General features: G+C 38.0%; 86 protein-coding genes and 3 pseudogenes (1 of these 89 cut by a window edge). 52 read left to right on the top strand and 37 right to left on the bottom strand.

The window, feature by feature from the left end:
• Both XYLOR_RS05925 and XYLOR_RS05920 read left to right on the top strand, forming a co-directional pair.
• A protein-coding gene (locus XYLOR_RS05925; protein WP_051508900.1) for an efflux RND transporter permease subunit crosses the window boundary here: on the top strand, window positions 1-2,558 show its 3' portion. It extends 589 nt beyond the left edge of the window; 2,558 of the gene's 3,147 nt are visible here — the last part of the coding sequence; the start codon falls outside the window, past its left edge; its stop codon occupies window positions 2,556-2,558.
• Between the two features lie 4 nt (window positions 2,559-2,562).
• Complete coding sequence (locus XYLOR_RS05920; RefSeq protein ID WP_051508899.1) at window positions 2,563-3,930, top strand: efflux transporter outer membrane subunit; 1,368 nt, start codon at window positions 2,563-2,565, stop codon at window positions 3,928-3,930.
• Between the two features lie 277 nt (window positions 3,931-4,207).
• Here the strand turns inward: XYLOR_RS05920 and XYLOR_RS05915 are convergent, their stop codons facing one another.
• The 7 genes from XYLOR_RS05915 to XYLOR_RS13955 form a co-directional block, all read right to left on the bottom strand.
• The gene (locus XYLOR_RS05915; RefSeq protein ID WP_036877770.1) at window positions 4,208-6,400 is read right to left on the bottom strand and encodes a glycosyltransferase; all 2,193 of its coding nucleotides are present in this window, start codon (window positions 6,398-6,400) and stop codon (window positions 4,208-4,210) included.
• On the bottom strand, window positions 6,397-7,431 hold the full coding sequence (locus tag XYLOR_RS05910) for a glycoside hydrolase family 130 protein (RefSeq protein WP_036877768.1): 1,035 nt from the start codon (window positions 7,429-7,431) through the stop codon (window positions 6,397-6,399). The genes XYLOR_RS05915 and XYLOR_RS05910 overlap by 4 nt, the downstream gene beginning before the upstream one ends.
• Window positions 7,431-7,568, bottom strand: coding sequence for a hypothetical protein (locus XYLOR_RS13795; RefSeq protein WP_154655681.1), 138 nt, complete (start codon window positions 7,566-7,568; stop codon window positions 7,431-7,433). The genes XYLOR_RS05910 and XYLOR_RS13795 overlap by 1 nt, the downstream gene beginning before the upstream one ends.
• A gap of 289 nt (window positions 7,569-7,857) precedes the next feature.
• On the bottom strand, window positions 7,858-10,104 hold the full coding sequence (locus XYLOR_RS05905) for a hypothetical protein (protein ID WP_154655680.1): 2,247 nt from the start codon (window positions 10,102-10,104) through the stop codon (window positions 7,858-7,860).
• A gap of 19 nt (window positions 10,105-10,123) precedes the next feature.
• A complete protein-coding gene (locus XYLOR_RS05900) occupies window positions 10,124-12,121 on the bottom strand; it encodes a RagB/SusD family nutrient uptake outer membrane protein (RefSeq protein WP_036877765.1) in 1,998 nt (665 codons plus the stop codon).
• A 19-nt stretch (window positions 12,122-12,140) separates the two neighbouring features.
• Window positions 12,141-15,413 (bottom strand): SusC/RagA family TonB-linked outer membrane protein, encoded by a 3,273-nt coding sequence (locus XYLOR_RS05895; RefSeq protein ID WP_036877763.1) that lies wholly within the window; start codon window positions 15,411-15,413, stop codon window positions 12,141-12,143.
• A 398-nt stretch (window positions 15,414-15,811) separates the two neighbouring features.
• Window positions 15,812-16,426: a hypothetical protein gene (locus tag XYLOR_RS13955; protein WP_211242071.1), complete on the bottom strand. Its 615-nt coding sequence runs from the start codon at window positions 16,424-16,426 to the stop codon at window positions 15,812-15,814.
• 342 nt (window positions 16,427-16,768) lie between these two features.
• Here XYLOR_RS13955 and XYLOR_RS13595 point away from each other — a divergent pair, with 342 nt between their 5' ends.
• The 10 genes from XYLOR_RS13595 (at window position 16,769) to XYLOR_RS13790 (ending at window position 26,401) form a co-directional block, all read left to right on the top strand.
• A complete protein-coding gene (locus XYLOR_RS13595) occupies window positions 16,769-16,945 on the top strand; it encodes a DUF3606 domain-containing protein (RefSeq protein WP_084608535.1) in 177 nt (58 codons plus the stop codon).
• An 11-nt stretch (window positions 16,946-16,956) separates the two neighbouring features.
• Window positions 16,957-17,166, top strand: coding sequence for a hypothetical protein (locus tag XYLOR_RS05880; RefSeq protein WP_036877760.1), 210 nt, complete (start codon window positions 16,957-16,959; stop codon window positions 17,164-17,166).
• A gap of 229 nt (window positions 17,167-17,395) precedes the next feature.
• Window positions 17,396-17,665, top strand: a complete 270-nt coding sequence (locus XYLOR_RS05875) for a hypothetical protein (RefSeq protein ID WP_036877759.1) — start codon at window positions 17,396-17,398, stop codon at window positions 17,663-17,665.
• 647 nt (window positions 17,666-18,312) lie between these two features.
• Window positions 18,313-20,508 carry a TonB-dependent receptor plug domain-containing protein gene (locus tag XYLOR_RS05870; RefSeq protein ID WP_169730556.1) on the top strand — a complete coding sequence of 732 codons (2,196 nt, stop codon included), beginning with the start codon at window positions 18,313-18,315 and terminating at the stop codon, window positions 20,506-20,508.
• Window positions 20,509-20,524: 16 nt separating this feature from the next.
• Complete coding sequence (locus XYLOR_RS05865) at window positions 20,525-21,421, top strand: DUF4249 family protein (RefSeq protein WP_036877758.1); 897 nt, start codon at window positions 20,525-20,527, stop codon at window positions 21,419-21,421.
• A 120-nt stretch (window positions 21,422-21,541) separates the two neighbouring features.
• Window positions 21,542-22,366: a formamidopyrimidine-DNA glycosylase gene (locus tag XYLOR_RS05860; protein ID WP_036877757.1), complete on the top strand. Its 825-nt coding sequence runs from the start codon at window positions 21,542-21,544 to the stop codon at window positions 22,364-22,366.
• Window positions 22,367-22,570: 204 nt separating this feature from the next.
• Window positions 22,571-24,136, top strand: a complete 1,566-nt coding sequence (locus XYLOR_RS05855) for a capsule assembly Wzi family protein (protein WP_036880781.1) — start codon at window positions 22,571-22,573, stop codon at window positions 24,134-24,136.
• On the top strand, window positions 24,133-24,558 hold the full coding sequence (locus XYLOR_RS05850) for a lipocalin-like domain-containing protein (RefSeq protein ID WP_036877756.1): 426 nt from the start codon (window positions 24,133-24,135) through the stop codon (window positions 24,556-24,558). Before XYLOR_RS05855 ends, XYLOR_RS05850 begins: the two co-directional genes overlap by 4 nt.
• Window positions 24,559-24,702: 144 nt before the next feature.
• A complete protein-coding gene (locus XYLOR_RS05845; RefSeq protein WP_051508896.1) occupies window positions 24,703-26,103 on the top strand; it encodes an exopolysaccharide biosynthesis polyprenyl glycosylphosphotransferase in 1,401 nt (466 codons plus the stop codon).
• A gap of 151 nt (window positions 26,104-26,254) precedes the next feature.
• Window positions 26,255-26,401: a hypothetical protein gene (locus tag XYLOR_RS13790; protein ID WP_154655679.1), complete on the top strand. Its 147-nt coding sequence runs from the start codon at window positions 26,255-26,257 to the stop codon at window positions 26,399-26,401.
• Between the two features lie 79 nt (window positions 26,402-26,480).
• Here the strand turns inward: XYLOR_RS13790 and thrC are convergent, their stop codons facing one another.
• The 3 genes from thrC to thrA are packed head-to-tail and all read right to left on the bottom strand — an operon-like array spanning window position 26,481 to window position 31,501.
• Window positions 26,481-27,782 carry a threonine synthase gene (thrC, locus tag XYLOR_RS05840; RefSeq protein WP_036877755.1) on the bottom strand — a complete coding sequence of 434 codons (1,302 nt, stop codon included), beginning with the start codon at window positions 27,780-27,782 and terminating at the stop codon, window positions 26,481-26,483.
• 23 nt (window positions 27,783-27,805) lie between these two features.
• Window positions 27,806-29,053: a cofactor-independent phosphoglycerate mutase gene (locus tag XYLOR_RS05835; RefSeq protein WP_036877754.1), complete on the bottom strand. Its 1,248-nt coding sequence runs from the start codon at window positions 29,051-29,053 to the stop codon at window positions 27,806-27,808.
• Between the two features lie 18 nt (window positions 29,054-29,071).
• The gene (gene thrA / locus XYLOR_RS05830; RefSeq protein ID WP_036877753.1) at window positions 29,072-31,501 is read right to left on the bottom strand and encodes a bifunctional aspartate kinase/homoserine dehydrogenase I; all 2,430 of its coding nucleotides are present in this window, start codon (window positions 31,499-31,501) and stop codon (window positions 29,072-29,074) included.
• A 205-nt stretch (window positions 31,502-31,706) separates the two neighbouring features.
• Here thrA and XYLOR_RS05825 point away from each other — a divergent pair, with 205 nt between their 5' ends.
• The 5 genes from XYLOR_RS05825 to XYLOR_RS05805 all read left to right on the top strand — a co-directional run bounded on the left by XYLOR_RS05825 (window position 31,707) and on the right by XYLOR_RS05805 (window position 37,544).
• Complete coding sequence (locus tag XYLOR_RS05825) at window positions 31,707-33,278, top strand: NAD(P)/FAD-dependent oxidoreductase (protein ID WP_036877752.1); 1,572 nt, start codon at window positions 31,707-31,709, stop codon at window positions 33,276-33,278.
• 47 nt (window positions 33,279-33,325) lie between these two features.
• On the top strand, window positions 33,326-33,952 hold the full coding sequence (locus XYLOR_RS05820; RefSeq protein ID WP_036877751.1) for a cytidylate kinase-like family protein: 627 nt from the start codon (window positions 33,326-33,328) through the stop codon (window positions 33,950-33,952).
• An 81-nt stretch (window positions 33,953-34,033) separates the two neighbouring features.
• Window positions 34,034-36,496, top strand: a complete 2,463-nt coding sequence (gene pheT, locus XYLOR_RS05815; RefSeq protein ID WP_036877750.1) for a phenylalanine--tRNA ligase subunit beta — start codon at window positions 34,034-34,036, stop codon at window positions 36,494-36,496.
• Window positions 36,497-36,537: 41 nt separating this feature from the next.
• The gene (locus XYLOR_RS05810) at window positions 36,538-37,281 is read left to right on the top strand and encodes a YebC/PmpR family DNA-binding transcriptional regulator (RefSeq protein WP_036877749.1); all 744 of its coding nucleotides are present in this window, start codon (window positions 36,538-36,540) and stop codon (window positions 37,279-37,281) included.
• Window positions 37,282-37,283: 2 nt separating this feature from the next.
• Window positions 37,284-37,544: a TIGR03905 family TSCPD domain-containing protein gene (locus XYLOR_RS05805; protein ID WP_036877748.1), complete on the top strand. Its 261-nt coding sequence runs from the start codon at window positions 37,284-37,286 to the stop codon at window positions 37,542-37,544.
• Between the two features lie 57 nt (window positions 37,545-37,601).
• On the opposite strand, the gene XYLOR_RS05800 is transcribed toward XYLOR_RS05805, so the two are convergent.
• Entirely contained in the window at window positions 37,602-38,012 is a 411-nt protein-coding gene (locus XYLOR_RS05800) for a DUF8479 domain-containing protein (RefSeq protein ID WP_154655678.1), read from the bottom strand.
• A 166-nt stretch (window positions 38,013-38,178) separates the two neighbouring features.
• On the opposite strand from XYLOR_RS05800, the pseudogene XYLOR_RS14010 reads away from it, so the two are divergent.
• The 4 genes and pseudogenes from XYLOR_RS14010 to XYLOR_RS05785 all read left to right on the top strand — a co-directional run.
• Window positions 38,179-38,325: pseudogene (locus tag XYLOR_RS14010) on the top strand (winged helix-turn-helix domain-containing protein); the annotation flags it as partial.
• 18 nt (window positions 38,326-38,343) lie between these two features.
• A pseudogene (locus tag XYLOR_RS14005) lies at window positions 38,344-38,613 on the top strand (elongation factor 4); the annotation flags it as partial.
• Window positions 38,614-38,638: 25 nt separating this feature from the next.
• A complete protein-coding gene (locus XYLOR_RS05790) occupies window positions 38,639-39,238 on the top strand; it encodes a Crp/Fnr family transcriptional regulator (protein ID WP_036877743.1) in 600 nt (199 codons plus the stop codon).
• Window positions 39,239-39,361: 123 nt separating this feature from the next.
• Entirely contained in the window at window positions 39,362-41,023 is a 1,662-nt protein-coding gene (locus XYLOR_RS05785; RefSeq protein ID WP_036877741.1) for an AMP-binding protein, read from the top strand.
• A gap of 136 nt (window positions 41,024-41,159) precedes the next feature.
• On the opposite strand, the gene XYLOR_RS05780 is transcribed toward XYLOR_RS05785, so the two are convergent.
• The 7 genes from XYLOR_RS05780 to XYLOR_RS05750 form a co-directional block, all read right to left on the bottom strand.
• A complete protein-coding gene (locus XYLOR_RS05780) occupies window positions 41,160-42,407 on the bottom strand; it encodes an ABC transporter permease (RefSeq protein ID WP_036877739.1) in 1,248 nt (415 codons plus the stop codon).
• Window positions 42,408-42,409: 2 nt separating this feature from the next.
• Complete coding sequence (locus XYLOR_RS05775) at window positions 42,410-43,618, bottom strand: pyridoxal phosphate-dependent aminotransferase (protein WP_036877737.1); 1,209 nt, start codon at window positions 43,616-43,618, stop codon at window positions 42,410-42,412.
• A gap of 78 nt (window positions 43,619-43,696) precedes the next feature.
• Entirely contained in the window at window positions 43,697-44,917 is a 1,221-nt protein-coding gene (locus XYLOR_RS05770; RefSeq protein WP_036877735.1) for a protein kinase domain-containing protein, read from the bottom strand.
• 241 nt (window positions 44,918-45,158) lie between these two features.
• Entirely contained in the window at window positions 45,159-45,833 is a 675-nt protein-coding gene (locus XYLOR_RS05765; protein WP_036877734.1) for a YggS family pyridoxal phosphate-dependent enzyme, read from the bottom strand.
• Between the two features lie 2 nt (window positions 45,834-45,835).
• The gene (locus tag XYLOR_RS05760) at window positions 45,836-46,321 is read right to left on the bottom strand and encodes a DUF4494 domain-containing protein (RefSeq protein ID WP_036877732.1); all 486 of its coding nucleotides are present in this window, start codon (window positions 46,319-46,321) and stop codon (window positions 45,836-45,838) included.
• 30 nt (window positions 46,322-46,351) lie between these two features.
• Entirely contained in the window at window positions 46,352-47,614 is a 1,263-nt protein-coding gene (locus XYLOR_RS05755) for an MFS transporter (RefSeq protein ID WP_036877731.1), read from the bottom strand.
• 7 nt (window positions 47,615-47,621) lie between these two features.
• On the bottom strand, window positions 47,622-49,394 hold the full coding sequence (locus tag XYLOR_RS05750; RefSeq protein ID WP_036877729.1) for a M6 family metalloprotease domain-containing protein: 1,773 nt from the start codon (window positions 49,392-49,394) through the stop codon (window positions 47,622-47,624).
• A gap of 216 nt (window positions 49,395-49,610) precedes the next feature.
• On the opposite strand from XYLOR_RS05750, the gene XYLOR_RS05745 reads away from it, so the two are divergent.
• Together XYLOR_RS05745 and XYLOR_RS05740 are read left to right on the top strand one after the other, a co-directional pair.
• On the top strand, window positions 49,611-52,880 hold the full coding sequence (locus tag XYLOR_RS05745; RefSeq protein WP_036877728.1) for a TonB-dependent receptor: 3,270 nt from the start codon (window positions 49,611-49,613) through the stop codon (window positions 52,878-52,880).
• A 154-nt stretch (window positions 52,881-53,034) separates the two neighbouring features.
• The gene (locus XYLOR_RS05740; protein ID WP_036877727.1) at window positions 53,035-53,568 is read left to right on the top strand and encodes a UpxY family transcription antiterminator; all 534 of its coding nucleotides are present in this window, start codon (window positions 53,035-53,037) and stop codon (window positions 53,566-53,568) included.
• A gap of 13 nt (window positions 53,569-53,581) precedes the next feature.
• Here XYLOR_RS05740 and tilS read toward each other — a convergent pair whose 3' ends face one another.
• The 7 genes and pseudogenes from tilS to XYLOR_RS05705 form a co-directional block, all read right to left on the bottom strand.
• A complete protein-coding gene (tilS, locus tag XYLOR_RS05735; RefSeq protein WP_036877725.1) occupies window positions 53,582-54,913 on the bottom strand; it encodes a tRNA lysidine(34) synthetase TilS in 1,332 nt (443 codons plus the stop codon).
• A 223-nt stretch (window positions 54,914-55,136) separates the two neighbouring features.
• Window positions 55,137-56,285, bottom strand: a pseudogene (locus XYLOR_RS05730) (DEAD/DEAH box helicase); the annotation flags it as partial.
• Window positions 56,286-56,296: 11 nt separating this feature from the next.
• Window positions 56,297-57,358, bottom strand: coding sequence for an LptF/LptG family permease (locus tag XYLOR_RS05725; protein WP_374057285.1), 1,062 nt, complete (start codon window positions 57,356-57,358; stop codon window positions 56,297-56,299).
• A 182-nt stretch (window positions 57,359-57,540) separates the two neighbouring features.
• On the bottom strand, window positions 57,541-58,668 hold the full coding sequence (gene tgt, locus XYLOR_RS05720) for a tRNA guanosine(34) transglycosylase Tgt (RefSeq protein WP_036880775.1): 1,128 nt from the start codon (window positions 58,666-58,668) through the stop codon (window positions 57,541-57,543).
• Window positions 58,669-58,675: 7 nt separating this feature from the next.
• A complete protein-coding gene (gene lon / locus XYLOR_RS05715) occupies window positions 58,676-61,135 on the bottom strand; it encodes an endopeptidase La (RefSeq protein WP_036877720.1) in 2,460 nt (819 codons plus the stop codon).
• 142 nt (window positions 61,136-61,277) lie between these two features.
• Window positions 61,278-61,916, bottom strand: a complete 639-nt coding sequence (locus tag XYLOR_RS05710) for a tRNA1(Val) (adenine(37)-N6)-methyltransferase (protein ID WP_051508894.1) — start codon at window positions 61,914-61,916, stop codon at window positions 61,278-61,280.
• Window positions 61,917-61,980: 64 nt separating this feature from the next.
• Window positions 61,981-63,669, bottom strand: coding sequence for a glycoside hydrolase family 10-like protein (locus XYLOR_RS05705; protein ID WP_036877717.1), 1,689 nt, complete (start codon window positions 63,667-63,669; stop codon window positions 61,981-61,983).
• Between the two features lie 85 nt (window positions 63,670-63,754).
• On the opposite strand from XYLOR_RS05705, the gene XYLOR_RS05700 reads away from it, so the two are divergent.
• The 7 genes from XYLOR_RS05700 to XYLOR_RS05670 all read left to right on the top strand — a co-directional run bounded on the left by XYLOR_RS05700 (window position 63,755) and on the right by XYLOR_RS05670 (window position 71,383).
• Window positions 63,755-65,266, top strand: coding sequence for a carbon starvation CstA family protein (locus XYLOR_RS05700; RefSeq protein WP_036877714.1), 1,512 nt, complete (start codon window positions 63,755-63,757; stop codon window positions 65,264-65,266).
• Window positions 65,267-65,274: 8 nt separating this feature from the next.
• Window positions 65,275-65,763: an outer membrane beta-barrel protein gene (locus XYLOR_RS05695; protein ID WP_036877713.1), complete on the top strand. Its 489-nt coding sequence runs from the start codon at window positions 65,275-65,277 to the stop codon at window positions 65,761-65,763.
• 17 nt (window positions 65,764-65,780) lie between these two features.
• The gene (gene nadC, locus XYLOR_RS05690; RefSeq protein ID WP_036877711.1) at window positions 65,781-66,629 is read left to right on the top strand and encodes a carboxylating nicotinate-nucleotide diphosphorylase; all 849 of its coding nucleotides are present in this window, start codon (window positions 65,781-65,783) and stop codon (window positions 66,627-66,629) included.
• A gap of 10 nt (window positions 66,630-66,639) precedes the next feature.
• Window positions 66,640-68,295 (top strand): M23 family metallopeptidase, encoded by a 1,656-nt coding sequence (locus XYLOR_RS05685; protein ID WP_036877710.1) that lies wholly within the window; start codon window positions 66,640-66,642, stop codon window positions 68,293-68,295.
• A 4-nt stretch (window positions 68,296-68,299) separates the two neighbouring features.
• The gene (locus XYLOR_RS05680; protein WP_036880772.1) at window positions 68,300-69,940 is read left to right on the top strand and encodes a dipeptidase; all 1,641 of its coding nucleotides are present in this window, start codon (window positions 68,300-68,302) and stop codon (window positions 69,938-69,940) included.
• Window positions 69,941-69,951: 11 nt separating this feature from the next.
• Window positions 69,952-71,016: a glycerate kinase gene (locus tag XYLOR_RS05675; RefSeq protein WP_036877707.1), complete on the top strand. Its 1,065-nt coding sequence runs from the start codon at window positions 69,952-69,954 to the stop codon at window positions 71,014-71,016.
• 157 nt (window positions 71,017-71,173) lie between these two features.
• Window positions 71,174-71,383, top strand: coding sequence for a hypothetical protein (locus XYLOR_RS05670; RefSeq protein ID WP_374057284.1), 210 nt, complete (start codon window positions 71,174-71,176; stop codon window positions 71,381-71,383).
• Between the two features lie 687 nt (window positions 71,384-72,070).
• Here the strand turns inward: XYLOR_RS05670 and rpsA are convergent.
• From rpsA to XYLOR_RS05650, 4 genes are all read right to left on the bottom strand, one after another.
• A complete protein-coding gene (gene rpsA, locus XYLOR_RS05665; protein WP_036877703.1) occupies window positions 72,071-73,858 on the bottom strand; it encodes a 30S ribosomal protein S1 in 1,788 nt (595 codons plus the stop codon).
• A 128-nt stretch (window positions 73,859-73,986) separates the two neighbouring features.
• Entirely contained in the window at window positions 73,987-78,411 is a 4,425-nt protein-coding gene (locus XYLOR_RS05660; RefSeq protein WP_245601955.1) for a translocation/assembly module TamB domain-containing protein, read from the bottom strand.
• A gap of 359 nt (window positions 78,412-78,770) precedes the next feature.
• Window positions 78,771-79,088, bottom strand: a complete 318-nt coding sequence (gene rhaM / locus XYLOR_RS05655; protein ID WP_036877701.1) for an L-rhamnose mutarotase — start codon at window positions 79,086-79,088, stop codon at window positions 78,771-78,773.
• A gap of 17 nt (window positions 79,089-79,105) precedes the next feature.
• Window positions 79,106-80,020: a glycosyltransferase family 2 protein gene (locus XYLOR_RS05650; RefSeq protein WP_051508893.1), complete on the bottom strand. Its 915-nt coding sequence runs from the start codon at window positions 80,018-80,020 to the stop codon at window positions 79,106-79,108.
• A 126-nt stretch (window positions 80,021-80,146) separates the two neighbouring features.
• On the opposite strand from XYLOR_RS05650, the gene XYLOR_RS05645 reads away from it, so the two are divergent.
• Both XYLOR_RS05645 and XYLOR_RS05640 read left to right on the top strand, forming a co-directional pair.
• Window positions 80,147-80,770 carry a lipocalin-like domain-containing protein gene (locus tag XYLOR_RS05645; protein ID WP_051508892.1) on the top strand — a complete coding sequence of 208 codons (624 nt, stop codon included), beginning with the start codon at window positions 80,147-80,149 and terminating at the stop codon, window positions 80,768-80,770.
• 96 nt (window positions 80,771-80,866) lie between these two features.
• On the top strand, window positions 80,867-81,436 hold the full coding sequence (locus XYLOR_RS05640) for a 30S ribosomal protein S16 (protein WP_036877700.1): 570 nt from the start codon (window positions 80,867-80,869) through the stop codon (window positions 81,434-81,436).
• Between the two features lie 51 nt (window positions 81,437-81,487).
• On the opposite strand, the gene XYLOR_RS05635 is transcribed toward XYLOR_RS05640, so the two are convergent.
• From XYLOR_RS05635 to XYLOR_RS05620, 4 genes are read right to left on the bottom strand one after another with little or no spacing between them, the layout of a single operon-like run.
• Window positions 81,488-81,781 (bottom strand): hypothetical protein, encoded by a 294-nt coding sequence (locus XYLOR_RS05635; protein WP_036877699.1) that lies wholly within the window; start codon window positions 81,779-81,781, stop codon window positions 81,488-81,490.
• Entirely contained in the window at window positions 81,781-82,890 is a 1,110-nt protein-coding gene (locus XYLOR_RS05630; protein WP_036877698.1) for a glycosyltransferase family protein, read from the bottom strand. Before XYLOR_RS05630 ends, XYLOR_RS05635 begins: the two co-directional genes overlap by 1 nt.
• A gap of 1 nt (window position 82,891) precedes the next feature.
• Window positions 82,892-83,878 (bottom strand): glycosyltransferase family 2 protein, encoded by a 987-nt coding sequence (locus tag XYLOR_RS05625; protein ID WP_036877697.1) that lies wholly within the window; start codon window positions 83,876-83,878, stop codon window positions 82,892-82,894.
• Window positions 83,827-84,741, bottom strand: a complete 915-nt coding sequence (locus XYLOR_RS05620) for a glycosyltransferase family 2 protein (protein WP_036877696.1) — start codon at window positions 84,739-84,741, stop codon at window positions 83,827-83,829. Before XYLOR_RS05620 ends, XYLOR_RS05625 begins: the two co-directional genes overlap by 52 nt.
• A gap of 96 nt (window positions 84,742-84,837) precedes the next feature.
• On the opposite strand from XYLOR_RS05620, the gene XYLOR_RS05615 reads away from it, so the two are divergent.
• The 12 genes from XYLOR_RS05615 to XYLOR_RS05560 all read left to right on the top strand — a co-directional run bounded on the left by XYLOR_RS05615 (window position 84,838) and on the right by XYLOR_RS05560 (window position 96,324).
• Window positions 84,838-86,316: an oligosaccharide flippase family protein gene (locus XYLOR_RS05615; RefSeq protein WP_036877694.1), complete on the top strand. Its 1,479-nt coding sequence runs from the start codon at window positions 84,838-84,840 to the stop codon at window positions 86,314-86,316.
• A 185-nt stretch (window positions 86,317-86,501) separates the two neighbouring features.
• Window positions 86,502-87,905: an SLC13 family permease gene (locus tag XYLOR_RS05610; protein WP_036877692.1), complete on the top strand. Its 1,404-nt coding sequence runs from the start codon at window positions 86,502-86,504 to the stop codon at window positions 87,903-87,905.
• Window positions 87,906-87,932: 27 nt separating this feature from the next.
• Window positions 87,933-88,910 carry a 6-phosphofructokinase gene (gene pfkA, locus XYLOR_RS05605; RefSeq protein WP_036877691.1) on the top strand — a complete coding sequence of 326 codons (978 nt, stop codon included), beginning with the start codon at window positions 87,933-87,935 and terminating at the stop codon, window positions 88,908-88,910.
• Between the two features lie 125 nt (window positions 88,911-89,035).
• The gene (atpD, locus tag XYLOR_RS05600) at window positions 89,036-90,562 is read left to right on the top strand and encodes a F0F1 ATP synthase subunit beta (RefSeq protein WP_036877689.1); all 1,527 of its coding nucleotides are present in this window, start codon (window positions 89,036-89,038) and stop codon (window positions 90,560-90,562) included.
• Window positions 90,563-90,579: 17 nt separating this feature from the next.
• On the top strand, window positions 90,580-90,822 hold the full coding sequence (gene atpC / locus XYLOR_RS05595) for an ATP synthase F1 subunit epsilon (protein ID WP_036877687.1): 243 nt from the start codon (window positions 90,580-90,582) through the stop codon (window positions 90,820-90,822).
• Between the two features lie 4 nt (window positions 90,823-90,826).
• On the top strand, window positions 90,827-91,255 hold the full coding sequence (locus XYLOR_RS05590) for a hypothetical protein (protein ID WP_036877686.1): 429 nt from the start codon (window positions 90,827-90,829) through the stop codon (window positions 91,253-91,255).
• 1 nt (window position 91,256) lies between these two features.
• Window positions 91,257-92,351: a F0F1 ATP synthase subunit A gene (gene atpB, locus XYLOR_RS05585; RefSeq protein ID WP_036877685.1), complete on the top strand. Its 1,095-nt coding sequence runs from the start codon at window positions 91,257-91,259 to the stop codon at window positions 92,349-92,351.
• 60 nt (window positions 92,352-92,411) lie between these two features.
• On the top strand, window positions 92,412-92,654 hold the full coding sequence (gene atpE / locus XYLOR_RS05580; protein ID WP_036877683.1) for an ATP synthase F0 subunit C: 243 nt from the start codon (window positions 92,412-92,414) through the stop codon (window positions 92,652-92,654).
• Window positions 92,655-92,669: 15 nt separating this feature from the next.
• A complete protein-coding gene (gene atpF, locus XYLOR_RS05575) occupies window positions 92,670-93,173 on the top strand; it encodes a F0F1 ATP synthase subunit B (RefSeq protein WP_036877682.1) in 504 nt (167 codons plus the stop codon).
• Between the two features lie 7 nt (window positions 93,174-93,180).
• A complete protein-coding gene (locus XYLOR_RS05570; protein ID WP_036877681.1) occupies window positions 93,181-93,717 on the top strand; it encodes a F0F1 ATP synthase subunit delta in 537 nt (178 codons plus the stop codon).
• A 51-nt stretch (window positions 93,718-93,768) separates the two neighbouring features.
• Window positions 93,769-95,355, top strand: a complete 1,587-nt coding sequence (atpA, locus tag XYLOR_RS05565) for a F0F1 ATP synthase subunit alpha (RefSeq protein ID WP_036877680.1) — start codon at window positions 93,769-93,771, stop codon at window positions 95,353-95,355.
• Between the two features lie 6 nt (window positions 95,356-95,361).
• A complete protein-coding gene (locus XYLOR_RS05560) occupies window positions 95,362-96,324 on the top strand; it encodes a F0F1 ATP synthase subunit gamma (RefSeq protein WP_036877679.1) in 963 nt (320 codons plus the stop codon).
• 130 nt (window positions 96,325-96,454) lie between these two features.
• Here XYLOR_RS05560 and XYLOR_RS05555 read toward each other — a convergent pair whose 3' ends face one another.
• On the bottom strand, window positions 96,455-98,590 hold the full coding sequence (locus tag XYLOR_RS05555) for a S9 family peptidase (protein WP_036877677.1): 2,136 nt from the start codon (window positions 98,588-98,590) through the stop codon (window positions 96,455-96,457).
• 221 nt (window positions 98,591-98,811) lie between these two features.
• Here XYLOR_RS05555 and XYLOR_RS05550 point away from each other — a divergent pair, with 221 nt between their 5' ends.
• From XYLOR_RS05550 to XYLOR_RS05530, 5 genes are all read left to right on the top strand, one after another.
• Window positions 98,812-99,336, top strand: coding sequence for a ferritin (locus XYLOR_RS05550; RefSeq protein WP_036877675.1), 525 nt, complete (start codon window positions 98,812-98,814; stop codon window positions 99,334-99,336).
• Between the two features lie 232 nt (window positions 99,337-99,568).
• Entirely contained in the window at window positions 99,569-101,008 is a 1,440-nt protein-coding gene (locus XYLOR_RS05545) for a C69 family dipeptidase (protein ID WP_036877673.1), read from the top strand.
• Between the two features lie 82 nt (window positions 101,009-101,090).
• Window positions 101,091-103,388, top strand: a complete 2,298-nt coding sequence (locus tag XYLOR_RS05540) for a TonB-dependent receptor (protein WP_036880763.1) — start codon at window positions 101,091-101,093, stop codon at window positions 103,386-103,388.
• A 276-nt stretch (window positions 103,389-103,664) separates the two neighbouring features.
• Window positions 103,665-105,233, top strand: coding sequence for an alpha-L-arabinofuranosidase family protein (locus tag XYLOR_RS05535; protein ID WP_211242070.1), 1,569 nt, complete (start codon window positions 103,665-103,667; stop codon window positions 105,231-105,233).
• Between the two features lie 112 nt (window positions 105,234-105,345).
• Window positions 105,346-107,382: an alpha-L-fucosidase gene (locus XYLOR_RS05530; RefSeq protein WP_051508891.1), complete on the top strand. Its 2,037-nt coding sequence runs from the start codon at window positions 105,346-105,348 to the stop codon at window positions 107,380-107,382.
• 125 nt (window positions 107,383-107,507) lie between these two features.
• Here the strand turns inward: XYLOR_RS05530 and XYLOR_RS13785 are convergent, their stop codons facing one another.
• Window positions 107,508-107,660, bottom strand: coding sequence for a hypothetical protein (locus tag XYLOR_RS13785; protein WP_154655677.1), 153 nt, complete (start codon window positions 107,658-107,660; stop codon window positions 107,508-107,510).
• A 490-nt stretch (window positions 107,661-108,150) separates the two neighbouring features.
• On the opposite strand from XYLOR_RS13785, the gene XYLOR_RS05525 reads away from it, so the two are divergent.
• A complete protein-coding gene (locus XYLOR_RS05525) occupies window positions 108,151-108,534 on the top strand; it encodes a DUF4377 domain-containing protein (protein ID WP_036877672.1) in 384 nt (127 codons plus the stop codon).
• 71 nt (window positions 108,535-108,605) lie between these two features.
• Here XYLOR_RS05525 and XYLOR_RS05520 read toward each other — a convergent pair whose 3' ends face one another.
• Both XYLOR_RS05520 and XYLOR_RS05515 read right to left on the bottom strand, forming a co-directional pair.
• Window positions 108,606-109,709: a FecR family protein gene (locus tag XYLOR_RS05520; RefSeq protein WP_036877670.1), complete on the bottom strand. Its 1,104-nt coding sequence runs from the start codon at window positions 109,707-109,709 to the stop codon at window positions 108,606-108,608.
• A 42-nt stretch (window positions 109,710-109,751) separates the two neighbouring features.
• Window positions 109,752-110,252, bottom strand: coding sequence for a sigma-70 family RNA polymerase sigma factor (locus XYLOR_RS05515; protein WP_036877668.1), 501 nt, complete (start codon window positions 110,250-110,252; stop codon window positions 109,752-109,754).
• Window positions 110,253-110,443: 191 nt separating this feature from the next.
• Here XYLOR_RS05515 and XYLOR_RS05510 point away from each other — a divergent pair, with 191 nt between their 5' ends.
• Complete coding sequence (locus tag XYLOR_RS05510; protein ID WP_036877666.1) at window positions 110,444-113,806, top strand: SusC/RagA family TonB-linked outer membrane protein; 3,363 nt, start codon at window positions 110,444-110,446, stop codon at window positions 113,804-113,806.
• Window positions 113,807-113,826: 20 nt separating this feature from the next.
• On the top strand, window positions 113,827-115,338 hold the full coding sequence (locus XYLOR_RS05505; RefSeq protein ID WP_036877665.1) for a RagB/SusD family nutrient uptake outer membrane protein: 1,512 nt from the start codon (window positions 113,827-113,829) through the stop codon (window positions 115,336-115,338).
• Window positions 115,339-115,343 lie beyond the last annotated feature (5 nt).

The following is a 115,343-nucleotide window of genomic DNA, read 5'->3' as shown; positions in this document are numbered from 1 at the left end:
ATAAGCTTATACCTGATGATATAAGTAAAGCTCTTGCTGCACAGAATATTGAGGCGGCTACCGGAGCCTTTGGAGAAAATCACGATAATACATATGTATACACGATGAAATATCGCGGACGTCTCTCAACTCCTGAGGAATTTGGTAATATCGTGATACGCAGTCTTGCTAATGGCGAGGTTCTTAGACTGAAGGATGTGGCAAAGGTGGAGATGGGCAGCGAGACTTACAACTACACCACATCACTAGACGGACATCCGGCTGCGTTGGCGATGATACAGCAGAGGGCAGGAAGCAATGCTTCAAAAATTATCAATGAGATAGACGGGGAGTTAAATAAGATGGAGGCTCAATTGCCTGCTGGGGTGAAATTTCAGAAGATCAATGATACCAACCACTTTCTGAATGCTTCTATCAAGGTGGTGCTGCATACGCTTATTGAGGCTTTGATTCTTGTTATCCTTGTGGTATATGTGTTTTTGCAGGATATACGTTCTACGTTAATCCCTTCTGTCAGTATAATAGTATCGCTTATAGGCACATTTGCTTTCATGCAGTTAATAGGTTTCAGTATAAATCTGCTTACGCTCTTCGCACTTGTACTGGCTATTGGTACGGTGGTAGACGATGCCATCATTGTGGTGGAGGCGGTGCAAGCTAACTTCGACAATGGCTATAGATCACCATATCTGGCCTCGCGCGATGCCATGGGTAATGTAGCCAAGGCATTGATAACATCGACCATAATCTTTATGGCTGTTTTTATTCCGGTGAGTATGATTGGCGGGACATCTGGAATGTTCTATCGCCAGTTTGGTCTTACGATGGCTGTGGCTGTAGGAATTTCGGCTGTCAACGCCTTTACACTGTCACCGGCTCTTTGTGCCTTGCTGCTTCGACCTTATATGGACGAGAACGGGGTACAAAAGAATAATTTTGCAGCACGTTTTCGAAGAGCTTTCAATTCGGTGTTTGATGAGATGAGCCGTAAATACGCTCAGGGGGTGTTGCGCTTTATACGTCATAAGTATTTTGCCTTTGCCATCATCGCTGTTGCAGGACTGATTCTTGTAATCTTGGTGAAGAAAACGCCAACAGGTATTGTGCCGGATGAAGATACCGGTATGCTGTACGTTAATATGACGACTAAACCAGGAACTTCTATGAGTGAGAACGCAAAGGCGCTGCACAAGATGGAAAAGAAACTCAGAACTATTCCGGGTATTGCACATTATGCGATGACTAATGGATACTCGTTTACATCATCGGGTTCAAATACCGGAATGTTCTTCGTTCCACTGAAAGAGTGGAAGGAGCGTAATGATGATGAGAGTGTGGCTGCCATCACGGCAAAAATAAATGAGGCAGCACGTAGTATTCCGGAGGCTGATGTACTGGTGATGACACCACCAATGATTCCGGGATTTGGTATGAGCAGTGGTTTTGAACTGAATCTGCAAGACCGTACCGGGGGGAGTATTGAACGATTCCAAAAGGTGAAGGATGATTTTGTGGCAGCACTTGGCAGACAGCCGGAAATAGGTACGGCTTATTCAGACTTCAGTGCTGATTATCCACAGTTCTGGGTGGATATTGATGCTGCAAAATGTCAGCGGTCGGGTATTACACCGAATGAGATTCTAGAGACGGTATCAAGTTATTATGGAGGGGCGTATATTTCTAATTTCAATAGATTCTCCCGTCTTTATAATGTGACGATGCAGGCAAGTCCGGAATATCGTGTGACGAGTGAGTCGCTGGATCGTATCTATGTGCGTCTTGCTAATGGTGAGATGGCTCCGGCTTCGTCTTTTATGAAACTGACTCCGACAAAGGGACCGCAGAATCTGAATCGTTTCAATCTTTTCAGTGCTATCAATATCACAGGAAACCCGGCTAAAGGAAGGAGCAGCGGTGAGGCTATGCAGGCAATTGCACGTGTGGCAAAGCAATCATTGCCACTGGGGTACACATACGAATGGGGAGGAATGAGCCTTGAGGAAAGTCAGTCGTCTAGCAACTTTATGTTGGTCTTTATGCTCAGTTTCCTGATTATATATCTGGTGCTGGCTGCACTCTACGAAAGTCTGGTCTTACCGTTTGCTGTCATCATCACGGTGCCTGTTGGAATCCTAGGCAGTTTCGTGCTAGCACAGGTGCTGGGGTTACAGAATGATATTTACATGCAGACCGGGATCGTGCTACTTATCGGACTGCTTGCAAAGACGGCCATCTTAATTACGGAGTATGCTGTGGAACATCGCAGAAAAGGCATGGGACTGATACAGGCTGCGTATAATGCCGCAAAAGATCGTTTCAGACCTATCTTGATGACCGTACTGACGATGGTACTTGGAATGGTGCCTTTGATGATAGCCACCGGAGCAGGAGCCAAAGGCAGCCGCTCGTTGGCAAGCGGAGTGGTAGGTGGCATCATAATGGGAAGCATAGCTTTACTCTTCTTAGTACCGGCTCTCTTTGTGGTGTTCCAATGGATACAGGAGCATTGGATGCCGCGTAGACTTATTGACAATAAAGAAATAATAGAAGACAAATAGAATAATGATAAAGAAAACAGTATTGGCTTTTGCCTTATTGATCGCCTTTGCCTCTTGTGCTACTTTCAAAGACTACAAGCCACAACGGGTGAAGACAGACAATATAATAAGGAAGGAACTTCAAGACAGTTTGTCGGTTGGTGATACAACGGCTATGCTGCACTGGCAGGATTTCTATAAGGACAGTTGTCTAGAAGCGCTCATAAGTGAGGGATTGGAACGGAACAGTGAACTGGAACTGGCGCGACTTAGAATAGATGAGGCTGTTGCGGCACTACGTGGGGCACGTGGACTGCTGCTGCCTTCGGTGTCTGTAGCAGGTGATGGAAATATCAGCAGTTTTGATGGAACAAAGTCTGTAAAGACTTATTCTCTGAGTTCAACGGTAAACTGGGAGGCTGATATTTTACGTAAGCAGGGAAATGCAATAAAGGGTGCTTTGGCTGCAGTAGACGAACGAAAAGCTTATCGCCAGTTGGTGCAAACACGACTAATAGCAACTATCGCCCAAAACTATTATACCCTTGAAATGCTTGATGCAAAGAAAAAAGTGACAGAAGAGACAATAGAGAGTTGGCAAAAGCAGATTGCCATATTGCAGGCTTTGATGACTGCCGGTGATACTGACAGGGGTATAATAGCACAGGCGGAGGCGAGTAGATACGAGGCTGAAACTATGCTTAGGATGATAGACAAGCAGATATTTGAATCTGAGGGGAGCCTCTCGACTTTATTGGGCAGGACTCCAACTCCAGTCAAGCGTGGTAATTTTACTATTCATGACTTTTCTGATCAGGTGGTGAGACGCATCCCAATAGCTGCGCTTGCCACTCGACCGGATGTAAGGCAGGCTGAGGCAGCGTTGCGTTCTGCTTTCTACCAGACCAATGTGGCACGCGCAGCATTCTATCCATCGCTTAGATTATCAGGCTCTGCGGGGTGGACCAACAATGGCAGTGTGGGTATTGTAAATCCGGGTAGTATCCTTATGCAGGCTGTTGCCTCGATAGCCCAGCCTGTCTTTGCAAATGGGCAGAATAGAGCCAATTTAGCCATAGCCAAATCGCAGCAGCAACAGGCTCTTGTGAGTTTCTGTCAGACTGTGCTTGATGCAGGAAATGAGGTGAACAATACTCTGAATGCTTATCAGACAGCAACGCAAGTGACTGGCTTGCAAGAGCTTCAGATCAGAAAGTTGCGTGAAACAATATATGCTGCTGATGCTCAGATGCAATATGGCGACGGTAACGCTCTTCAGGGTATCATCGCCCGTCAGTCGTTTCTTGCCGCTCAGTTGCAGAAGCTTTCTTCGGAGTATGAACAGATAGAAAGTTATATTGTACTATTCCGTGTGCTTGGGGGAGGAATCTGAGGATAGATGTAAAGAAAAAGTGAATTGTTGCTTAGAATAAAAATAAAATCACTATATTTGCAATAAATAAAGATATGCAATGCACTGAGTGACATGTTAAAGCATATACAAATGCCAGAGCATTAACTCATGAGTGGATTGATAATGTGACAAGTGGTGACTATCAACGTAATTTGTAGATATGTGTAAAGGGGAGATTATAATTTCCGTATAGGAAGAATGCCGGTACAGATGACTCTGTATCGGCATTCTCTATTTTATGAGTGTGGCGGTGAGCTTATGGATTGATAAGCGACAGTCTGGCCATAAGGTAACAAACAGTAGACTCAGCTCCTTGGTTAAGGTTGATGTTGTTCTCTTCAAGACCGTCGTAACAGCCGCCGGTAGCGGGATTATAAATAATCTGATGAAGATGATTGTTGCCCATAAACCAACTGAATGCGTCTTTTTGTTTCTGGATGTATTCTTTGTCGTGGAATATATTATAGAAGGCTGACAGTGCGATCACCGTACCTGCTACGTCAACAGGCTGTTCTCCGTATTCTGTATTTGCTTCTCCTCGGTTCAACCAGTTAATATTAGAGATAACTTTGATCCGACCATTCATGAAGGTCTTCTCTAATAAGAACTCAAACGACTCTTTAGCGATAGATTTGTATCCATCATTTTTCATTACGCTGTATGCGTATAATAAACTTTCAGGCAAAAGGGCATTCTCGTATGTGAGGTATGGCTCAAACCATTTCCAGTTATTATCTGACGCAGATAGATATAAGCCGCTCAACTTGTCTGCTAGCAGATGGATAAAGTCATACACCTCTCGTGACGGCTCTTTCATAAAATATAAACAGAGACCTTTTATAGCGAAGGCTATGCTCCTGGGGGATTGCATCTTTCTAAGGGCAGGGAAGGTAAGACGAAGGGTCTTTTTGGCTTCCTTAATTTCGAATTCGTATAAGGTGTGGGCATTGCAAATGAAATATCCAAGGGCCCATATAGCACGGCCATTGCTGTCTTCTAATAAGACTTCATCATTCTGCGGGGTAAAGTTATAATACATGTCTACATAGTTCTTAAGTGTTCCGTCGTCTTGTAGACAATACTGGATGAATTCTAAATATCGTTTCATGTACATTCCATATTTGGGATGTTCTTCTTGCTTATCTGCCATGCAAAGGGCTATAAGTGCACGGGCATTATCATCGAGGGTATAACCTGATTCTAAATCGGGCTGGTTGCCTTTAGAGAACTGTATAATGCCCAGATGCTGGCTCATGCTAACGATATGATCCAGTTTGATTTCGGGTAATGAATATGTAAGGATGTCGTTTGAACCAATTATCTTCTCGAAGAGTAGGGTATAGGCGATGGCTGTATTCTGCCAAGCTGTGAAGGCTGTCTTCTGCAAACCGGAGATTCTCATCTGGATACGCAACTCTTCGTCTTTCAATAGACTATTAGTAGATTTGGCTAATTGTACTGAATCGTGGAAATTAAAGATGACGCCTGTATTATCGCTCAACAGTTCGGACGCGTGTGGTATCGGGGTGGCAATGATAGGGCATCCGCAACTAAGGGCATAGACGAAGGTGCCGCTTACTGCCTGATTAGGATCGGAGGATGTAAACAGATAAATATCTGTCATCTGAAGATATTCAAGCAGTGTGTTGATGTCAAGATATTCGTTTATGAATTTTACATTGTCGCCTAGGTGGAGCTCTTTCACTTTAGCCTCTAGGCTTTCACGATAGGCTTCGCCGTATTTCTTGACTACCATAGGATGGGTCTCTCCAATGATTAAAAACAGTATTGCCGGATTTTCTTCTATGATAGCCGGCATGGCGTCGAGAGTGGTCTCTATGCTCTTACCTGGACTTAGCAGTCCGAATGTAGAGAGTATCTTACGTCCTGAGAATCCGTAGGTCTTTTTTAATTTTTCCTTATCAATCTGTGATACCAAATGGGTGCCGTGAGGTATGATGTTGATCTTGTCTTTATCAATTTGATACTCGTTTTGCAGTATGGCTGATGAAGCATGGGTCATCACCACGACTGACTGGCAGGCTTCAATTATATCCCGGAGATACTCTCGTGAGTATGCTTCGGGATGGGATAATACGGTATGGAAAACTATAACGATAGGTTTGGTTATAGTCTGGACAAATTTTAGAAATAATTCTTGATTCTCACTGTAAAGGCCGAATTCATGCTGTATACAGATTAAATCTATGTCGGTATCCTGGTTAATCTTTTTTGAGACTACATCAAAATCCTCTTGCTCTGAGGTGTTTAATATGTACTTTACAGTAGCATCATATGAGTGTTTCTCTATATCAGATTCTACAGCACACACCCGGACTGTATAATCTTTCGTAAACTTCTTATTAATAGCTTGTATCAAGTCGTACGAAAAAGTTGCAATGCCACATACACGTGGCGGATAGGTGGTAATACATAATACATGTTTCATTTTCTATAATTTAATAATTCATCAATTAATTCTCTGACAGGGACGGATGCACATGCGATGCTTTTATCTGCCGCTCCATAGTATATATATAGTCTATCCTCCCATATTATAGCGCCTGTGGGGAAACATACGTGATTGACTATACCTTGTGTCTCATAGTCTTTCTGGGGCTTTAACAGTGGATATGGCAATCGTGCTATTTCGATAGAGGGATTATACTTATTGAGTAAGGCTGCACTGGCAGAATAGACATATCCTTCGGGGGTGTCGTAAACGCTGTGATAGATCATAAGCCATCCTTCATCTACCCGTATTGGTGGGCAGCCTGCACCGATATAGCTTGACTCGAAATCATATTTGGGCGTAAAAAAAACATGACTGCTGAATGCGGAATAATATTTCTCCCAGAAATCCTGTGTGAGGTTCTCAATCTTATCAATGGATACTGACTGAATATCAGGTCTTATACGATGCAGAAAAAAGATTTTTCCATTTACTCTATTAGGAAACATTACTATATCCTTATCCATGAGATAAAGCAGCTTACCTGTCTCTGTGGCTGATTGACGCTGGTTGTATAAACGGAAATACTTATCTGTATGCGGATGTTTGTCTCTAGTAAGCCATTCGACAAATTGAGGATAGGTAACGTGAGAGGTAATGACTCCCAATCGTTTAAAATGTATCAAGTCTTTGGATGTGACTAATGCTCCAACTGCATTATCTCCATCATAGGCTGTGTATGTAATGTAATAGGTATCGTCTAGCTTTACAATTCTAGGATCCTCCATACCATGTCTTTCATATTCAAATTCGGGAGATAGTATGGGTTCCTTTTTACGATAAACGACTTTTAACGGACTCTCTAGTATACAATAACCGATAGACGACATATTGCCTGTCTTTACGGCTCTATAAAACATGTGTATTTTACCTCCTGCAACAATAACGGCAGGATTCATTACGCTCTCATTTTCGAATTCAAGATCAGTTGTCTCTATAATAACGCCTTCTCTTCTTATATTTATCATTATGTTTTGTTTATTATAAGTGTGGCTCTTTCTCCACCATGATCTTTTTCCTTTTGGTATTCACTTTTAACCTTTATCTTGTCTGTCTGAGGTTTTTTCTTCAACTCTTTTCTTTCTTTTCCTTTTTTGTTATTCATAATCTTATGTTTTAAATTGTTAGTTATTCTTTTATCCCAAATTAAGAACTTCCTATTCTGGCAAATATAATCAATATATTCGACAAATATCTACAAATAGTATTTTATTTGTTATAAAAAGTAATGAATTATAACTATAGAGCTTATAAAAACATTATTTAACGGATGTAAATATAAGCAATGCAGTTTAGTAGATAAAGATAATACCCCTCTCGAAAGTTGTTATGCTTTCGGAGGGGTATCTCTTGTTAGTATATTGGATTTAGATTATATTATCCAATGGGTAATATTACTTCCATGTCGTACCTGTGGCCCAGCGCTGGTCTCCAATCTGTTTTGTGAAGATAGGATGTGACTTAACCTTGGATGAATTGTTATAATAGAATCCGTTGATGTCGTAACGGTGCATGTCCTTATAACCATTAGCAGCTTTTGGAGCTGGATTCTTAAACAGGTCTTCGGGTGTAAGTTCATAACCTACGCCATCGTTTTCATTGCCATTGAGGTTGTCGCCAAACTTAATTTGGGTTTCACCATAGCCGTTTGCATTAAGGGCGCCGCTGAGGTAGCCGGCTCCGTTCTGTGAGTCGCTGAATGCGTTGGAGGTGAACAGACCGTCGGTAAGTTTCTTTGTAGACCATGCAGGGACTGTAGTGGCATAGTTGTCGGAGAAATCGTAAGTGATATCTCTTGACTTAATCTTCATGCCACTTATATAGAGGTTCCTGGAATCGTCTGAACCTTTGTTTACTTGTACAAACAGGTTCTTCTTGATTGTAAACTTACTGCCGGAAGGCGGATATTGGGTCTCGATGAGCAGGCGGTCTTTAGAACGTGAACTTACATTGATGAATGTATTGTTCTCGATGTCAATATCCCACGTTGTTCCTACGGGCCAAGCCAGATTGTTGTTCTCGGATACAAAGGCGTGGCGTGGGCAATCAATGAATGAATTGTTAGTGATGGACAGGTGTTGGAAGAAATTGGAGTTCTTATTACTGCCCGGACCGGCAAACCATGAATAGCCTCGGCCGTTGACATCGTATACACCGCAGTCGTAAAAGACACATCCGTCTAGAGTAAGTTTCTCTATTATTTCACGGTTAGGACCCTGGAAGCGGATGAAACCACGAACCATACCACTGAATGTACAGTTCTTGATGCTAAGTTCGCTTAATGAGAACGACAAGCCTTGTGATGACATATTCATAAAGTAGTTTTGTGTGACAGTAACAAGGCTGTTACCATCTGTTCCGTTCTTATCCATATAGTTGAAGTACTTGTGGACAGAAAAGTCGATATTATTGAACTTCATAGCCTGGAGGGTGAGCATAACACCATTCTCGGCACTGCTCTTGGCATTACGGCCAAGCATAAAGTTGCAGGCGTTACCTTGGATGCCGGCTTCAGTGGTGGTTCCTACTCCGAGATATACGGTGGCTCTTCCTTTGCCAGAGGCAAGGTCGGCAGGATTGGTCTCAAGAGTAAATCCTTTAGTAAGTTCTACACTAGTCTGCATATAGTATGTCTTGCCTCCTTCCAGATAGAAGATCTGGCCCTCTGCCATAGAGTTGTCGCCCATATAGTTGACAAGGACGGTATCTATGCGTGTAGCCTGCAGGCCGGTAGCAAATGACTGTGCAAGAATTGTATCGTTAGGGTCTACTTTGGCTGGTATTATTATAGGTTTACCGGGCTCTCCCTGCATACGTACCATAATCTTATTGTATTGGCGGTCGAAGTAACGTTTTACGTTGTTATTCTGACCGGTTACGATGTAGGCGGCGTTAGAGGTGAGACCGTTGAAATCTACATATCCGTTGGCAAAATCTGCATCAGTCATCTTATGCGATTTTCCAGGGAAGTCGGGATTATCTGCTGATGGCTCAACTCTGATTTCATCGAACACCCATTTGTCGTTTGATACTTGGGCACCCGCTTCGATAAAATCTTTGTAGGTGTTTTCGTATCCACTCTCGGCTGTCTGGTTGAAGTATACGCGCATTGTCTCTTTGGTTACATCCTGAACCCAGAATACGTTTGGTACGTCGTAACGTTCGCCTGTGGTGATGGTAACATAGTCGTTCTGGTGTGAGCCATCGCCATAACCGTACCATTTGGAGTTGTAGGCATCGCCTTTTGGTGAAATAGCCTGTATAGCATAACTGTAACCTGTAGAATACTGTATGTCGGGATGTAGAATTTCTAGAGTCTCCGGATTGACTATTGTATCAAGTACGCAGTTCTTATCCCAGTCGGTACCTTGTATTTTGGATTTTATGCGATAGCCAGTGGCGCCATTTACGCCATACCAATAAAGCATAATATCGTTGACATGGGTGCTACCGCAATCGGGGATGTTGGAGGCTATATTGCAGGCATAGCGGTCGGAACTGTTGTTGGTGTTTGCCTGCAGTCTGAACATAGGCATGAATAATCGTCCGTCGTCACCGTAACTGTCGGTCTTGTCAGTGCAACCGGAGAATACCATGACCTGTGCCAATAGTGTCATTAAATATATTCTATATTTTTTCATATTGATTCGTTTTTTAGAATTAATATCCATAGTAATTCTTGTATGTGCCATTACTCCTCGATATGGCATCACTCGGAATAGGTAAGATATACCTAACTGGTGGGAGACTATTGAGATTTACACTTGATGAATATTCGGGGATGGATTTAGTCATAAGTGTTCTTTCGTCGTTGATGTATATGTAACCGCGTAAGGAGCATCGACACTGTGCTTTGGCTATACCTGTGTTGTTATCTAACCAGTCGAACCAAACAGCAGTCTTCCATGCATCGCTTCCTGTTGTGGATGGCATGTATTTGCCATTAAGACCGAAATTCTCCCATAAGTTGTCGATTGTGAGTGTATCACTTTCGTACTTGAAGAACTTCAATACCGGGAGTACTTTATTGGGGTAGCTTCCGTCACCCGGGTTTGGAACAATCTTATAGAATACATCGGTAGGATACTTGTCGTATTCGTCATCAATATCGTATGTGTAATCGCGACTACCAAAACCGTAGTATTTCCAGAATGTCTTGTATATCACCTGGCTATAGAGATTCCAACGAACAAGGTCTTTCCAACGTAGGTTTTCTCCTCCGAACTCCCATGCGCGCTCATCAAATATTAGTTTGAAAAATGAGTCTTTAGAACCGGCTCCGTCGACATAGGTATCTACCATCATCGCTTTATTTGTGGCGTTGCGGAAGGCACGTTCGCGTACGGTCTTTAATGCTGACTTAGCTGCAGCGGTTGGACCGTTATTCAATTCGTTGTCTGCCTCGGCGAACATCAGCAATACATCTGCATAGCGCATATATGGGAAATTGATACCTGTATTGCCTGCACTCTGATAACCGAGGGTATGGCTCTCATCCCAGAACTTAGACCACTTATTGCAGTAGTTGTTATAATCATTAAGAATAACAGGTGTACCATCATAATCGTAATACCAATATCCTACAGTATTGCGACGGGTGTCCTGATTGTTGAATGTGAATCGGTAGAAAGCGTTAAGACGAACATTACCATTGGATGTTCCCCATAGGTTAGGGGCTGAGGTGCCACCTGCACTTGAATCATTACCCTTTGGCCCTTGGATATAACCGATATTACCTGAAACATTCTGGGTGAATGGAATCTCAAAGATCGGATCGTCACTGTTTACCACTTTATAATTACATTCTTTGATGAATACATCGTAGTAGTTATTGTTAAGACTATGGGTGCCTGACTTTATGACTGAATCGCAGTAGTTGCGGGCTATACGATAGTAATCCAGATAGTCTTCGGGACGTTTCATAATGCCTGCATCGGTAGTAGACTGGCCCGGACGTAGTGAGTAACCTCCACGATATAGGGCCATACGAGCTATAAGCGACCAGCAGAATTCTTTGGAGCAGCGCTCAACACCTGATGATAGATTGTATGCGCAACTCATATGTGGAGCTATCGTTTTAAGGTCATTTATCAGCGTGGTGAGTATTGTGTCACGGTTTTCTATTGGCATTACCAGACTTTTGGAATCGTATGCGCGTTGCATGCTGAATGGTATATCTCCAAACATTATAACGAGGTCTAGATAACTCATGGCACGTAGGCATTTGGCTTCGCCTATCATTTGCATCATGCTGGAGTCTCCGACCTGATATAAATGACTGTTTTGGGCTGCTGTGATGAAGTTATTGGCACTTTCTACAGCTCCATAAGCGTCATTCCATGTGCTTAGGAGGTTACTGGCATCGGCTTCGCAGTCGAATAGCTTGTATTCATTGTGACTGGTGCTCTTAAGTTCGTTGGTGCTGGTGGTAAATTCAACATCGCTGTTAAGATTGAATGTGGTGAGGTATGCGTTTCCATAGGTGTTACTAGAAGCAATATCTGCATAGACACCATTGAGCAGACGACCGGCCTCATCAAGACTGCCAACAACATCGTTGTCGGTAAACTTGGATGGTGAATCGACATTTAAAAAGTCTGAGCATGATGAGATACTCATCATAGCCAATCCTAAGAATATTATATTTTTCTTTTTCATTATTCTGCAATTTAAATTATTAGAATGTTACATTGACACCAAACAGATAGCTATGGCTACGTGGATAGCGGTTATAATCTACACTTGGTGTGAGGCCACTCTGTATATCAACTTCTGGGTCGTAGCCGCTATAACTTGTAAGGCAGAATATGTTAGAGCCGGTAGCATAAAAACGTAAACGCTCTATTCCCAGTTTCTGCGTGATTTTTTTTGGTAGACTGTAGCCAATAGTTATGTCTTGCAGACGAAGAAATGAACCGTCTTCTACAAAGTATGATGTGGTGTAGCGGGCTGTGATGTCGTTCGGATTCCATAGTGTCTTGCCTGCATTTATCTTTTCGTATGCGTCAAGATATTCAATATGCTGGCTATTGCCTAACAGTGGTTCTCCGAGGTTGTAAAGTGACTGTGTGCCGTCGACGTTTGTTGTGTATACGTCGCCATAATATACCCAGCGCTTGTCATAACTGAACTTGGCAAGGACATTCTTGGGACTTGTCTGACTGGAACCAATGGCTGAAGAGAGATCGTATGCCGTGGCATTGAGCACATCGAAATCAAGCATATAGAAAAAGTTGGCTGTGAAGTCAAAGTTCTTCCATTGGCCTGTTATACCAAATCCGCCTTGCAGACGTGGATTGGTATTGCCTATTATAGTACGGTCGTATTCGTTTACTACACCATCTGGCTTGCCGTCAGGACCACTAAGATCTTTAAACTTGGGGCGTCCGGGATAGGTTCCGTATAGGCTGCTTGTTACAGTTCCGTCTTTAGGTTCATAATTGAAACCTACACGATTGAACTCATCAAAACTGTAAAGTCCATCGTATACATAACCATAGATAAGGCCTATCTCTTTGCCTACTTGCAGACAGAAGTCATTATTGCTTGAACTCCATCTGCCGGATGTGGTCCATAGTTGCTGGTCTTCGCCGTTCAACTTGTCTACACGGGTCTTGTTGAAGCCCATCGTGAAATTAGCACTCAGATTGAAGTCTCTATTTTGCATTATATTACCGTTGACTGTAAGTTCAAAACCTCTATTTGTGACTTGACCTACGTTTTGCATCTGATATGAATATCCTGTAGTAGTAGGTATAAGACTCTTATAAAGCAAGTCGTGGGTGGTATTCCAATATACCTCGGGGGTGATGATGAGGCGGTCATGGAACATTCCGATATCAAATGCCAGATTGCGGGTAACTGTAGTTTCCCACTTTATTTTCGTGTTTGGAAATACAGAACCAGATCCGTTAGTATAGTAAGCTGTACCGTTAACTGTTGATTCTCCCCAACTAGGTCCACCAGTTGAGCTAATAGCATACTGATACCTCCATAAGTCCGGATCAATATTGTTGTTACCAGCCATACCAAGAGCTAAGCGTAGTTTAAGATTGCTTATGTTTTTGATATTCTTCATGAATGGTTCGGATGAAATAACCCATGCACCTGAAATAGAAGGGAAATAACCCCACTGTTTGCCCGGAGCAAATTTAGTGGAACCATCGGCACGGAATGTAGCAGAGAGTAGGTACTTATGCTCGTAGTTGTAATTGGCTTGACCGAAGAAGGACAGCATCCTATTAGGTGTGGATACACTTGAATTTGACTGCCATGCTGTACCTAGACCCATATTATTGAATGCTTGACGAGGACCGGTAGACTGAGGAAAGTACCGAGACGACTGGTAATTGGTTGTTGTCTGATTACTTTGCATCTCATGGCCTAACAGAAATGACAGATTGTGTTTGTCATTTACAGTGAAAAAATAGTTTAGTGTATTTGTCCATGTGTATCGATTAGAACGGGAATTGGTAATCTGGGCAATAGGCATATTGTTGTTTTGAATACCTGTTGATGTGAGATAACCATAATATCGGTTGTTGTCGGAGAACGAACACATCTGGGCTATTTCTGTGGAGAAAGTCATACCTTTCATTATATTCCACTGTAAAGAAGCCTGGTTTGTGAATGTATATGAGTGCTTTAACTGATAATTCTGGTCTATATCATCCTGCGGACTAGAAAGCAACCAGTATTTTTCATCATTATAATTTACAGTTTTGTCTGCACGGTACATATACTCTCTAAGACCATTTGTAGGGCGATATTTTAATACACCTATAAGGCCTCCTGTACCAATGCCGTCTGCTCCTGCACCAAGGTCACGACGATAAGTAAAGCGTGGGTTGAATAGTAGTCTTAATTTAGGGGAAATCTGAACATCTATTTTTGTGTTGAGATTCGTTAGACGTACGCCGGAGTTCTCAATGATACCCTTTTCGTCATGATGGGTGAGAGATGTGTTGAAACGCAACTTCTCACTGCCACCACTTACGGTAATATTATACATTTGGGTAAGTGGAGTTCCACCCATGATTTCATCCTGCCAATCGTGCGTAACGGCTCCTCTATAAAGGTCTAGATCGTTTGGATTGCCAAAGTCATTACGGAACTGATAAATCCTAGAGTTATTCCCGATAGTATAGTCTTGCTGATAACGAACAAATTCGTATGTATCAAGCATATCTACTTTACCTGCAAGTTTTTTGCCTTGAAGGTATGAATTGAAGTCTACTTTTACTTTACCAATCATTGCGGATTTGGTTGTTACTACTACTACACCATTACCTCCCTTTGCACCATATATTGCTGTGAGTGAAGCATCCTTCAATACATCTATAGACTGTATATCTGTGGGTGGGATATCATTGATATTATCTGTCTGAAAACCGTCTACGATAAACAGAGGTTGATTGCTTTGTGTTACTGACGTACCTCCACGCACACGAATATTTATATCTGCACCAGGTGCACCGTCGACAGATGTTACTTGTACGCCAGCTATTTTACCTTGAAGTGCTTCTGCTGCTGAAGCAACAGGAACTGCGGCTAGTTTGGCTCCTGATATGGAACCTACTGATCCTGTTAGGTCTTTACGTGCTTTGCTGGTATAGCCAACAACGACAATTTCGTCAAGACTTCCTTGATCTTCATTTAAGACAATAGTCTTGTTTGTTCCATCGTAAGTGATTTCTTGAGAAACCATACCGATGTAACTAACTGTATACTTTTTGCCTTTTTGGAGTTTAAGCGAAAAATTACCGTCCATATTAGTGACAGTACCATTTCGCGGATTTCCTTTTTCAACAACGGACGCTCCAATAATTGGTTCGTTGCTGGAGTCTGTAACTGTGCCTTTAATAATAGTTTGAGCCTTTACCACAGAGGATAAGAGCAAAAATAATACAATAAGACATAGTTTACACAATGCATTAATTGCGCTTTTCATTACTCAATTTGTTTTAGTTAGTTAATATAAATTATAGGTACATAAATGTAGTAGTCTTTTTTTATAATGTTTTTTATGCCTCAAATATTTGGAGGTCAGTAGATTATGTAAGTTTTAAACGTTTGTTGTTCTAAAATTAGCCTTTAAGGTTTTGCTAATATAGCTTATTTTTTTTACATATAAGGCTTTTGTTTCTTAAAATTAATGTTGTTTTACAGATATTAACGCAATGGGTACTGTTCTAATACATTGGTGTAATAATTCTATATAATCGATAACGACACATGATAAATGAATGATACCACTGCTACTAATTAGTAGCAGTGGTATCTATTGTTAATGTCAACTAATGATTATGGGAACGTCGGCATTATAAGATTTGCATCAATTGATGCGGATCATTGCCCTATGAGGCGAACAATGTTTGTGCAATATGGGTCTTCTTTGGTACCGGGAAGGGGTTTGAAGATATATACCAGCACATGATATTCGCAAGACAGATGGGTAACTGTCTGGGCTTCGCAGAGGAAACGATAGTTAGTGCCTGCAACAACCTGAGTGGCAACTCTCAGTGGAGTGTATTTGACACCTATCAGATGCCCCATAACTTTCGTAAAGATAGCTAGGTCGTCATCTGTCAGTTCTCTGCTGTTGGTCCAGCCACCATATTTAACACCTGAATTTTTTTCTTCTATAGCATCAATCTTTTGGATATCTATAGGCAGGACGTCTTCATAGATGATGACATCAGGCTTGGATGCATGGAAAAAACAGAACTGGATACTTGATTCGCCTTCGGCCATGCATCTGAAAACGAATGTCTTGATACTTTTGGAACCGGGACGAACGGGTTCTTCGGGCTCGGTATGGATGTTAAGGAGGATTATACCACCTGTGATACGACATAGTGCGTAATTCAATCCGGTACTTGCGCACTCTTCACGTTTTTGTTCGAAGATGTCACCTACACATATGGAGTGTTGATGATTTTGATTGGATAATTGATCAGACATGATTTAGATTATTAAATTATATGTTTAATACGGTGTTTCCGTATATATTTGATATATTAAAAGATACGATGATGAATGCAATGTTTTATTAATGTATAATTCTTTTGGCAAATATATGGTTTTTATTCAGTAGTTGTCATACTTTTTCACCTTTTAACTCATTATGGCTTATGTTAGCATTAGCGGGATGAATATTAACACTGATCATCCGTTGTATTAATTCAATAAAATTAAATTTTAGCCAATCATTATTAAAAGAGCGGATGATTATTTGATTAATATTGATTATACTTTTTTTATTTCATATATTCGCAGAGTATCTTAATTTCTAATTTAAATATTATGGATAATTTAAAAATCAAAGAACCTATAGATGGTTCAAAAATTAATATTCATGAAGAATATGAAGTAAATTATTGGTGCCAAAAGTTTAAATGCACGAAGCAAGAACTAAAAAATGCTGTGTATACAGTAGGGGATTCAGTCGTTAAAGTAGAATCTTACTTGTCTCATCAATAAATATATACGTTATGGCAAAGTATTATGTAAATAACAAGCAGCAGTCTAATAGTGGTAATAACCATGAAGTTCATAGAGAGGGATGTTATTTTATGCCGTCTGACAGAACTTCTTTAGGCAATTTTTATTCGGCTCAGTTAGCATTGGATGAAGCTAAAAAAAAATATCCTGATGCTGATGGTTGCATTCATTGCTGTCCTGAAATAAATCATGATAAATAGAATTGTGATACCTTAAAGGCGGAAAGAGATGCGACTGAAAATATAAAAAGGCTTAAACTTTTTTAGTATTATGTTGCGCTTGTTAAAAGAATGAAAAAATGTTGCATTTTTTTGTGCTATTATTAATACATTATTGATATTTTATTATGTTTGTCACGGACAATAATTAATAGAGACTGTAAAATGTATACAGAAACTCTGTATGCTTAATAATCTAATATTATAAATTATGACAAACGTACCTGGCGGTTGGTCTCAATTCCGCAGTCCTACAAAAGACGAAGAGACCTTATTTAAAGAGGTTATGGGAGTTATACTCGGTGTTCGTTACAACCCGATTGTAGTTGCTAGTCAAGTTGTGAATGGAACTAATTATTGTTTCATCTGCCGTGCAATTGTAGTGACTAATCCGCCTTTTGAATACAATGTTATGGTTTATATCTATAAGCCGTTGGAAGCTGGTGGTAAACCTTATTGCACTGATATTAAACGCATATAGAAAAAATATGACGATTTAATGAAATTATTTCTGCAAGCTTGTAATATAACTTGCAGAATTTTGTTGTATAACTCTTATTCCATTCGGTTACTTTTATTTTTTTTCTTTTTATTCTTCTTTCTCTCTTTTACTTTTTTCCTTTCCATCCCACCTTCCTCTTTCCTTTCTTCGTGTTTTCCGTTCTTTTACTTTTCCTCCTTATTTTTCCTTTCGGGTTGTTTTTCTTCTTTCGACTTCTCAAATGTTCTACATTCGGTTAGTTCTTTCACAACTTGAAGTGAACCCAAAAAGTTGTACATTAATGTACAATGACCCATCAGGGGGTCATTGTGGTTGCCTAAGGTATGCAGCATAGCGAAGCGCTTGCGAGGACAGCGCTAGCAATGAGGGTGCGTAAGCTTGCAAACGATAGCGGAGTAGCTTCGCAGCGTGTTTGCGTTTTTTCTTTTGGTTCGGTTTTCTTTTGTACTCACAAAAGACAATGAATAGTATCTTTCAAGGAGGAAAGGAGGTATGGATGGTTACAAAAATGTAAAAATAGTGCTTATTGTGTTCTATTTAAAGATTTTATTGCTACTTTTGCAAATGTATCATATTCGCTATGATTGGCGTAAGAGATGATTCAAGGTAACAGCAATTCAATAAAAATGACTTTAAGTAAAACATTAGAAGTGATTTTAAAGACTAAATCAAATTCTTTATCTTTATTCGTATTAGGTTTTATGTTGATTTGTTCTTCTTCGACTAGTGTATATGCGCAGAAGACTAAACTGAAGAAAAAGGTAAATGTAATTAATAGGGATAGCATCGGTAACGATTCTAATAGAATTTCATATGAGAGGAATATCCATGAGGTGGTGATAACGTCGCAAAAAAAGGATGCAAATATCACTAATACTATAATGGGTATGCAGAAGTTGACGGGATCTGAAATACAGAAGGTGCCGGCGCTGCTGGGTGAGATAGATGTGGTAAAGGCCATGCAGCTGTTGCCTGGGGTGCAGAGCACGTCTGAAGGGAGCAGTGGTTTTAATGTGCGTGGCGGTGGTGCAGACCAGAACTTGATATTGCTGGATAACACTAATATATACAATGCTTCGCATATGTTCGGATTCTTCTCAATATTCAATAATGATGCGGTGAAGAGCGCGGAACTGTATAAGGGGAATCTGCCTATAAAATATGGCGGACGATTGTCTTCGCTGTTGGATGTGGAGCTGAAGGATGATGCTCCGGAAAAGGTTAAAGGAACGGGTGGTGTAGGACTTATATCCAGTAGGCTGACCCTGGAGGGACCTCTTGGTGACAGGACGTCGTGGCTGGTAAGTGGCAGGCGAAGTTATGCTGACCTGTTTCTGCGTATGTCTTCGGATCCTGATAAAAGAAAGGAGTATCTTTATTTTTATGACTTCAATGTGAAGGTTTCTCATCGTCTGTCGATGACTGACAAGGTGGGATTCAATCTATATAATGGAAGGGACAGGTTTATATCGTCGTTTGGCGATATAGGTTATGGTAACTTTGTGGCTTCGGCTTTCTGGAATCATATCTACTCGGATAAACTGTTGTCCAGGCTTAGTCTTAATTACAGCAAATACAGTTATGACCTGGCGTGGAAGGTGACAGACTCGCGTGCGGAGTGGAAATCGGACATACAGGATCTGGAGATGCGACTGGACTTCAGTCACTCTGTTTCGGATAATCTAAAACTGCAATATGGGGTTACAACGACATATCATATGTTTAATCCTGCACTGGTAACGCGTGCTGGGTATCCTGACTTCAGAATGAACCGTTCGTATGCGCTTGAGCATAATGTGTATTTGGGGGCTGAACAGAATATCGGTAAGGCGATTTCAATAAACTATGGCGCTCGAATCACTGCCTTCAGGAATATGGGCAAGACTTTGCTGTATTCTTATGATAATAATTATAATGTATCTGGGGCTACTGAATATGGTAGCGGAAAGATTTTTCATACTTATATACGACCTGAATTTCGTGCAGGGATTGTATATAGACTGGATAACTGGTCGTCGTTGAAGGCTAATTTCACTCATAACACTCAGTTCATACAGATTGCCAACAATTCCGATTCGGGGTCTCCTCTTGACTTATGGTTCCCGGCGAGTCCGAATATCAAGCCGCAGGAGGCTAACCAATATTCTGTAGGATATTTCAGGAACTTTAAGGATAATGCGATAGAGACGTCTGTGGAATTGTATTATAAGGGTATGAATAATGTTATTGACTTTAAGGACAATGCACAGATTCTGCTTAATGATAAGTTGGAGGGCGAGGTAAGAACCGGTAAGGGTAAATCTTATGGAATGGAAGTAATGGTGAAAAAGAATACCGGACGGTTGACTGGTTTTATCAATTATACGTTGGCACGTACAGACCGTACCATAGCCGGCATAAACGATGGTAAAACTTATCTGGCGCCTAACGATAAAACTCATAGTGTGAACATACTGGCTTCTTATGAGATTTCTAAGAAGTGGGATTTCTCTGCCGAATGGGTCTTCTCTACGGGGACACCTGTAACATATCCTACGGGAAGAATTGAGATAAACGGTGAGTATTATCCTATATATTCAGGCAAAAGTGAGGAGCGCAAGGAACCGTATCATCGTCTTGATATCTCTGCATCGTATCATCCGCACAAACATCCCAAGAGATGGTATCAGGGTGAGTGGGTGTTCTCGGTCTATAATGTGTACTGGCACAAGAATCCGTGGATGACGTCTTTTGACCAGAATACGGCCGACGGATATCCACAGGCCAAGATGACTTATCTCTTTGGAGCCATACCGTCAATAACTTATAATTTTAAATTCTAATTGGACAATGAATAAAATGAAATCAATATCGGTATCTATTATAGCATTGTTTTTTACTGCGCTTATGTTTTCGTGTACTGAGGATACTACCATCAGTACTAAGGATTCGGCTTATGTGCCTATAATCTATGGTACGATAACTGATCAAAACATCAGACAGCAGATACAGGTGAGCAGTTCGAGTAGTTACTTTGACAAAGAGGCGAACAAGCGCATTGCTAATGCTATTGTGACGCTGAAGGAAGATAGTGCGCTGATTTCGCATTCGTATGTGATGACTCAGGACTCTGTGGGCAGCGGGATTTATGCTACTCAATATCCTATGAAGGGTAAACCGGGATGGACTTACAGACTGTCGGTGGTGATGGACTTTAATAATGATGGCAGCAATGAGGAATATACGGCTGAGTGTAAGATGCCTGAAAATCTGAAGGTGGATTCGTTTAATATCTCAAAGAAGAAGGTGGGCGAATATACGTTGTATTCGTTGAATATAAGCGCTCAGGATAATGGTGATGAGGAAAATTATTACATGGGGAAATATAGCATCAATGGGTTGATGTATAATAAGATAAGCAAGTATATCATGTTTAATGATGTGAGTCTTAACGGTGAGTACGTCAAGAATCTTTCGGTATGGAACTTTAATGATATAGGTGATAAGAGCAAATTCAGTGATGATGATGCCAAGGATATGGTATTCTTGGCGGCGGGCGACAGTATGGTGGTTGAATTTAGTAATATAAGTAAGGCATACTTTAACTTTATCAATGAATGCGCTAGTCAGAAGAATGGCTCTAATCCAATGTTTGGTGGCCCTCCAGCTAATATATCAACTAATATCTCGAATGGAGCAAGGGGATTCTTTACTGCTTACGGGGTGTCGGTGGTATCGGGTAAGGTTCCTGAATAAATGGTAAATAAACCATAGGCAGGGAATAGATATTTTGACATATTTATATGACCTGTTAGAACAATGTATTTATTTTCTTCGTATATTTGCAACATATAATATATCTATAAGATAAATAAGATGTTAGAGATTCCTGAATCTAAAATTATTGCCGATATGGCAACTGGTATATTACGCGGTAAGGTGGTGGCTGATGTTATTAATGCTACAAGCCTTCATCGCTTTACCTGGTATGAGGGTGATCCTTTGCTCTATGCTGCTATACTTGTAGGAAGAAAGGTAGTGGACGTGAAGGGATATGGCAGTTATGTGGACATATGTCTTGATGATGAGACCCATCTTGCCTTTAGTGACGGTACGAATGTGAAATATTACGAAAAAGCTGAGAAATGTCCTGCAAAGTTCCAGTTGCTGGTAGTGTTTGATGATGATAGTTATATTGTTCTCACAGTGGCTATGTATGGCGGTATATATGCGTTCCGTGGTGGTATTGATAATGTATATTATAACGGAAGTATAGAGAAACTGTCTCCTTTAGATGATAAATTCGATATGGATTATTTAAATGGGATGATTGAAAATGTGGGTAAGGATATTTCTGTTAAGGCTTTATTGGCTACGGAACAGCGGATTCCCGGACTGGGTAATGGGGTGCTGCAGGATATTCTGTTTAATGCTGGCATAAATCCAAGGCGTAAGATAAGTAGTTTGTCTGCCAAGGATAGGGAAACGTTACTTATTTCAATTAAGGAAACTCTTAATGACATGATTTCCAAAGGTGGAAGGGATTCTGAAAAGAATATTCTTGGTATTCCCGGAGGGTATCACTGTTTGCTGTCGAGCAAAACTTGTCATGAGCCGTGTCCGAGGTGTGGAGGCCGAATAATGAAGGAGGCTTACCTGGGTGGCAGCGTGTATTATTGTAGTGAATGCCAAAAAAAATGATTTTTCATTATTTGAGTCATATTCCAGATAATTTTTTAAATCTTTGATTATCTTGGGATTTTTGTGTACTTTTGCATACGCTTAAAGGAAAATTTATTTTTTAACAAATAAGGATATTTGTTTCAAGGAATAAAATATGTGAATAGCAGCGCTAAAAATGTTAATAACAATACTAAAATCTATTTTAGTGTAAAAGAAATAAAAATGTTATTTATTGAGAGATTACGTAGAATTTTAATATTGATAATATTATTGTCGGTTTCTTCAGTGACTTTTGCTGATAATGGAGTATTTAATAATGTAGGATATAAGGCGGAAATGCAGATGACGGTTGCCGGTGGCTCTAATAACCCGCTGTGGCTAAATGCTAACAGGTATGGACTGGGATCTGTAGATAAAAATAATGCTTATGTGAGGTTGGAAATGTTCAGACCGGTGGCTACTGACTCTGCCAGAAAATGGGGCGTAGGATATGGTATGGATATAGCAGCTGCACATAACTTTACAAGTAAATTTATAGTGCAGGAGGCTTATTTGGAGGGCAGATGGAGGGCAGGAATGCTGACAATAGGTAGTAAAAGACAACCTATGCAGATGAAAAACATGGAACTGAGCAGTGGTTCGCAGTGTTTGGGTATTAATGCGCTGCCGATTCCGCAGGTGAGACTCAGTCTGCCTGAATACTGGACAATACCTGTGCTGAATGGCTTTATATCGCTGAAAGGACATCTCTCTTATGGAATAATGACCGATGGTAATTGGCAGGAGAACTTTGACACTAAGGGTATAAAGCATCAAAAAAATGTATTATATCATAGTAAAGCAGCTTATTTAAGGTTTGGTAACGAGGATAAGCATCCATTGGTAGTGGAAGCCGGACTGGAAATGGCAACTCTGTTTGGGGGTAAGGTTTACCAGGGGGGCAAATGGTATAATTATGGTGCTGATTTAGGTGATTTTGCACGTGCTTTGATACCTACGGATGTACCTAATGACGATGATTTATATACGGCTGAGGGTGACCAACTTGGATCATTGATGCTGAGTGTAAGCTATAAATTCAGTTCATGGAAGGCAAGGGTATATTATGATCATTTTTTTGAAGATGGTTCTGCTATGTATTTTCTTGATTTCGATGGTTATGGCAAGGGAAAACAATGGAATGATCATGTTAACAGTAGATATATTGTATATGATCCGAAGGATGGCATGTTTGGCGTGGAAATAACTTTGCCGCATAACAGGTGGATATCGTCTGTAGTGGCTGAATATCTATATACTAAGTATCAGAGTGGTCCTATATATTTTGATCATACTCAGACTATTTCTAATCACATTGGAGGAAGGGATGATTATTACAATCACGGTACGTATATCGGATGGCAGCATTGGGGGAACGTAATAGGCAATCCTTTATATCTGTCGCCTGTATACAATGATGATGGATATCTTTATATTAAAGACAATAGATTCATAGCTTATCATATTGGTATATCAGGAGACCCTACGGCTAACTTGCATTACAGAATGCTGCTGACTACGCAGAGGGGATGGGGTACATATTTCGTTCCTTATAATGACATACGGAAAAACTTCAGTATGCTGGCGGAGGTGACTTATACGATGCCGAAAAGGGTAATGAAATGGAATACTGATGGATGGAGCATCAAAGGAGGACTGGCAATAGACAGAGGACAATTGCTGGGCAACAACACAGGTATGCAGATAACGGTGGCTAAAACGGGTATATTAAACTGGAAACGAAAATGAAAAAGATATTGATATTGTTTGCTGCTGTGCTTACTATGACATTAGCTGGCTGCACTCTGGATGCGTCTAATAATGGTGATATGGATGGTAATTGGCAACTTATGCGGGTTGATACTATTGGAGGAGGTTCGACTGATACAAAAAACTGGCAGATATTCTATGCGGTACAGTTCAGGTTGCTGGAGATAAATGCTTATTCGTATCCTGTTGGAAACGGTGGCTTTATGTTCCATTTTGATCAGACAAGGGATTCTCTAAAGTTAAGTACCGCTGCTGCAGATGGCAGTGAAATGTATGACTTAAAGAATGTAGCACCATTTGGGCTGACTTCGCTAGATGAACATTTTAAAATTCAATTACTGAATAGTGATAATATGGTGTTAGAATCAAAGAAGTTAAGACTAACATTCAGAAAGTTCTGATGACTGTGTGCGTAGTCTAGTAAAATTTTATTGGAGAAATATAAAAATATATTGATTAATATGTTGGATTTCACTTGAAAAATTATATCTTTGTAAGACTTTGATGGCTATGAACATTAAATGTCTTACTAGAATTGTATAATTATGAAATCAGCATATAATAAGGTATACTGTTTGATTGCTATAGTGGCAATGATAGATATGGCTACAGTAAATGTAGGTTATTTGATTTACTATTTTGCTGATATGTGGCTGAGGTTTGACAATCTACTGTTTGAACATAACTTCTTGTACTGGTTTCTATTTAATATATCTTATTTCATCTCTATCAATACCATAAGCATTTCGGCTCATGAAAGACTGACTAAGCCTCAGGAGGAACTGAGAAATGCGTCTAGGACAATACCTCTTTCGTTACTGATATTCATGACCTTGGCTAGTATGGCAAAGGTTCCGACTCCTGGTTTTATAAAGGCTGTTTTGCTTTGTTTTGCTGCTTTTATGCTGATAAGTGTGGAGAGAATGATTGTAAGGAAAGCCGTGAAGCATGTAAGGCACTTGGGAAAGTATAACCTGAGTTCGATAATTATAGGATATGGACCTTCTACAAATGATATTGTGGATGTGCTGAATGACAGATGGAATGGACTTAACCTGATGGGTATATTCACTGATGGTGAACTGGATGAAGATGCCGTCGGTGCAAAAAGACTGGGAGGTGTGGATGATGCTGTGGAATATATAAAGAGTCATAGCCTGCATGATGTGTTTATATATAGGCCATTGTATGATGATGAGAGAATGAAAATTGTGCTTAATGCCTGTTATCAGAATGTATTGAGGGTATATTATATGCCTGATATGATGGTAGGCAGAACTTCGTATGTGTATCCTTATAGATTCGGTGATACGTATATCTTGGCTACAAGGCATGAACCTTTGCTTAAAATGAGAAACAGGTGCTATAAGAGAATATTTGATGTTTCAGTATCGTTGTTATTCTTATGTACAATATATCCGATAGTATATGCTATAGTAGCAATAGTGACAAAGTTGACTAGTGCAGGACCTATATACTTTAAGCAGGAACGTACGGGATATGATGGCAGATCATTTATCTGCTATAAATTCAGGAGTATGGATATAAATGATGACGCTGACCGGAAGCAGGCTACCAAGGATGATAATAGGGTTACTAAGTTTGGATATTTTATAAGGCATTATAATATTGATGAATTGCCTCAGTTTATCAATGTGCTAAAAGGTGATATGAGTATCGTTGGGCCAAGGCCGCATATGGTTGCTCATACTGAGTATTATGGTAAGATAATCAGTGAGTATATGATAAGACACTTGGTTAGACCGGGAATAACAGGACTTGCTCAGGTGAGTGGTTGTCGTGGTGAAACGAAGACCGTGGATGATATGAGAAAGCGTGTGGAGAAAGATATTGAATATATCGAGAGTTGGGGATTCTGGCAGGATATAGTCATTATAATGCATACGGTGTTGATGGTTATAAAAGGTGATAAACAGGCTTATTGACATTAAATATAAATCTTATATATTACATTTAACTTTTGTTTTTTTTTAATGTTTTTTTGGCAGTCTTGTAGTTTTTTTGTAACTTTGCAGAAATTATAAGATTATTGAACAATTTACTATAAGAATAATTTTAAACAAGTAGTATAAAGAAATGGAAGATGCTAGAGAAGTGTTCCACAGGGAGCAGAGAAACAATGTAAGAAAACACAAAATGGTAAAAGGGTTTTATTATTCAATGGTAGCCCTTGCAGTTGTAGCAGTAGCTTTTGTGATATTTGTTTCTTACTGTGGAGTCTAAAAGTCTAGAGTAGACTAACAAAGCCCCCGAAACTATTTAGTTGCGGGGGCTTTTATTATATATTAATATAGTGATGTGACTACTGTCTCATAAGAAATGTTTTGAACGAAGCAAAGTCTTTGGCCATTGGAATACTCTTTTTGATGCCTTTCATAAATTCGGCAAGGCGTGTTGGTATTTCAACTTTTGCATTTATGATAGGTTCGACTGTATCTTTGAATTTAGCAGGATGGGCGGTCTCACAGAAAACACCTGTTTCTCCTGGTTTTAATCCTTCTTTTAATGCTCTGTAACCGCATGTTCCGTGTGGATCGAGTATATATCCTGTAGACTTGTAGCACTCTGACATCGTTTCGCGTATCTGCTGGTCGCTGTATGTAGCACCGCTGATATATGATGTGATGGCATCGTGGTTGCCTTTGTATAGATCGTAAACACGGGCAAAATTACTTGGCGCACCTACGTCCATGGCATTGGCAATGGTCTGCTTGCTTGGTTTCGGCTCGTATTTGCCTGTCATGAGATACTTATAGAATATATCGTTTGAATTGTTGGCGGCTATGAAGCGTTTGATCGGCAGGCCCATTTTGTGACCGAAGAGGCCGGCTGTGATGTTGCCGAAGTTGCCACTAGGTACGCAGACTACAAGGTTATCGGCAAGTCCTTGGGCTTTCATACGTGCATAGGCGTTGAAGTAATAGAATGCCTGTGGCAGGAATCTCGCTACATTGATGGAATTGGCTGATGTCAGTTTCATGTGATTGTTGAGTTCTTCGTCCATGAATGCACTCTTGACAAGTGCCTGACAGTCGTCGAACACTCCGTCTATTTCTATGGCGGTGATGTTACGGCCTAATGTGGTGAACTGACTCTCTTGTATTTTGCTTACTTTACCTTTGGGATATAATACATATACATGAATGCCTTCTACACCTAGGAACCCGTTAGCTACGGCTGAGCCTGTGTCACCACTGGTAGCTACGAGTACATTGACTTCTTCTTTGCCTTCCTGATGGATAAAGTACTGTAACAGACGGGCCATAAAGCGTGCACCTACGTCTTTGAAGGCGAGGGTTGGACCATGGAACAGTTCAAGACTGTATATATTGTCGGTGACTTTTACTACCGGACAGTCGAATGACAGTGTGTCGTATACTATCTTTTTGAGTGATTCGGGGTCTACGTCTTCACCGAAGAAGGCGTCTGCTACAGTATATGCTATCTCCTGAAATGACATGTTCTGGATATTGTCGAAAAATTCTTCAGGCAATTTCTTTATGTTTTCAGGCATATAAAGACCTCTATCGCTTGCCAGTCCCTTAACCACAGCTTCGTGGAGTGTTGCTAAGGGTGCTTCTTTGTTGGTACTATAGTATTTCATTGTTTTACTTGTTTTTTCGCATGTTATTTTATAGACATGAATGTGTCCATGAACTGATTGAGGCGAAGCATGCCGTAGCTGCCGCTGACGGTACTCTGCTCATCATATACTTGTACATCATCCGGTTCTATGCCTGGATAGTAGATAAGAAATGGTACCGGTTCTTTGACGTGGGTACGTATTTCGACTGGTGTGGGATGATCGGGGAGTACGGCAATGCATACCGGATCGTCTTGCCATTGTTTTACTTCTTCGTAAATAGGACCTACTATACGACGGTCAAGATTCTCAATGGTTTTCAGTTTAAGAGGCAAATCTCCATCGTGCCCTGCTTCGTCGCTGGCTTCTATATGAAGAAAAACAAAGTCTTCGTGACGCAGTGCTTCTATTGCAGCCATGGCTTTACCTTCGTAATTGGTGTCGGCTAATCCGGTAGCTCCTTCTACTATGATGTTGCGAAGACCGGCATAATGACCGATACCTCTGATGAGATCTACGGCTGAAATTACAGAACCGCTCTTAACCTGAGGATATTTTTTGCTTATCGGGTCCATTTGCGGGCGGTAACCGCCGCTCCATGGCCATATAGAATTGGCTTGGTCTTTGCCTTTGCTAGCGCGTTCTTTATTAAAAGGATGCTCTGCAAGCAATTTCTGAGATTTTAATATTAAGTCGTTGATAAGATCGGCTGTCTCTTTTGCAGACATGCGTCCTGCATCTGTTTGATCTGTATATCCTTCTTCGGGTTCTACCAGTAGTTGTCTCCAATGCTCGTTGGGGTGATCATGCGGAGGTGCGCATACGAGGTGCTTGTTGCCACCTTTAATAACAAGAAGATGGCGATACTGTATGCCGGTGATGAATTTGATCTTTTCATTGCCGAGGTGCTCGTCGAGATATTTGATAAGCATATCACCTTCTGAGGTTTTGAGGTGGCCTCCGTGATGGTTCTTTATCTTTCCATCTTGGAGACATACAATATTACAACGTATAGCCATATCATCAGACTGCATCTCGTAACCTATGCTGGCGGCCTCAAGAGGTCCGCGACCTTCGTATACACTATTGAGGTCATATCCGAGAATTGCAGTATTGGCTACTTCACTTCCAGGCAGGAACCCGTCGGGTATAGTAACGAGGCGGCCTGTCTTGCCTTTGCGGGCAAGCATGTCCATATATGGGGTGTTGGCATACTGAAGAAGTGTCTTACCGCCCAGCTTTTCAACAGAGTGGTCGGCCATGCCGTCGCCCAAAATTATTATATGTTTCATTTATAGTTGGCTTAGTCTTTATATGTTGGCTATGCTCATAATGTTGGCGAAGACTCCGGCTGCTGTAACTCCGGCTCCGGCTCCATATCCCTGGATGAGCATTGGATATTCTTTGTAACGCTCTGTGGTCAGCATGACTATGTTGTTTGAGCCTTCAAGACCATAGAATGGATGTTTCTGGTCTACTGCTTCAAGTGAAACACTTGTATTGCCGTGATCCATTTTGGCAACAAAGCGCCAATGCTTTCCTTCTGTTTCTAATTTTTTGCGGCGTTTCTCAAAGTCTGCATCAAGACTGGGCAGATTATTCCAGAAGTCTTCTATCGTTCCTTTAAAGAATGAATCGGGTACAAAAAGATTTTTATTTACGTCGTCTTGTTCAACTTTATATCCTGCTTCGCGTGTAAGAATTACGAGTTTGCGTATCACGTCTTTGCCACTAAGGTCTATACGTGGGTCCGGTTCACTGTATCCTTGTTCTTTAGCGCGCTTTACGGTCTCTGAAAATGGAACTTCGGCAGATATTTCATTGAATATGAAATTCAGCGTACCGCTAAGAACGGCTTCAATCTTTAATATCTTATCACCAGAATTCTTAAGATCGTTGATGGTTCCTATAATAGGAAGGCCGGCTCCAACGTTGGTCTCGTAGCGGAATTTTACACCACGGGCCAGAGCTGTCTGTTTAAGGTTCGTGTAGCTGTCGTAGTCGCTTGAGGCTGCTATCTTGTTGGCTGCAACAATGGATATGTTGTGCTCAATGAATGTTTGATATAGGTCGGCAATGTCTTTGCTGGCTGTGCAGTCTACAAAAACGCTGTTGAAAATATTCATGTTGATTATTTCCTCGCACAGTTTTTTAGAGTCGCTTTCAGGTGAAGAATTTAATTGCTTACGATAGTCACTAAGGTTGAGCCCTTCACGGTTGTATATGGCTTTGTGACTGCTTGATATACCTACAACATTAAGTTTAAGGCAGCTATTGGCTTTTAGTTCTTCATACTGTGATGCAATCTGTTCGATGAGATGTCCGCCAACAGTTCCGACACCGCAGATAAATAAATTGAGTACTTTATACTCGGACAAGAAGAATGAATCGTGAATTACATTTAATGATTTGCGCAGATACTTAGAGTCTACAACGAATGAGATGTTTGTCTCTGAAGCTCCTTGGGCGCAGGCGATAACACTGATACCGCTACGGCCAAGAGTACCAAATAATTTACCTGCGATACCCGGGGTATGTTTCATATTCTCACCGACAATGGCTATTGTGGCAAGTCCGCTCTCTGCATGCATAGGGAACATAGCACCAGTGGCTATCTCTTTGGCAAACTCATGGTCGAGTACACGTATGGCTTCGGCAGAATCTGAATCTTTTACGCCTATTGATGTAGAGTTTTCGGAAGATGCCTGTGACACCATAAATACAGAAATTCCATTATCGGCAAGGGCTGTGAAGATGCGGCGGTTGACACCGATGACACCGACCATGGAGAGACCTGTAACGGTAATAAGTGTGGTACCGCTGATGCTTGATATTCCCTTGATAACTTTTGTGTCGTTGACAATCTTCTTTTTGATAATAGAGCCTTCGCCTTCTGGATTGAAGGTGTTCTTTACAAGTATAGGAATATTCTTGATGCAAACCGGATATATTGTAGGAGGATAGATTACTTTTGCACCGAAGTTGCAAAGCTCCATGGCTTCTACATAACTCAGTTCGTTGATTGTATATGCTGTGTGTATAACTTTCGGGTCGGCAGTCATGAAACCGTCTACATCTGTCCATATCTCCAGTTGCTCCGCATCAAGTGCGGCTGCTATGATTGAAGCTGTATAATCGCTTCCTCCACGACCAAGATTGGTGGTTTCGCCGGTATTGTTGTCGCGGCTAATGAAGCCAGGAACTAGTGATACTTTGGGAATGTGATTGAATGTCTGATGTACCAAATGATTGGTGACTTCGCTGTTTAGGAAATGTTTACCGTGCTTCTTTTCTGTCTTGATGAATTCACGTGAGTCGAACCATTGTGCCCCATCTATAAGCTTGGCTACAATGTTACTGCTGATGCGCTCACCGTAACTTACGATGGCATCTTGGGTCTTTGGACTGAGGTCGTGAATGAGGTAGACACCGTGATAAATACTGCTGAGTTCTTCTAGCATTTTATCTACAGTGTTGAAAAGTTGAACGCGCTTGTCTGTATCGGTAATTATGGTGTCGATCATGTCATGATGTCGCTTTACCATGGCATTGAATTCGCTCTTATAAGTCGAATCACCTTTTACAGCCAGAAGGGAGGTCGAAATTAGCTTGTCGGTAATGCCTCCTAATGCACTTACAACGACAATAACTGGTTGAGTCTGTTTCTCAACGATTTCTTTTAAGCTTAGAATGCTTTCTACGGAACCTACGGATGTTCCGCCGAATTTTAATACTTTCATTTATCTTAATCTTTATATGTTGCCCCCAAAACAAACGGGGAGAAATTTACCTTCTGTGTGTGATTTTTGCAAAAATCACGGCAAATTTAATAAGAAATATCTTCATAACCAACTAATTTAGGGGATAATTGATTAAATTTGCAGAGAATTGAGGGGGTGTGTGAGCGTCTTGCATATCCTTTCTAAAAATATGAATAAGTAAATTATGATTAAAGAATATCAAATAAGGGTGCTGCCTCAGGTGGCTGCCAGTGAAAATGTCTTGACAGATTATCTTGCTGAAGAGAATGGGCTTGATGCTCGTACGGTGACTAAAGTGAGAATATTGAAAAGAAGTGTTGATGCAAGGCAACGTACTATATATGTGAATCTGAAAGTCAGGGTGTATATTAATGAAATGCCTACTGATGATGAATATGTGAAGACTGAATATGGTGATGTGTCTAATGGAATGAGAGTACTTGTAATAGGTGAAGGTCCCGGTGGACTGTTTGCTGCGCTCAGATTAATTGAACTTGGACTGAAACCTGTAATTTTGGAGCGTGGAAAGGATGTACATGAACGCAAGATTGACTTGTCTATGATAACCAAGACCCAGAAGGTAGACGGTGAAAGCAATTACTGTTTCGGTGAGGGGGGCGCCGGTGCTTATTCTGATGGAAAACTTTTTACAAGAAGCAAGAAGCGTGGCAGTACTGAAAAAATACTTAATGTGTTTTGCCAGCATGGTGCTTCTACATCGATTATGGCTGATGCACATCCGCATATTGGTACGGACAAATTGCCAAGGGTAATAGAGAATATGCGTAAAACAATATTGGAATCAGGTGGAGAGGTGCACTTCCAAACTAAGATGACAAGGCTCACTATTCAAAATGATGAAGTTATAGGAGTGGAGTCTATTAATCTTGCAACTGGTAAGGAAGAATCGTATCGTGGTCCGGTTATATTGGCTACCGGTCATTCGGCAAGAGATGTATATCGTTATTTATCCGAGGCAAAAATAGAAATAGAGGCTAAGGGATTGGCAGTGGGTGTAAGGCTTGAGCATCCTGTTGATCTTATAGATCAAATACAATATCATAATAAACAGGGTAGAGGTAAGTATTTGCCTGCTGCCGAATACAGTTTCGTGACACAAATAGATGGTAGAGGGGTGTACTCTTTCTGTATGTGTCCGGGTGGATTCGTGATACCTGCAGCAACTGATAATCAGCAGATTGTAGTGAACGGAATGAGCCCGAGCAATCGTGGTACGGAATGGTCCAACAGTGGTATGGTTGTTGAACTGCATCCTGAAGATGTGGATGGCGACGATGTCCTAAAAATGATGACTATGCAGGAGGAACTGGAACGAAACTGTTGGCAGCAAGGTAATATGAAACAGACCGCACCTGCACAACGTATGGCTGACTTTGTAAAAGGTAAACTTAGCTATGATTTGCCTAAGAGCAGTTATGCACCAGGACTTGTAAGTAGTCCTCTTCATTTCTGGCTACCTGATATGGTGACAAAAAGACTGCAGAAAGGATTTGAAAAGTTTGGACAGATGAGTCGTGGATTCCTTACAAATGAGGCTTTGTTGATAGCTGTGGAAACCAGAACGTCATCTCCTGTAAGAATACTTAGGGACAAAGAGACCTTGCAGCATGTTCGTATAAAGGGGTTGTTCCCGTGTGGCGAGGGTGCCGGATATGCCGGTGGAATAGTATCTGCAGGTGTGGATGGCGAGAGATGTGCGGAATCAATGGCAAATTATTTGCGTGTATCTGAATAAATTTTTATATTTGCTACCGAAATATAACTTTGATAAATGATAGAACCATGAATACTAATTCGAAATTTGTGATAACAGTGAACCGCGAATTTGGTTCTTCTGGACATAAAATAGGTGCGATATTGGCTGAAAAACTTGGAGTCAAGATGATTGACAAAGAGGTGCTGAAGGGAACGGCTGAAAAGTTTAATGTGTCGGAGGATGTAATAGATAAAATAGAAAAGCGAAGACCTTCCTGGTGGGAGGACTTCGCTAAGTTCTATGAATCGTTTGTGGAGGTAAATGAATATTATACAGGAGTTAGTACAGAAATAACATCCAGACAATTGTTCGTTATTGAATCGAATATAATTAAAGATATTGCTGCAGAAGAGTCGTGTGTGGTAATAGGTCGATCCGCCTTTGATGTATTCTGTGATACACCTAATACGCTAAAGGTGTTTCTTCATGCCGATATTGGCGTGAGGATAAAGACGATAATGCAGAAATTTAAAATTGGTGAGGACGATGCAAGGAAGATGATAGAAGATAATGATTATCAAAGAGAACTGTTTACAAAAACGTTTACAGGGAAAGACCGTTATGATGCGCGTAATTATGATGTCTGCCTTGATGTGGGTGAATTGGGAGTGGAAGAGACTGTAAAGACAATATTAGACCTTATAAAAATATAAGTTTTTTACTCAAACGTTTGCTAGACTGATGAAATTTTCGTAATTTTGTGCGAAAATTGAATATATTTAATAATCATTATAATGAATATTTCTTACAAATGGCTTAAGGAATACGTTGACTTTGACTTGACACCACAACAGGTGTGCAATGCTCTGACTTCTACAGGACTTGAAGTTGACGCTCTTGAGGAAGTGCAAAGTATTAAAGGTGGATTGAAAGGATTGTATGTTGGTAAGGTTCTTACTTGTGACATACATCCGAACTCTGATCATCTTCATGTAACAACAGTTGACCTAGGTCACGAAAATCCTTCACAAATAGTTTGTGGAGCACCAAATGTGGCAGCAGGACAAAAGGTTATAGTAGCTGACTTAGGGTGTATATTATATGATGGAGATAACGAATTCGTTATTAAAAAATCAAAACTACGTGGAGTCGACAGTTTCGGTATGATTTGTGCCGAGGATGAAATAGGTGTTGGAAATGATCATGCAGGAATAATTGTACTGCCTGAAAATGCTGTTGTTGGACAGACAGCTGCTGAATATTATCATCTTGAAAGTGACTGGGTAATAGAAATAGACATTACTGCTAACCGCGCTGATGCTTTGTCTCACTATGGAGTGGCAAGGGATCTGTATGCTTGGTTGATACAGAATGGATATAAAACCAGTTTACATCGTCCTTCTTGTGATGCATTTAAGGTTGATAATAATGATATGCCTATTGGTGTCACTATAGAAAATAACGAGGCTTGTAAACGTTATGCATGTATAAGTATTACTGATTGTGATGTGAAGGAGAGCCCTAAATGGTTGCAGGATAAACTACGCGTGATAGGTTTGCGCCCTATTAATAATATAGTGGATATAACGAACTATATCATGATGGCTTACGGGCAACCAATGCATTGTTTTGATGCAGATATGGTAAAAGGGAATCAGATAGTGGTGCGTACACAACCTGAAGGTTCTAAATTCGTAACATTAGATGGCGAGGAACATACTCTTGGTTCTCATGATCTGAGTATATGCAATGCTGAAGAGCCAATGTGTATCGCAGGTATATTTGGAGGCAAGGGAAGTGGTACTTATGAAAATACTAAAAATGTAGTACTTGAAAGCGCTTATTTCCATCCTACATGGATTCGTAAGAGCGCAAGGCGTCATGGACTGAGTACAGATGCTTCGTTTAGGTTTGAGCGCGGAATTGATCCTAATGGCATAATATATGCACTGAAACAGGCTGCGATGTTGTGTAAGGAACTCGCCGGAGGTAAAGTGTCTATGAAGATAAAAGATGTATATCCAGAACCTTTACCAAATTATAGTGTAGATCTAAAGTATGATTATATTAATAATCTTATAGGTAAGGATTTATCTAAGGATACGATAAAAAGTATTGTTACTAGTCTTGAGATGAAAATTATAAGCGAAAGCGAGACTGATATGTTGCTAGATGTTCCTGCCTATCGTGTCGATGTGCAGCGTCCTTGTGATGTAGTAGAGGATATACTGCGTATTTATGGTTATAATAACGTGGAAATTCCTTCTCAGTTGAAAGGGTGCCTTGTTATAAAGGGTGAAGAGGATCATAAGCATAAACTTGAGAATATTGTAGGTGAGCAACTCGTGGGATGTGGATTCAATGAAATACTTAACAACTCTCTTACAAAAGCTGAATATTATGATGGAATAGATTCTTATCCAGCTGAGGCATGCGTGAAATTAATGAACCCGCTAAGTGCAGATTTAAGCGTTTTGAGGCAAACTCTTCTGTTTGGTGGATTAGAGAGTATTGTACGTAATGCTAATAGAAAGAATGCAAATTTGCGCTTCTTTGAATTTGGCAATTGTTATCATTTTGCAGCTGAAAAGAAAAATGCAGATGAGCCTACTCGTGCGTATAGTGAAGATTATCACTTGGGACTGTGGATAACAGGCAAGCGAGTGGAAGGTTCTTGGGCACATCCTGATGAGGATAGTTCTTTCTTTGAATTGAAAGCTTGTGTCTATAATATACTGCGTCGTATAGGAGTGACAGAAGGTATGATTGTAACAAAAAACAATGAAAATGATATTTTGTCTAGAGGATTAACTATACAAAACAGGGGTGGAAAAACTCTTGTTGAAATGGGCGTGATGAGCATGAAACTGCAGAAGAAAATGGATATAGACAACAATGTGTTCTTCGCAGATTTAAACTGGACTGCTCTTATGAAGGTTATACGTAAGGCTAAGTTTGAATTCAAACCAATAAGCAAGTATCCTGCAGTAAGCCGTGACTTGGCTCTTCTGCTTGATAAAAACGTAGAATTCGCTCAAGTAGAGGAAATAGCAAGACAGACAGACAAAAAACTACTTAAAAGAGTTGAACTGTTTGATGTCTATGAAGGCAAAAACCTACCTGCAGGAAAGAAAAGTTATGCTGTTAACTTCATATTGCAAGATGAACAGAATACACTAAATGACAAACAGATTGATGCTATTATGAAGAAACTAATAGCAAATTTGAAATCAAAACTTAGTGCAGAACTTAGATAAATATCAGAATATAAAATTAAACAAAATAAAAATTTACTCCAATGGGAAGAGCATTTGAATATCGTAAGGCTACGAAATTAAAGAGATGGGGTCATATGGCCCGTACATTCACTAAGATAGGAAAACAGATAGCTATCGCAGTACGTGCTGGTGGTTCTGATCCTGAGAATAACCCTCATCTGCGCGCAATAATACAGAACGCTAAGCGTGAAAACATGCCTAACGAAAATGTTAAACGTGCTATCAAAAATGCTATGGGTAAAGACCAAAGCGACTATAAGGAGGTGACATATGAGGGATATGGTCCTCATGGAGTGGCTGTATTCGTTGATGCTGCTACTGATAATACAACCAGGACTGTAGGTAACGTACGTGCTATTTTTAATAAGTTCAGTGGAAACCTTGGTACAATGGGTTCGCTGTCTTTCTTGTTTGACCAGAAGTGTGTATTCTCTTTTAAGAAAAAGGACGGGCTGGAAATGGATGAGCTTATTCTTGAACTTATCGACTATGGGGTTGATGATGAATATGATGAGGATGAAGAGGCTGGTGAAATAACTATCTACGGTGATCCTAAGAGTTTCGGAGATATCCAGAAATATCTTGAGGGTAACGGTTTTGATGTAACTGGTGCTGAATTTACACGTATACCTAATGATCTGAAAGATGTTACGACCGAAGAGCGTGAAACTATTGACAAAATGGTGGATCTGCTTGAAGACGATGATGATGTTCAGAGCGTGTATACAAATATGAAACCTGATGAATGTGATTCTGAAGAATAATAATGGCTCTGAAACATATTGCATATAAAACTTTAGGTACTTGTAGTCAACTCATAGATGTTACTGCTGATGAAAATAATGTGATAAAACAGGTGTTCTTTTTTGGTGGATGCAATGGAAACCTTAAAGGAATGAGCAAATTAATCACAGGCATGAAAATTGATGACGTTATATCAAAATTGGATGGTACACGTTGTGGGACAAAAAATACAAGTTGCCCAGATCAATTATGTCGTGCTCTTGAAGAGTTGAAAAAACAATGAGATATTCATCTTTAATACGATGAGTGATCAGCCTCCTTTAATATGGGGGCTGATTTTTTATTTATAATCTTTTTTGTGAAAGACTATGTGATATAAAATTACATTAGGTTGTGATGATGAATAGTATGTATAGCCGAAATTGTATCCATTATCTTTGTAAGACTTTATACTTGTAGTGTTTCGTATAGCTTCAAGTAATTGTTTGTGCATGCTGGATCTCGAATGACTAATAACGTTTGTATCGTCTAATTTGTTCTTTAATGAATAATAGTAATTCAGCGTGAGGGTGGATTCATCAAATCCCATACTGTCTATAATAATGTCTTTTGCTATAGGGGCTGGACATAATTTTTGTGTATACTCTCTTGCTTCACGAGCGCAGCGCTTTTCCATTGATTCATGACATCCTGATAATGAAAATGAAAATACAAACATTGCTGCAGATAAACTTAATGATCTGATTGACATGGATTTATAATAATTGTGAATCATGTTGTATAATAAATATAAATCAAAGATAATTATATTGATGCGAAGTTATGAAAAGATTTGCATATTTGCAAATAAAAGTTTGGCTATTATTAAAAATAAGCTTATATTTGCAATCGAATTTTAATAATAGGTGTAAAGTAATATGTTTAAGGAAAAAGCTGGTGAGGTTGCTGGTGCAATCTGGAAATCTCTCAATCAAAATGAAGGGCAAGACTATAATAGTCTGAAAAATGTCACCAAAGAAACAGATTCTAATTTACTTCTTGGACTTGGATGGTTGCTCCGTGAGGACAAAATATCTAATATTTTCGGACGTAGAATGTGCGAAAAACTAAGGGACTTAATACCGCGTCAGCAATTTGATATAGCTATACAAGCGGCAATAGGTGCAAAAATTGTTGCGCGTGAAACAATAAAGTGCGTAAGAAAAGATGTTACGGCAAAATGTTATGGTGGTGATGTCAGCCGTAAAAGAAAGTTATTGGAAAAACAGAAAAAAGGAAAGAAGAGGATGAAGCAGATAGGTAATGTGGAAGTTCCTCAGAAGGCTTTCCTTGCTGTGCTTAAATTAGACTAAAACGAAAATTATTGGAGGAGAGATAATGAAAGAATTACTAAACACTAAACATGATGTTGCCAGAGAATTGGCACGTAAGTATAGTACGATGACTCTAGATGAATTAAGTTTGCTGGAGAGTATTCTTGTACCTATGAAATTCTCTAGGGGCCAACTTGTTCTAAAAGAAGGCGAAGTGTGCCATTATATATACTATGTAGACAGAGGGTTGGTAAGATTATTTTACTTTAAAAATGACAAGGAGCTTACTGAACATTTGCAAGTGGAAGGTAATATAGTGATGAGTATTGAAAGTTTATTTAAGGAGCGTCCTACGAAGTTGCAAATAGAGGCTATTGAAAACTCTATAATATATGGATTGCCACGCCAGAGTCTGGAAGAAATAGCTTTACATAATGGTAATATCCAGATATTGTATAGAAAGATTCTCGAAGAGTCTCTTATACAGTCTCAGGTTCATGCGGATATGCTAAGATTTGAAACAGCACAGGATAGATATAAAAAGTTATGTAAGATGCAGCCTCAAATAGTGTTACGTGCTCCGATGAATTATATAGCAAGTTATTTGCAAATGACTCCAGAAACTTTAAGTCGTGTGAGGAATTCAACATTGCTTGATGATTAGCTAGATTGTCCTATTTTACAGTTTTTATTATAGTTTTGTAGAATAAAACTAAAATATTGCACAAAATATTTTGGGGTGTGCAGATAACATGCTATCTTTGCACAAAATTTATAAAATTGTGCAATGGAAATTATACCTAGTTTCAATTCATATATAGAAAAGTCGATAATAAAAAATTGGGATCTTGATGCTCTTACTGACTATAAAGGAGTAACATTGCAATACAAAGATGTAGCCCGCAAGATAGAAAAACTTCACATAATGTTCGAAAATTCTGGTGTTACCAGAGGTGATAAGATAGCATTGTGTGGACGTAACAGTGCGAACTGGGCTGTTGCATTCTTAGCTACACTTACTTATGGAGCTATTGCAGTTCCTATACTTCATGAATTTACCGGTGAGCAGATTCACAATATCGTAAATCATTGTGAAGCAAAAATCCTTTTTGTCGGGGACGTTGTTGCTACTACTATTGATGCAACAAAAATGCCAAACTTGGAAGGAATAATTTATATACCTGATTATTCGGTCGTTATTTCACGTACAGATAAGCTTACTTATGCACGTGAACATCTAAATGAGATGTTTGGTCATAAATATCCCAAAGCATTTCGCTCTAATAATGTTCATTATTATATAGATTCTGATCCTGAGGAGATGGCTCTAATAAATTATACGAGTGGTACTACGGGCTTTTCCAAGGGGGTAATGATACCTTATAGGGCAATGTGGGGCAATCTTGATTTCGCTTTTCATGTTTTAGGGACAAAAATTAATAGTGGTGATAATACTATCAGCATATTACCCTTAGCGCATATGTATGGCATGGCTTTTGAATTTATATTTGAATTTTGCTATGGGTGTCATATATTCTTTCTTACTCGTGTACCTAGTCCTGTAATTATAGCTCAGGCTTTTGCTGATATCAAACCAGCAATAATTATTGCAGTACCTCTTGTCATAGAGAAAATCGTACGAAAGAAGGTTTTTCCTAAAATTCAAAATAACCGCATGCGCTTACTTTTGAATATGCCGGTGATAAGTAAGAAGGTTCGTGAAAAAATATGTGAACAGGTTGTCAATGCATTTGGAGGTAGATTCTATGAGATCATAGTAGGCGGAGCAGCTTTAAGCAATGAAGTTGAAAGTTTTATGCATCAAATCGAATTCCCTATAACTGTTGGATATGGGGCTACTGAGTGTGCACCTATAATTTGTTATAGCGACTACAAGTCTTTTGCACCTGGATCTTGTGGTAGGGCTGTTGTTCATATGAATGTAAAGATAGATAGTTCTGACCCTGAAAATATACCAGGAGAGATAATTGCTAAGGGACTAAATATAATGCTCGGATATTATAAGAACCCAGAGGCAACAGCACAAGCTTTAGATAGTGATGGGTGGTACCATACTGGTGATCTGGGCTTAATGGATAGTAATGGTAATGTTTATATTAAGGGTCGTAGTAAAAATATGATACTCGGACCTAATGGGCAAAATATATATCCTGAAGAAATTGAGGATAAATTAAATAGTATGACTATGGTTGTTGAAAGCGTTGTAGTGCAGCGTGACAATAAATTGATAGCTCTTGTACATCCTGATTATGAAGGTGCTAAAGAAATGGAATTTAATGATGATGATATTGAAAAGATAATGGAACAGAATCTTTTGGAATTGAATCAGATATTACCATCATATGAGAGATTATCAGCAATAGAAATGCATACTCAGGAGTTTGATAAAACGCCTAAAAAGAGTATAAAGAGATATCTGTATAAATAAGATTAATTCAGAAAATTAATTATACATGTGTTTATTGTACTAGTGAGTACAAAAATAGTCCCCGACAGCAGATGAGTGCTCTCGGGGATACTTTTTTATATAGTCCTCATAATGAGGATTGAAAAAACTTTTGTTTTTATTCGAAGTGCATTGATCTTGCTGGGTGAATATGAGATATAAGATAACTAGGGGCGATCAATACGAATATACTTATTATTAATGTTATCACATTGATAATGATAATAAATGGTATATTTATTTCAATCGGTACAGTATTTACATAATATGTAGTAGGATCTAGTTTGATTAAGCCTGTATATTTTTGTAGAAATAGCAGACCTAAACCTAATGCATCTCCTATAATTAAACCTTTACCTATAATGAATACGGCAAACCAAAGGAAGGTGTGCCTGATTGTTTTATTTTTCGCACCAAGTGCTTTCAAGACTCCAATCATCGTAGTGCGCTCAAGAATTATAATCAGTAGACCGCTTATCATAGTGAATCCTGCAACACAAATCATTAGTGCCATAATAACCCATACATTAAGGTCTAATAGATTAAGCCATGCAAAAACTTGTGGATTTGCATCAATAATTGTTTGAGAAGCATATGTTTCACCATACTTGTCTATTGTCCTATTCACTTTTTTCACTATAACATTCTCTACTTCATTAAGTCTTGAAAAATCTTTTACTTGAAGTTCAGCACCACTGCATTGATCATTTTCCCATCCATTAAGTTTGATTGCAGTATATATGTCTGTATAGCAGAATGTTTGGTCAAACTTAGTCATATTTGTTTGATAAATTCCGCTTATTTTGAAACGCCTAGCTCTTACATCATCTTTAGAAATAAAGTATGCAAAAACTTTATCACCGACTTTTAGTTTTAACTTAGAAGCCATGATTTGGGAAATTACAAGTTTATTTTGACTGCTGGAATCACTAAACTTAGGAATTTCGCCTGATTTAAGATTTTGTTTTAGGAAATTTATGTCGTAATCAGGTCCAATACCTTTAAACATGATGCCCAGAAAATCCTTGTCTGTCTTTAAGATTCCTTGCTTTAGCGCATACTTTTGCACATGTTTAATGCCCCAGCATCCCTTAAGTACATTTACCATACTGTCGTTAATACATATGGGATATTGGTCTTGATTATTAAGGGCCATAATATCTTCTACCTGAATATGGCTACCGAATCCAATTACTTTATCTCGTATTGAATGTTTAAATCCTAATACTACACAAACAGAAATTATCATTACAGCAAGACCAATCGCCACACCAAGTGTAGCGATTTTGATAGCAGGTCGACTTACTTTTTTACGGTCGCCTTTATCGTTATATATTTTTTTTGCAATATATAGAGGGAAATTCATAATTAGCTATTATCATCAACTCTTCCTGGGTATACTTCCAAGGCTTTGCGAAGAACAAATAGGGCACGCTCAAGATCAACTTTTTTTAGAACATAAGCAATACGTACTTGATTAATGCCTGCGCCAGGAGTTGTGTAAAATCCTGCTGCTGGTGCCATCATAACGGTTTCACCCTCATAATTAAATTTTTCCAGACACCAGCGGCAGAATTTTTCACTGTCGTCGACCGGCAATTTGGCAACTGTATAGAAAGCACCCATTGGTATAGGTGAGTATACACCAGGTATTCGATTGAGCCCGTCTATCAAGCATTTTCGACGCTCAACATATTCATCATATACTTCACGATAATATTCTTCAGGTGCATCAAGTGATGCCTCTGCAACAATTTGTCCAATTAATGGTGGAGAAAGTCTGGCTTGGCAGAATTTCATTACAGCTTTTCTAACCTCTGCATTTTTCGTAATAAGAGCTCCTATTCGAATTCCACATTCGCTGTAACGCTTAGATACCGAATCAATAAGAACTACATTTTGTTCTATACCTTCAAGATGGCAAGCACTGATATATGGAGATCCTGTGTAGATATATTCACGATAAACTTCATCAGAAAACAGATAAAGATCATATTTCTTTACAAGATCACGTATTTGATTCATTTCTCGTCTGGTATAAAGATATCCAGTTGGATTATTTGGATTGCATATCATTATAGCACGCGTCCTGTCGTTGATAAGTTCTTCGAATTTTTCTACTTTTGGAAGAGAAAATCCTTCTTCGATAGTTGTTGCTATAGTACGAATTTTAGCTCCAGCAGAGATAGCAAATGCCATATAATTAGCGTAAGCTGGTTCAGGGACAATTATCTCGTCGCCAGGATTTAGGCATGACATAAATGCAAAAAGTACAGCTTCACTACCACCTGATGTTATAATGATGTCGTCTGCATTGACATTTATGTTGTATTTTTTGTAGTATCCAACTAATTTTTCGCGGTAGCTAAGATAGCCTTGCGATGGTGAATACTCAAGAACTTTTTTAGTTATGTGATGCAAAGCATCTAGGCCTACCTTGGGAGTCGGTAAGTCTGGTTGCCCTATATTTAGGTGGTACACCTTGGTTCCTCTTTTTTTTGCTGCGGCAGCAAGTGGTGCCAATTTCCGTATAGGAGATTCTGGCATTTCAAGCCCGCGTACTGATATTTCAGGCATTATTTTTTATTTAAAATCCGTCTGCAAAGATACTGCAATTCAAGTGTAATACAAAATAAAAATAAGATTTTATTTTTATTATTTCATCTCATACATTTTCTGTTCTGTGAGTCCTTCTATAACCTCTGCTGCTATTCTTTGGCTTTTTGAGTCAGGAAGATGGGCTTTAGCCCCCAAGTCAGTTTGTAGTTTGCTCAAGTCGTCAAGTGTTGCTTGACTGCCGGCTACAAACTTCTTTTCGTTATTGCCCATATATTTTTTATTGTATATCTTATTTATTATTTTTGCAGCTGCCAATGTATAGCGTTTCCTAAATATTTCTTCATTCTTTTTTTCGTATTCCGCCTGTTTCTTTTGTTCTGCAGGCGACATTTGGTTTACTGAGTCATTTGTGATAACTCCTAATTCAGTTCGTGGATCAAATCCGTCATCAATTAGATCATCTGTTGCCTGTCTGGGAGCCGGGCTAACAAATTCTATTGGAGTCTTTTTAGGAGTAAGATTCCACCATATTGTGAAACCAAATATCGATAATACAGCCGCAATTGAACATGTCAATATTAATTTATAAAGGGTTTTCTTTACTGCAAGATCATGTCGCATATCATTTATAGACTGATATCTGTCTTCTGGATCTGTTTTAGTAGCACGTGATACAATTCTTTTATAGTGAAAAGGAATTGGAGATACTATAAATAAGCTCTCAATAAACTTTCCTATTGAATATATATCTGTGCGCTCGTCGATAGTATCTCCATTTAATACTTCTGGAGCGATATAATTTGGATAATTCCCATATAGAGATTCTCTGTCTTTTATATTCTGGTAGAATGAGCCGTGAGAAATAAACAAAACACTGTTATTGCCATTGCGTGATAATACTGTTGATGGTGCATAGCAAACATGATATATATTCTTTTTGTGTAATAGTTCAGTAAAGTTTAATATGTCATTAATTGTGTCAGATATAAAATGTTTAGAGCCTACAACTGCAGGATTTTTTGAAAGTAATGACTCGAAACTTTGAAAATTACACATCTCTATTTTTAATGCTACTATGTCTTCACCTTGAAAAATTGGCGAAAAATGTAGTTGATGCTTATTCTTAATTGTTTGATTTACTTGGTATTCAAAGTTAATATCGCCGCTGAAGAAAAAATTGTTTATTAGATTATCCTTAATTTTTAATATATTGATATATTTGTTTGATATATGGCGCTTGTATATATTACCGATAGGCATATTTCCCAAATTTTGCGTCTTGGCATCACGAGCTTCTATGAGTTCTTCGTAATTCATGTTTTTATAATTTATGTTGGCACAAAGATAATATAAAACGCGTTTACCGCAAAATAAAACACAAAAAAAATTGATTGTCTCACGACAACCAATCTTTTATTAACCTTAATAATCTAATACCATGAAAAACACGCTGCAAAGGTATAGTTATTTTTTTATTATGCAATAGTTTGATGCATAAAAAATGATACGCCTAACATTTATTAAAAGATATAACTTTCGTATTAACTATTTTTTACTACTAGTATACTCTAGGACCAAATATTTTGGTTCCTACACGTATCATTGTACTATTGCATTGCAAAGCTATTTTGTAATCATGGCTCATTCCCCATGAGCGTTCTTTAAAGTAATCATCGTTCTCAAAGAAATCTTTTTTTATCTCATAAAAAAAATCAGAAGCATTGGTAAATTCAGAACGTATCTGATTTTCATCGTCAACGTTGCTTGCCATCATCATTAACCCACAAATTCTGATATTTTTCATATAATGCCATTCTCCATTTTTAAGAAGATTACGACATTCATCAATTGATAAACCGTATTTTGTTTCTTCTTTAGCAATATGTAACTCGAGAAGTACGTCAATACTCCTTTTGCTTTTTTCGGCCTGCTTATTTATTTCTTTTAAAAGTTTTAGTGAATCTACTGCTTCTATCATAGATATATATGGAGCAATATATTTTACTTTGTTTGTCTGAAGATGACCTATAAAGTGCCATACAATATCTTTAGGAAGTGTCTCATATTTTTTTGAAAGTTCCTGTTCGTGGCTCTCTCCAAAAATACGTTGCCCTTCATTATATGCTGCTTCCAGATATTCATTTGGATGGTATTTGCTTATGGCAACTAGACGTACGCCATTAGGCAAAATGTCAAGCACATCGTGCAAATTCTTAGCTACGTCAATTTCCATAATTATTTTGCCTCCTCGTATTCTGGTTTATCGTTATAATTTGTTTTACCATATTCATAAACATCCATAATAGCGGTCTCATTTATGGCTGCAATTGAATAATCAATAGTACCTTGTCCCATAAATTCTATTACGCTATTAACAGCACCCTTGAAAGAGCCTGCATTCACAAGGTAATATACATTAGAACGTTTTTCTTTTGCTGTTTTTTCATCGATAGTTATGAATTGTACCTTTGTCTTGTACCATTTATCAGCACTGTCAAGATCCGCAAAGAAGACTTCCTTATAAGAAGCTTTCTTTATGTCGCTTACTTCAAAAGCACCACTTATGTAGCTTGACATTTCTTCCATTATGCGTTTTTCAGCTTCGGTAAAGCTAAGTGCATCAACTGTATATTGTTCAGTTACTTTCTTTTGGGTTCCATCTTCCTGCATTTTTTCATACTTGATTTTGCATTCGAACCAATTGTCTGTTCTGCTTCTCATCTTTTTAAATTTATATTATTAGTTATTATTCTATACTTTTTTTGGTCTGAATATAAGTGCAAAGGCAATACCTATAACTAAAGCATATCCTGCAAAAATAAGCCAGCATGCTTGCCAATTACCTACTGTGTAAAAATTATCACCTATATGCGTGGGATGTGTGTAATGGTTTATTATTGCTTGAGCTGCAAGTGTTCCAACTGTAGCACCAATACCGTTTGTCATTAAAAGGAAAAGGCCTTGAGCACTAGATCTTATGCTTTCATCTGTACTTTTATCAACGAATAGTGATCCTGATACATTGAAAAAGTCAAATGCAACGCCATAAACAATCATTGACAACACAAACATCCAAACACCATTACCAGGATTGCCTACACCAAATAGACCGAATCTGAGTACCCATGCAAACATTGCTATTAACATTACATTTTTTATTCCGTATCTTTTCATGAAAAAAGGAATAAGTAGTATACAACAAGTTTCACTTACTTGTGACAGCGATATAAGAATGTTTGCATGTCTTACACCGAAAGTTCCAGCGTATTCTTGTATAGCCCCAAAACTGCTAATATACGGATTTGCAAAACCATTAGTTATTTGTAGGCTTACTCCCAATAATCCTGAGAAAATGAAAAATATTGCCATTTTTTTCTGCTTGAATAACTGAAAGGCTTTCAATCCTAAGGCCTCTATTATGTCTTTATTTTTGCGAGAACCTTTTATTATCTTACATTGAGGAAGTGAAAATGAATATATGAACAGCATTATGCTGAGCACTCCAGATGTTGCAAATTGATTTTGATTGGCTTGAAATCCCATAAGATCTACAAACCACATCGCACAGATAAAGCCTATAGTGCCAAAGACTCTGATAGGTGGATAGTCTTTTACTGTGTCCATTCCTGCATTTGTCAGAGCATTGTATGCTACTGAATTGTATAGCGCAAGAGTTGGCATATAAAATGCCATACTGACACCATAAAGAGAGAAAAAAATGCTGAATTGTGAATGTGTACCAGCTGTAAAACCGTACCATGCTGTCGCAAACATAAAAAGTCCGGCTATTAGATGGCAAAATCCCAACAAACGCTGTGCTTGAATCCATCTATCAGCTATTATTCCTATTATGGCAGGCATAAAAATAGCAACGATACCTTGCATTGAATAAAACCATCCTATTTGTGTGCTCATACCTATGTTACCTAAATATCGTCCCATAGATGTAAGATAAGATCCCCAAACAGCAAATTCGAGGAAATTCATTATTATCAGGCGTATTTTTAAATTCATAATGATATTATTTTATTATTTTTTTTCGATTTATTATGTATATACCTTTTGGAAGTATTGACATATTAGTGCCTAAATACATCCCATTTGTTGAATATATTTTATTGTCTTCTTTATTATTGTCTATTATTGCATTTTCAATACTGTTTGTATCTCCACCCATGAAACGGAAAGTTATAGTACCATCGGCCGCCTCTGCTATATTAGTTATTGGTTTGCTCATATAACCGGTAGCTCCATTATATACAATAGATTTTATTATTGTTGTAGTATCTGTAAAGGATGTGGTCTTGCTAGTTCCAGGGAACGGATCACCGGCATGAGATATATAATATTCATCACTAGAAATAGTTGTATTGCTTATATTATATAAAATACCATCAGCAGGAAATACAGTCATGTATGGTTTACCTGGAATATTATTTGGACTTTGACCTAGATAAAAGTACGATGGTATATAATTAACATGTGATATAAGCAGGCCATGGCCATAAGCACTCGAATTCCAACCTGTATTTTGTATATTTTCTAATGTGTAGTATTCGTTGCTGGCTGCATCATTTATTATTTTATAAGCTTTGCCCCCTTCATTAAGAGGCAACATTGTAATATTGGATGGTGTCTTAAGGGTATCGATTTTAATCCACCCCATTGATTCTTTTTCCCAAGCTGTATATGGGGTAGGGCAATATCCGTTATTCGTATATTCACCTCCATCCATCAAATCCCACATTTCCATTTCCTGATTATCTAATTTGTTGGCAGGAGATGTTGTTGAATATGTGTCTGGCATTCCCATACAATGAGAAAATTCATGGCAGAAAAGTCCTATTCCGTTTATATATGTTTTATGGTCATTCATATAACCTTTCCATGTATAATTTAATTCATTATTTATTCCATATCTATATACTTGTTTACCGTCATAATAACCAAAAGAACCATTGGTACCTGACTTAGGCCATAGATCATCAGAATAACTTGTTATTGATTGAGAATATCCTGCATATATTATATATAATAGGTCTACTTTTCCATCTCCATTAGCATCATACTTCGAAAAATCGACAGAGTCATCTACAGCTTTGCATGCATCTGGAATAAGGTTTTCTATATTATCATCACCACTGCCGTAATAACTGGATGGATGTTGTAGTGTTACAGGACCATAAACATCAAATTGAGGGCGGAATCTTCCACCGCTCATATCAGAAAAGTACTGTGCTACACTTCCATAGTTAAGAGCTAAAGTTCCATCTCTTTTTTCATCAAAAGAAGTTGCGTTCAGATACTTATCAAAAATATATTTGGGGTTCTTTATCTTAAATATAGTATCTGAAAATTGTACTAATATTACTAGAGCTTTTGGTGTACCTGTATGTGGAAAATAAGTGCTGTTGTTCGCAATGTTTTCATATAACTTTTTTGAATTTACATGTTCTATTGGTTTTGCGTTAAAGAAATAATTAGTATTCTGCTTTCCTATCGCCATTGCTTCCTCTTTAGATCTATGTCCATAATTATGGGCTAATATTCCGGTAGAAGATAATACACCATTGGTACTATCAATTTTAGCAATATAAAAATTACTGCCACTGTTATAAAGTAGAATGTTATCAGAGGTCATATAATAGTGCATATTCTCATCGCCATATCCATATACGGTAATAATAGTTCCATCAGACTGTGTCATTAACCTAGGGCCAGGTTTAATCTTTACAGCTAGCGCAAATGTAATTACTGTCATAAAAAATATAGACGTAAGAACGAATTTCTTCATTTTCCCAGGTTCGATTAAATTTGGATGCAAAGATATATATAATTTTTTAATTTTTCAGTTTTGCAAGTCTCAATTTTATTAATATTTTTTTCTTCGTATTGTCCAGTTTATGCAGTATATTTTCAATTTTAACACAAATGTAATGTTTATTTGAGAAATTTTATTTAATTTTGCCGACGTAATATTAATTTATAATCACACACAAAACGAACTGTTATGAAAAGATTGATTCTAACGTGTTTAATTGCAGTTGTTTGCGTATTCGCAAATACTACTACAGCCCTAGCACAGGTTACTACATCAGGCATTAACGGAAAGATTACTTCACAAGATCAAGTAGTGGTTGGAGCTACGGTTACAGCCATTCACAAACCTTCTGGAACAGTCTACCGTGCTGCTACTAACGAAAATGGACGCTTTACCATTCTGGGTATGCGTGTTGGAGGTCCTTACCAGATTGTTATTTCTTATGTAGGCAATAAACCTAAAGAAATAAACAATGTGCAATTGTCACTTGGTGAGACATCCTCTTTTAATGTAAATTTGCAGGAAGATGCTCAGCAACTTGGTGAAGTTGTAGTAAGTGGACGTGCATCAAAATTCTCAAAAGAGAAAACCGGAGCAACAACAAACATCAGCAATACACAGATTGCTAGTATACCAACAATAAGCAGAAGTATATCTGATATTGCACGTATATCTCCTTATGCAAATGGAATGAGTTTCGCTGGAGGCGATGGTCGTTCTACAAACTTCCGTTTAGATGGAGCAAACCTTAACAATAACTTTGGTCTTAGCTCAAACCTTCCTGGTGGAGGTAATCCAATATCAATGGATGCTATAGATGAAGTACAGGTTGTTGTTGCACCTTACGATGTACGTCAGTCAAACTTTATTGGTGGTGGTATTAACGCCGTAACAAAGTCAGGTACTAATACATTCAAAGGTACTGCATATGTTTATTATAATAATGAGAATATGCATGGTAACCGTATAAACAATGCAGATCTTGGCGAGCGTGGAATAAACCGCAACACTACTTATGGATTTACATTGGGTGGCCCAATTATTAAAAATAAACTATTCTTCTTTACTAATTTTGAGCACTCTAAAATTCCTAATGTAATAAACAGATGGCAAGGTTCTGACAATGGCGTATCTGATATAACAAAATATATATCTCTCACAAAGACTGCAGATTTACAGAAAGTTTCTGATTTTGTAAAGAATAAATATGGTTATGATCCAGGTTCTTTTACAGATTTCCCATCAGATGAGAATAACTCAAAGTTATTAGCTCGTTTGGATTGGAATATCACAAATAACCATCATTTGGCTTTGCGTTATAACTATACCAAAGACAAGTCGTGGAATATGCCTGCAGCTAATTCAAGCGATGCATATACCAAAACACCTTATACAGAGCCTCGTGCTTCAGCATATTCAATGACATATGCAAATTCAGCTTATTCAATGGAAAACAAAATAAGCACAGTTTCTGCAGACTTGAATAGTCGTTTTGGAGAAAAGATATCTAATCAGTTGTTATTTACTTATAGTAATATTCAAGATGTTCGTGGTACAAATTCATCAAATTTCCCGTTCATTGATATATTAAATGGAAATACGGCTCCTAATATAGACCCTTATATTTCTCTTGGATATGAACTTTTTACTTACAATAATAAGGTAGAAAATAAAGTTACTACTCTTACTGATAATTTCACCTATTTCGTAGGAAATCATAAAATTACAGCTGGACTAAGTTATGAACACCAGTCAGCGCTTAACTCTTATATGCGTAATGGCACAGGATATTATAGATATCGTAATATTGATGATTTTCTAAACGGAGCTACTCCAGAGACAGTTGCCTTGACATACGGTTATAATGGAAATAATAACCCTGCAGCATCGGTTTCATTTAATCAATACGGACTTTACTTGCAGGATGAGTGGAATGTTATCGATAACCTTAAATTAACTGGTGGTATTCGTTTTGATAATATCACATTCAATAACGATGATGTCGTTCGCAATAACGCAATCTATAATCTTGATTTTGGTGGCCGTCATATTGATACTGGTTCATGGCCAAGTACAAACATTCAGGTATCTCCTCGTTTAGGTTTTACATGGGATGTTTTGGGAAATAAAAGTTTAGTAGTTCGTGGCGGTACTGGTTTGTTCGCAGGTCGTCTTCCTTTGGTATTCTTTACTAATATGCCTACAAATTCAGGTATGGTTCAGAACCTTGTTATTGCATCAACAAAATACAATAGTAAAGGAGCAGCTACATCTGTAGATCCACGTCTTCAGCAGTTCGCTGGTGGTTTAGTAACGGATGTTAATCAAATCAGGACATTATTGGGCGCTCCTGCTACTATAACTCCTGATCAGGGAACTGTTCCTAGTGCAATAGCTGGTGTAGACCATAATTTCAAAATGCCACAGGTTTGGAAAAGCTCTATAGCTGTTGATTATCAAATTCCTGTATCATTCCCATTAACTGTAACTGGAGAATACACTTATACTAGAAAAATTAACGATGTAATGCTTGACAACTATAATATCAAGCCTATTGATGATACTTGGTCAAAACTTAGTGGAGCAGATAACCGTTATATTTATCCTGCAAATTATACATATTATAATACTATATCAAATGCTTGTGTACTAACTAATACACATAAAGGATATGGATGGACTGCTAACATTACGTTGAACGCACAACCTGTTAAGGACTTGAACATTATGGTTGCTTATACACATACTGTCATGAAAGAAATTACAGGTATGCCAGGTTCTAATGCATCTTCTGCTTGGAGTGGACTTTATACAGTAACTGGACCTAATTTCAGTGGAGTGCAAAACTCTCAATATGTTATTCCCGATCGTCTAATTGCTTCAATTGCATATAAGCATAATAATGACTTGTTCTCGTTATTCTATACAGGTTATTCACCTTCTGGATATAGTTTCTGCTACTCAGGAGATATCAATGGAGATGGTTTAAGATCTGATTTGATGTATATACCTGCTAATGATAGTGAAATAAAATTTACCAACGATGCAGACCGTAAAGTATTCTGGGATTTCGTAAATCAAGACTCATATCTTAAGAATCATAAGGGGCAGTACGCTGAAGCTTATAGTGCAAGAGCACCTTTTGTTCACAGATTCGATTTCAAATGGGCACACGATTTCAAATTGAACGTAGGTCAGACAAAACATACATTGCAGTTGAGTTTGGATATCATGAATGTTGGTAACCTCTTTAATTCTAAGTGGGGCGTAGAGAAGAATATGTTATCTTGTGCTAATGGTCAGATTTTGAAAGTAGACAAAGTAGATAACACAGGAACTCCTTACTTCTCAATGAATACAAATTCTGATAAATCAGCAATCACACATACATGGGAATTCAATCATGATTATGCACAATGCTGGAAACTACAGATTGGCGTGAAGTATTACTTCAATTAATCGATAGTAAAACTATATAATGCAGGGTTTGGAATATAATTATTCCAAACCCTGTTTTTTTGCTTAATTGGTTAAAATTATACATCTCTATTATTGTTTTTCCATTTTTATATTTAACTTTGCTGGCAAATAAAGAGAACTGCAAAATCTTATTATGGAAGAAACTAAATGGTATGCACTTGGTACATCATATTGTAGAGAACAAAAGCTTAAGGCTTATTTTGATGGAAAGGGGATTGAAACGTATGTCCCGATGCAATATGGATTCAGCGAGAAGGATGGTAAAAGAAAACGAGTATTGAAGCCTGCAATACATAATTTGGTTTTTGTAAAAAGTACTAAAGAATATATCAAGTCATTGAAAATTATTACTTCTGGGTCTTCGAATGCTTTTAGATGGTTGATTAACCCATCAACGAAGGAACCCATAACAATACCGGATAACCAAATGATTAATTTTAGAAAAGTATGTGATATGGAATTGGATGGAATTACTTATTTTACAAGCAAGGATATTGAATTCTTTAAAAAGGGTGACTTTGTGCGTGTTGCTGGAGGACCATTTGAAGGTGTTGAAGGGTACCTTACACGAATACATAAAGACAGATGTGTAGTAGTCGTTGTTGATGGATTGGCGGCTGTAGCAACAACTTTCGTGCATCCTTCAATGCTTGAAAAGGTAGAATAATCGTTTTATGTTTCTATTTCAATTCTATTAGGATTGCGCGTTTACTGTCCTCTGTTATACGACAGTTCTCTGATGGACGCTCGTTTACAATCCAAATAATCTCGCCTCTCTTATCTTCTAAGACCAGTAGAGCACGTTTCTTAAACAAATTATATTTGAGGTCAGTTAGAAAGTCGCTAACTAGTTTGGTTCCACGCATTCCGAAAGGATGAAAGCGGTCGCCATCTTTTGCAGGTCTAAGAATTAATGGAAACTTAACTTTATCAGCGTCTAATGCTATTTTATTGCTCTTTCTTGGTATAGAGAATTTCTCTGTTATGTCACTAAAGCTAATGATGATTCTTTGTTCGATAGCTTTGTTTACAGTAGAATTTATTATGTAAGTACCTTGTTCTGGTATCTTCATTTCTTTGAAAGGCTCTGATTCCGTTTGAATAATAATAGAATTTCTGTCTATAAGAAGTTCATATAGTCCAGAGTGATATATTTTACCTATACCGCAATTGATATTATTGTATATTTCTTCTATAATCTTATAATTGAACCCATATTTTTTTATTCGAAGATAAAGTCCATATTCTGTAATATTTTCTGTCGAAATATTTTCAGTATTATTTTCTAACTTTATACTATCGCATTTATCTTTTATAGTCGTTTCAATGTACTCTTCAGCCTGTGATAAATGTTTAGCGGTAGATAGAATATTTTCTATTGCATTTTCATTTACTTTTAGCAATTCTGGTATTACATTCAATCTTATCTTGTTGCGAGTAACGTCATCAACAAGGTTTGTGCTATCAGTAACAAAATCTTGGTTGATAAACTTTAAATATTCTTCTATCTCGGATCTTCTTACACATAGCAGTGGACGTATAATATCGTCTCTGCGTGCATGGATTCCAGTAAGACCATGTAGACCAGTTCCACGCAACATATTCATGAGTATTGTTTCTACATTATCATCTTTATGATGAGCTACAAGTATAGCTTCTGCATTTATATCTTTTTTAAGTTGCTCAAAGTATTTATAGCGAAGATGTCTGGCAGCTAGTTCTATACTTTGTTTGTGTAATTCGGCGTAAGAACGTGTGTCGAAGTGCGTAATGTGAAGATTAATTTTATATTTTGAACACAGAGATTTACAAAATTGTTCATCACGCTCTGATTCTTCACCACGTAATTTGAAATTGCAGTGTACGGCTTCTATATTATATCCAAGGTCGTGCATTATAATGAGTAAGGCAGTGCTGTCAGCACCACCAGACAATGTTACTAGATATTTTTTGTTTATATTCAGGAGCTTGTCTTTCTCAATATATTGTTCTATTTTTTTTATAAATTCCATACTAAGCTTACTTGTATTTTACATAGGTGCTTGGCTATCTGATTTATTATTTTTCCTTATTTATATTTTTGCCATTCGTGCTAGGACTGGTCGTCTTTGAAAAATTGCCATTAGACTTTTTTGATCCTTTATATTTGGGACCATATTTTTTCGTTCCACGACTTTGTTTTCCTCCTTTTCTGTTTCTGTTATCGTTTACGTCATGGCTCTTCTTATTTGGTTCATAAAGTGGCGCTTCTCCAATTTCAGGCGGAATTACGTTTTTATTTATATCCTGGTTTAGAAATTTTTCTATATTGGCAAAGTTGTATTGGTCTTTCTCGTTTACAAACGTTATAGCTATTCCATCTTTGTCGGCCCTTGCTGTACGCCCTATACGATGAACATAGTCTTCAGCATCATGAGGTACATCATAATTTATTACCATCTGTATATCATCTATGTCTATGCCTCTAGAAACAATATCAGTTGCAACAAGAACGTCTATTTTGCCTGATTTAAAGTTGAACATAATATCATCGCGCTCTTTTTGACTAAGATCACTGTGCATTTCTCCACAATTAATATGTTTTTTTAGCAATGACTTATTTATATCTTTAACTTTATCCTTACTTCCAGCAAATATAATAACCCTTTTTAGGTCGCCATTATCGAAGATGTTGCGTATTATGTTTATTTTTTGTGGCTCATAACATATATATGCAGATTGTTTAATTTTCTCAGCAGGTTTACTTACTGCTAATTTTATTTCAACAGGATTTTTAAGGAGTGTTTCTGCCAAAGATTGGATTTTAGCTGGCATTGTTGCTGAAAACATTATGGTCTGGCATGTTTTAGGTAACTTTTGTGCAATTTGCATTATGTCTTCTGAAAATCCCATATCAAGCATTCTGTCTGCTTCATCAAGAACAAAAAATGAGAGACGACTCATATCAACATTGCCTAATTGCATGTGTGAAATAAGTCTTCCTGGAGTAGCTATTATTACGTCTGCTCCTAGTTTTAGACTCTTAATTTCTTGATCGTATCTATTACCATCGTTACCTCCATAAACAGCCACACTGCTTACCCCGTTTTGATAATATCCGAAACCTTGCCTTGCTTGATCTATCTGTTGAGCTAATTCACGAGTAGGAGACATTATTATGCAATTGATTGCATCTTTAGGAAATCCACCATCGTCTATCAGCGATAGGATAGGTAGTAAGTAAGCAGCTGTTTTTCCTGTTCCAGTCTGAGCCACTCCTAATACATCGCGCCCTTCAAGGATTGGTGGTATACATTGTTCCTGTACAGGTGTACAATTGTCGAAACGCATATCATACAATGCGTCAAGAATATTTTCATTTAAATCTAATTCTTCGAATGTCATTATTTTTTTTATTAATTTGGTGCTTTGCGGTAGCAAAAATATGCTACTACTGCAAATATTATATTTGGAATCCATGCAGCTAGCATTGGTGGCGTATTAGCGTTAATAGCAAATGTACTACTTATTGTCTGCATTAGGATGTAACCGAAACTAAGAGCTAATCCAATACCAAGGTACATACCCATTCCACCTTTACGCTTTCTGCTGCTAAGACTTATTCCGATAGTTGTAAGAATGAATGATGCAAAAGACATTGCTATCCTTTTGTGATATTCCACCTGATATTGTACAACATTACCAGAACCTCTACCTATCTGTTTTGCTATATATGTTTTAAGTTCCGGGCTGGTAAATGTTTCCTGTTGACCTTTAGAGAATACAAGATCTAATGGCTCCATTTGTATCAATGTATCAATTTGTGCTCCATGTGTTATGTGTTCTCGCATACCTCTTAGTTGCCTTATCGTGTAATTCGTAGCTCTCCAGTGATATTTGCTTTCAGATATTGTATCATATTGAATGTTGCTGGCTGTCATGTGACTAACCAATTTCTTGTTTTCGAATTTATCTAATGAGAAACCTTGTCCACTCTTCGAATTATTGTCATAAAACTGTATATATGCTATAACACCTTTGTCAACCTGAAGCATTACATTTTCTGCAGCCGTCTGTTTCTTGTTATTCTTATATAGATCTTCGAAGTTTTGGCGCGTTACATTTCCTTTAGGTATTACATATGCGCCTAAATAGAATGTCGCACATGTTATTATTGCTGCTGATACCATGTAAGGGCGCATAAGGCGCTTGAAACTCACACCACTAGCCAGAATAGCTATTATTTCAGAGTTTCCGGCCATCTTACTTGTAAAAAATATGACTGAGATAAACACGAACAGTGGACTAAATAAGTTCGCGAAATAAGGGACAAAGTTGAAGTAATAATCAAAAACTATAGCCTTAAGCGGGGCATGGTATTGTGCAAATTTTGATAAGTTCTCATTTACATCAAAGACTATTGATATGGATATAATCAAAATAATGGAATATATATACGTACCAATAAATTTACGCATAATATAACGATCCAATTTTTTTATATATCTTGAAGGAGCTACATATTTAAGAAACCAAAAATACTTCTTTAAAAAGTTGAAAATACTGTTTACTGCTTTAGCAAGTTTTTTATGCTTACTAAAGAATTGTAATACTTTACTAAACTTTTTGATCTTATTATATACCATATCTATAGATAACTCTAAATTCTTACACCTAATTGGTCAATAACAGAACGTTTCCAACTTGTGAAATCTCCTGCGATAATATGCTGACGAGCATCTTTTACTAAACGTAGGTAGAACGCTAAATTGTGGATACTTCCTATCTGGAGTGCCAATAGTTCTTGAGCTTTAAATAAATGATGTAGGTATGCTTTACTATACACTTTGTCAACTTCACAGCCGTTTTCATCTATAGGACTAAAGTCATTTTCCCACTTTTTATTTCTCATATTCATTGTACCATTGTATGTGAAAAGCATTGCATTTCGCCCATTTCTTGTAGGCATAACACAGTCAAACATATCAACACCTCTCTCTATTCCTTCAAGGATATTCTGTGGTGTACCAACACCCATTAGGTAGCGAGGTTTTTCTTTTGGAAGTATTTCGTTTACAACCTCTATCATCTCATACATAACTTCTGTTGGTTCGCCTACAGCAAGTCCGCCTATAGCATTTCCTTCTGCGCCTTTATCTGATATGTATTTTGCCGATTCTCTTCGTAAATCTGAATATGTACAACCTTGTACTATTGGAAACAATGTTTGTTGATAACCATAGAGAGGTTGTGTCTCATTAAATCGTTTAATACATCTATCCAACCATCTGTGAGTCAAAGCCATACTGTTTTTGGCATACTGATAGTCACTTTTTCCTGGAGCACATTCGTCTAAGGCCATCATTATATCTGCACCTATTACGCGTTCTGTGTCCATCACGTTTTCGGGAGTAAATATATGTTTGCTTCCGTCAATGTGCGAACGAAATTCGCAACCTTGTTCTGTCAATTTACGTATCCCGGTAAGAGAAAATACCTGAAAACCACCACTGTCTGTAAGTATTGGTTTTTCCCATCCGTTGAAACCATGTAAACCTCCTGCAGCACGCAATATTTCTAATCCCGGGCGAAGATAAAGATGATATGTATTGCCAAGAATAATCTGTGCATTTATCTGATTTCTCAGTTCACTAAAATGAACCCCCTTAACACTTCCACACGTTCCGACAGGCATAAATATAGGAGTCTGAATTTCTCCGTGATCTGTTGTCAGCAAACCTGCACGCGCATCACTGGCATTGTCTGTATGTTCTATCTTGAAATTCATACCAGTATTAGTCTTTCTTTTTCTCCTCTTCTTCAATATTAAATACTACAGCATTATCTACAACTTCATCAGTGAGTGCGAAGTCCCATACTTGCTGTATATTCTCTACGTAATGAAATGTAACGCCATTACGATACTTCTCTGGTATTTCCAAAATATCTTTCTCATTCTCTTGGCACATTACAATATCAGTAATGCCAGCACGTTTAGCAGCAAGGATCTTTTCCTTAATTCCACCAACAGGAAGCACTTTTCCTCTAAGGGTTATTTCTCCTGTCATAGCTGTATTGCTGCGCACTTTGCGTTGTGTTAGTGCAGAAGCGATACTTGTCGCAATTGTGATACCTGCAGATGGTCCGTCTTTAGGCGTTGCCCCTTCAGGTACATGGATATGGATATTCCAATTGTTAAATATACGGTAGTCGATGTTTAGAGTCTCTGCATGTGATTTTACATATTCAAGTGCTAGTATAGCAGACTCTTTCATTACATCACCAAGATTTCCTGTCAATGTAAGTTTAGATCCCTTTCCACGGCTAAGGCTAGTCTCGATAAACAGAATTTCTCCACCAACACTAGTCCATGCCAGACCCGTAACGACGCCTGCATATGAGTTGCCTTGGTATATATCACGATAGAAAGGTGGATTTCCAAGTAAGTCTTCAATCTCATTTGGGGTTATCTTGTTATATCGTAATGCTCCATTTCTTGCCTTTTCCAGTGCTAGTTTTCTAAGAGATTTATTAATTTGTTTCTCTAATTGCCTAACGCCACTTTCTCTAGTGTACGACTCTATGATTTTTTCAATAGATGAATTTGAAAACTTAATCTGTTCTTTTTCAAGTCCCGTATTCTCCATTTCTTTAGGTATGAGATGGCGACGGGCAATTTCTATTTTTTCCTCAGTTATATACCCGCTTACTTCAATTATTTCCATACGGTCTAGTAATGGACGTGGTATTGTGTTTAAGTCATTTGCCGTAGCTATGAATAGAACCTTTGATAAGTCAAAGTCTAAATCAAGATAATTGTCATGAAAAGCGTTGTTCTGTTCTGGGTCGAGAACTTCAAGCAGAGCGCTTGCAGGGTCTCCGTTTACAGTGTTCTGAGTAACTTTGTCTATTTCGTCAAGTATAAATACCGGATTAGAAGAATTCGTTTTTTGTATGCTTTTTATGATACGACCAGGCATAGCACCTATATACGTGCGTCTGTGTCCACGTATTTCAGCTTCGTCGTGTAGACCTCCTAATGATACTCTGACATATTTTCTTTTCATTGCAGATGCAATACTTTTTCCAAGAGATGTTTTTCCTACTCCGGGAGGGCCATATAGACATATTATAGGAGACTTTAAGTCGCCACGAAGTTTAAGCACTGCCATATATTCCATAATACGTTCCTTGACCTTCTCCATTCCGTAGTGGTCATGGTTGAGTACCTTCTCTGCGCGAATAAGATTTAGATCGTCTTTAGTATATTCACCCCAAGGCAGACCAACAAGAGTTTGAAGATATGTGAGTTGAACACTATATTCAGGACTTTGTGGGTTTAATGTGCCTAATTTATCTATTTCCTTATGGAATGTTTTATTTACATCTGCAGACCATTTCTTTTTCGATGCTTTCTCTATTAGTTCAAGGGCCTCAGGAGAACCTTCGCCTGATCCGAGCTCTTCCTTCATGTTCTTGATCTGTTGCTCAAGAAAGTAGTTTCTTTGCTGTTCGTCAATCTGCTTGTGAGTCTTAATACGAATACCCTGCTTTATATTCATTAACTGTAACTCACGATTAATGATCTTACTTACTGAAATAAGGCGCTCTTTAACATCGTCTATCTTAAGTAATTCTTCTTTTTCGTTTGTTGATATAGGAATATTTGAGCAGATGAAGTTTACAAGCATGACATTATTAGTCATATTCTGCAATGCAAATGTAGCTTCATCAGGCATGTCCTCATTGAGATTAATATATTTGTTGGTTGTATCCCTTAAGTCATCACATGCTGCATCAAACTCTTCATCCTTTTTTGCAGGCATCATTTCTGTTAATATCTCAACAGTACCTGTCATGTATGGTTTACGGCGTTTAATAGATACTAATTTGCAACGTGATTCTCCTTGCACAATAACAGTCTTATTCTGATTGTCTCCAGGCATGTCCAATATCTTGATAACTTTAGCGTAAACGCCCGTCTCATATAAATCTTCCTTTCCGGGAGATTCAACTTCTGAATCGCACTGACATACCACAGCCATATATCCACCCTTTTTTACTACATGTTCTACAAGGCGGAGACTGGTTTCACGTCCTACCAGGATAGGAGTTATTACACCAGGAAAAAGTACAAGGTTGCGTGTTGCGAGAATAGGCAATTCTTTTGGATAGTCACCTGAAAAGAGTTTTTTGTAATCCCCATCGAAATCAGCTACCATTGAAAAAGGTTTGCTATTTTGAAATTTATCCATTTTTATCTTTGTAATTCAATAATGGCTGCAAAGATACTAAAAAAATATCAAACTGCTTATTTAATTACTAATTTAGAATTGATATTTAAAGAAAATAATAGATTTTTTGCGTGTAATATTATTTTCGACATCAGAATATTAATTATTTAATGTAAAAATCATTCGTAAGATTTTTGTATTCTTCCGAGTCTATACATAAGTTGGATTCTATAACTTGTTCTTTCCTGTTTTTATTGAAGGATACAAGAGATCGCTTTACTTGCTTTCCTGATGATGCCTGTAATGAGCATAATTTGCTCTTATTCAATCCTGCATATAGAGCTTCTTCTTCAATAATAGATAGACTCGTAGCGGGTATTATCATAAATAATTCTCCTTTTTCAGAAAGCAACTTACTGCTGTTATTAATTAATTCGTGGTATGTTAATGAATCAGTATGTCTGGCTATCTTTTTGCGGGTGTCCGGATTTTTTAAAGAATCAATGAAATACGGAGGGTTAGTTACTATAATGTCAAATTTTTTATCAATGTTACTGGCGAAGTCCTGGAAAGAAATATTTAATATGTCAATTCTGTTGTTCCATGCAGTTCCTTTTACATTTTCAATAGCTTGCTCTGTAGCCAGAGGATCTATTTCTATTGCTGTGATATGAGAAGACGGATATTGTTGGGCCATCATTAAAGCTATTATTCCTGTTCCGGTGCCAATGTCTAATATTTCTTTCGGCGATTCGTATTTTACCCATGCCCCAAGCGTAACACTATCTGTTCCAACTTTCATGGCGCACTTATCTTGCAAAATTTTGAACTGTTTGAATAAGAAATAGTCATTTGACATATTATAGCTATCTTTTAATTATGAATGTTCCTAAACGGTGAGTGTATCCTTTCCTGTTTAATGATTTAACAATATAGATACCTTCAGGTATTTTGCTTATATTTATGGAGTCACTATTATATGGCATTGTTGTTATAATGTTACCAATAAGTGATTGTATTATTATGAACTCTGCATCAAGAATAGACTGTCTATTAGTAAGATATAAAATATTACCGTTATTCCTCATCATTGTGTTAGATTCAGGTTCTATTGCTTTTTCCGAATTAGTCTGTTCGCTCTCATTGCCATATCTGTCTATAGCAGTTACTGCGTAATTAAGATGCATGCAGTCTTTTGATAAAGGTATTGAGATTTCATTAGCAGGAATTCTTGCTGCAATTATATTCCTGGCGTCATTTATGTCTACTGGATATGAGTCTGAGGCATAAAGATTATAAAATAGAGAAATTGGTTTTGTCTTATCGTCTTTTTCATATTTTGATATTCCGCTCATATCATTCCCGCAATCCCATGATATAAATTCTTTATCCTTAGATTGTGATATGCATAATTTTGTTGGTGCCAGTGGCTTTTTATTACTTTCCCATGTCATAGGTGGAACTAATGATGGATATGTGTCAAATTCATTGCTGACAAAGTTAAATATATCTTTAGTGTTGTCAGTAAAAAACTTGCTTCTGAAGTATGCATGCCCCATACCATTTTGGCGTAGTACGTTCATCTCTCTGGAGATTATGTCTAATGACCAGTCTTTCTGATTGCGGTCAAGAAAATATACTCCAAGTCCCGGAACTATTATTTTTCCATACGATTGTTCTTTCCAATCTATGGCAAAAGGGAAAAACTGATCACCCTGAAAATACATCATAGGGAAAAGCTCGTCCATTAATCCATCTTTCAACCATTCCTGGGCTTCTTGACAAACTGTATTCCTTGCATTCCATCCATGACTCCAGAACCGTGAAAGGTCATCGTATTTACCAATTGGAGAACATGCCATTTTAACCCATGGCTTAATCGCTTTCACTTCATCATGTACACGGCGTACAATACGAGTAATGTTCTTTCTTCCTTCTTCTAGAGGCAAACGAATCTTCCATGTTTCAGGATATCTTATATAGTCAAGATTTATGCCGTCAATATCGTAGTTGCGGGTGATTTCAGCGCAAATCTTCGCTATGTAATCAGCTGTAACTTCACTTTCAGGATTCATATATCCTTCGTCATCAATATTACGGATGATTTTGGGATAGCGCGTACGTAATTTCTTGCAACCTAGAAAGTTCCATTTCCCTACAGGTATGGCTACCACCCATGCGTGCAATTCCATACCGCGTTTATGACATTCGTCAATCGCAAATTTTAAGGGGTCATATCCAGGCGAACGACCCGGAAAACCACTGAGGCAACCGTCCCAAGGTTCTATTTCAGAAGGGTATATTACAGTTCCACGAATACGTGTCTGTAGTATAACCGTATTTACATTAGCCTCTTTGAGTTTATCAAGGATATCGCAGAGCTCTTTTTGTTGTTTTGCTGCAGAGAGACTAGACTGTGAGTACGAATGCGGCCAATCTAATCCGCCTATAGTGGTAAGCCAAACAGCACGCACTTCATGTTTAGGTATACTCTGTGCAACAGAATATACGGATAAAAAAGTGACGGTTATAATTATACTTATTAATTTTTTCATATTTCGTGTGCAAAGTTATCATTATTTTTTTATTATTCATAATAATTTGTTACTTTTGCAAGCAGAATATAAAACTACTAATAATATGATATCTTTCACGTTGAGTCTTTTGGCTTTGATAGTCGGCTATATGTTTTATGGTCGTTTTGTTGAGCACGTGTTCTCTCCTGATGATCGTAAAACTCCAGCTATAGCAAATGCCGATGGGGTGGATTATGTAGTTCTTCCCGGGTGGAAGATTTTTATGATACAATTTCTGAATATAGCAGGAACGGGACCAATATTCGGCGCTATAATGGGAATGTGGTTTGGACCTTCTGCTTATTTGTGGATAGTTTTGGGATGTATATTCGCCGGCGCAACACACGATTACCTTAGTGGCATGCTTTCTATGCGTAATAATGGCATAGGTCTGCCGGGATTGGTCGGAAAATATCTAGGCAAAACTACAAAGAAGATCATGTTGGTATTCTCTATACTTCTTTTGGTAATGGTAGGAGTAGTGTTTGTATATAGTCCTGCTATAATAATGGAGAGTATATGGGGTTCAAGGATTATGTGGATAATAATAATCTTTATCTATTATATACTTGCCACAATGTTACCAATAGATAAAATTATAGGTAAAATATATCCGCTATTTGCTTTTTCTCTTTTGTTTATGGCTTTAGCCTTAATGATAGGGTTATATATTAAAATTCCAAAAATACCGGAGCTATGGGATGGATTAGGTAATATGGGTGCTGTAAAGTTTGGCATGACCAATAAGATATTCCCGGCTTTGTTTATTACGATAGCTTGTGGTGCAATAAGTGGATTTCATGCTACCCAGAGTCCTCTGATGGCTCGTTGTATGAAAAGCGAGAGTCAGGGCCGACCTATCTTTTATGGTTCTATGATAACAGAAGGGGTCGTAGCTTTGATTTGGGCCACAATATCTTCTTATTTCTTTTTTTATGGTGGATGGAAAGAGGTCGTTTCTCCAGATGTAATGCAGCAGTTCATAGTACAATCACATAGTGCAGCTCCTAAGACACTGATACAATTCTTTGATGCCCCTACAGTTGTTAAAGATGTATGTCATGGATGGTTAGGGCTCTTTGGTGGTATCTTGGCACTGCTTGGCGTTGTGGCAGCTCCTATAACCAGTGGAGATACTGCATTTAGGAGTGCACGCTTGATTATTGCCGAATTCCTTCATCTGGATCAGCAGAGTATCCGCCGCCGTTTGTATATATGCGTTCCAATGTTCTCTATTGCTGTATTGTTACTTGTCTGGCAGATAGCAAATCCAGACGGCTTTAATGTTATATGGCAATACTTTGGATGGGCAAATCAGACATTGTCTGTCTTTACATTATGGACATTGACAATATATCTTGTACAAGAAAAGAAACCATTCTTAATAACGTTGATACCCGCATTGTTTATGACTGTAGTTTGCGGCTCATTCTTGTTCTTATCAAAACAAGCATTGGGCTTAGATGAAAAAATCGGTTATAGTGCAGCTGGGTTGATTTTAGTTGTTTCTTTGGTATGGTTCTTCTCATGGTATATAAAGAATAGATCAAAATACAGTATTAACAAATTAAATTGATTTAAATTATGAAAAAGAAGTTATTAATGCTGGTTATGGGGCTAATGACCGTTATGGTTTCTCATGCACAGTTTGAAGAAGGGAAAATATATGCAGGTGCTTCACTTTCAGGCTTAGACCTGAATTATAGTGGCAAAGAGCATACTAATTTTGGCGCTCAGGCCAAATTGGGATATATGTGCCTTGACAATCTAATGGTTTTTGGACAAGCGTCTTATCAACATTCCGGTAATGATGATATTGCTGATTACGCATCTATAGGAGTTGGCGGTCGCTATTATATCATACAGAATGGACTTTATCTTGGTGCCGGTGTTAAGCTGATACATGCTAATCATAGCTATAATGACTTTATGCCTGAGATAGAAATGGGCTATGCCTTTTTCATCAGTCATACAGCTACCATAGAACCTTCAATTTATTATGATCAGAGTTTTAAGAACCATTCAGATTATTCAAAGATAGGTTTTCGTATAGGATTTGGACTATATATATAAAATAATAGATATTTAAAATGTTAAGCGTAGATGAATTAGAAGACCGCCTTATCGATTTGGCTTTTGCTGAAGATATCGGTGATGGCGATCATACCACATTGTGTTGTATACCTGAAGATGCAATTGGAAAATCGCATTTGTTGATAAAAGAAGACGGTATATTGGCAGGTGTTGAAGTAGCAAAAAAGGTTTTTGACAGATTTGACAATACTATGGCTGTCGAAGTTTTGATAGGTGATGGAGCGCATGTCAAAAAAGGTGATATAGCAATGATTGTATCTGGTAAGGTTCGCAGTCTGTTACAGACAGAACGCCTAATGCTTAATATTATGCAGAGAATGAGTGGCATTGCTACTATGACTAATAGATATGTTGAACGCCTTGAAGGTACACATACTCATGTATTAGATACTCGTAAGACAACGCCCGGTATGCGAATGCTTGAAAAGCAGGCTGTCAAGATAGGAGGTGGTGTTAACCATCGTATAGGTCTGTTTGATATGATTCTGCTAAAAGACAATCATGTAGATTTTGCAGGTGGAATAAGCAATGCCATCAATCGTTGTCATCAGTATCTTAAAGCCAAAGGTTTGGATCTGAAGATAGAAATAGAAGTGCGTAACTTTGATGAATTAAAACAAGTTATGGATTGCGGAGGCGTAGACCGTGTGATGCTTGATAATTTCTCTGTTCAAAACACCAAGAAGGCCGTAGATATGATCGCCGGTAAATTTGAAACAGAGTCGAGTGGTGGAATAACATTTGATACAATACGTGAATACGCTGAGTGTGGCGTTGATTTTATCTCTGTAGGAGCCCTTACTCATTCAGTAAAAGGACTGGATATGAGTTTTAAGGCTTGCTAATCAAATAGGTATGTTAGGATTAATTTGTAGTTTATTACTTAATGTAAATATTTTAAGTTATGCTCCGCCTGTTAATTATCAGATATCGCTTGCAGGAAATTTTGGCGAACCTCGTCCTAATCATTTTCATGGAGGCATAGATGTAAAAACAGACGGAGTAGAAGGTAAAAAGGTAATGACCATTGCGGATGGTTTTGTCAGTAGAGTTACTATCGGGCTACTTGGTTTCGGTAATGCTGTATATGTTCAACATCCTGATGGACATACTAGTGTATACTGTCATCTTAAGTCTTTCTCTCCGCGTATTTCTGCTTTGGTAAAGCGTTGGCAATATAAGCATCAGTGCTATATTGCCGATGTTCGACTTTCGCCATCTGATTGCCCTGTTGCTCAGGGTGATTTTATTGCGATAAGTGGCAATACCGGTGCGAGTGAGGCACCACACTTGCATTTAGAAATGCATAATACCAAAACTTGGGAGATGGTTGATCCTCTTGATTTCTTGAAACCTTATGTTAAAGATGGACTTAAACCACTCGCTCATGGATTTATGGCTTATCCCAAATCCGGCGAGGGTATCTTTTGTAATGGAACAGGAAAGTCATCGTATGGATTCCCTTCGCCTAATTTAACGAGAAAGTTTACCGCTTGGGGTAAGGTCGGTTTCGGTATATGGGCTAATGATTATATGGAGATAACATATAACAGATATGGAATAAGACACACCAAACTGTCTGTTGATGGTCGTGTAGTGTTTGAGAGTGATGTAAGTGGTATTCCTGTTCAGGATAATCTTATGGTAAATTCATGGGGAGACTATGAACATTATTGTCGTTATGGTGTCTGGTATATGAAGTCTTTTGTAGAACCGGGAAACAGACTGCCTGTTTTGCATGCAGATCATAATCATGGCTATATTGATTTCAACCAAGAGAGAGATTATCATATCGTATATACTCTTACAGATTTTGCAGGAAATTCTCGCGATTATACATTTACTGTTACAGGCAAGCGTATGGGAATTCCTAAGAAGAAAGTCTTCAATCCTCGGTGGATGATGCATTGGAACCAGACAAACAGTATGGATATGCCGGGGATGCAACTTGTTATACCATATGGAATGATTGCTGATGATGTGGAATTGCAACCTTCTATAATTAAACAACCGGGTTCTCTTTCAAATAAGTACAAGTTTTATAGTGTCTCAAATCCAATGTTGGGATGGGGCGAAATCAGTATTTGCCTTAACAAAAAAGTTAAGGATACATCTAAGTTGTACATAGAGAGCAATAATGGTGTTGATCATTTTATGGGTGGCTCATTTAAAAGTGGTTGGGTTACGAGTAAAATCCGAGAACTGGGAGCAAATTACCAAATAGTAGAAGATGTTACACCACCTACGGTTAATCCGGTAGGACAGGGCAGTTGGAATACTAGTCATAAACTGGTAATTGGTCTGACAGACTCCGGTAGTGGAATTAAGAGTTATAAAGCATATATAGATGGACAGTTCGTTTTGTTTGCGATGGTACCTAAAAGTCCGTGGGTCGAATGCAAACTTAAAGAAACTCCTATAGCAATGACAGGAAAAATGCATAATTTTAAATTCATTGCAGTCGATAATAGAAATAATATACGGACATTTAGTGCACAAGTTAGATATTGAAATTATGAATAGAATAATTATGGCAGGGCTATTAATGGCTGCAAGTACGTATGCGTCGGCATGTACTAATTTTATAGTAGGTAAGAAGGCATCAAAAGATGGTTCTGTAATATGTTCTTACAATGCAGATGATTACGGAATGTTTCAGTATTTATGTCATTATCCTGCTGCTAAACATGCTGCAGGTGATATGCGTAAAATCATAAATTGGGATACAAATCAGTTTCAAGGTCAGATTCCTGAAGCTCCTGAAACATATAATGTTATAGGTAATATTAATGAATATCAGGTAACTATAGGTGAAACTACATTTGGAGGTCGTCCTGAAATGGTAGATACCACATCTGTAATTGATTATGGCTCATTGATATATCTGGGACTGCAAAGATCCAAAACAGCACGTGAGGCAATAAAGGTGATGACCGGTCTTGCTGAGAAATATGGCTATTGTTCTGAGGGTGAGACATTCACCATCTGTGATTCTAATGAGGCTTGGATTCTGGAGATGATGGGCAAAGGTACAGGTGGCAAGGGAGCCGTATGGGTAGCTGTACGTATTCCTGATGATGCTATATGTGCTCACGCAAACCAGAGCAGAATAAGAACATTTAATCAGAATGATAAGAAAAATGTAATGTTTTCTAAAGACTGCATAAATTTTGCAAGAAGTAAGGGGTGGTTTAAAGGCAAAAATAAAGATTTTAGTTTCTGCGGTATTTATGCTAATCCGGACTTTGAAGGTCGTCGTTTCTGCGAAGTACGCGTTTGGAGTTTCTTCCGTCATTTTAGCAATGATATGGATAAGTATCTTCCATATGTAGAGGGCAAAGAAAATAATACGACACCTATGCCTCTTTGGATTATCCCTAATAAGAAGGTAAGTGTGCAGGATGTAGAAAACTGTATGAGAGATCATTTTGAAGGTTCTGCTTTAGCTCTTGACAGTGATATTGGACAAGGTGTTTGGGATATGCCATATCGTCCAACTCCTTTAGTTTATAAGGTTGACGGTAAAAAATATTTTAATGAGCGCCCTACATCAACACAGCAAACCGGATTCACATACGTGAGTCAGATGAGATCTTGGTTGCCACGCCAGATAGGTGGAGTATTATGGTTCGGTAATGATGATGCAAATATGATAGCATATACACCAGTATATTGTGGAAATACAGTACAGCCTGTATGTTATAATACTCCGGGTGCAGATGCAGTAACGTTCAAAGACAACAATGCTTATTGGGTATGCAACTGGGTAAGTAATATGATTTATCCTAGATATTCTCAGATGTTCCCATCACTTAAAGTTGTTCGTGACTCGTTAGAGAATACATACTTTGATAATCAGAAATCTGTAGAAGATAAGGCTCTTGCTATGTACAAACAGAATCCTACAGAAGCAATGAGATACCTAAATGGTTATAGTAATGATGTAGCAGAACAAATGTTAGCAAGATGGAAAAACTTGGCTATCTATCTTATAGTAAAATATAATGATATGGCTGTTAAACCGGAAAAAGACGGAAAATTCTTGCGTACTAAGACTGGTCTAGGGGCAACAGTATTGCGCCCCGGATATCCGGATAACGTAGCCCGAAAATTGGTCGAAACTACTGGAGATAAGTTCGCTTATCCTTCAAAATAGTATTTATCGCAGTGAAAATAGTTCTAGCAATAGATTCTTTTAAAGGCTGTCTTACATCTGTTGAGGCAGAGAATGCAGCAGCCGAAGGTATTCGCCAGACTGGTATTGATACTGAAATAGTATTGATACCAGTCTCTGACGGCGGAGAAGGTATGCTAGATTCTTTTTTATTCTCAATAGACGGAGAACGTATTAGTGTTAATGTGCACGACGCATTAATGCGACCAATTGTTGCAGAATATGGCGTAATAAATGATACGGCTGTAATCGAGATCGCAAAAGCTTCCGGACTTATGCTTATAGAACCTGAACAGCGTAATCCCGTAAAGGCAACATCTTATGGTACCGGAGAGATTATTGCAGATGCCATCAGACGAGGATATCGTAAATTCATTATCGGATTAGGCGGTAGTGCTACATCAGATGCGGGAATAGGCATGCTTATGGCATTAGTCGATATTTTGGGCCATGGTACCGAAAGTATATCAGAAATATTAGATAGAGATTTTAAAGACGTAAGCATCGTTCTAGCCTCTGATGTAACTAACACCTTATTGGGCGAGAATGGAGCTGCATTTATTTTCGCTAAGCAAAAAGGTGCATCATGGTCTGATATCCAAGTATTGGAACGTAAGGCCAGAACATTTGCAGACATGTCTGCAAGGCACTTTGGATATGATTGTAGAAATATTCCCGGTGCGGGAGCTGCAGGAGGATTAGGATATGCTTTTATGCAGTATTTTAAAGCTAGTATTGAATCTGGAGCTGACTTATTACTTAATGCTAATAACTTTGACTCAAAAATAAAAGATGCAGATTTAATAATAACAGGTGAGGGGAGTGCTGATGCACAGACGATGATGGGGAAACTGCCAAGTGTGGTATTGTCTCATGCTATGAAATGCTCAGTCCCTGTTTGTCTAATTGCCGGAAAAATTTCTGATGAGGCTATATTAAGAGATGCTGGTTTCAGTAACGTTCTTAATATTAACTCATCTGTATTAAATGAAGATCCATTACTACCTGAAAATGCCATGAAGAATATCAAGAATACAATGAAGCTTATTTTCAGGTAAAACAATTTTATAACGAATAATCACAATTTAATACCGAATAAACCACAAATACTGCTGTTTGATCCAAAAGTAAAAAATGCCGACTTTTTGATATTTATTTATTTCGTACTTTTGCAATGCAAAATAGATAAATATAATACATTTAAATACTTTTATTATGAACATTGGTGATGAAATAAGAAAACTTCTTCGTGAACAAGGTCGTTCTGTAACTTGGTTTGCAGATCAGTTATGTTGTACTAGAATGAATGTATATAAAATATTTCAAAGAGAAAGTATTGAAACTTCTTTGCTCTTTAGAATATCAAAAGTACTTGAGCATGATTTATTTAATGATTTATCTAAATATTATGTAGATAACAACTAATCAATATTTATATATTAATAACTCATTTACCTATATAATTTTGCCACAGAATGTGATTAAGTACCTAAAAAATAAAAAAATAAAATGTCACAATACCACTGGTTTCTTAAACCATTGTAGATCAATATGATATGACTTCGTGATTGCAAATTAAATGTCACCAAACGTCACTAAAGTACCACTGTCTTTTTTATTATAATGGAAATTCAAGCATATTTTATTTGGTATATTTCTTTTTATGTAGGTATATCTGGTGTGTTAAGCAAATCAGGAAGGCTTTTATGTTTCTGTAAAGTGGATCAGTAAAGCTTTTAATAATTTGTATAGTAAACCAGTAAGTATAACAACAAAGATGTATACCAAATTCAGGCATAGTCAACAGCCTCTAACCGATAAACTCAAAGCATAGCTTTTATACTTTAGGAGCATAGCTTTTATACTTCGGGAGTATAACTTTCATACCACAGGAGCATAGCTTTCACACTTCTGCAGCATAGCTTTTTGATGTTAGAATGGTGACATTTTAGTGGTATTTAGTGGCATTTCGTTAATGCTGAAATGCCCATAAACACAGAGCAAGTGGTATTGTGACATTTTTATAATAAAAAAGTAGGGGTATCATACTAAAGACAATAAAAAAAGCATCCGAAAAAATCGGATGCTTTTTATTATATTGAAAAAATGTGATTATTTATCATCATCTTCCATCTGTGCTTTCAGCTGAGCCAGTGCATCTATATCACCAAGTGTTGTTGATGCTGCCTTGTTCTCAATCTTAGAAGAATCGTCTTTCTTTGGAGTATGAGCCTTCTTAGCTGCAGCTTTCTTCTCCTCACGCTGAGGATCTTCGAATGTGCGGCTGTGAGATAGGATTATACGCTTAGAATCTTTGTTGAATTCGATAACTTTGAAATCTAGTTCTTCACCAAGTTGAGCTTGGCTGCCGTCTTCCTTAACTAAGTGTTTAGGAGTAGCGAAACCTTCAACGTCTTTATCAAGTGTGATTACTGCGCCTTTGTCAAGCATCTCTGTAATCTTACCTGTGTGAATTGAACCAACAGTATATTTAGCTTCGAATACATTCCAAGGGTTCTCCTCTAGCTGCTTGTGGCCAAGACTTAGACGACGGTTCTCTTTGTCTATTTCTAGAACAACAACATCGATGTCTGCACCTACCTGTGTGAATTCAGAAGGATGTTTTACCTTCTTAGTCCAAGACAAGTCGCTGATGTGGATAAGACCATCTACACCTTCTTCAAGTTCTACAAATACACCGAAGTTTGTAAAGTTACGTACCTTTGCAGTGTGTTTGCTATCAACAGGATATTTAACTTCGATTGTTTCCCATGGATCTTCCTTGAGCTGTTTGATGCCAAGAGACATTTTACGCTCTTCACGGTCGAGTGTCAGAATAACAGCCTCAACTTCATCTCCTACATGTAGGAATTCTTGTGCTGAACGAAGGTGCTGGCTCCAGCTCATTTCTGATACGTGGATAAGTCCTTCTACACCTGGCTGAATCTCAACGAATGCGCCATAGTCAGCAAGAACAACAACTTTACCATTAATATGGTCTCCAACCTTTAGATCTGCATCAAGAGCATCCCATGGGTGAGGAGTAAGTTGTTTCAAACCTAGAGCAATACGTTTCTTGTCTTCATCAAAGTCGAGAATAACAACATTGATCTTTTGGTCAAGTGTTACTACATCGTTAGGATCGTTTACGCGGCCCCAAGACAGGTCTGTAATATGTATAAGTCCGTCAACTCCACCGAGGTCAACAAATACACCGTAAGATGTGATGTTTTTAACTGTACCTTCAAGTACCTGACCTTTTTCGAGTTTACCGATAATTTCTTTCTTCTGTGCTTCTAACTCAGCTTCAATTAGAGCCTTGTGAGAAACTACAACATTCTTGAATTCCTGATTGATTTTTACAATCTTGAATTCCATTGTTTTGCCTACGAAAACATCGTAGTCACGTATAGGATGAACGTCAATCTGGCTACCTGGCAAGAATGCTTCAATACCAAATACGTCAACAATCATACCACCCTTTGTACGGCACTTGATGTAACCCTGTATAACCTCTTCGTTTTCAAGAGCTGTGTTAACACGTTCCCAGCTTTTGTTAAGACGTGCTTTCTTGTGTGAAAGCTCCAATTGGCCTTTCTTGTCTTCCTGATTTTCAACGTATACCTCTACAGTATCGCCTACTTTCAAATCTGGATTGTAACGGAATTCACTTGCTGGAATAATTCCATCGCTCTTGTAACCGATGTTTACAATAACTTCTTTTTTGTCTAAGAAGATTACTTTACCCTCAACTACCTGATGTTCGCTAACCTTGTTAAGGGTTCCGTCATAGGCCTGTTCTTGGTCTTCTTTGCTGATGTTTGTTGATACATTACCATTCTCAAATGATTCCCAATCGAAATCACCTGCAGGCTGTACGTTCTTTGTTAATTCTGACATAAAAAATTAAATTGTTAATTAATAAAATTAGACTTTATAATAAATTTTTTTTAAAACCGGGTGCAAAGTTAACCATATTAATTGAGAGTCGATAAATAGGATACGAGAGTTTATATATTTTTAACGTCTTACTTATTGTAATTCTTTTTTATCTTGTTCTTTTTGCGGCCAAACAAGTCTTTTAACCCGTTAAAATCCTTTTTCATTATCAAGCCAAGACCTTGTGTATTCATACTTGATTTTGTAAAGTATCGGTCATTTGTTTGATTGTATACTTTTATGGCTAAATTTCCATTAGGGTACAACAAATATCTTATATCAAAGTCTCCGATGAAACTTGTATTAGCTGTAGTAGCATTGTCTCTATATCCGAATTGTCCGTTTATGAGCAGCCTGTTGTTTAGTAGCCTACCAGACATAAGTCCTTCATATTCAGCATTATTCCAGCCTTCTGTTCCGGTACTTATATTCGCGCCAAAATTCCAATTATTATTGTTTAATACACTACTTAGCACTGTGTTTATCTGACTGCTTATCGTTCCGGACAGCAGACTTTGCATCGCCAGTGATGTCTGATTCTTCTGATTAGCTTCTTCAGTGGCAGCATTATTTACTCCTTGGGTATAAAATCTTCCAATACCCAGTAGATATAATACTTGTTGGTTCATATCTTCTTGGCTGTTAATTACACTGCGTACCATTTGTTTTTCATCTGCATTGACGGTTGGTAAGTCTAAATCGAAATCTACTTTAGGTGATCTAGGCTGTCCGGTTATGTTCATTAGGCAGTTTACGCGTATTGTATTATTTGAAAAACTTTTGCCTATACTTAGATCTGAGAGAGAAACACCGTTTACAACATATTGTGCTTTCAAATTTAGCGACGCATCGTATGGGTCGCCACCGAAGACAATAGAACTACCTTGCTGGAACTGGAAATCTTTCTTTATCACGTTTTGTATCGTGAGTTTGTATATTCCATGGTCAACATTATATGTACCAAACATATCAAATGCACCCTTATTATAATAGGTTGCCCTTATCACTCCATCTCCGTTCATGGCAATATAATCATTTGTCTTATTATCCATGATGACTTTAAGTGTAGCGTTTTGATTGCAGTTGATCAAAAAATTAAGATATATGTTTGTAGGCATATCCGACAGTTGTTCTTCATCTTTTTCTTGTTTATCATTTTTGTTTGATATATCTTTATCCAACTTATGTTCGTTCCAATGGATAAACTGTTGATTTGAAACAGAGCCTGCCGATGCTGTGTTGTATATAAAAGTCGAATTTTTGTTTGGAGTTACATTCATGTCGATTGTTACTTCTCCACTTTTTCCATGTATATTAACATCGCCAGTTCCATATACAGTACCACAGAATGTGTTATCTCCAAAAGTCTTATGGTCATAAGCTAGTAGATTCTTTGTCTTAATTGCTAGATCATAAGATAATTTTGTGAGATGTTTATGATGAATATTGCCTGTAATATATCCTACATTATTATTGTGGTCATAGAATGGCACATTGCGCATTTCAATCTCATCTGGTATCATACGGATCGTATCGCTTTTAAGCGTATAGGTCGTACCAAGTTGGCGCATTGATAATTGCCCGTCAACAGTAAGTTGCCCAATAAGTTGAATTGTATTTAGAGGTCCGACTAGTCGGAGGTCTCCATTCGCTTGTGCATTAATATTGTTCATGAAACTGCCACAAAAGGTCTTCATAAATTCAACGTTTGTACCGCGAGCACTTATCCCTAAGTCGATAGTGTTACGAGCAGGTGATACGTTTCCCTTTATCAGTGTCTGTGCTAACGGACCGTCGTCGGCTTTAGCGTCAATATCAATCTGTTTGTCTTTCTTATTCCAATTTACATTTGCAAATAATGTTCCCATCCGTCCTTCTTCAAATGTAAAATTATTCACTGTAAGAGTGGCATTTGCAGATGGGTTTGAGAAAGCAGAAGATATATAAGCACTACCTGTTGCTTGGCCTCCGAAATCAACTGAATGGAAATTTACAAGATTAAGAATGTAGTCTACATTAATGTCTTTGAGATCTACAAAAATAGAATCGTGTTGGTTTGGAGATGCTGTTCCAGAAGCAATAAGGTGTTGCTTACCTCGCTCTATTGCAAAGTGGTCAATAATTAGGCGGTTCTTGCTATATACAATCGCTGATGGTTCAACATTCCATGCCGTATCATTTATTATTATTTGAGAAGGATTGAATGACACATGTGCTGCTGATTCTCCTTTTTCGTTTCTGAAAAATTGAGTTTGCGTATTTATAGACCCAGCGTAAAGATGTTTAAGGTTGTTTGTCCAACCAATACTAGTCGCAAGTAGATTATTTATTGCATTAGCATTCAGAGTCAGGTCAAACTTATGCCCGTTACCCATAACTTTCTTTATCTTAGCAGAGCATTTCAGAGTGTCGTTTGGCGTACTTATTGAGAGCATACCATCTTGATAGTTGTTGCCTTTGTATGAAAAATCAGGTGCCTCACCACTAATGTTCAGTGTCCTTTTGCGGTCATTCATTTCTCCGATAAGGTTAAATGGCTGATTAAGTTCTATCGGAATGTTGAATAACTTATTTAGCCAGTCACTACGTGTAATTGTTGCATTTATTTTAAAATTATTATTGTGCTTGTTATTAGTCTTAGGCAGTCCAGGAAGAGTAGGGAGTTTGCTTCCTACAAAATTGGTTATACTTTGAGCTAACGTGGCATAATCATATTGTCCTTGAATATTCATTTTGGCAAAATCACTATTCATATTTATGAAGTGTTCTTTTCCGATGCATCCTGCTATGATATGCATAGCATCCATTTTATATTCAACGTCTCCTTTTTGCATAGAAAAATTTTCTATGTCAAGAGTTCCCTTCAAGTTGTTTATGTTGTTTCCATTAAAATTGGCAGATATATTTACGTCAAATATTGCATTACCCAATTTATCTGTGATTTTTAATGCATATGGGTTGAAGTTTTTTATACTGGCTGTAAGATTAAATTTAGGGTGGTTGGCTTTTGTACTGAATAGTCCTTTTACATTGATAAGGCCATTTGCATCATTCATGCCAAGCATACCGTTAAAAATTCCGTATCTGTATATACCGTCTACCTTTATATTAGAGTAAGCGTATCCATTGTAATCAAAGTGTATTATATCACCCTTAGCTTTAATATATGGGTATTTCTTGTCTTTTAAATTTCCATCTATATTGATATTCGTAGCTATTGTACCGAAATGTTTATTATCAAGTAATGCATTTAGATTTATTCCGGCTGTTTCAACTCTTCCAGTGAAACAATTGTCTCTTACGCCTAATGCCAGATGAGCTTTTCCAACGCTTGTTGCTATTAAAGATTTTGTGGCAAAAGTCTTATCCGTTCCACCTATAATACCCTGCAATTTGACATTACCAAGTCGGTTGACAATAGTTGGAACCTTGATGTTAATGCCGTTGAGGTTTTTACTTATAAAGCTTATTGTCTTACCGGATACAGAAAGGTTATTGATATTGGCAAACCATTTAGGAGCGATGTCCCAATCGCTTACCGAACCGTCAGCCCGAAGATATATGTCTCCGCTATGGGAATTAACTGCCAATTTTTTTATTCTGATCTGTGACCTTGTACCATATACAGATAATGCCACATTTATTATACTGTTGAATGATTTAAGTTGTGGAACAAAACACTTGAAATCAGATGGAGTTATCTTTGAATTATCTAAAAGTAAATTGAATTGCAAAGATGCCGGAATAAATTTTTTGTTATTATATCTGTATGTTGCATTAGCATTACTGATTCTTATGCTAGATCCTGGCAGATTAAGGACGAAACCTGTAAGGTTTGCCATCTTTTTATTTGCATTAAGTTTCAAAGATAATTTATCAATATTCAATCCTGATTGGTCTCTGAACGTGAGTTTCTTAATATTTAAGTTAAGAGAGTCTTCTGTAAAAGCCCTTAATCTTATGTTGGCGCTAATACCTGACGTATTAATATGTGCTAGCGAAAATTTGTTGTTCAATTCAGGGATATCATATCGATCGTATCTCACAGCACCGTGCCTTATTATGATAGAATTGATTTTTAAATTTAGAGGTTTGCTTTTTGTTTTATCCTTAGATGCTAGTGAATCAAGCACAAACTGATAGTTTGCATTTGAGGCAGCATTTTTTTTGTAAAATACGCCGTTAAATCCAAATAATTGAATTGAAGAAATAGAAATATTGCCTTGTGATAGAGAAACTAAATTAAATTTGGCAGATAGTCTGGCAGCAGATATCATTTTTTTATTCTGCTGGTCCTGTATGGTCATATCATCAATAATTATTCGATTTAAAAATCCCAAATCTATGCGACCAATATTAACTTTTGTGCCTAACTTTTCAGATAATGCTATCGAAACTTTTGAGCCTATGAACCTTTGCACTGCCGGAATATGGGAGAGCACAAGTAGCAATAGATATAGGCCAATAACAGTCCATATCAAGCCATTAATGATATGTTTAATTTTGATATTCAATGAAAATTGCAACAAAATTACAACATTTTATTTTCTTATAGGCACTTTGCATACATTTTTTCTTTTATATTTGCTAATTTTTGTGTAATTTTGCTAGGAGTCGGATAAAAAGATTTTAATATTATAACATGGTGATGTGACTAAGTTAAGATTGTATTATGACCAAGTTAAGCAAAGGTTAGGGTATATTAGGCCGGTAAAACAAGAATAAATTGAACTCCTGTGACTGTGTAGGCTGTGGCGCAGGTATAGATTCTTTACTTGTTGAGATTGTGTATATTATAAAGTTCGTATGATAATTTTGGAAGCCGATAAACTTAAATAATAAAAGCTCGCATCTTTTTGCGGGCTTTTATTGTTTAATCCATATGAAACAGTTCTATTAGAGGAACGCTTATAGGTGAGTTGTCTGTATTTGTTTCCATGATATCAGACATCATATCCCACCATTTTTGAGTAATAGGATCTACGTTACTTGTGTCCTGACTATTAGAGTCATTGCTACATTTCTGAATTGCAAAAAGTAAATTGGTGTCCTTATCCCAGAAAATACTGTAATCACTCACCCCCGAATTTTTAATCATCTGTTTAAGTTCAGGCCAAATTGCGGCATGTCTTTTGGCGTACTCTTTTTCGCAACCAGATTTTAGGTACATCTTAAAAGCAAAACGTTTCATTGTTTTAATTATTTTAGTTAATTAATAGATAAATAGAATCCTATTTTATACAATTTGAAAATTAATAATGATGGTTTGTTCCCTGCTATGTTCTTTCGTTCTGTAGTTCTTAATATCTTATGTACGAAGACTATAATTTTTTTAAAACCTGTCTTTTCGATTTTGTTTGCAATATCCAATAATTTAGAATATCCAGATAGTTCATTCCTGAAATAATATAATGTGTTTAATCCTTCTTCTGTTTTTTGAACAAAACGCTCGTTACTTTCGAATACTTCAAAACTTACAGGGTTCTCTATGTGAGAAATCTTAAGGCTGTTTTCATTCAGGGTCTTCCCTAATAATATATCTTCATATCCATAATTTTTAAACCGTTCGTCGAAAGGAAATTTTAGCATTACCTCACGCAGTATCATAAAATTAGCAGTGTGAAAATGACAATATGGGGTTTTCCTTCTCATTTGTGCTGTATGATAATGCTCAGCTGATTTTTCATAAATGAAACGCAGATTATTTCTAAGAAAGTGCTTATCCCCTTTTATTTTAACACCTCCGTCAATAACCGTATCAAAAGAAGTCTTTAAATAATATAATAAAAAGGATTCATTATCTACAGTCATATCACTATCAATAAAGAGCAACCATCTAAATTTGGACAGACGTGCAAGTTTATTCCGGATAACAGCTCTTCCTTCATTTACCGTATAAATAATATGTTTGCAATTTTCAAGGCTTTCTATTGCTTTATTTTCTTTAATTGTATCCATATCAAAAGAACCATCTTCTGCAATTATTATTTCATATCTAAAAGAATCAGGAAAAGACTCTTTTATAAGGTCTGCTTGTCTTTTAATACATTCAACAAGTCTCTTGCATACAAAATTGTATGTAGGTATAAGTATAGAAAGCTCTTCTTTTGTTATATTTTCCACGATATTATGACTTATAATTCGCAAAAGTAATAAAAATAAAAAATAATATAGATATTTTATAAATTTTATTTGGGTCGTTGGTAACAAAAGATTAATTTTGCGCGATATTTATACAAAAACAATAAGATGAAAAAAATGTTTATTAAAGGCGCAGTTTTGAGCCTTATGTTAATGGTCAGTGCAGGTGTAAGTGCACAGATAGATTTAGGTAGCATTATGAATTCTACTTCAAGTAGTAATGCAAATATGGCTTCATCATTGACTACCATATTTTCTAGTAACAAACAAGCGACATCAGACAAAATAATTGGAACTTGGATCTATTCAGAACCTGCAATAGTATTTACTTCTAATAACATGCTGACCCAGGCCGCTAGTAAAATTGCAGCACAACAAATAGAAAGTAAATTACAGGCACAACTTAATAATTACGGAGTTAAAAAGGGCTCTATGTCAATCGCGTTTGCAAAGAACGGCAGTTTTACTGAAAAAATAAAAGGAAAGACATTGACTGGTACTTGGAAAGTCATTAATTCAAAATTGCAATTGACATATGCAGGACTAGAAACAATCGTTATCACTACACAGATAAATTCAGGAAAACTTCAGATGGTAACAGATGCCACAAAACTTTTAACATTGTTTAAGACAGTAGCTAATGCTTCAGGTAATGCCAATGCTAAGACTATTGTATCTCTTATGAGTAGCGTAAAAGGAATGGAAGCTGGAGTTACTCTTGTTAAAAAATAACAGGAAAAGTTTGCAGGTTTGGTGGAAAAGTTTTATCTTTGCACCCGCTATTACGAGTTGATAGCATAATTCAAACCTAATTAAACAAAAAATTAAATGGCAACAAAAATCAGATTACAGCGCGGCGGTCGTAAAGGCTATGCTTTCTACAGAATTGTTATCGCTGACGTTAATGCACCACGTGATGGTAAATTTACTGAAAAGATTGGAACTTTCAATCCTAACACCAATCCAGCCACAGTAGATTTGGATTTCAATCGTGCTCTTTACTGGGTAGAAGTTGGCGCACAGCCTACAGACACTGTTCGTAACATTCTTAAAGACGAAGGCGTATACATGATGAAACACCTTAAAGGTGGAGTAAAGAAAGGTGCTTTCGACGAAGCTGCAGCACAGTCTAAATTTGACGCTTGGAAAGAGAACAAAGAAAAAGGATTTGCAGCTGTTGCTGATAAGACAGCTCAGGCAAAGAAAGATGCTTACGAAAAGAAACTCGAAGCAGAGAAAAAAGTAAATGAAGAAATTGCTAAGAAAGTAGCTGATAAGAAAGCTGCTGAGGCTGCTGAAAAAGCAGAAGCAGAAGCTGCAAAGGCTGCTGAGAATGCCCCTGTAGAGGCTCCAGTTGAAGAAACTGCACCTACAGAAGAGGCTCCTAAGGCTGAATAAGTTTTATAAGCAAAAAAATTAAAAGGAGAACTGTTTACAGTTCTCCTTTTTCTATGTCCAGAACTCATTATCATTCGTTTCTTTCATCTCGCCTTTACATTTTGGGCAGGTGTGATAATCCCATTTCGTTATTTTATCGCTACCACATCTTAGGCATAGTCTGTTAACTTCAGAACTGAATGATGGTGCTATGTCTCCAATTACCCCTCCTACAACAATATTCTGTATTGTATGGCAGTCAGGACAATACATTGCTGATATATGTTGTCCGAACAATCCACGGCCTTCGTATGTGTCTATTTCGTATCCGCATTGTTCACATCTATATCTTTTTTTTAGTGCCATTATTCATTTAATGTATTAAGATATAATTTTTCATATTGTCGGGCTACTTTTATATAGTCGTGATGCTTGCGTATATATTCTATACTTTGTCTTTTTAATTTAGGAATGCGTTCAGGATGCAGAACAAGTTTTTCGAGTTCATTATAAACACTATTATAATTAGGTAGAACATTTATTATAGGTCTTAATTCTGTTTCACTAATTATTTCATAGTTTTCAGCTTCTCCACCACCAACTACAACAAGACCCTTACTCATTGCAAGTAGGGCATTCATTGAAGGTGTGTAACTATATAGTTGATCTAGAATAATATCACATCCATTCATTAACCTTTCATATTCAGTAAAAGGAATAGATACAGCTTTGACAATATCTATCTTTTCAGAATATTTCATTTTTATGCTTTTTAAAGCGCTTAACATAATATCCGTGCCTTTATATTCATTACGATCCTTGTCAATTCCTATGAAAAACTTAATTTTACTGTTATTACGCAATGTATTCTTATCTTTTGCGTATTCATTCATTTTTATAGGTAAAGGTATAAAATGTGTCTTGTTCGGAATATGCAACTTATAACAGCACCAATACTCATAAAGGCAAGTTATAATGCCATCACAATCTTTTGCTATGTACCTGTTTAGTGCTTCCTTATCTGTACCTATCCATTCTTTTCTTTGTATTAAAGCATCTATATTTGTACGTAACAATCCTTCTATGTTGAAATCGCTGTATCGCAGAGGCTTTTCGTTACAGCAAGTATAAACCCAATACCAATCGTTACCATATCCGCCTAAAAAGACCTTCTTGTTGTGTTTTCTCAAATAGTTGTAAACTTTAAAAATTCGCTTCGCTTTTATATCTATGAAAATAGGATTCTTAATCTGAACAACATCATACCCTCTTAGGCGAATCATAATCACGTACAACCTTATAATATATATAATGCCACCTAATTTGAAATATTTACGAGTAAGAGAAATGTCGCGATGGTAATTTCTCCATCCGTTCCCGTCAGATAGAACAGTCACTTTGTGCCCAAGTTTCCGTAAACCTTCTGCCAAGGTCCAATGAACATTACTGCATTCACCTATTAATAATATTTTCATGTTATTTGAACTTGCAAATACTAAGAATCAACAATTTCTTTCCGATATTACTTTGAATCATTCTTCTAAATACGGTATATTTTTTTGTGTACTTTTTGTCAGGCAGAGGAAACAATCCATGTTTTGTAAGTCGCTCAATAGATTTATTGAGTTTATTACTACTGTGAGTCAAATCAATGATGTTATATAAATAATCCATCGTAAGTTGTGCAATGCGTCTTTCAAGCGCTATTCTGTCAATTGCAGGTAATGTAAAAGATACTTCCTGTAAATGATATAGTATATGCTCTATATCATTTATTCGCCTTATTTTATGCCTGATATTTCTGTCGTGAGTAATAGAATGCTCACGTTGTCTATAGTGGTATGCATCAGCATTGGTCTCAAAAACATGCTCCGCTCGTAACATTAATTGAGGAGTAAATTCTTCATCTTCGTGTAAAATACCAATAGTGAAATGGAGATTTAATAAAATATTTTTGTTGAATATATAGCCACACGCAGATGCTCTTAAATTATTATTATGCATATATTCAGTTCCTGATACCGGTCCTTCGAAATTCATCGGCGTTTCTGCTTTTGGCTTTTCTGTACAGTTAAATAAAACAATATCAGGCTTGTGGTATCTTACGATATCAAGACAATGTTCATAAGGAGTGCGTATTAGAGTATCATCACTGTCAATAAATTGTATATATGATCCGGTAGCTATGCGTATCCCTATATTTCTTGCTGCGCTCAGCCCTTGATTTTTTTGTCTGACATATATTATATCATTTCTGATATCCAGAATATCATTTATAGGCGAAACATCACTTCCATCATCAATGACTATTATTTCTCTATCTTGCGGCCTTAATGATAGTGTAATAATACTTCTTATACATTCTAGTAGGTATTCTACAGGTAGATTATAAGTCGTAACTATAAAACTTACTAACGGCTGTGACGAAATATCGTCTTGTGGATAAACTTGTTTAATTGACATAGACTTTTAATTCCTATTATTTTAGACAATAATACTTTTGGCGATGCATTCCAAGTACTACCAGTATAAGGTGGTATGATAGGCAAACCGCCAGCTAACTCATAAATATCCATTTGAATATTAAGCAAACGTAAATAATAATCAGCAGAAGCAATTGACGAAAGAGGCGTATTTATAAGTGATAGATGCGCATTAAGCAAATCTGTTAATTCTTTTGCTCCAGACAATTCTGTTATACCTTCTTTGTTGACATAATAGTAGTACAGGCCTAAACTTGTTGTGGCAATAACGTCGCATCTTTTCAGTAAATCAGGTAGTATTATACAATCCTCAAAGCAGTTTTGCTCTTTGTATAAACAACCATCGAAGAGCGACTTTTTATAAATCTTATTGCATGCATATGTATGAAGGTAAGCTTTTGTTTTGAACCAATAATCTTTAGTGTTACTATATTCTGAATCAGAGAAACTTCTTAATTTCTGCCTTGACTTAACACCAAAATGTTCATAAATAGGATATTCCAATATATCATATTCTTTATGTCTATTGAGAATTTCCATAAGAGATGTAATTGTGCCTTTTGCTATAGTGTCATCACTATCTATGAATGTAATATATTCGCCTTGGGCTTTATTGATACCTGTATTCCTTGCATTACCCAACCCTCCGTTTTTTTTGTGAATAACATCAATTCGTGTATCTTTTTGAGCATATTCATCGCATATATAATGGCATGAGTCATTAGAGCCATCGTCTACTATTATAATTTGATAGTCGCTGTAGGTATCAGCAAGTACACTGTCAAGGCATCGACGAATGGTTCTTTCAACGTTATAGACCGGTATGATAATACTCAAATTCATATTGCAAAGATATGTTATTTAATTGAAAATATGAAATATGAAATCGTTTATTTAGATAAAAGTAATATAATATGAATTTATGCGTTATAATCACAAATGAAAGATACTGGTAGCTCATACAATCATATACTAAAATATACAAGTGCTTTTGGTGGAATAGAAGGACTTAATATTCTCATAGGATTAGTCAGAAACAAATTGGTGGCCCTTATGCTTGGACCTGAAGGTATGGGATTAATAGCACTTTTTAATTCGACAATTAAATTTCTGTCGGATTCTACTAATTGCGGTATACCGATGAGTGCTGTCAGAAATATTTCATCTGCTTATGAAGAAGGTGATTTAGATTATCTTAAAGATACTATATCTAAAGTCAGGACATTCTCTATATTAGTAGCCGTTGCCGGTATGCTTTTGTGTATAGTTTTGAGTCCGGTGCTCAGTAAAGTTGTTTTCTCTAGCGGAAATCATACATTGCATTTTGTAATATTGTCGCCAATCATTGCAATGATGACTGTTACAGGGGGAGAAATTGCTATATTGAAAGGTGTCAGACAACTTTCTAAGTTGGCCAAAGTACAGGTCATAACAGTAATATTAGCATTGATTATTTCTGTACCATTATATTATTACTATGGTCAAAAAGGCATTGTACCTTCACTCTTATTGATGTCTTTTGCGTCAATGTTAGTAACAATAATGTATTCGTATAAGTTATATCATGTCAAAATAAATTTTTCAAAGAAAATCATATATAATGATAATGGCATGCTAAAATTAGGCTTTGCCTTTGTTATAGTTGGCATCTTAGGTAGTGGAACAGATCTCGTGATAAGATCATTTATCAATCAAACATCTTCATTAACCATGGTTGGCCTTTATAATGCAGGTCATATGATAACAATGACATATGCCGGTATGGTATTCTCAGCTATGGAGACTGATTATTTTCCACGATTGTCTGCTATAGGTAATGACATGAAGCAGCAGAATCTAGTTGTCAATCGTCAGATCGAAGTGTCATTGCTTATCATTTCGCCTATGCTGGTCTTTTTTATGATAGCCTTGCCGGTTATACTGCCATTGCTTTATAGCGGCAAGTTTCTTCCTGTTATGGGAATGATACAAATAGTGATAATAGCAATGTATTTCCGTGCAATAAAATTACCTATAGAATATCTGCCATTGGCAAAAGGTGATTCAAAAACATACTTATTTTTAGAGTCTGTGTATGATATAGTTGTTGTTATTCTTGTAATATTGGGATTTAGTCTTTTTAGACTTACAGGTGCAGGTTTCGCATTGACCATTTCCGGTTTTATTGAATTTGTTATGCTCATTGCTTTTGCTCGCTATAAATATAAATATAAAATGACCGAATCCGTTGTCTTATATGCACTTATGCAGATAACGATAGGCCTTCTTGCATATGCAGTCACTTATATAGCGAATCCGGTCTACTATTCTATTTTAGGTACTTTACTATTCATTATCAGTTCTGTTATTTCATTACGAATATTACATCGTAAGACAAAGTTGTGGACTAAATTGAAACATAAGTTCAACTCGCTGTAAAATCATTAGAGATATATTAAGAAACTCATTGTTTTTGTATACAAAACCAATTGTACAATTTTAAAAATAAAAAGGTCAATTAAGTGTCAATCTATTAAAAACCCGTTAAACCGATATAAAAAAATGTCGCATTTCTTTGTCGTTTGATAATATTTAGTAACTTTGTAGCTGTTAAATATTGATTTATGACACTGATTATTGTCGCCATATTACTGATAGGCTATATTCTCATAGCAACAGAGAAGATAACCAATGTGAACAAAGCCGCTGTGGCAATGCTCATGTGTACTGTTGGTTGGGTGCTATACATCTGTTATGGCAATGACTTTGTAATGAGTCAACACCCCAAAGAATATTCCGATTTCCTTGCAGGAGCAGTACCAACAAGTGTTTCCGTCAAGCAATATATAGCACAAAATATTTTTTTGAAGTATGTAGGTAAGGCCTCAGAGATTGTTTTGTTTCTCCTTGCAACGATGACCATTGTAGAGATACTTAATAACAATGGATGCTTCGACTTCCTTTCTCAATTTATTAGGACTCATCATAGTCGTAAACTATTATGGAAAATGTCGATTATTACATTCATAATCTCAGCAAACCTAGATAATCTTACAACAACGACAATGATGCTGGTAATCATGCATGATATGCTACACAGTAGACGTCAGCGTATCCTCTATGGATGCGCTATTGTATTGGCTGCCAACTGCGGTGGCGCTCTTACTGTGATAGGTGATACCACCGGGCTTGTATTGTGGAATACAGGAGCTGTTACAGCTTCTAATTATTCAGCGTCGTTGGCCTTACCCTGTATCATTGCTTGGATAGTACCTACATATTTGCTTAGCCGTAATCTGCCTGATACGGTTGATATCGAAATGGCCGCAATGCCGTATCGTGGTGATGATACTAATCTTAACGGATGGCAGCGCCTTCTTATGTTTATCGTTGGTATAGGTGGATTGTGGTTTATACCTACATTTCATAACATAACGAAGCTCAGTCCTTTTCTTGGTGCCCTTTGCGTACTGTCATTGCTATGGGTAGTAAATGAGGTAGTGAATCGCAAACTTATTAATGCAGACCAGAGAATTCAGCGTCGTATACCACGCGTTTTACAATATGGCGTAATTCAGATGATGCTTTTTGTTATGGGTATAATGCTTGCTATTGGAGTCGTTCAGGAAACCGGTGCAATCAAATGGTGTTCAGAATGGTGTGATTATAATATACACAATATATGGATATTAGGTATAATATCAGGAATTATGAGCACCGTATTGGATAATTTTGCATCAGCGATGAGCTTGTTCTCATTATATCCGATATTGGATGCAAGCACACTTAATCATTGGGTTGATTCAGACTATATGATGTCATTTGTGCAAAATGGCGCATATTGGAAAATTATATCATATTGTACAGCTGTCGGTGGTAGCATAATGTCAATAGGTTCACTCAGCGGACTGGCATTAATAAAAATGGAAAAAGTACATGTGGGATGGTATATCCGTAATTTTGGAGTTAAAGTCTTGATAGGCTGGTTACTAGGATTAGGAGTACTTTATTTGCAAATAAATATATAATAATATAGGTAAAAGGAGAATTCTATTATGGCAAAAATTAAAACAATTGGAGTGTTGACTTCAGGAGGAGATGCTCCAGGAATGAATGCTGCTATACGTGCCGTAACCCGTGCAGGTATTTGTAATGGATTTGACATTAAAGGCATATACAGGGGTTATGATGGCCTTATTAATGACGATATCCATCCGTTTACTACAGAGAATGTTAGTGGTATCATCATGTCAGGCGGTACAATCCTAAAGACAGCTCGCAGTATGGATTTTATGACAGATGAAGGTAAACAAAAAGCTTATGACAATCTTGTTAAAGAAGGTATAGACGCTCTTGTTGTAATCGGTGGAAACGGTTCTTTAACCGGTGCCCGAGATTTTGCTGAAATGTATGATGTTTGCTGTATCGGTCTGGCTGGAACTATAGATAACGACTTGTATGGAACTGATTCCACAATAGGCTATGATACTACCATGAATACAATAGTAGAATGCGTAGACCGTATTAGAGACACAGCCCAGAGCCACGAACGAATATTTTTCGTAGAGGTTATGGGGCGTGACGCAGGCTTTTTGGCTCAGAACAGTGCTATCGCAAGTGGTGCTGAAGCCGCAATTATTCCAGAAGACTCTACAGATGTTGACCAGTTGGCGCGCTTTATGGAGCGTGGTATTCGCAAGAGTAAACGAAGCTGTATCGTCATTGTATCAGAAAGTCCTAAATGTGGTGCTTTATATTATGCAGACCGTGTACGCAAAGAGTTTCCCGACTATGATGTTCGAGTTTCAATCCTTGGTCACCTGCAGCGTGGTGGTCGCCCTTCGGCACACGACCGTATATTGGCAAGTCGTACCGGCGTAGGAGCTATTGAGGCAATTATGCAAGGTCAGCGTAATGTTATGGTTGGTCTTCGTAATAATGAAGTCGTTTATGTACCTTTTAGCGAGGCTATCCGATCAGATAAACCATTTGATAAGAGTCTTATTAAAGTATTAGACGAACTGAGTATATAAAAAAACCGATAGTTCTGCATTATTGGTATATTTGCGAACAGCAAACGCATATTATTTTGCCAGTCTCAGAATATTTGGTACTTTTGTTTCCTATAGAATTTTAACGTATTAATATAATAACGCTTATGTCACAAATTATTGGACACATTTCACAGATTATCGGTCCTGTTATCGATGTTTACTTCGATACAAAGGGACTGGATCCTGAGAAAGTGTTGCCGAAAATTCATGAAGCCTTGAAGATTGTCCGTCCCGACGGCCGAGATCTCATTGTAGAGGTACAACAGCACATCGGTGAAGATACTGTACGTACAGTAGCTATGGATAATACAGACGGTCTGCAGCGCGGCTTGGATGCTATTCCTACAGGTAGTCCTATTGTCATGCCGGCAGGTGAACAAATAAAAGGTCGTATGATGAATGTCATCGGGAAACCGATTGATGGTATGGAACCACTCGATATGAAGGGAGCCTATCCGATCCATCGCGAACCGCCTAAGTTTGAAGACCTTTCCACGCATAAAGAGATGCTTGCTACAGGTATTAAAGTTATTGATCTTCTTGAGCCATATATGAAAGGTGGTAAGATTGGACTTTTTGGAGGTGCCGGAGTAGGAAAGACAGTTCTTATTATGGAACTTATCAATAATATAGCCAAAGGTCATAATGGATATTCAGTATTTGCAGGAGTAGGAGAGCGTACCCGTGAAGGTAACGACCTTATCCGCGATATGATAGATTCAGGAGTCGTACGTTATGGCGATAAGTTCAAAAAAGCAATGGAAGAAGGTAAATGGGATTTATCTCTCGTTGATCCTGAAGAATTGCAGAAAAGTCAGGCTACTCTTGTATATGGTCAGATGAATGAGCCACCGGGCGCCCGCGCATCAGTAGCCCTTTCAGGACTTACTGTAGCAGAAGAGTTCCGTGATCACGGAGGTAAAAACGGTGAAGCGTCAGATATAATGTTCTTTATTGATAACATTTTCCGTTTCACACAGGCTGGTTCAGAAGTATCTGCACTGTTAGGCCGTATGCCTTCAGCTGTAGGTTATCAGCCTACATTGGCTAGTGAGATGGGTACAATGCAGGAGCGTATTACTTCTACAAAGAAAGGTTCTATTACCTCAGTACAGGCTGTATATGTGCCTGCTGATGACTTGACAGACCCTGCTCCAGCTACAACATTTACGCACCTTGATGCCACTACAGAGTTAAGTCGTAAGATTACCGAATTAGGTATCTATCCTGCTGTAGATCCATTAGGTTCTACATCTCGTATTCTAGACCCGCTTATTGTAGGAAAAGACCATTACGAAACAGCTCAACGTGTCAAAGAGATACTACAACGTTATAAGGAATTGCAGGATATTATTGCCATCCTAGGTATGGATGAGTTGAGCGATGAAGATAAAATAACTGTGAACCGTGCACGCCGTGTACAGCGTTTTCTCTCTCAACCTTTCACTGTAGCCGAGCAGTTTACAGGCATAAAAGGTGTAATGGTACCTATCGAAGAGTGTATAAAAGGTTTCAAGATGATCCTTGACGGAGAGGTAGATGACCTTCCAGAGCAGGCATTCTTGAATGTTGGTACTATTGAAGACGCTATAGCTAAAGGCAAAAAGTTGCTTGAGGCAGCAAAAGCATAAAAATAAACTGTACGGATATGAGCTTAAAATTAAATATAGTTTCTCCCGAAAAGGTTATGTATACAGGCGAAGTAGAGAGTGTGCAAGTTCCCGGAACCTTAGGTTCATTCGAGATACTTACAGATCATGCTCCAATTATTTCATCTTTACAAAAAGGTGTAATAGAGTATACCAACAAAGAAGGAAAGAAACAGTTGGCCATTGCCGCAGGTTTTGTTGAAGTACAAAAAAATGAGGTTCGCATCTGTGTAGAAGTATAGCAGCATGAATGAAAATAAGGTAAAAGAGATAACAAAGCGGTACATCCAGCGTAGTCTATGGCTTGTCATAGCATTAGCATTGTGCTGTATGGGTTGCCTAACGTATTTGTCAGGCATCACTGATCGCCCGCTTATGGCACCCGAACTGGCTATATCTACAGTCTATTCAATATTGGTCCTGTATATATACGGATACAGTTGGAAGGCAGTAGCAAAGTCATCACCAATGAATTTAACCAAGTTCTATATGGCAGCATCGGCATTGCGTATGCTTACAGCTGTAATGGTGATTGTTATATATTGTCTGGTAGTCCGCGTCCATGCAGACATCCGCAATTTTATAATAATGTTCATCGTGTTTTATCTCACAACACTCATCTTTGATGTATTATACTTCTCAAAAGTAGAGAAACACAATAAAATAGAAAAATAATATGACAAGATTAAAACAATTGCTCTTGATATTGATGTTGGCGCTAGTCGTAGCACCTTCTTATGCTTCAGGTTCAGAACCAGCAAAGAAAGGTATCGATTTTCAAGGCACTTTGTGGGGTCATATCAAGGATTCTTATGAATGGCACATCACCAATATAGGTAAGACACCAGTCATCATCAGTCTCCCTGTCATAGTGAAGAGTACCACAGGCTGGCATGTGTTTTGCAGTAGCGCCTTTTCTGAAGAGAAAGACGCTAAAGGCAACCGCCCCGGTCCTTATGGACTTTACATATCTGGCAGTAAAGACCATGAAAACAAGATTTGCGAGACTGTCAACGGTGCAGAGGTACGTCCTCTCGACCTGTCTATAACAAAGACAGTAACCGTATTGTTCATAGACGCAATCCTGTTATTGATATGTGTGTTAGTACCTGCACGTTGGTGCAAGAAACACAAAGTTGATGATTCCGCACCAAAAGGATTCACCGGCTTTATGAGCATGTTTATCATGTACATCTATAATGATGTAGTGAAAGCATCTCTTGGTAAGGAAGCAGACAAATATGCACCTTATTTACTTACGTGTTTCTTCTTTATCTTCATAGCCAATATCATGGGAGTTATGCCTTTTCCACCGGGAGGAGGTAACCTTACGGGAAATATAGCCTGTACGTTTTTCTTAGCCATTTGTACATTTGTGATAACAAATGTTACAGGCACGAAAGCATATTGGAAAGATATTTTCTGGCCGGAAGTTCCTATGTGGCTTAAGGTACCGGTACCATTAATGCCATTCATTGAATTCTTCAGTATCTTCACAAAACCGTTGGCACTTATGATTCGACTTTTTGCCAACATGATGGCTGGACATGCCATTGCGATATCACTTACATGCATAATCTTCATTATGTTTGGAGTCAACGCAGTAGCAGGTTCATCAATGACTGTAGTCAGTGTAGCGATGAGCATTTTCATGATGCTTCTCGAAATTCTGGTATGCTTCATTCAAGCATTAGTATTTACAATGCTTAGTGCAGTATTCATCTCGCTCGCCCATGTTAAAGGTGAGGCTGAAGCTAAAATGGTTAAATAGCTCTAGCACAAATATTTAGAATAATAAGCAAAAAAATAATAACTAAAAAATTTCAAAACTATGTTATCATTATTATTAGCAGATGTTGCTATCGCAAAGTTTGGTGCCGCTGTAGGCGCAGGTTTAGCTGCCATTGGTGCAGGTATTGGTATTGGACGTATTGGTGGTCAGGCTATGGATGCTATGGCACGCCAGCCAGAGAAGATGGGTGATCTACGTTCAAGTATGATTATCGCAGCTGCTCTTGTTGAGGGTGTTGCATTCTTCGCTGTCATTATAGCATTGCTAGCACTGTTTGCATAATTTTTATCACAGCTTATGTCATTATTAATTCCTGATACTGGTTTGCTGTTCTGGATGGCCCTTGTGTTCATCATTGTACTTGCAATCTTGTGGAAGTGGGGTTTCCCCGTCATCGTAAAGATGGTAAACGACCGCAAGGCATACATAGATGATAGCCTTCAAAAAGCTCACGAAGCCAACGAGAAACTAGCCAATATCCGTATTGAAAGTGAATCCATGCTGCAAGAAGCACGCGAGAAACAGGCGCAGATATTAAAAGAAGCTGCCGACACTCGCGATGCCATTGTACTTAAGGCGCAAGACAAAGCTAAAGACGAAGGAACCCGTTTGATATCAGAAGCCAAGGCTGAGATTGATAGCGAGAAACAGAACGCCATACGCGAGATCCGTGCCCAAGTAGCTGAACTCAGCGTTCAGATTGCTGAGAAGATACTTCGTAAGAAGTTAGACTCAGACGAAAAGCAGATGGATATGATAGACCGGCTGCTGGATGAAGTCTCTGTAGACGATAATAAATAAATAAGTTATGGATTTAGGAGTAATATCGGTAAGATACGCGCGAGCACTGCTAAAAAGTAGTTGCGAAGCTAAACTTGAGGATACGGTGTATCATGAGATGCAGACTCTTGCAAAGAGTTATATCAGTGTGCCCGAACTGAGGTTTATGATAGATAACCCGATGCTTGCCAAGGATAAGAAACATGATATCCTCATTACTGCATGTGGCGGAGATATATCAAATCTTACAACCAGTTTTATCAGACTGGTACTGGACGAGGATAGGGAAAACACCCTGCAATTCATGGCTAATTCGTATATCACTCTATACAGACAACAGAAGAATATCATCCGCGGGAAACTTACTACCGCTGCTGTTGTATCTCCAGCCACAGAGCAGAAGATGAAACAGATGGTAGAGAGTAAAACTAATGGAACTGTGGAGTTCGAGTCAGAAGTGGACCACGATATTATAGGCGGGTTCATTCTTGAATACGACACATACAGACTGGATGCAAGTGTACAGAATCAGTTGCGCACAGTGCTGACACAGCTTAAGAAATAATCCCTTTGAGGATTATCAGTTATGAAAGGTAATTTATTAATAAAAGAATAAATGTCAGATAAAATAAAACCAAGCGAAGTATCCGAAGTTCTGCTTAAACAGCTCCAGGGTATCAGTAGCGGTGAGAAGTTTGATGAGGTAGGTACTGTGCTCCAGGTGAGCGACGGTGTAGCCCGCATCTACGGCTTGCGCAATGCTGAGGCCAACGAACTGCTTGAGTTTGAAAATGGTACCATGGCAATAGTGATGAACTTGGAAGAAGACAATGTCGGTTGTATTCTTTTGGGTTCTACATCAGGCATCAAAGAAGGAATGGTCGTTAAGAGAACGAAGCGAATTGCTTCAATCCGTGTAAACGACAACATGCTAGGACGTGTCATCAATACTCTTGGTGAACCGATTGACGGCAAGGGAGACATAGATCTCTCCGAATCATTCGAAATGCCGCTTGATCGTAAGGCCCCTGGAGTTATCTACCGTCAACCAGTAAAAGAGCCTCTACAGACAGGTCTGAAAGCTGTCGACTCAATGATTCCTATCGGTCGTGGTCAGCGTGAACTTATCATCGGTGACCGTCAGACAGGTAAGACAGCCATCGCTGTTGATACAATCATAAATCAGAAGAGTTTCTACGAAGCAGGCAAACCTGTATATTGTATATATGTAGCTATCGGTCAGAAAGCATCTACCGTAGCAGCCCTTGTCTCTACGCTCAAGGAGCATGGAGCAATGCCATATACAATAATCGTAGCAGCAACAGCCGCTGATCCGGCAGCTATGCAATATTACGCACCTTTTGCAGGTGCAGCAATTGGAGAATATTTCCGTGATCGTGGATATTCAGCTCTCGTAGTATACGATGACCTGTCAAAACAGGCTGTTGCATATCGTGAGGTCTCTTTAATCCTTCGCCGTCCATCAGGTCGTGAAGCATATCCGGGTGATGTGTTCTATCTCCATAGCCGTCTGCTTGAGCGTGCAGCTCGTGTTAACGACCAGCAGGAAATTGCTGAGCAGATGAACGACTTACCTGAGTGTCTTAAAGGACATGTAAAAGGTGGTGGTTCACTTACAGCCCTTCCTATTATTGAAACTCAGGCAGGAGACGTTTCCGCATATATCCCAACAAACGTAATTTCAATTACTGATGGTCAGATATATCTAGAAACCGACCTATTCAACCAAGGTTTCCGTCCAGCTATTAATGTCGGTATCTCTGTAAGCCGTGTAGGTGGTTCTGCACAGGTTAAGAGTATGAAGAAAGTAGCCGGAACATTGAAGATAGATATGGCGCAGTATCGTGAGTTAGAGGCCTTCTCTAAGTTCTCTAGTGATATGGATGCCGTCACAGCCATGACATTGGACCGTGGTCGTAAGAACAACCAGTTACTTATACAGCCACAATACAGTCCTATGCCAGTAGGCGAGCAGATAGCCATCATATATTGCGGTACCCATGGACTGATGCGAGATGTTCCTGTAGATAATGTTCGTGAGTGTCAGGATTCATTCCTTGACAAGTTGCGCAGCACCCATCAGGATGCAATCGAAACATTAGGTTCAGGTCAAATAAACGATGATGTTACCAAAGTCATCGAATCTACAATGGCCGACATAGCCGGACAATATAAAAAGTAATAGCTTATGCCGTCACTAAAAGAGATAAAAACTCGAATAGCATCCGTCAACAGTACCCGTAAGATTACGAGTGCGATGAAGATGGTAGCGTCATCCAAACTGCATCATGCCCAAGTGATGATTCAGAACATGTTGCCTTACGAGGACTTGCTTGAACGGATCTTAAAATCATTCTTGTCAAGCGAAGCAGACGCACAGACTGTATTCAGCCTGGAGCGTCCAGTAAAGCGTGTTGCTCTGATCGTCTATGCATCCAACAGCAGTCTTTGCGGTGGTTTCAATACCAACGTCATTAAGATGATGCAGCAAGCTATTGAAGAGTATAAAAGTCTCGGCAACGATAACATTCTGATATATCCTATCGGTCGTCGTATTGCCGAAAAAGTGGCGAAACTCGGATTGAAATCAGGGGGTAGTTTCTTAGAATTGGCCGATAAGCCAAATTCTTCGCAGTGCATAGACATAGCCAAAGACATAATGGACAAGTTTAACAAGGGTGAGTTAGACCGTGTAGAGATGATATACCATCACTTTAAGAGTGCAGGTTCACAGGTTCTTACACGTCGTACTTTCCTTCCGATAGACTTGAGCGAAGATTTCACAGCCGACAATGACCGTGACCTTTCTTCTAATGTTGTTACGGCTAAGGCCCAGGAATATCTCCGAAAAAAGAAATCAAAAGAATACCAGTCGGGAGAATCAGTGCCACTCAATGATGACTTCATCGTAGAGCCCGATTTGAAGACTGTTCTTAACGAGTTGATACCTAAGATGCTTCATCTCATGGTCTACACTGCTCTGTTGGATAGCAACGCATCTGAGCATGCTGCCCGAATGGTTGCCATGCAGACTGCAACCGATAATGCTGATGAAATTTTACGTCAGCTCAACTTGCAGTACAATAAGAGTCGTCAGCAGGCTATTACCAATGAATTGCTTGATATCGTTGGAGGTTCTGTCAACAACTAGAACCTTCTCATAATATTTAAAGAGGGGATTTGATACTCATATTAGAGTTCAAATCCCCTCTTTTTTGTTGAAGTGAAATCTGTTATATATATTATCAAAACAGTATTGAAATACTGTTTTGATAATAACCTTATTTATTCAATTCATTCCATAATGGTGGTCTCACCTTTAGCAAGTTGCGTACGAAGAAGTCGTAACGCTTGTGCTCACCGAATTTTTCACCCATAGTGTGATGTACACCAGGCAGTACCACAAGTTCAAAGTCCTTACCGGCTTTTTCCAGAGCATTGGCCACCTGATATGTTGATGAAGGGTCTACATTATCATCCAGCTCACCGACTACAAGCATCAACGGACGTTCCAGTTTAGGAGCATTAACCACATTACTGCATTCAGCGTAAGTACTGTCTACAGGATAACCCATCCATTGTTCGTTCCACCATATCTTATCCATACGGTTGTCTTGGCATCCACACGAAGAATAAGCAGCCTTATAGAAGTCACCATGCAGAAGCACGGCTGTCGTACTTTCCTGTCCACCTGCAGAAGCACCGAAGATGCCAACATTATCAGCATCCATATAAGGATACTTCTTAGCAGCAGCCTTTATCCAAAGTTCACGATCAGCAAATCCCGCATCTTTCAGATTCTTATAGCATATTTCTTCAAACTTCTTACCTCTCCAGCTCGTTCCCATACCATCCAGTTGAACTACAATAAAGCCCAGTTCGCTGAGTGATGTCATGTTCCAGTTGTAAGAAATAAAACTCTTTGGCGTATACGCATCACCCGGACCGGCATATATATACTCTATTACAGGATACTTCTTGTTAGGGTCAAAGTTGGTTGGCCTCTGAATAATCCCCCACATATCAGTGATGCCGTCACGTCCCTTAGCCTTGAATACCTCAGGAGCACGCCATCCATTAGCAGTCAACTTGCTTATGTCTGCAGTCTCAAGAGTCTTAATCAACTTGCCATCCACAGCACTTCTCAATTCCGTTACAGGAGCTTTTTCTACTGTCGAGTACTTATCTACTATATATTTCATATCCTTGCTCAGTTGCGCATTATGATTACCTTCAGCAGGAGTAAGGTCTATCATGTTTTTGCCATCTATACCTATTTTATAGTAATGTATAAGATAAGGGTCCTCATTCTTGTTTACACCACTAGCCGTGAAATATATCGTATTGTTTTTCTCATCCACGTTCAGCACCTGTCTTACACACCATGCCCCTTTAGTGATCTGGCGTAAAACTCTTGATTTCTGTGTGTCGTAAAGATATAAATGATTCCAGTTGTCACGCTCGCTCATCCATATCAATTTCTTGCCATCTTCAAAGTTATAACGATAGTGGCGACTATAGTTTACAAAAGTCTTAGCAGTCTCTTCAACGATAGTACGTACGATACCTGTCGTAGCCGACATAGCCAGAACCCTATAAACCTTATGTCCCCGTTGATTGTATTCGAAAGTAACCTCTTTGCTGTCAGGTGTCCACTGGAAAGAGTTAAGATCAAACTGCTCACTCATTAGTTTTGTGTCAGCAACAAACTCGTTACCTGTTTTCGTATCAAATATGCAAGGAACCTTGAATGGCAGTTCATCGCCGGGCTTAGCATATTCCTGTTTGTGTAGAATTGGCTGTAACTGATCAGCAGGCGAAGACTCCACATAATATACATACCGCTTCTCTACCGGACGACGCTTGCAAGTGAATATATATCTGCCATCAGGCGACCAGGTGATCAATGCCGAATAATAGTTACCAATAGTGCCATCAGTACTTAGAATACGTTTTTCTGTATATGGTTTTCCCACTTCATGTAGTACCACATTCTGTCCCTCAATATACGCATCCATCTTTCCGTCCGGCGAAGCTATAGGATAAGATTCGTTCTCTTCATCCACTTCCATCCAGTGGCGCTCATGTTTACGTCCAAAAGTTGATATATGTTCTTGTTTTTTCTCTACGACACCTATGAATTTGTTCATCTCATTTTTAGATTTGAACACATCCTTTTTGCCGTTTGCCGCATCAAAAACGATAAACTTTTCTCCATCAGCTGTATGAATAGAATAGGTGATAATGTCTGTAGAATCCTTCCATTGCAAGTCTGCCGGAGAATTGTAAACGTTGTCATTTTTGAATTTGTCAGAAAGCGAATACGCTCTTTTGTAATCAGTTAGCGTGCCTTGTGCCGCTATGCCAACTGTCTGCAGCAGTGCCGCCACGATGATAATGTGTTTTTTCAGTTTCATAAATATTTTTTTAATGCAGTTGCAAATTTAATTATTATTTGTGAAAAGCGTGCTATCTGTCAGAATAAAGTGCTATTTTACACTCATTAATTTTTTATAATATTATGTATGTCAACATTATTTCCTTTTTTTTTAATGTGAATAATTATTGTAGAATTGTTGCATATAACAAATAAATGATTATATTTGCAATATTGTTTAACCAACTAATGATTAGAATTATGCTAAGTAAAAAAATTGAAGAGGCTATTAACGCCCAGATTAATGCCGAGATGTGGTCAGCATATTTGTATTTGTCAATGGCAGCATACTGTCATTTGATGGGTCAGACAGGTATGGCAAGATGGAATGAAGTTCAGTTCAAAGAAGAACAAGATCATGCCAAGATTTTATTCAACTATGTAATACAACGCAATGGTAAGGTAACCCTTTCACCTATTAAGGCTGTACCGACAGAATGGAAATCACTGTTAGATGTTTTCGAGTCAATACTTGAGCATGAACAGAAAATTACGGCAATGATTAACAAGCTTTTCGCACTTTCTACAGAAGAGAATGACTATGCCACACAGAGCATGTTAAAGTGGTTTGTAGACGAACAAGTAGAGGAAGAAGAGAACGCCCAGACAATAATCGATAATCTTAATATGATTAAAGATAACGGTTTTGGCATCTTTATGCTCGACAAAGAACTTGGAGCCAGAGTATACGCACAAGCTGCTCCGCTGGCTAATTCCACTCTATAATATAAATTTAAAGATGGTGTCATTTAATTGTACACCATCTTTTTTTAATATATAACCTTTCTCATTATAAAGATCCTAAATCGGTTATATATATCCATTGTCATTATTGCTGATGTCTACTTAAGACAATAGCTTTTATTGTGATATTTTGTTAGTTTTTATCTTTTTTATTTGGACTCGCCGAAATAAAAACTTATCTTAGCCGAAATTAAAGTAATAAACATATTTGATTATGAAACAATACAAAAAGTTTAATAGTAAACTTCCTTCAGAATGTACAACTATTATTGTAGGAAAAGATATGACAGCAGACGGGTCTATGATGTTAGCCCGTTCCAGTGATTTTGACGCCATGATGGCAATCAACTTTGAAGTACACGAGGATACCTCTTTTGGTCCTACCGAATTTATTGCCAAAGACAGCAAATTCCGTTGCCCCTTACCATCAGAAGCCCTTGGCTATACAGCCCTGCCTGATTTCCAGTTTCCGGGCGAATGGGGTAGTGCCGGATTTAATACAGCCGGCGTAGGAATGAGTTCTACAGAGACGATCTTCAGCAGCGACAAAGCCTTGGCGGTTGATCCTTACGTAGAGAATGCCCTTGCCGAGAATTGCCTCTATAATATCATCCTCCCTTACATACATTCAGCCCGCGAAGGAGTAGAACGCCTTGGCTCGCTCATCGAGCAATACGGTTCGGCCGAAGGTTTCGGCGTTGGTTTTATCGACGATAAAGAAATCTGGTATCTTGAGAATGCCTGCGGTCACAAATGGCTCGCCTGTCGTATGCCTAAAGACTTTTACTTCGTCACCGGAAATCAAAGTCGTTATCGCGATTATGATCCTACCGATAAGAAGAACTTTCTGGCTTGTGCCGACCTTATTGATTTTGCCCAGGAAAAAGGTCTTTATGACCCAAACAACGGAGAGTTTGATTTCCACGAAGCATACTCACGTGATGCCCTGTTAGACACCACCTACAATTATCCACGTGTGTGGGGCTTGCAGAAGATGTTTTCACCCAAAATACATAACGATGTAACCAAGAATACCTTCCCTGTATTTGCGAAAGCCCAGTCACCTATAACCCTAGAGGATATGCGTACAGCGTTCTGTTTCCACTATAATGGCACAGAGCATGACCCTTATCTGCACAAAAATGGTAAAGAACCATATCGCCCTGTTGCTATTTTCCGGACTACTCAGACACATATCCTGCAGGTACGCCCGCAACTGCCTAAAGAGATAGGATGCATAACCTACGTAGCTCTTGGTATGGCCGATCTTGGAGTATTCTTGCCATTATATCAAGGCGTTAAGAGTTTCCCTCATGCTTACCTTATTGGCAACAACCACGCCGACAACGAATCAGCCTATTGGAAATTCCGCAAGCTGATGACTCTGGGTATGAAGGATTACAATACTTATGCACCTATAATAAAAGAAGCCTATCAGCGTCTGGAGTCTGAAAACGATCTTAGACAGAAAGAGATGGAAGCAAAGTATCTTAAACTCTACAAAGACCAACCGATGAAAGCCAAAGACATGTTGCAGAAGTTCTCAGACGATATTCTCAACAGAGCCATAGCCGTAGCCGATGGCCTGATCAATGAGATATTCACCCGTCTTACTCAGGATGTGCAGAACGAATACATGTTCCACGGAGCCTAAACAATCTTAATTAGAACTTCTTATGTACTTGTTCATCTTTGATGGACAGGTACATATAACTATGTTAATGAAATACAGCAAAATGAAAAATAAATATATTCTTTTGTTTCTTTTTATTATATCCTCTGTCTCAGGCAATGCAAAAATCATAATAAAGGGTTGTATATATGATGAGAATAATTCCTATCTAATAGGAGCAACAGTAAGCCTCTTTACTCAAGATTCGATTATATCACGAAGGGCAATTTCTGATAGCCGAGGTAATTTTATTTTTGATAATATTGTACCAAACAAATATAGAATTTCCATATCATATATCGGTTATGAAGATTACAATTTGCATATAGAAAATACAGACAAAGATCTAAATTTGGGTAACATACAAATGCAGTTGCTCGGCAAGACCCTCAAAGATGTTGTGATAACAGGCAACAGAACCATTAATAAGATAGATCGTAAAATAATATTGCCTACAACTTTGCAAACAAAATCTTCTACCAATGGTGTTTCCTTATTACAGCATTTACAGCTCTCAGGTATAAACGTCAATACAATGGATAATACGATAAAGACATCAAATGGTGAAGATGTACAATTGCGTATCAATGATGTTCAGGCTACAATTCAGGAGGTAAAGGCAATACAACCCACAAATATTATCAGAGTAGAATATCATGACATGCCCGGTCTGCGCTATAACAACGTACCTGCCGTAATAGATTTTATAGTCAAGTATAAAACTGATGGCGGTAGTGTGTCAGGAGATCTTGCTAACGGCGTGTCAATGCATGGAATAGGAAACTATGAGCTGTCATCCAATTATCATAATAAAGGATCAGAACTGAAAGCCGTGGTAGATTGGGTACGCCGCGACTTGAAATGGACAAGAGAGAATTATGAGACATTTGTGATGCAACCCAATATAGTTCATAATGACGAAATAGGAGAACCTACAAAGATCAAGTACGACTATCTTAATTTCTCATTAGGCTATAATTATACATTCAGCAAATCCATGTTTAGTGTCACATTTAGAAACCGATTCTACGATACACCTAATTCAACCACCGACCGGATAAGCAAGATCTATAGAGATAATGCCACTTTGGATGTTACAGATTTTATGAATTCTAAAGAGAATTCACCATCCCTTGATTTATATTATCAGACCGAAATTGCAAAAAACAAACATATATACGTAGACCTTGTAAGTACTTATATAAATAGTAAAAGTGATAGAACTTATTCTGTTGTAAATCAGTCTGTTGAAGATAAAATAAGTTCTGTTACGCAGGGCGATAAATATACATTAATAGGAGAGGGTATATACGAGTGGCTTTTCAATAACAATAAGTTATCTTTTGGTTTAAAGCATAGTCAGATGTATACCAAAAATACATACGAAGGGAGCCAGAATAGCAAAGTAGACATGAATACATCCGAGACTTATGCTTACGGTGAGTTTATGTCAAAGATGAAAGATTTTACTTATACAGTAGGCGTTGGTGCCATGCGTACGTACAATAATCAGGAAGGCAATAAGATGGAAAAGTACATATTCCGTCCCACCTTGAGTATGTCTTATAATTTTTCCAAGAACCTTTTCATAAAGTATAATACATACATTTCAGGTTATTCACCATCACTTTCAGATTTAAGTAATGTATCACAGGATATAGATATATATCAGACCAAACGAGGCAATCCCAACCTTAAATCAGTTACCTTTTTATCGAATGCGCTGTCATTGAATTGGAATATTAAAGGCATAAGCGTAGAGTTTAATGGCAGATACAGTTACGACGACAAACCTATAATGGAAGAGACAACATACGAAGGAGGACGTATTATAAGAACCATGGAGAATCAAAAAAGCTTTCATCGTCTTAATACCAATCTGAATATTCAGATACAGCCCTTTGGTGATTGGCTATCCATACAGATGTCACCTTATTTCAATAGATTCATAAGCTATGGAAATGACTATACGCATACCCATTCCAACTGGGGGTTTGATGGACAGATACAAGCCATGTACAAGTCATGGCTCTTCATGGCCGACGCAAAGACCAGTTACCATACACTATGGGGCGAAACCATTCAGAGAAGCGAGTCAGGCCATAGTCTTACTTTAGGATATAAGCTTGACAACTGGTGTATACAGATGATGGTATTCAATCCATTTACAAAGACATATAAAATAGTAAATGATAATTTGTCAAAGTTGGCTCCCTACACTCAGTATGCCTATTCCAAAGATCTCCGACGAGTACTAATGCTGGATATTACGTTCAACTTAAACTATGGTACTCGTCATAATTCAGCAGGTCATAGAATATCAAACAAAGATGAAGATTCGGGCATAATGCATGCCAGATAAATGAGGCCTATATCATTGTTTAGCAGATACCTTTATGCCCTCGAATAGTTAAAGTAGTAAATTTTTGAATAGAAAAACAAGTAAAACATGTTTTACTATTCATTTTTTTACTTTCAGCAATTGATCTTTTGCATGTTTGTTTATTCAAAAGTAAAATAACAGAAACTTTTTGTTACGTTACATTTTTATTTATTTTAATCATTCGGCAGAACAATTAGTCTAATTAGTGACTAAATTTGTTTCGTAATTTTAATATAACTTTAAATCAAAATTGTAATGAATTATCTTAAACTAATGTTTCTTGGATCTGCCCTTTCGTTGGCAGGTTCTACGGCTTATCCCAAAGGAGCCGTAAAAAGTCAAGAGGAACGCACTGATGCGAAGATTATTGTCAACACAGACCGCCCCATCTCTAGCGTAGACCCCCACATCTATGGAGTGTTTGCCGAACCTATAGGCCGATCACGCCAGTTCCCTATTAAAAACACAATCTATGGCCCAGTTTACGATCCTTCATCACCTCTGGCCAATAAGGATGGCTTCAAGTCAGACTATATCAATGCCGTAAGAGACTTGAAGTTGACCAACATGCGATGGCCGGGAGGCAACTATGTAGCAGCCTACAACTGGCAGGATGGTATCGGTCCAAAAGATAAACGTCCTGTACGTATCGACCTGGCATGGGGCGGATATGATACCAATCAGGTTGGCACAGACGAATGGATACAGATGAACAAAGCCATGGGTACAGAGAATGTGATATGCGTCAACCTTGGTCTTGGCGATATCCGCAATGCTGCCTACTGGCTCGAATATACTAACATCAAGAGTGGTACATACTATTCAGACCTTCGTGCCCAATACGGTCATCCAGAGCCTTATAATGTGAAGATATGGGGACTTGGCAATGAGGTAGACGGAGCACCATGGATTATGGGTTATAAGAATGCCGACGACTATGTAAAGATAGCCACCGAGGCAGCCAAAGCTCTCAAGATGGTAGATAAGGACATCAAGTTCGTGGTATGTGGTGCAGCCAACTATCAGGATGATGGTGTATGGCTCGACTGGGACCGCAAGGTGATAGACAACCTTACCGGTATAGCCGACTATATGTCTGTTCACCGTTATTGGGGAGATGCTCTTGCCAAGGATAAGGCCAACGACTATTACTATTCTATGGGCAAAGGAGCTATCGACTTCGAAGAGAAGATACTCACACCTAAAGCTCTTATAGATATGACCACAGCTAAATATCCAAAGAAGCAGCCATTGAAACTGGCCGTAGACGAGTGGGGCGTATTTGGTGGCAACTATATGGCAGTACTAGAAGACGCCATGTGTTTCAATTCATTTATTCGTCATGCCGACATCGTTAAGATGGCCAACTTCACCATGTTGGCCTCATTACTATCCAACGATTCTACACACGGCACCTACAGGTCACCGATATTCCATGCATTCAAGATGTTCACCACCAATTGCCGTGGTGTGTCTTACGATACAAAGGTAGACTGCGGTACATACAAGTTGGAAGAGAAGCACGACATCCCTTACCTAGACGTAACATCAGTAACATCCGAAGATGGAAAGACACTCTATGTCAACGTGATCAACAGACATAAGGATAAGGCAATCACTACCACTATCAGCAATGCCGGAACTAGCAGGTTTACAGGCAAAGCCCGCATCAGCACCCTTACAGGCGACTTGAAGGACAGATTCACTTATTCTAAACGTGATGAGTATTTACCGGTAGAGTCTAAGGCAGATGTAAAGAACGGTCAGGTTACCTGTTCTTTTGCACCTCATTCACTCACCCAGATTGCAGTGCCAATAAAATAACCACTTGTCCTCCGTCACTTCGTGCCACGAAGTGGCGGGGCGTGTGAATCAAGAAAATAAAAGACCTCTTTCAAATATGAAACGAACATTCGTGTTGCTATTCTCAGCATTGATGCTTGTATGCGCTTCGGCACAGACAGCACCCAAACCTTGTGGACCAACTCCCAGTGACAATCAGTTGAGGTGGCAGCAGATGGAGCAATATGCCTTTGTACATTTCTCTGTAAACACATATACAGACCAGTGGTGGGGCAACGGTGATGAAGATCCCCGTATCTTCAATCCTACTAATCTGGACTGTCGTCAATGGGCCAGGGCATGCAAAGAGTCGGGTATGAAAGGCATCATCATTACCGCCAAACATCATAGCGGCTTCTGCCTGTGGCCCTCAAAATATACGGAGTATTCTGTAAAGAACTGTCCATGGAAGAACGGCAAGGGTGATATCGTGCGCGAATTGTCGGATGCGTGTAAGGAGTATGGTCTGAAATTGGGCATATATCTTTCTCCGTGGGATAGGAACAGTCCTGATTACGGTAAACCTGAGTATATCAAATATTTCAGAAATCAACTTACAGAACTTCTAACCAACTATGGCGATATCTTCGAGATATGGTTTGATGGTGCCAATGGCGGTACCGGATATTATGGAGGTGCTCGCGAAGAACGTAAGATAGACCCGAAGACATATTACGATTGGCAGAATACATACAAGCTGATAAGGAGCTTGCAACCTAATATCATCATATGGAATGATGGAGGCGACCGTGCAGATGTACGTTGGGTAGGTACCGAAGCCGGTAATGTAGGTGAAACCAATTGGAGCACCATGAATGCCAAAGGCGATACGCCCTATGAGATGCTGCACTATGGCGTGGAGAATGGAGACTCGTGGGTACCGGCCGAGGTCAACACCTCTATCCGTCCTGAATGGTTCTATCATCCAAGCGAAGACACCAAGGTGAAATCATTATCTCAACTTATTGACATCTACTATAGTTCGGTAGGCCGTAATGGCACACTGCTGCTTAATTTCCCAATCGATACACAAGGTCGTATACATCCCAGCGACGCCATGGCCGGCAAAGAGTTCGCCCAGGCAGTGCGCGAAGCCTTCAGATACAATCTTGCTATCGGCAAGAAAGCCACAGCCTCAAACACACGCGCCAATAGCAAAAAGTTCGCTGCAGCTAATGCCATCGATCATAATAAAGATACATATTGGGCAACAGATGATAGTGTGACTAGAGCATCACTGACGATAGACTTAGGCATGCCCACAACCTTCAACCGCTTTATGGTACAAGAGTACATCCGCCTTGGTCAGCGTGTAAAGTCATTCACCATAGACGCTTTCACACGCGGCCGATGGCATAAGATAGCCGATGCCACAACTATAGGATATAAGAGAATACTCTGTTTCCCGTCTGTAAAGGCATCGAAGGTACGTATCACGATAACCGACTCAAAGAGTTGTCCTGTCATCTCTAACATAGGCATATACGATGCACCTCAGATACTTACCCAGCCATCAATAATCCGAGCCAAAGACGGAACGGTTACAATCATCCCGGCCGATAAGGAATCGGGCATCTATTATACCACAGACGGCACATTACCGACCGTAAAATCGCATAAGTATACTATGCCGTTCAATACATCGGGCAAGATAGAGGTCAAGGCCATCGCCTACGATGCCAAGTCGGGCAAGAGCAGTCCCGTATGTACAGAGAAGTTTGATTTACCACGCACCGGTTGGCAGATAATAAGTACTACCGATGCCAAAGCGATGAATATACTAGATGGCGATCCCTCATCATCATGGCATCAGCCCAAGGGCACGAAACTTCCCGCCGATATAGTAATAGATTTAGGAGCAAACCTAAATGTAAGTGGTTTCAGATATCTTCCGGATCCGACCCTATGGGGACCGGGAATAATCAATGGTTATCGCTTTTATGTTTCGACCGATAATATAAACTGGAAATTAGTAAGTCAAGGAGAGTTCTCAAATATCAAGAACAATCCACTCAGACAGACTAAGACATTTGCAGCAACCAATGCACGTTATGTTAAGTTCCAAGCCGTAAAGAACATAGAGAATAACGATAATATCGGCTATGCCGAGTTTGATTTGATTACCCAATAGCATAGTAATTGGCAACCAGTATTATTTCTATTATTTCATAAATTTTGATACGAGTCCATGGAGATACCAGCGTTCCAGAACTCCGTTATGCTCAGCAAGTGCTCTGAATTCCATGATAGTTTCAGCTACTCCTTAATGATCTTGTCTGCCTTGCGTATCCCGTTCTCTGCAGCAAGATCCATGGCGTTTTCAATAGTGATGTCCGTATACTTGCCTTGTATCATCAAGCAATGCTGTGTTTCAGGCAGGAATCCACCTGTATTGAAGATATACGTCATAACATACCAGATGCGTGTCTGATGCGTTGCGCCTTCTTCCCTGTTTCTTTTATGAGATAGGCTGATGTTTCATCTAAATATATCATTATAAAGTTGTTTTAAAAACAACAAACTACCCTTATTGGTAGACATAAACATAGGTTTTATCTAAATTTGGCTGATAAAGTTGTTTTAAAAACAACTTTGTTGGCCATTCTTTCTTATTGTTCAGCATTCAAAATACTCTAAATGCGTTTCTCTTATTTTAAACTCAACATGTAGTTTTAAAATAAAAGCATGATAACCTATTCCTCTTTGAAAAATTAAAACAGGTGCCACAAAGTGGCGGGTTATGTGAAGAAAACGACCGAAATATTGTTAAATGATATATTTTTGTATAAGTAGAGTAACAACCTTTCTATATAATTACTATCTTTGTAAAAATTTGAAAACGTCTAATCATCTTTGAATGCGTAGAGAATTACTTTGTTAGATCTTAATTATTGTTGTCATGAAATCTAATTTAATTTCAAAATTATTTGGTATTGTTGCTATTCTTTTAATCACTTTCATGGTCTCATGCAGTGATGATAACAACCGTAGCAATGGCAAAACTGTTGTAATGGATGTTGCTCCCGATTTAGTATCGGTAGGAGTGAGACCTCCCGGATATATAGGTACTGTTAATGTAATGAAATGCACTGTAGAGGATACAAATCAAACTTTATATATAAATATAGGTGATATTGAAAGATTTGAGTATGTCAAGGGCTTTTCCTATAAGTTGCGTGTAAGAATAACTCCTATTGATAACCCTCCTGCAGATGGGGATACAAATAGATATGAATTACTAGAGATAATATCTAAACAGAGTATTTACGATCAATATTCGTGATGCTTTATCTCAATAATTGATTATTTTGATATTTGTCTGCACCGCTCTTTATAGGCTTTACAATACTTATATTATTGTGGCAGTTTCTCTATTATTATCTTTTTTGCTGACTTATATACATATACTTTCTTCATTCTGTTCATTAGGTTAAGTGTCTGATCAATTCCGCCATCCCTTTCGGCAATAAATCGCATCTTGAAATGTATTGGCTGATTGTCTTTAAACTCAACTGTCATATTGTAATTTTCCCCAATAGACTTCATTATATCACATAAATCAACACCGTCATAATATAAGAAACCGTCTCTCCAATATATATAAGGTTGTGTATCAACATTACAAACCGCAAACTTTCCATCATTCACAGATAGTTGTTCTCCGGGTACAATAGTTCTGGTCTCTTTATTTTTCAAGCCGTCAACCCTTAGGCTTCCTGTTACCAAAGTTACAACATTACCTTTTATATCAAATTCAGTTCCCAATACTGTTGTTTGTATTTCGTTAGTCATAACAACAAATGGATGGGAAGCATCTTTTTTAATTTTAAAGTATGCCTCGCCTTCCAATAAAACGATACGTTTACCATTTAAGAATGATGTTGGGAATTTAAGTCTACTACCGGGATGCAGACAAACAACACTTCCATCTGGTAATGTAATATCTGTAGACTTACCGTATGGTACTTCGACAATCAACTTCTCAACAACAGAATTGTCTTGCTTGCTACGTAAATAATCAGACATGCTTATTGATGAATGCCTTGATAAAATCTGTTTTGACAATATATTATTGCCATTCTCTTTTGTTATAATGATGTCTTTGTCTGTGTTATCAGCAATGAATACCTGATCTGATTTTATTTCTTTACGTGTTGTAAGCAGAAATATACATCCTATTATAATAGCAGCTACTGTAATGACTGAAATTATAATAGCATGTTTACGCCTGTGCCCTATTTTTGCCAGTCCGGATTTTTGTGAAATATGTACATCCTTAAGTTGGGCTTCTTTGTATTTAAGACATCCTGTTCTTATGTCAAGCAATTCTTGACATCTTTTGCGTAACTCAGCATCACATTTAATCTGATCAAGCTGAATATCCGAAATATCCTCGCCTGCATCTATTATGTCAAGTGCTTTAACATCCAGATCGTCTATGTTTTTTTCATTATGCATTATACGGTATTTATATGTAATACGAAATCATACGCTTTATGGTTATGATTTGCGCATATTTTTTTTCATTTCTCTAATTATTTTAAGTGCTTTAACCATATGTTTTTTTACGGTACTGATACTTATTCCCATTTCATCAGCCACTTCTCTATATTTTTTGCCATCTATATAGCAAGCTCTTAATATATCTACAGTTGGATACTCTATCTTTTTCATTATTTCTCCTATTATTTGTTCATTGTATTCTTTATCTGAATCATGTTTACTGATATAATCAGAACTCATAATAGTAGTGAATTCGACGTAACGTTCGTGACATTTGCGTCTGCGCAAGTTATCTATACATTTGTTTTTCACATTTGTATATAGTAGCTGCTTTACAGTGCTCATTTTAACGGTCGCAAAGTTACGCCACAGATCTTCATAAGCTGCACTTACAATATCGTGTGCTTCTTCCTCGTCTGTTATATATTGCATTGCAAAATAATATAGCTGCGAGTGATACAACATGAAAAAATTGTCAAATTCTGTTTTCTCTCTCATAATTTATAGTGGATGCAAAATTAATAATAAATATTTTGAAATCGCCAAAAAATAGATCTTTTGTACGTTATACTTCGCTATAATATAGCAAAATGCTACTTTTTATCAGAAAATTTAAAAAAATCGTAACCTATTTTGTGAAGTGTTCGTATTAATAGTATGTTATAGAAAAAAAATTATGTAAAAAGCTTATGAAAAGAACTTTATTCCTTCTTGCACTCTTCTTTTTTGCTTGGATGGCATTGCCTCTATCAGCACAAGATAATGATGTGCGATTATCAATGTCTTTCAACAATGAAAGTTTGGCTCAAGTGTTGCTAAGATTAGAACAGTCATCATCTTATAAATTTTTATTTACATATGATGATGTTAATAGATTTAAAGTAAAAGGCTCACTGAAAAACGCCAAATTCTTTGATGTCATCAACTATGTATTAAGAGACAAACCTCTTGACTATTCTGTTGATGGCAAGTTTATAAACATTACACTTCAATCTTCAAACAGGCAGCATAATGATAGTCGGAAAATTCAGACATGTGGTGGTTATGTTTTCGACGCTAAGACCAAAGAACCCATAATAGGTGCACAAGTAAAGATTCCTAATACTAATATTATAACAGTAACAGACATAAATGGCGCTTTTCATTTTGAATATTTCCTTTCAGGAGACCAAATTGTCCAGGTTTCATACGTAGGTATGAAGACTATAACAATACCTTTGCAAAGAATCATGCGGATAATGCTTCATGAAGATACAAAAACATTGAATGATGTAGTGGTTACAGGTATATTCAGAAAGGCAAAAGAAAGCTATACCGGTTCTGTGTCAAGCATAAGTAGTGAACAACTACAGCAGTTTCGTGGGCAGAACCTATTGCAAACTCTTAAGAATGTTGATGCTTCTATAAACTTTTCGATAAATAATATACAAGGAAGCAACCCTAATAATATACCTAGTATTAATATACGTGGCAACTCTAGCCTTCCAATGAGTGTAGAGCAGTTTAATCAAGGTTCGAAGAGTAATCCCAATACCCCTCTTATCATCATGGATGGTTTTGAAATATCACTAACAAAACTGATGGATTACAATGATGAAGAGATTGAGAGTATAAACATATTGAAGGATGCTGCCGCTACATCTATATACGGTAGTAGAGGAGCTAACGGCGTAATAGTTGTTGTATCCAAACAGCCAACAGAGGGACAGTTAAAGGTTAACTTTGAAGCTGGAATACAGATGGAATTGCCAGACCTGAGCAGCTATCACCTTCTTAATGCTACACAAAAACTTGAGTTAGAAAGACGTGCCGGACTTTACGACAAAGGATATAGTATATCAAACCAGAGCGAACTTCTATATAAGCAAGCATATGAGCAACGCTATCATGATGTATTGAGTGGGATCAATACTGATTGGTTGTCAAAACCTTTACGTACAGGAGTAGGACAACGCTATAATTTGCGCCTTGATGGTGGAAGCAAAGAATTTAGATGGGCTGTGGATGCACAATATAATGATGTAGAAGGAGCAATGAAAGGTAGCTCAAGAAAAACTTTTAACGGAGGTATCACACTTCTTTATAAATATAAGGATCTTACTTTCCGGAATTACTCTTCTATAGGTGTAAATAATAGTCATGAAAGCCCATACGGTAGTTTCTCCGATTATGTTAAACAGGAACCTTATAATTCGCCTTATGATACATACGGAAACGTTAGAAAATTTTTCGATCCGTTCTATGCATGGTCGTCATCTTTAGAAAACCCACTTTACAATGCATCTTTGGGTTCATTCAATAAAACTGGATACCAAGAACTTACTAATAATTTCTCAGTAGATTGGAATATCTTGCCTGAATTGACTCTAAGAGGTCAGCTTGGAATTTCAAGTACAGAGAATACGAGCGACTTTTTCCGTTCACCTGAAGACACATACTATACAAACAGTACAACCGGTGTAGAGTACAGCACAGGTTCTGGATTTTTGCGACGAGGCTTATATAGATATGGCAATGGAAAGACCTTATCATACAATGCTGATATGACATTATCATATAATAAGGTCTTTAATGATGTACACTCTCTATATTTAGGTTTAAACTGGTCTATGTTGGAAACCAATACAGATAATTTCCTTATAGCCCTTGAAGGATTCTCTAATGAAGATTTAAGCAATATACCCAATGCCCGCCAGTATTCAGCAGACGAGATGCCATCAGGCAGCAATTACAAAACACGTCAGTTGGGATTGACAGGCAATATAAATTATACTTACGCAAGTCGTTATTATATAGACTTCTCTTATCGTATAGATGGAAACTCATCTTATGGAAGCAATAAGAAATATGCACCGTTCTGGAGTTGTGGTGTCGGATGGAACATACATAATGAAAAATTCCTTAAAGGCAATAATATCGTAAACATGCTGCGTCTCAAGGCTTCATATGGTGAGACAGGTGCTGCTTCGGGAGCTTTAGAAACAGATGCCTATACTTATTACTCTTATGTTACAGACAATAGATATATGGATTGGACAGGTGCTGTGCTTGGAGGATTTGGAAACTCAAACTTGTCATGGCAAACTACAAAAGAAATTAATGTCGGTACAGAATTCGGGCTCTTTGATAATCGCATTAAAGGTACCTTTGAAGTATATCAGAAAAACACAAGTAATCTTCTATCATCAATGGATCAACCATTGTCTATGGGATTTGATTCGTACAGAGCCAATATTGGTGAAGTAAAAAATTCAGGATGGGAAGCTGCATTGCAGGGATATGCCATTCGTGACTCACGCCGTAAGATAAATCTTATGATAGGTGCCCAGCTTGTTTATAATAAGAATAAGATAACCAAACTTTCTCAAGCCATCAAGGATCAGACAGCTGCATATTTGCTTAAGGATGCCACGGACGACGATGCTAGTGGAATACAAAGTCTTTTCTATGAAGGCAGACCGCAAAACTCAATATATGCAGTTCGTTCATTAGGTATAGATCCAAGCACAGGCCAAGAGATATATTTGGACAAAGATGGCAAAATAACAGACACATGGAAGGCTTCAGATAAAGTATACTGTGGCTCAGCAACACCTCTATATCGTGGTAATGCAAATGTGATGTTCCAGTGGCATGATTTTACATTAAATGCTTCATTTGGATATTATTGGGGTGGTAAGACATACAACAGTACATTACGCGACCGTGTAGAGGTAACGCTAAATGACCTTACACAAGAAAATGTAGATGAGCGTGTACTCAACAGCAGATGGTATCAGGCCGGTGACGTAGTGTTCTTCAAGAAACTAAGCAACATTAATACAAAAGCAAGTTCACGTTACGTTATGGATGACAATGTGCTTGAATTACAGAGCGTAAGTCTACAGTATAAGTTAAAAAGTAATTACTTGTTGAGAGCATTCAAATTGAACAGTATGATATTTGGTCTTAATTTGAATGACCTTGTTCACTGGGGATCTATAAAGATGGAACGTGGAACAAGTTATCCTTATGCACACAATGTACAAGCAAGTATAAAATTATTATTCTAATATATGAAAGGAGATAAAAAATGAAAAAGAATATATTACCGTTGATATTACTTCTCATAGTGGTCACCTCTTGTAGTGACTGGCTGGATGTAAGAGGAAGAAACATACAGAAAGAGCAAGATCAGTTTAGTAATTATAAAGGTTTCCGTGATGCCCTTACCGGATGCTATATGACAATGGGCAGCACAGATATTTATGGTCAACGCCTAACAATGACTGATATTGAGAATATGGCAGATCTGTGGTATACCGGCAAAACAGATGAAAATGATTTTCCACTTAATTACTATCTTAGTAACCATCAATATGATGCCGATGATGCAAGAGCTTCTATCAAGGCTATATATGCAAAATTATTCACAACTATATCATCAGCAAATGTGATTCTAAAAAATATAAAGGAAAAGGGTCAGAATATCACAGATTCTAAAGCACGTGCCGTAATAGAAGGAGAAGCTTATGCCATCCGTGCATATTGTCAGCTTGATGTATTGAGACTATTTGGTCAATTGCCTAATGGCGGGTCCAAGACAGTGTCCCTTCCTTATTCAGAGGTAACAAGCATTGATAATATGCCCGCATACTATTCTTATAATGACTATGTAGCAAAACTTAAAGCAGACATAGAGTCTTCAGAAAATCTTCTCAAAGATAATGATCCCATCTTTAGTAGCACATTTACGGAACTCAATAGTCCGGACAACCACGTTCAGGACGATTACATGTATTATCGTCAATCTCGGTTAAACTATTGGGCTGTACGTTCTCTGCATGCAAGGATGGATCTATATATAGGCAATAACACAGAAGCACACGATATAGCATTAGATATAATAAATGCAAAGGGCAGTGATGGCAATTCCTTGATTTCTTTAAGTGGAGTTTCTGATTTGCAAAAAGGATATAATGGTTTACCGTCTGAGTGTCTTTTCTATCTAAGTAAATACAATATCCTTGATTATGCTAACAATTTACTAATAGGAGGTACTACCGCACAAGCCCGTGATGGCATGTATTTTATATCATCAGACATGTTGACAGATTTGTATTCTTCTATACCAGGTGCTACAGCTTCACACAACAGATATCTGTATGAATGGAATCGTCAGACAAAGAATCCTTCAGGCAGTATCTGCCCTGCTCTTAAGAAGTACTGGTATGACAGTAACAAGGCAAATGCGAACAATCTGTCTACCATGTATCAGATAATACCAATGATACGTCTATCAGAGATGTATCTCATCGCCATAGAGGCAAGCACCTCATTGCCTGAAGCACAATCGCTATACGATACATATATGAAGTCTTGCACGTACACCCTTTACCAACCATTCACATCATTAGATGATGTTAAGACAGAAGTGAAAAATGAATATAGACGTGAATTCTTTGGTGAGGGACAGATGTTCTTTACATATAAACGTCTGGCAAGCAAGTCTATGCTCTGGAACAATAATGAAATAACCGAAGACAATTACATATTGCCATTACCATCTTCTGAGTATGATCCAAGTAATAGTACAAAAAAATAAAATTC

The sequence above is a fragment of the Xylanibacter oryzae DSM 17970 genome (assembly GCF_000585355.1).
Taxonomy (GTDB): Bacteria; Bacteroidota; Bacteroidia; order Bacteroidales; family Bacteroidaceae; genus Prevotella; species Prevotella oryzae.
Note: the sequence above shows the minus strand (reverse complement) of the source record. Positions and strands in the feature narration are given on the sequence as shown.

Bases quoted from the DNA above. Each gene is read 5' to 3' on its own strand.
- XYLOR_RS13955 (WP_211242071.1), bottom strand. From the start codon at position 16,426: ATGTCTGATCAATTATCCAATCAAAATCATCAACACTCCATATGTGTA.
- rpsA (WP_036877703.1), bottom strand. From the start codon at position 73,858: ATGTCAGAATTAACAAAGAACGTACAGCCTGCAGGTGATTTCGATTGG.
- nadC (WP_036877711.1), top strand. From the start codon at position 65,781: ATGTTAAGCGTAGATGAATTAGAAGACCGCCTTATCGATTTGGCTTTT.
- atpB (WP_036877685.1), top strand. From the start codon at position 91,257: ATGACAAGATTAAAACAATTGCTCTTGATATTGATGTTGGCGCTAGTC.
- XYLOR_RS05530 (WP_051508891.1), top strand. From the start codon at position 105,346: ATGCTTGTATGCGCTTCGGCACAGACAGCACCCAAACCTTGTGGACCA.
- XYLOR_RS05520 (WP_036877670.1), bottom strand. From the start codon at position 109,709: ATGCATAATGAAAAAAACATAGACGATCTGGATGTTAAAGCACTTGAC.
- tgt (WP_036880775.1), bottom strand. From the start codon at position 58,668: ATGAATTTCAAGATAGAACATACAGACAATGCCAGTGATGCGCGTGCA.
- XYLOR_RS05875 (WP_036877759.1), top strand. From the start codon at position 17,396: ATGACAAACGTACCTGGCGGTTGGTCTCAATTCCGCAGTCCTACAAAA.
- XYLOR_RS05700 (WP_036877714.1), top strand. From the start codon at position 63,755: ATGATATCTTTCACGTTGAGTCTTTTGGCTTTGATAGTCGGCTATATG.
- XYLOR_RS05510 (WP_036877666.1), top strand. From the start codon at position 110,444: ATGAAAAGAACTTTATTCCTTCTTGCACTCTTCTTTTTTGCTTGGATG.
- XYLOR_RS05645 (WP_051508892.1), top strand. From the start codon at position 80,147: ATGAAAAAAATGTTTATTAAAGGCGCAGTTTTGAGCCTTATGTTAATG.
- XYLOR_RS05680 (WP_036880772.1), top strand. From the start codon at position 68,300: ATGAATAGAATAATTATGGCAGGGCTATTAATGGCTGCAAGTACGTAT.
- XYLOR_RS05525 (WP_036877672.1), top strand. From the start codon at position 108,151: ATGAAATCTAATTTAATTTCAAAATTATTTGGTATTGTTGCTATTCTT.
- XYLOR_RS05535 (WP_211242070.1), top strand. From the start codon at position 103,665: ATGAATTATCTTAAACTAATGTTTCTTGGATCTGCCCTTTCGTTGGCA.
- XYLOR_RS05905 (WP_154655680.1), bottom strand. From the start codon at position 10,104: ATGAAAAAATATAGAATATATTTAATGACACTATTGGCACAGGTCATG.
- XYLOR_RS05670 (WP_374057284.1), top strand. From the start codon at position 71,174: ATGAACATTGGTGATGAAATAAGAAAACTTCTTCGTGAACAAGGTCGT.
- XYLOR_RS05850 (WP_036877756.1), top strand. From the start codon at position 24,133: ATGAAAAAGATATTGATATTGTTTGCTGCTGTGCTTACTATGACATTA.
- XYLOR_RS13595 (WP_084608535.1), top strand. From the start codon at position 16,769: ATGGATAATTTAAAAATCAAAGAACCTATAGATGGTTCAAAAATTAAT.
- XYLOR_RS05790 (WP_036877743.1), top strand. From the start codon at position 38,639: ATGAAAGAATTACTAAACACTAAACATGATGTTGCCAGAGAATTGGCA.
- XYLOR_RS05710 (WP_051508894.1), bottom strand. From the start codon at position 61,916: ATGAAAGTTGGAACAGATAGTGTTACGCTTGGGGCATGGGTAAAATAC.
- XYLOR_RS05860 (WP_036877757.1), top strand. From the start codon at position 21,542: ATGTTAGAGATTCCTGAATCTAAAATTATTGCCGATATGGCAACTGGT.
- atpD (WP_036877689.1), top strand. From the start codon at position 89,036: ATGTCACAAATTATTGGACACATTTCACAGATTATCGGTCCTGTTATC.
- XYLOR_RS05865 (WP_036877758.1), top strand. From the start codon at position 20,525: ATGAAATCAATATCGGTATCTATTATAGCATTGTTTTTTACTGCGCTT.
- atpC (WP_036877687.1), top strand. From the start codon at position 90,580: ATGAGCTTAAAATTAAATATAGTTTCTCCCGAAAAGGTTATGTATACA.
- XYLOR_RS05705 (WP_036877717.1), bottom strand. From the start codon at position 63,669: ATGAAAAAATTAATAAGTATAATTATAACCGTCACTTTTTTATCCGTA.
- XYLOR_RS05570 (WP_036877681.1), top strand. From the start codon at position 93,181: ATGGATTTAGGAGTAATATCGGTAAGATACGCGCGAGCACTGCTAAAA.
- lon (WP_036877720.1), bottom strand. From the start codon at position 61,135: ATGGATAAATTTCAAAATAGCAAACCTTTTTCAATGGTAGCTGATTTC.
- XYLOR_RS05820 (WP_036877751.1), top strand. From the start codon at position 33,326: ATGAATACTAATTCGAAATTTGTGATAACAGTGAACCGCGAATTTGGT.
- XYLOR_RS13785 (WP_154655677.1), bottom strand. From the start codon at position 107,660: ATGACGTATATCTTCAATACAGGTGGATTCCTGCCTGAAACACAGCAT.
- XYLOR_RS05760 (WP_036877732.1), bottom strand. From the start codon at position 46,321: ATGAGAAGCAGAACAGACAATTGGTTCGAATGCAAAATCAAGTATGAA.
- XYLOR_RS05825 (WP_036877752.1), top strand. From the start codon at position 31,707: ATGATTAAAGAATATCAAATAAGGGTGCTGCCTCAGGTGGCTGCCAGT.
- atpE (WP_036877683.1), top strand. From the start codon at position 92,412: ATGTTATCATTATTATTAGCAGATGTTGCTATCGCAAAGTTTGGTGCC.
- XYLOR_RS05630 (WP_036877698.1), bottom strand. From the start codon at position 82,890: ATGAAAATATTATTAATAGGTGAATGCAGTAATGTTCATTGGACCTTG.
- pfkA (WP_036877691.1), top strand. From the start codon at position 87,933: ATGGCAAAAATTAAAACAATTGGAGTGTTGACTTCAGGAGGAGATGCT.
- XYLOR_RS05550 (WP_036877675.1), top strand. From the start codon at position 98,812: ATGCTAAGTAAAAAAATTGAAGAGGCTATTAACGCCCAGATTAATGCC.
- XYLOR_RS05745 (WP_036877728.1), top strand. From the start codon at position 49,611: ATGAAAAGATTGATTCTAACGTGTTTAATTGCAGTTGTTTGCGTATTC.
- XYLOR_RS05920 (WP_051508899.1), top strand. From the start codon at position 2,563: ATGATAAAGAAAACAGTATTGGCTTTTGCCTTATTGATCGCCTTTGCC.
- XYLOR_RS05725 (WP_374057285.1), bottom strand. From the start codon at position 57,358: ATGCGTAAATTTATTGGTACGTATATATATTCCATTATTTTGATTATA.
- XYLOR_RS05540 (WP_036880763.1), top strand. From the start codon at position 101,091: ATGAAAAATAAATATATTCTTTTGTTTCTTTTTATTATATCCTCTGTC.
- thrA (WP_036877753.1), bottom strand. From the start codon at position 31,501: ATGAAAGTATTAAAATTCGGCGGAACATCCGTAGGTTCCGTAGAAAGC.
- rhaM (WP_036877701.1), bottom strand. From the start codon at position 79,088: ATGAAACGTTTTGCTTTTAAGATGTACCTAAAATCTGGTTGCGAAAAA.
- XYLOR_RS05615 (WP_036877694.1), top strand. From the start codon at position 84,838: ATGAAAGATACTGGTAGCTCATACAATCATATACTAAAATATACAAGT.
- XYLOR_RS05870 (WP_169730556.1), top strand. From the start codon at position 18,313: ATGACTTTAAGTAAAACATTAGAAGTGATTTTAAAGACTAAATCAAAT.
- XYLOR_RS05770 (WP_036877735.1), bottom strand. From the start codon at position 44,917: ATGAATTACGAAGAACTCATAGAAGCTCGTGATGCCAAGACGCAAAAT.
- XYLOR_RS05810 (WP_036877749.1), top strand. From the start codon at position 36,538: ATGGGAAGAGCATTTGAATATCGTAAGGCTACGAAATTAAAGAGATGG.
- XYLOR_RS05855 (WP_036880781.1), top strand. From the start codon at position 22,571: ATGTTATTTATTGAGAGATTACGTAGAATTTTAATATTGATAATATTA.
- XYLOR_RS05610 (WP_036877692.1), top strand. From the start codon at position 86,502: ATGACACTGATTATTGTCGCCATATTACTGATAGGCTATATTCTCATA.
- XYLOR_RS05625 (WP_036877697.1), bottom strand. From the start codon at position 83,878: ATGTCAATTAAACAAGTTTATCCACAAGACGATATTTCGTCACAGCCG.
- XYLOR_RS05755 (WP_036877731.1), bottom strand. From the start codon at position 47,614: ATGAATTTAAAAATACGCCTGATAATAATGAATTTCCTCGAATTTGCT.
- XYLOR_RS05740 (WP_036877727.1), top strand. From the start codon at position 53,035: ATGGAAGAAACTAAATGGTATGCACTTGGTACATCATATTGTAGAGAA.
- atpA (WP_036877680.1), top strand. From the start codon at position 93,769: ATGTCAGATAAAATAAAACCAAGCGAAGTATCCGAAGTTCTGCTTAAA.
- XYLOR_RS05900 (WP_036877765.1), bottom strand. From the start codon at position 12,121: ATGAAAAAGAAAAATATAATATTCTTAGGATTGGCTATGATGAGTATC.
- XYLOR_RS05635 (WP_036877699.1), bottom strand. From the start codon at position 81,781: ATGGCACTAAAAAAAAGATATAGATGTGAACAATGCGGATACGAAATA.
- XYLOR_RS05560 (WP_036877679.1), top strand. From the start codon at position 95,362: ATGCCGTCACTAAAAGAGATAAAAACTCGAATAGCATCCGTCAACAGT.
- XYLOR_RS05505 (WP_036877665.1), top strand. From the start codon at position 113,827: ATGAAAAAGAATATATTACCGTTGATATTACTTCTCATAGTGGTCACC.
- XYLOR_RS05845 (WP_051508896.1), top strand. From the start codon at position 24,703: ATGAAATCAGCATATAATAAGGTATACTGTTTGATTGCTATAGTGGCA.
- pheT (WP_036877750.1), top strand. From the start codon at position 34,034: ATGAATATTTCTTACAAATGGCTTAAGGAATACGTTGACTTTGACTTG.
- XYLOR_RS05765 (WP_036877734.1), bottom strand. From the start codon at position 45,833: ATGGAAATTGACGTAGCTAAGAATTTGCACGATGTGCTTGACATTTTG.
- XYLOR_RS05880 (WP_036877760.1), top strand. From the start codon at position 16,957: ATGGCAAAGTATTATGTAAATAACAAGCAGCAGTCTAATAGTGGTAAT.
- XYLOR_RS05910 (WP_036877768.1), bottom strand. From the start codon at position 7,431: ATGATAAATATAAGAAGAGAAGGCGTTATTATAGAGACAACTGATCTT.
- XYLOR_RS05835 (WP_036877754.1), bottom strand. From the start codon at position 29,053: ATGAAACATATAATAATTTTGGGCGACGGCATGGCCGACCACTCTGTT.
- XYLOR_RS05895 (WP_036877763.1), bottom strand. From the start codon at position 15,413: ATGAAAAGCGCAATTAATGCATTGTGTAAACTATGTCTTATTGTATTA.
- XYLOR_RS13790 (WP_154655679.1), top strand. From the start codon at position 26,255: ATGGAAGATGCTAGAGAAGTGTTCCACAGGGAGCAGAGAAACAATGTA.
- XYLOR_RS05775 (WP_036877737.1), bottom strand. From the start codon at position 43,618: ATGCCTGAAATATCAGTACGCGGGCTTGAAATGCCAGAATCTCCTATA.
- XYLOR_RS05800 (WP_154655678.1), bottom strand. From the start codon at position 38,012: ATGTCAATCAGATCATTAAGTTTATCTGCAGCAATGTTTGTATTTTCA.
- XYLOR_RS05695 (WP_036877713.1), top strand. From the start codon at position 65,275: ATGAAAAAGAAGTTATTAATGCTGGTTATGGGGCTAATGACCGTTATG.
- XYLOR_RS05545 (WP_036877673.1), top strand. From the start codon at position 99,569: ATGAAACAATACAAAAAGTTTAATAGTAAACTTCCTTCAGAATGTACA.
- thrC (WP_036877755.1), bottom strand. From the start codon at position 27,782: ATGAAATACTATAGTACCAACAAAGAAGCACCCTTAGCAACACTCCAC.
- XYLOR_RS05785 (WP_036877741.1), top strand. From the start codon at position 39,362: ATGGAAATTATACCTAGTTTCAATTCATATATAGAAAAGTCGATAATA.
- XYLOR_RS05750 (WP_036877729.1), bottom strand. From the start codon at position 49,394: ATGAAGAAATTCGTTCTTACGTCTATATTTTTTATGACAGTAATTACA.
- XYLOR_RS05620 (WP_036877696.1), bottom strand. From the start codon at position 84,741: ATGAATTTGAGTATTATCATACCGGTCTATAACGTTGAAAGAACCATT.
- XYLOR_RS13795 (WP_154655681.1), bottom strand. From the start codon at position 7,568: ATGAATAACAAAAAAGGAAAAGAAAGAAAAGAGTTGAAGAAAAAACCT.
- tilS (WP_036877725.1), bottom strand. From the start codon at position 54,913: ATGGAATTTATAAAAAAAATAGAACAATATATTGAGAAAGACAAGCTC.
- XYLOR_RS05515 (WP_036877668.1), bottom strand. From the start codon at position 110,252: ATGAGAGAGAAAACAGAATTTGACAATTTTTTCATGTTGTATCACTCG.
- XYLOR_RS05915 (WP_036877770.1), bottom strand. From the start codon at position 6,400: ATGAAACATGTATTATGTATTACCACCTATCCGCCACGTGTATGTGGC.
- XYLOR_RS05805 (WP_036877748.1), top strand. From the start codon at position 37,284: ATGGCTCTGAAACATATTGCATATAAAACTTTAGGTACTTGTAGTCAA.
- XYLOR_RS05640 (WP_036877700.1), top strand. From the start codon at position 80,867: ATGGCAACAAAAATCAGATTACAGCGCGGCGGTCGTAAAGGCTATGCT.
- XYLOR_RS05780 (WP_036877739.1), bottom strand. From the start codon at position 42,407: ATGAATTTCCCTCTATATATTGCAAAAAAAATATATAACGATAAAGGC.
- XYLOR_RS05590 (WP_036877686.1), top strand. From the start codon at position 90,827: ATGAATGAAAATAAGGTAAAAGAGATAACAAAGCGGTACATCCAGCGT.
- XYLOR_RS05685 (WP_036877710.1), top strand. From the start codon at position 66,640: ATGTTAGGATTAATTTGTAGTTTATTACTTAATGTAAATATTTTAAGT.
- XYLOR_RS05555 (WP_036877677.1), bottom strand. From the start codon at position 98,590: ATGAAACTGAAAAAACACATTATCATCGTGGCGGCACTGCTGCAGACA.
- atpF (WP_036877682.1), top strand. From the start codon at position 92,670: ATGTCATTATTAATTCCTGATACTGGTTTGCTGTTCTGGATGGCCCTT.